Origin of the sequence: Microbacterium sp. NPDC064584 (assembly GCF_040687315.1) — a bacterium.
Taxonomy (GTDB): Bacteria; Actinomycetota; Actinomycetes; order Actinomycetales; family Microbacteriaceae; genus Microbacterium; species Microbacterium lacus.
Window position 1 is genome coordinate 53,507 of sequence record NZ_JBFBMZ010000007.1, and the last position, 112,868, is coordinate 166,374.

105 protein-coding genes, 4 tRNA genes and 1 pseudogene (2 of these 110 running past the window's edge) are annotated in these 112,868 nt (G+C 70.4%); 72 read left to right on the top strand and 38 right to left on the bottom strand.

Annotated elements, in window-relative coordinates; all coding sequences use genetic code 11:
* The 4 genes in view from AB0P18_RS11185 to ccsB are tightly spaced (at most 4 nt apart) and all read left to right on the top strand, a layout consistent with a single transcriptional unit that may run on beyond the window.
* Positions 1-96 carry the 3' portion of a TlpA disulfide reductase family protein gene (locus tag AB0P18_RS11185; protein WP_363360075.1) on the top strand. Its footprint begins 516 nt before the window's first position, so 96 of the gene's 612 nt are visible here — the last part of the coding sequence; the start codon falls outside the window, past its left edge; it ends in the stop codon at positions 94-96.
* Positions 93-875 (top strand): cytochrome c biogenesis protein CcdA, encoded by a 783-nt coding sequence (locus tag AB0P18_RS11190; RefSeq protein ID WP_363360076.1) that lies wholly within the window; start codon positions 93-95, stop codon positions 873-875. Before AB0P18_RS11185 ends, AB0P18_RS11190 begins: the two co-directional genes overlap by 4 nt.
* Positions 856-2,628, top strand: coding sequence for a cytochrome c biogenesis protein ResB (locus AB0P18_RS11195; RefSeq protein WP_363360077.1), 1,773 nt, complete (start codon positions 856-858; stop codon positions 2,626-2,628). Before AB0P18_RS11190 ends, AB0P18_RS11195 begins: the two co-directional genes overlap by 20 nt.
* Before the next feature lie 4 nt (positions 2,629-2,632).
* Complete coding sequence (ccsB, locus tag AB0P18_RS11200; protein ID WP_363360078.1) at positions 2,633-3,709, top strand: c-type cytochrome biogenesis protein CcsB; 1,077 nt, start codon at positions 2,633-2,635, stop codon at positions 3,707-3,709.
* A 67-nt stretch (positions 3,710-3,776) separates the two neighbouring features.
* Here the strand turns inward: ccsB and AB0P18_RS11205 are convergent, their stop codons facing one another.
* From AB0P18_RS11205 to AB0P18_RS11215, 3 genes are all read right to left on the bottom strand, one after another.
* Entirely contained in the window at positions 3,777-4,676 is a 900-nt protein-coding gene (locus AB0P18_RS11205; protein WP_363360079.1) for a DUF559 domain-containing protein, read from the bottom strand.
* 473 nt (positions 4,677-5,149) lie between these two features.
* Positions 5,150-7,138, bottom strand: a complete 1,989-nt coding sequence (locus AB0P18_RS11210; protein ID WP_363360080.1) for a YhgE/Pip family protein — start codon at positions 7,136-7,138, stop codon at positions 5,150-5,152.
* Entirely contained in the window at positions 7,135-10,026 is a 2,892-nt protein-coding gene (locus AB0P18_RS11215) for an MMPL family transporter (RefSeq protein WP_363360081.1), read from the bottom strand. Before AB0P18_RS11215 ends, AB0P18_RS11210 begins: the two co-directional genes overlap by 4 nt.
* Before the next feature lie 126 nt (positions 10,027-10,152).
* Here AB0P18_RS11215 and AB0P18_RS11220 point away from each other — a divergent pair, with 126 nt between their 5' ends.
* Positions 10,153-10,812: a helix-turn-helix domain-containing protein gene (locus AB0P18_RS11220; RefSeq protein WP_363360082.1), complete on the top strand. Its 660-nt coding sequence runs from the start codon at positions 10,153-10,155 to the stop codon at positions 10,810-10,812.
* Positions 10,813-11,011: 199 nt separating this feature from the next.
* On the opposite strand, the gene AB0P18_RS11225 is transcribed toward AB0P18_RS11220, so the two are convergent.
* Positions 11,012-12,028 (bottom strand): o-succinylbenzoate synthase, encoded by a 1,017-nt coding sequence (locus AB0P18_RS11225; RefSeq protein ID WP_363360084.1) that lies wholly within the window; start codon positions 12,026-12,028, stop codon positions 11,012-11,014.
* Positions 12,029-12,192: 164 nt separating this feature from the next.
* On the opposite strand from AB0P18_RS11225, the gene AB0P18_RS11230 reads away from it, so the two are divergent.
* The 4 genes from AB0P18_RS11230 to metH all read left to right on the top strand — a co-directional run bounded on the left by AB0P18_RS11230 (position 12,193) and on the right by metH (position 18,064).
* Entirely contained in the window at positions 12,193-12,525 is a 333-nt protein-coding gene (locus AB0P18_RS11230) for a helix-turn-helix transcriptional regulator (RefSeq protein ID WP_344055511.1), read from the top strand.
* Between the two features lies 1 nt (position 12,526).
* Positions 12,527-13,561 (top strand): permease prefix domain 1-containing protein, encoded by a 1,035-nt coding sequence (locus AB0P18_RS11235; RefSeq protein ID WP_363360085.1) that lies wholly within the window; start codon positions 12,527-12,529, stop codon positions 13,559-13,561.
* A 9-nt stretch (positions 13,562-13,570) separates the two neighbouring features.
* On the top strand, positions 13,571-14,371 hold the full coding sequence (locus AB0P18_RS11240; protein WP_344055509.1) for an LLM class F420-dependent oxidoreductase: 801 nt from the start codon (positions 13,571-13,573) through the stop codon (positions 14,369-14,371).
* A gap of 63 nt (positions 14,372-14,434) precedes the next feature.
* Positions 14,435-18,064 (top strand): methionine synthase, encoded by a 3,630-nt coding sequence (gene metH, locus AB0P18_RS11245; protein WP_363360086.1) that lies wholly within the window; start codon positions 14,435-14,437, stop codon positions 18,062-18,064.
* Between the two features lie 8 nt (positions 18,065-18,072).
* Here metH and AB0P18_RS11250 read toward each other — a convergent pair whose 3' ends face one another.
* The gene (locus AB0P18_RS11250; RefSeq protein ID WP_363360087.1) at positions 18,073-20,835 is read right to left on the bottom strand and encodes an ATP-binding cassette domain-containing protein; all 2,763 of its coding nucleotides are present in this window, start codon (positions 20,833-20,835) and stop codon (positions 18,073-18,075) included.
* A 2-nt stretch (positions 20,836-20,837) separates the two neighbouring features.
* The gene (locus tag AB0P18_RS11255; RefSeq protein WP_363360088.1) at positions 20,838-21,380 is read right to left on the bottom strand and encodes a hypothetical protein; all 543 of its coding nucleotides are present in this window, start codon (positions 21,378-21,380) and stop codon (positions 20,838-20,840) included.
* A 70-nt stretch (positions 21,381-21,450) separates the two neighbouring features.
* Here AB0P18_RS11255 and AB0P18_RS11260 point away from each other — a divergent pair, with 70 nt between their 5' ends.
* From AB0P18_RS11260 to AB0P18_RS11270, 3 genes are all read left to right on the top strand, one after another.
* A complete protein-coding gene (locus AB0P18_RS11260; RefSeq protein WP_363360089.1) occupies positions 21,451-22,350 on the top strand; it encodes a 1,4-dihydroxy-2-naphthoyl-CoA synthase in 900 nt (299 codons plus the stop codon).
* Between the two features lie 103 nt (positions 22,351-22,453).
* Positions 22,454-23,608 (top strand): AMP-binding protein, encoded by a 1,155-nt coding sequence (locus AB0P18_RS11265; RefSeq protein WP_363360090.1) that lies wholly within the window; start codon positions 22,454-22,456, stop codon positions 23,606-23,608.
* Positions 23,609-23,649: 41 nt separating this feature from the next.
* Entirely contained in the window at positions 23,650-24,630 is a 981-nt protein-coding gene (locus AB0P18_RS11270; protein ID WP_344055503.1) for a 1,4-dihydroxy-2-naphthoate polyprenyltransferase, read from the top strand.
* On the opposite strand, the gene AB0P18_RS11275 is transcribed toward AB0P18_RS11270, so the two are convergent.
* On the bottom strand, positions 24,586-24,918 hold the full coding sequence (locus AB0P18_RS11275; protein ID WP_344055502.1) for a DUF4229 domain-containing protein: 333 nt from the start codon (positions 24,916-24,918) through the stop codon (positions 24,586-24,588). The two genes, AB0P18_RS11270 and AB0P18_RS11275, sit on opposite strands and share 45 nt — an antisense overlap.
* A gap of 98 nt (positions 24,919-25,016) precedes the next feature.
* Between AB0P18_RS11275 and AB0P18_RS11280 the strand changes: the two genes are divergently transcribed.
* The 4 genes from AB0P18_RS11280 (at position 25,017) to AB0P18_RS11295 (ending at position 29,959) form a co-directional block, all read left to right on the top strand.
* Positions 25,017-25,484, top strand: coding sequence for a PLD nuclease N-terminal domain-containing protein (locus AB0P18_RS11280; RefSeq protein ID WP_363360091.1), 468 nt, complete (start codon positions 25,017-25,019; stop codon positions 25,482-25,484).
* 2 nt (positions 25,485-25,486) lie between these two features.
* A complete protein-coding gene (gene menD / locus AB0P18_RS11285; protein WP_363360092.1) occupies positions 25,487-27,280 on the top strand; it encodes a 2-succinyl-5-enolpyruvyl-6-hydroxy-3-cyclohexene-1-carboxylic-acid synthase in 1,794 nt (597 codons plus the stop codon).
* Positions 27,281-27,306: 26 nt separating this feature from the next.
* Complete coding sequence (locus AB0P18_RS11290) at positions 27,307-28,170, top strand: PPK2 family polyphosphate kinase (RefSeq protein ID WP_363360093.1); 864 nt, start codon at positions 27,307-27,309, stop codon at positions 28,168-28,170.
* Between the two features lie 118 nt (positions 28,171-28,288).
* Complete coding sequence (locus AB0P18_RS11295) at positions 28,289-29,959, top strand: DUF885 domain-containing protein (protein WP_363360094.1); 1,671 nt, start codon at positions 28,289-28,291, stop codon at positions 29,957-29,959.
* 2 nt (positions 29,960-29,961) lie between these two features.
* Here AB0P18_RS11295 and AB0P18_RS11300 read toward each other — a convergent pair whose 3' ends face one another.
* The 4 genes from AB0P18_RS11300 to AB0P18_RS11315 are packed head-to-tail and all read right to left on the bottom strand — an operon-like array spanning position 29,962 to position 33,786.
* Positions 29,962-30,963 (bottom strand): LLM class flavin-dependent oxidoreductase, encoded by a 1,002-nt coding sequence (locus AB0P18_RS11300; protein ID WP_363360095.1) that lies wholly within the window; start codon positions 30,961-30,963, stop codon positions 29,962-29,964.
* Complete coding sequence (locus AB0P18_RS11305) at positions 30,960-31,280, bottom strand: TIGR04076 family protein (protein ID WP_363360096.1); 321 nt, start codon at positions 31,278-31,280, stop codon at positions 30,960-30,962. Before AB0P18_RS11305 ends, AB0P18_RS11300 begins: the two co-directional genes overlap by 4 nt.
* Complete coding sequence (locus AB0P18_RS11310; RefSeq protein ID WP_363360097.1) at positions 31,277-32,521, bottom strand: amidohydrolase family protein; 1,245 nt, start codon at positions 32,519-32,521, stop codon at positions 31,277-31,279. Before AB0P18_RS11310 ends, AB0P18_RS11305 begins: the two co-directional genes overlap by 4 nt.
* Positions 32,518-33,786, bottom strand: a complete 1,269-nt coding sequence (locus AB0P18_RS11315; RefSeq protein ID WP_363360098.1) for an isochorismate synthase — start codon at positions 33,784-33,786, stop codon at positions 32,518-32,520. Before AB0P18_RS11315 ends, AB0P18_RS11310 begins: the two co-directional genes overlap by 4 nt.
* A gap of 97 nt (positions 33,787-33,883) precedes the next feature.
* On the opposite strand from AB0P18_RS11315, the gene AB0P18_RS11320 reads away from it, so the two are divergent.
* From AB0P18_RS11320 to AB0P18_RS11340, 5 genes are read left to right on the top strand one after another with little or no spacing between them, the layout of a single operon-like run.
* Positions 33,884-34,462, top strand: coding sequence for a hypothetical protein (locus tag AB0P18_RS11320; RefSeq protein ID WP_344055493.1), 579 nt, complete (start codon positions 33,884-33,886; stop codon positions 34,460-34,462).
* Positions 34,462-35,214: a demethylmenaquinone methyltransferase gene (locus AB0P18_RS11325; protein ID WP_344055878.1), complete on the top strand. Its 753-nt coding sequence runs from the start codon at positions 34,462-34,464 to the stop codon at positions 35,212-35,214. Before AB0P18_RS11320 ends, AB0P18_RS11325 begins: the two co-directional genes overlap by 1 nt.
* The gene (locus AB0P18_RS11330; RefSeq protein WP_344055492.1) at positions 35,211-36,266 is read left to right on the top strand and encodes a polyprenyl synthetase family protein; all 1,056 of its coding nucleotides are present in this window, start codon (positions 35,211-35,213) and stop codon (positions 36,264-36,266) included. The genes AB0P18_RS11325 and AB0P18_RS11330 overlap by 4 nt, the downstream gene beginning before the upstream one ends.
* Before the next feature lie 11 nt (positions 36,267-36,277).
* Entirely contained in the window at positions 36,278-37,651 is a 1,374-nt protein-coding gene (locus AB0P18_RS11335; protein ID WP_363360099.1) for an FAD-dependent oxidoreductase, read from the top strand.
* A gap of 59 nt (positions 37,652-37,710) precedes the next feature.
* Positions 37,711-38,742, top strand: coding sequence for an alpha/beta hydrolase (locus AB0P18_RS11340; protein ID WP_363360100.1), 1,032 nt, complete (start codon positions 37,711-37,713; stop codon positions 38,740-38,742).
* A 39-nt stretch (positions 38,743-38,781) separates the two neighbouring features.
* On the opposite strand, the pseudogene AB0P18_RS11345 reads toward AB0P18_RS11340, so the two are convergent.
* Positions 38,782-39,240, bottom strand: a pseudogene (locus AB0P18_RS11345) (alpha/beta hydrolase); the annotation flags it as partial.
* Here AB0P18_RS11345 and AB0P18_RS11350 point away from each other — a divergent pair.
* Positions 39,182-39,625 carry a VOC family protein gene (locus tag AB0P18_RS11350; RefSeq protein ID WP_363360187.1) on the top strand — a complete coding sequence of 148 codons (444 nt, stop codon included), beginning with the start codon at positions 39,182-39,184 and terminating at the stop codon, positions 39,623-39,625. The pseudogene AB0P18_RS11345 and the gene AB0P18_RS11350 overlap by 59 nt on opposite strands.
* A gap of 12 nt (positions 39,626-39,637) precedes the next feature.
* Here AB0P18_RS11350 and AB0P18_RS11355 read toward each other — a convergent pair whose 3' ends face one another.
* From AB0P18_RS11355 to AB0P18_RS11400, 10 genes are all read right to left on the bottom strand, one after another.
* A complete protein-coding gene (locus AB0P18_RS11355; RefSeq protein ID WP_363360102.1) occupies positions 39,638-39,889 on the bottom strand; it encodes a hypothetical protein in 252 nt (83 codons plus the stop codon).
* Positions 39,890-40,315: 426 nt separating this feature from the next.
* Positions 40,316-40,624: a hypothetical protein gene (locus AB0P18_RS11360; RefSeq protein WP_363360103.1), complete on the bottom strand. Its 309-nt coding sequence runs from the start codon at positions 40,622-40,624 to the stop codon at positions 40,316-40,318.
* A gap of 24 nt (positions 40,625-40,648) precedes the next feature.
* Positions 40,649-41,719: a hypothetical protein gene (locus AB0P18_RS11365; protein ID WP_363360104.1), complete on the bottom strand. Its 1,071-nt coding sequence runs from the start codon at positions 41,717-41,719 to the stop codon at positions 40,649-40,651.
* A gap of 162 nt (positions 41,720-41,881) precedes the next feature.
* Positions 41,882-43,303, bottom strand: a complete 1,422-nt coding sequence (locus AB0P18_RS11370; RefSeq protein ID WP_363360105.1) for a phage major capsid protein — start codon at positions 43,301-43,303, stop codon at positions 41,882-41,884.
* A 322-nt stretch (positions 43,304-43,625) separates the two neighbouring features.
* Positions 43,626-43,910, bottom strand: coding sequence for a hypothetical protein (locus AB0P18_RS11375; protein ID WP_363360106.1), 285 nt, complete (start codon positions 43,908-43,910; stop codon positions 43,626-43,628).
* 11 nt (positions 43,911-43,921) lie between these two features.
* On the bottom strand, positions 43,922-44,458 hold the full coding sequence (locus tag AB0P18_RS11380; RefSeq protein WP_363360107.1) for a hypothetical protein: 537 nt from the start codon (positions 44,456-44,458) through the stop codon (positions 43,922-43,924).
* A gap of 195 nt (positions 44,459-44,653) precedes the next feature.
* Positions 44,654-45,313 carry a hypothetical protein gene (locus AB0P18_RS11385; RefSeq protein WP_363360108.1) on the bottom strand — a complete coding sequence of 220 codons (660 nt, stop codon included), beginning with the start codon at positions 45,311-45,313 and terminating at the stop codon, positions 44,654-44,656.
* Between the two features lie 67 nt (positions 45,314-45,380).
* Positions 45,381-45,974, bottom strand: a complete 594-nt coding sequence (locus AB0P18_RS11390) for a hypothetical protein (RefSeq protein ID WP_363360109.1) — start codon at positions 45,972-45,974, stop codon at positions 45,381-45,383.
* 251 nt (positions 45,975-46,225) lie between these two features.
* A complete protein-coding gene (locus AB0P18_RS11395) occupies positions 46,226-46,558 on the bottom strand; it encodes a hypothetical protein (RefSeq protein ID WP_363360110.1) in 333 nt (110 codons plus the stop codon).
* 1 nt (position 46,559) lies between these two features.
* Entirely contained in the window at positions 46,560-46,754 is a 195-nt protein-coding gene (locus tag AB0P18_RS11400) for a helix-turn-helix domain-containing protein (RefSeq protein WP_363360111.1), read from the bottom strand.
* Positions 46,755-46,845: 91 nt separating this feature from the next.
* On the opposite strand from AB0P18_RS11400, the gene AB0P18_RS11405 reads away from it, so the two are divergent.
* Together AB0P18_RS11405 and AB0P18_RS11410 are read left to right on the top strand one after the other, a co-directional pair.
* Positions 46,846-47,463 carry a helix-turn-helix transcriptional regulator gene (locus AB0P18_RS11405; RefSeq protein ID WP_363360112.1) on the top strand — a complete coding sequence of 206 codons (618 nt, stop codon included), beginning with the start codon at positions 46,846-46,848 and terminating at the stop codon, positions 47,461-47,463.
* Positions 47,438-48,571 (top strand): site-specific integrase, encoded by a 1,134-nt coding sequence (locus AB0P18_RS11410; RefSeq protein ID WP_363360113.1) that lies wholly within the window; start codon positions 47,438-47,440, stop codon positions 48,569-48,571. Before AB0P18_RS11405 ends, AB0P18_RS11410 begins: the two co-directional genes overlap by 26 nt.
* On the opposite strand, the gene AB0P18_RS11415 is transcribed toward AB0P18_RS11410, so the two are convergent.
* Entirely contained in the window at positions 48,562-49,050 is a 489-nt protein-coding gene (locus tag AB0P18_RS11415; protein WP_344055876.1) for a YajQ family cyclic di-GMP-binding protein, read from the bottom strand. The genes AB0P18_RS11410 and AB0P18_RS11415 overlap by 10 nt on opposite strands.
* Before the next feature lie 579 nt (positions 49,051-49,629).
* Between AB0P18_RS11415 and AB0P18_RS11420 the strand changes: the two genes are divergently transcribed.
* The 10 genes from AB0P18_RS11420 to AB0P18_RS11465 all read left to right on the top strand — a co-directional run bounded on the left by AB0P18_RS11420 (position 49,630) and on the right by AB0P18_RS11465 (position 59,820).
* Complete coding sequence (locus AB0P18_RS11420; RefSeq protein ID WP_344055457.1) at positions 49,630-50,880, top strand: maltose ABC transporter substrate-binding protein; 1,251 nt, start codon at positions 49,630-49,632, stop codon at positions 50,878-50,880.
* 96 nt (positions 50,881-50,976) lie between these two features.
* Entirely contained in the window at positions 50,977-52,590 is a 1,614-nt protein-coding gene (locus AB0P18_RS11425; protein ID WP_363360114.1) for an ABC transporter permease subunit, read from the top strand.
* On the top strand, positions 52,590-53,603 hold the full coding sequence (locus tag AB0P18_RS11430; RefSeq protein ID WP_363360115.1) for a sugar ABC transporter permease: 1,014 nt from the start codon (positions 52,590-52,592) through the stop codon (positions 53,601-53,603). Before AB0P18_RS11425 ends, AB0P18_RS11430 begins: the two co-directional genes overlap by 1 nt.
* A gap of 131 nt (positions 53,604-53,734) precedes the next feature.
* On the top strand, positions 53,735-55,699 hold the full coding sequence (locus tag AB0P18_RS11435; RefSeq protein ID WP_363360116.1) for a glycoside hydrolase family 13 protein: 1,965 nt from the start codon (positions 53,735-53,737) through the stop codon (positions 55,697-55,699).
* A gap of 62 nt (positions 55,700-55,761) precedes the next feature.
* Positions 55,762-56,262: an FBP domain-containing protein gene (locus AB0P18_RS11440; RefSeq protein ID WP_344055453.1), complete on the top strand. Its 501-nt coding sequence runs from the start codon at positions 55,762-55,764 to the stop codon at positions 56,260-56,262.
* Positions 56,259-57,176: a PfkB family carbohydrate kinase gene (locus AB0P18_RS11445; RefSeq protein ID WP_363360117.1), complete on the top strand. Its 918-nt coding sequence runs from the start codon at positions 56,259-56,261 to the stop codon at positions 57,174-57,176. Before AB0P18_RS11440 ends, AB0P18_RS11445 begins: the two co-directional genes overlap by 4 nt.
* A gap of 96 nt (positions 57,177-57,272) precedes the next feature.
* A tRNA-Tyr gene (locus AB0P18_RS11450) sits at positions 57,273-57,354 on the top strand.
* Positions 57,355-57,630: 276 nt separating this feature from the next.
* Complete coding sequence (locus AB0P18_RS11455) at positions 57,631-58,128, top strand: hypothetical protein (protein ID WP_344055451.1); 498 nt, start codon at positions 57,631-57,633, stop codon at positions 58,126-58,128.
* 76 nt (positions 58,129-58,204) lie between these two features.
* A complete protein-coding gene (locus tag AB0P18_RS11460; RefSeq protein ID WP_363360119.1) occupies positions 58,205-58,762 on the top strand; it encodes a YbaK/EbsC family protein in 558 nt (185 codons plus the stop codon).
* A gap of 86 nt (positions 58,763-58,848) precedes the next feature.
* Entirely contained in the window at positions 58,849-59,820 is a 972-nt protein-coding gene (locus tag AB0P18_RS11465; RefSeq protein WP_363360120.1) for a hypothetical protein, read from the top strand.
* 9 nt (positions 59,821-59,829) lie between these two features.
* Here AB0P18_RS11465 and AB0P18_RS11470 read toward each other — a convergent pair whose 3' ends face one another.
* A complete protein-coding gene (locus tag AB0P18_RS11470; protein WP_363360121.1) occupies positions 59,830-61,407 on the bottom strand; it encodes an NAD(P)/FAD-dependent oxidoreductase in 1,578 nt (525 codons plus the stop codon).
* Positions 61,408-61,462: 55 nt separating this feature from the next.
* Here AB0P18_RS11470 and AB0P18_RS11475 point away from each other — a divergent pair, with 55 nt between their 5' ends.
* The 6 genes from AB0P18_RS11475 (at position 61,463) to AB0P18_RS11500 (ending at position 65,777) form a co-directional block, all read left to right on the top strand.
* Positions 61,463-62,263 carry an inositol monophosphatase family protein gene (locus AB0P18_RS11475; RefSeq protein WP_363360122.1) on the top strand — a complete coding sequence of 267 codons (801 nt, stop codon included), beginning with the start codon at positions 61,463-61,465 and terminating at the stop codon, positions 62,261-62,263.
* A gap of 335 nt (positions 62,264-62,598) precedes the next feature.
* Entirely contained in the window at positions 62,599-63,813 is a 1,215-nt protein-coding gene (locus tag AB0P18_RS11480) for a M23 family metallopeptidase (protein WP_363360123.1), read from the top strand.
* Positions 63,814-63,879: 66 nt separating this feature from the next.
* Positions 63,880-63,951, top strand: a tRNA-Thr gene (locus tag AB0P18_RS11485).
* A 34-nt stretch (positions 63,952-63,985) separates the two neighbouring features.
* Positions 63,986-64,059: transfer RNA gene (locus tag AB0P18_RS11490), tRNA-Met, on the top strand.
* 235 nt (positions 64,060-64,294) lie between these two features.
* Positions 64,295-65,209 carry an LLM class F420-dependent oxidoreductase gene (locus tag AB0P18_RS11495; protein ID WP_363360124.1) on the top strand — a complete coding sequence of 305 codons (915 nt, stop codon included), beginning with the start codon at positions 64,295-64,297 and terminating at the stop codon, positions 65,207-65,209.
* A 25-nt stretch (positions 65,210-65,234) separates the two neighbouring features.
* Positions 65,235-65,777 (top strand): cysteine hydrolase family protein, encoded by a 543-nt coding sequence (locus AB0P18_RS11500; RefSeq protein WP_363360125.1) that lies wholly within the window; start codon positions 65,235-65,237, stop codon positions 65,775-65,777.
* A gap of 52 nt (positions 65,778-65,829) precedes the next feature.
* Here the strand turns inward: AB0P18_RS11500 and AB0P18_RS11505 are convergent, their stop codons facing one another.
* Both AB0P18_RS11505 and cls read right to left on the bottom strand, forming a co-directional pair.
* Positions 65,830-66,204, bottom strand: a complete 375-nt coding sequence (locus tag AB0P18_RS11505; protein WP_344055438.1) for an SHOCT domain-containing protein — start codon at positions 66,202-66,204, stop codon at positions 65,830-65,832.
* A 126-nt stretch (positions 66,205-66,330) separates the two neighbouring features.
* The gene (gene cls, locus AB0P18_RS11510) at positions 66,331-67,797 is read right to left on the bottom strand and encodes a cardiolipin synthase (RefSeq protein WP_363360126.1); all 1,467 of its coding nucleotides are present in this window, start codon (positions 67,795-67,797) and stop codon (positions 66,331-66,333) included.
* A gap of 130 nt (positions 67,798-67,927) precedes the next feature.
* Here cls and AB0P18_RS11515 point away from each other — a divergent pair, with 130 nt between their 5' ends.
* On the top strand, positions 67,928-68,701 hold the full coding sequence (locus tag AB0P18_RS11515; RefSeq protein ID WP_363360127.1) for a DUF2510 domain-containing protein: 774 nt from the start codon (positions 67,928-67,930) through the stop codon (positions 68,699-68,701).
* Between the two features lie 2 nt (positions 68,702-68,703).
* On the opposite strand, the gene AB0P18_RS11520 is transcribed toward AB0P18_RS11515, so the two are convergent.
* The gene (locus AB0P18_RS11520; protein ID WP_363360129.1) at positions 68,704-70,077 is read right to left on the bottom strand and encodes a glutamyl-tRNA reductase; all 1,374 of its coding nucleotides are present in this window, start codon (positions 70,075-70,077) and stop codon (positions 68,704-68,706) included.
* On the opposite strand from AB0P18_RS11520, the gene hemE reads away from it, so the two are divergent.
* The 14 genes from hemE to AB0P18_RS11590 all read left to right on the top strand — a co-directional run bounded on the left by hemE (position 70,078) and on the right by AB0P18_RS11590 (position 83,198).
* A complete protein-coding gene (hemE, locus tag AB0P18_RS11525) occupies positions 70,078-71,166 on the top strand; it encodes a uroporphyrinogen decarboxylase (RefSeq protein WP_363360130.1) in 1,089 nt (362 codons plus the stop codon).
* Between the two features lie 36 nt (positions 71,167-71,202).
* Positions 71,203-72,522 (top strand): FAD-dependent oxidoreductase, encoded by a 1,320-nt coding sequence (locus AB0P18_RS11530; RefSeq protein WP_363360131.1) that lies wholly within the window; start codon positions 71,203-71,205, stop codon positions 72,520-72,522.
* Positions 72,519-73,190, top strand: coding sequence for a hydrogen peroxide-dependent heme synthase (hemQ, locus tag AB0P18_RS11535; protein ID WP_363360132.1), 672 nt, complete (start codon positions 72,519-72,521; stop codon positions 73,188-73,190). The genes AB0P18_RS11530 and hemQ overlap by 4 nt, the downstream gene beginning before the upstream one ends.
* The gene (locus AB0P18_RS11540) at positions 73,187-74,368 is read left to right on the top strand and encodes a ferrochelatase (RefSeq protein ID WP_344055431.1); all 1,182 of its coding nucleotides are present in this window, start codon (positions 73,187-73,189) and stop codon (positions 74,366-74,368) included. The genes hemQ and AB0P18_RS11540 overlap by 4 nt, the downstream gene beginning before the upstream one ends.
* The gene (hemC, locus tag AB0P18_RS11545; protein WP_363360133.1) at positions 74,365-75,312 is read left to right on the top strand and encodes a hydroxymethylbilane synthase; all 948 of its coding nucleotides are present in this window, start codon (positions 74,365-74,367) and stop codon (positions 75,310-75,312) included. The genes AB0P18_RS11540 and hemC overlap by 4 nt, the downstream gene beginning before the upstream one ends.
* Positions 75,313-75,334: 22 nt before the next feature.
* A complete protein-coding gene (hemB, locus tag AB0P18_RS11550; protein ID WP_344055429.1) occupies positions 75,335-76,330 on the top strand; it encodes a porphobilinogen synthase in 996 nt (331 codons plus the stop codon).
* Complete coding sequence (locus AB0P18_RS11555; protein ID WP_363360134.1) at positions 76,327-77,664, top strand: glutamate-1-semialdehyde 2,1-aminomutase; 1,338 nt, start codon at positions 76,327-76,329, stop codon at positions 77,662-77,664. Before hemB ends, AB0P18_RS11555 begins: the two co-directional genes overlap by 4 nt.
* Positions 77,665-77,669: 5 nt before the next feature.
* Positions 77,670-78,476, top strand: a complete 807-nt coding sequence (locus tag AB0P18_RS11560; protein WP_344055427.1) for a sulfite exporter TauE/SafE family protein — start codon at positions 77,670-77,672, stop codon at positions 78,474-78,476.
* A gap of 38 nt (positions 78,477-78,514) precedes the next feature.
* Positions 78,515-78,964: a MaoC family dehydratase N-terminal domain-containing protein gene (locus tag AB0P18_RS11565; protein ID WP_363360136.1), complete on the top strand. Its 450-nt coding sequence runs from the start codon at positions 78,515-78,517 to the stop codon at positions 78,962-78,964.
* Positions 78,961-79,365, top strand: a complete 405-nt coding sequence (locus AB0P18_RS11570) for a MaoC/PaaZ C-terminal domain-containing protein (protein ID WP_344055425.1) — start codon at positions 78,961-78,963, stop codon at positions 79,363-79,365. Before AB0P18_RS11565 ends, AB0P18_RS11570 begins: the two co-directional genes overlap by 4 nt.
* A gap of 3 nt (positions 79,366-79,368) precedes the next feature.
* Positions 79,369-80,505: a UDP-N-acetylmuramate dehydrogenase gene (locus AB0P18_RS11575; protein ID WP_363360137.1), complete on the top strand. Its 1,137-nt coding sequence runs from the start codon at positions 79,369-79,371 to the stop codon at positions 80,503-80,505.
* 61 nt (positions 80,506-80,566) lie between these two features.
* Positions 80,567-81,241, top strand: coding sequence for a response regulator transcription factor (locus tag AB0P18_RS11580; protein ID WP_344055423.1), 675 nt, complete (start codon positions 80,567-80,569; stop codon positions 81,239-81,241).
* The gene (locus AB0P18_RS11585; RefSeq protein WP_363360138.1) at positions 81,234-82,565 is read left to right on the top strand and encodes a HAMP domain-containing sensor histidine kinase; all 1,332 of its coding nucleotides are present in this window, start codon (positions 81,234-81,236) and stop codon (positions 82,563-82,565) included. The genes AB0P18_RS11580 and AB0P18_RS11585 overlap by 8 nt, the downstream gene beginning before the upstream one ends.
* A gap of 69 nt (positions 82,566-82,634) precedes the next feature.
* Entirely contained in the window at positions 82,635-83,198 is a 564-nt protein-coding gene (locus AB0P18_RS11590; protein WP_363360139.1) for a PepSY domain-containing protein, read from the top strand.
* A gap of 383 nt (positions 83,199-83,581) precedes the next feature.
* Here AB0P18_RS11590 and AB0P18_RS11595 read toward each other — a convergent pair whose 3' ends face one another.
* The 4 genes from AB0P18_RS11595 to AB0P18_RS11610 form a co-directional block, all read right to left on the bottom strand.
* Positions 83,582-84,781, bottom strand: coding sequence for a pyridoxal phosphate-dependent aminotransferase (locus AB0P18_RS11595; RefSeq protein WP_363360140.1), 1,200 nt, complete (start codon positions 84,779-84,781; stop codon positions 83,582-83,584).
* Positions 84,782-84,897: 116 nt separating this feature from the next.
* Positions 84,898-85,233 (bottom strand): YciI family protein, encoded by a 336-nt coding sequence (locus AB0P18_RS11600; RefSeq protein WP_344055419.1) that lies wholly within the window; start codon positions 85,231-85,233, stop codon positions 84,898-84,900.
* Between the two features lie 93 nt (positions 85,234-85,326).
* Positions 85,327-86,763 (bottom strand): NAD(P)/FAD-dependent oxidoreductase, encoded by a 1,437-nt coding sequence (locus AB0P18_RS11605; protein WP_363360141.1) that lies wholly within the window; start codon positions 86,761-86,763, stop codon positions 85,327-85,329.
* Positions 86,764-86,852: 89 nt separating this feature from the next.
* The gene (locus tag AB0P18_RS11610) at positions 86,853-88,469 is read right to left on the bottom strand and encodes a LuxR C-terminal-related transcriptional regulator (RefSeq protein ID WP_363360142.1); all 1,617 of its coding nucleotides are present in this window, start codon (positions 88,467-88,469) and stop codon (positions 86,853-86,855) included.
* A 119-nt stretch (positions 88,470-88,588) separates the two neighbouring features.
* Between AB0P18_RS11610 and AB0P18_RS11615 the strand changes: the two genes are divergently transcribed.
* Positions 88,589-89,017 carry a hypothetical protein gene (locus tag AB0P18_RS11615; RefSeq protein WP_363360144.1) on the top strand — a complete coding sequence of 143 codons (429 nt, stop codon included), beginning with the start codon at positions 88,589-88,591 and terminating at the stop codon, positions 89,015-89,017.
* Positions 89,018-89,137: 120 nt separating this feature from the next.
* On the opposite strand, the gene AB0P18_RS11620 is transcribed toward AB0P18_RS11615, so the two are convergent.
* Together AB0P18_RS11620 and aceB are read right to left on the bottom strand one after the other, a co-directional pair.
* Positions 89,138-90,733, bottom strand: a complete 1,596-nt coding sequence (locus AB0P18_RS11620) for an isocitrate lyase (RefSeq protein ID WP_363360145.1) — start codon at positions 90,731-90,733, stop codon at positions 89,138-89,140.
* 32 nt (positions 90,734-90,765) lie between these two features.
* A complete protein-coding gene (gene aceB, locus AB0P18_RS11625; protein WP_363360146.1) occupies positions 90,766-92,412 on the bottom strand; it encodes a malate synthase A in 1,647 nt (548 codons plus the stop codon).
* A 137-nt stretch (positions 92,413-92,549) separates the two neighbouring features.
* On the opposite strand from aceB, the gene AB0P18_RS11630 reads away from it, so the two are divergent.
* Positions 92,550-94,028: a helix-turn-helix domain-containing protein gene (locus AB0P18_RS11630; protein ID WP_363360147.1), complete on the top strand. Its 1,479-nt coding sequence runs from the start codon at positions 92,550-92,552 to the stop codon at positions 94,026-94,028.
* A 28-nt stretch (positions 94,029-94,056) separates the two neighbouring features.
* Here the strand turns inward: AB0P18_RS11630 and AB0P18_RS11635 are convergent, their stop codons facing one another.
* Both AB0P18_RS11635 and AB0P18_RS11640 read right to left on the bottom strand, forming a co-directional pair.
* Complete coding sequence (locus AB0P18_RS11635; RefSeq protein ID WP_363360189.1) at positions 94,057-95,430, bottom strand: FAD-binding oxidoreductase; 1,374 nt, start codon at positions 95,428-95,430, stop codon at positions 94,057-94,059.
* A gap of 35 nt (positions 95,431-95,465) precedes the next feature.
* Positions 95,466-97,064 carry a PucR family transcriptional regulator gene (locus tag AB0P18_RS11640; protein WP_363360190.1) on the bottom strand — a complete coding sequence of 533 codons (1,599 nt, stop codon included), beginning with the start codon at positions 97,062-97,064 and terminating at the stop codon, positions 95,466-95,468.
* Between the two features lie 63 nt (positions 97,065-97,127).
* Here AB0P18_RS11640 and gabT point away from each other — a divergent pair, with 63 nt between their 5' ends.
* The 14 genes from gabT to AB0P18_RS11710 all read left to right on the top strand — a co-directional run bounded on the left by gabT (position 97,128) and on the right by AB0P18_RS11710 (position 110,409).
* Positions 97,128-98,498: a 4-aminobutyrate--2-oxoglutarate transaminase gene (gene gabT / locus AB0P18_RS11645; protein WP_363360148.1), complete on the top strand. Its 1,371-nt coding sequence runs from the start codon at positions 97,128-97,130 to the stop codon at positions 98,496-98,498.
* A gap of 84 nt (positions 98,499-98,582) precedes the next feature.
* Positions 98,583-99,941 (top strand): NAD(P)/FAD-dependent oxidoreductase, encoded by a 1,359-nt coding sequence (locus tag AB0P18_RS11650; protein WP_344055411.1) that lies wholly within the window; start codon positions 98,583-98,585, stop codon positions 99,939-99,941.
* Positions 99,938-100,822, top strand: a complete 885-nt coding sequence (locus AB0P18_RS11655; RefSeq protein ID WP_363360150.1) for a universal stress protein — start codon at positions 99,938-99,940, stop codon at positions 100,820-100,822. The genes AB0P18_RS11650 and AB0P18_RS11655 overlap by 4 nt, the downstream gene beginning before the upstream one ends.
* Before the next feature lie 8 nt (positions 100,823-100,830).
* The gene (locus AB0P18_RS11660; RefSeq protein ID WP_344055872.1) at positions 100,831-102,387 is read left to right on the top strand and encodes an APC family permease; all 1,557 of its coding nucleotides are present in this window, start codon (positions 100,831-100,833) and stop codon (positions 102,385-102,387) included.
* A gap of 34 nt (positions 102,388-102,421) precedes the next feature.
* A complete protein-coding gene (locus AB0P18_RS11665) occupies positions 102,422-103,789 on the top strand; it encodes an NAD-dependent succinate-semialdehyde dehydrogenase (RefSeq protein WP_363360151.1) in 1,368 nt (455 codons plus the stop codon).
* A 186-nt stretch (positions 103,790-103,975) separates the two neighbouring features.
* Positions 103,976-104,048: transfer RNA gene (locus tag AB0P18_RS11670), tRNA-Trp, on the top strand.
* Between the two features lie 45 nt (positions 104,049-104,093).
* Positions 104,094-104,360: a preprotein translocase subunit SecE gene (secE, locus tag AB0P18_RS11675; RefSeq protein WP_344055408.1), complete on the top strand. Its 267-nt coding sequence runs from the start codon at positions 104,094-104,096 to the stop codon at positions 104,358-104,360.
* A gap of 52 nt (positions 104,361-104,412) precedes the next feature.
* Positions 104,413-105,546, top strand: coding sequence for a transcription termination/antitermination protein NusG (gene nusG / locus AB0P18_RS11680; RefSeq protein WP_344055407.1), 1,134 nt, complete (start codon positions 104,413-104,415; stop codon positions 105,544-105,546).
* Positions 105,547-105,800: 254 nt separating this feature from the next.
* Positions 105,801-106,631, top strand: coding sequence for a DUF559 domain-containing protein (locus AB0P18_RS11685; RefSeq protein ID WP_363360153.1), 831 nt, complete (start codon positions 105,801-105,803; stop codon positions 106,629-106,631).
* A 262-nt stretch (positions 106,632-106,893) separates the two neighbouring features.
* Positions 106,894-107,325 carry a 50S ribosomal protein L11 gene (rplK, locus tag AB0P18_RS11690; protein ID WP_344055404.1) on the top strand — a complete coding sequence of 144 codons (432 nt, stop codon included), beginning with the start codon at positions 106,894-106,896 and terminating at the stop codon, positions 107,323-107,325.
* Between the two features lie 14 nt (positions 107,326-107,339).
* Positions 107,340-108,029 carry a 50S ribosomal protein L1 gene (gene rplA / locus AB0P18_RS11695; protein WP_344055403.1) on the top strand — a complete coding sequence of 230 codons (690 nt, stop codon included), beginning with the start codon at positions 107,340-107,342 and terminating at the stop codon, positions 108,027-108,029.
* 77 nt (positions 108,030-108,106) lie between these two features.
* Positions 108,107-108,919: an amino acid ABC transporter substrate-binding protein gene (locus tag AB0P18_RS11700; RefSeq protein ID WP_363360154.1), complete on the top strand. Its 813-nt coding sequence runs from the start codon at positions 108,107-108,109 to the stop codon at positions 108,917-108,919.
* A gap of 61 nt (positions 108,920-108,980) precedes the next feature.
* A complete protein-coding gene (locus AB0P18_RS11705; RefSeq protein ID WP_344055401.1) occupies positions 108,981-109,652 on the top strand; it encodes an amino acid ABC transporter permease in 672 nt (223 codons plus the stop codon).
* Positions 109,639-110,409, top strand: a complete 771-nt coding sequence (locus AB0P18_RS11710) for an amino acid ABC transporter ATP-binding protein (protein ID WP_344055400.1) — start codon at positions 109,639-109,641, stop codon at positions 110,407-110,409. Before AB0P18_RS11705 ends, AB0P18_RS11710 begins: the two co-directional genes overlap by 14 nt.
* 17 nt (positions 110,410-110,426) lie before the next feature.
* On the opposite strand, the gene AB0P18_RS11715 is transcribed toward AB0P18_RS11710, so the two are convergent.
* Positions 110,427-110,696, bottom strand: coding sequence for an acylphosphatase (locus AB0P18_RS11715; RefSeq protein ID WP_363360155.1), 270 nt, complete (start codon positions 110,694-110,696; stop codon positions 110,427-110,429).
* A gap of 44 nt (positions 110,697-110,740) precedes the next feature.
* Positions 110,741-111,409, bottom strand: coding sequence for an L-lysine exporter (gene lysE / locus AB0P18_RS11720; protein WP_363360156.1), 669 nt, complete (start codon positions 111,407-111,409; stop codon positions 110,741-110,743).
* A 71-nt stretch (positions 111,410-111,480) separates the two neighbouring features.
* Here lysE and AB0P18_RS11725 point away from each other — a divergent pair, with 71 nt between their 5' ends.
* Entirely contained in the window at positions 111,481-112,371 is an 891-nt protein-coding gene (locus tag AB0P18_RS11725) for a LysR family transcriptional regulator ArgP (protein WP_363360191.1), read from the top strand.
* 5 nt (positions 112,372-112,376) lie between these two features.
* Here the strand turns inward: AB0P18_RS11725 and AB0P18_RS11730 are convergent, their stop codons facing one another.
* Positions 112,377-112,868, bottom strand: the final stretch of a protein-coding gene (locus AB0P18_RS11730; protein ID WP_363360157.1) for an NADP-dependent oxidoreductase. The gene runs 537 nt beyond the window's last position; only the last 492 of its 1,029 coding nucleotides appear in the window; the start codon falls outside the window, past its right edge; it ends in the stop codon at positions 112,377-112,379.

Consider the following 112,868-nt stretch of genomic DNA (forward strand, 5'->3'; position numbering starts at 1 on the left):
GATGCGCAGGGCCGGGTCGCCGCCCGCATCATCGGCCCGATCGACCCCTCGATCCTGAAGACCCTCGTGCAGGACAAGCTCGCGGAGACCTCGTGAACCCCGGTGCAGTGATCGCCGACGGTGCGCTGTGGCTCGCGCTGCCGATCGCACTGCTCGCCGGGCTCGTGTCCTTCCTCTCGCCCTGCGTCCTTCCGCTGGTCCCCGGCTACCTGGGCTTCCTCGGCGGCGCGGTCGCGCCCCGCACGCCCAAGGGGACGGATGCCGCTCCCGCCGCGACCGCGACGGTCATCGAGACGGGGCGCGGCCGTCTGCTGGGCGGCGTGCTGCTGTTCATCGCCGGTTTCACCGTCGTCTTCATGGCGATGAACATCCTCGGCGGCGCGGTCGGGCTGTTCTTCCTCGAGTACGCCGAGCCGATCACGCGTGTGATGGGCGTCGTGATCATCCTGCTCGGGCTCGTGTTCATCGGGCTGTTCGGCTTCGCCCAGCGCACGTTCAAGCCGCAGGTGCGCGGCAATCTCGGTCTCGTCGGGGCGCCGCTCCTCGGCCTCGCGCTCGGCATCGGCTGGGCTCCCTGCATCGGCCCGACCCTGGGCGCGATCCTCGCGATGTCGTGGAACTTCGGCGACCCGTTGCGGGCAGGGCTGCTCGGGCTCGCGTATTCGCTGGGTCTCGGCATCCCGTTCGTCCTCCTCGCCCTCGGCTTCGGCTGGGCGACGCGCTCCGTCGGCTTCCTCCGCCGCCACATCCGCACGGTGAACATCATCGGCGGCGTCCTCCTCGTGATCCTCGGTGTCCTGATGGTCACGGGTGTCTGGACCGCGCTCATGGCTCAGCTGCAGGGGGTGTTCCTGAATGTCCCGCTCCCGCTCTGACGCACCCGGCGGCGCGGCGCCCACCGAGGGGATGCTGCGCCCGGCCGATCACGCCGACTCCGGCGCGGCATCCGACGGCGACATCGCCCAGCCCGCGCTGGGGTTCGTCGGCTGGCTGCGGTGGGGATGGCGGCAGCTCACCAGCATGCGCACGGCGCTCGTGCTCCTCCTGCTCCTCGCGATCGCCGCGGTGCCCGGGTCGCTCGTGCCGCAACGCAGCGCCGACCCGAACGGCGTGACGCAGTACTTCACCGACAACCCCGACCTCGCGCCGATCCTGGACAACCTCCAGCTGTTCGACGTGTACACGTCGGCGTGGTTCTCGGCGATCTACATCCTGCTGTTCATCTCGCTCATCGGCTGCGTGGTCCCGCGCACGAAGCACCACTGGAAGGCGCTGCGTGCCCGCCCGCCGCGCACTCCGGCGCGGCTGGAGCGTCTGGCCGACCACCGTGAGTCGCTCGTCGAGCTTGCTCCCGGCGCCTCTGCCGAAGACGCGGCGGTGACCGCGATCGAGGCTGCTGCGCAGCAGCTGAAGCGCGGCGGCTACCGCGTCGAGCGGTACGACAGTCGCGGCACGCTGTCGGTCTCGGCGGAACGCGGCTACGTGCGCGAGACCGGGAACCTCGTCTTCCACACCGCGCTGATCGGCGTCCTCGTCGCGGTCGGCGTGGGCGGCGGCTACACGTACACCGGGCAGGGCGTGATCATCGAGGGCGGCACGTTCGTCAACACGCTGCTGGACTACACATCGTTCAACCCGGGGCGCTTCGTCGACGAGGGGACGCTCGAGCCGTACTCCCTGACCCTCGACGAGTTCGACGTGACCTACCAGCCGCTCGGCTCGCAGGGATCCGGCCAGGCCGGCGACTTCGTCGCGCACCTGACCACGCAGCTCGCCGGGCAGGAGCCGCAGGAGGGCGACGTCCGGGTCAACCATCCGCTGGAGATCGCCGGCGACCGCGTCTACCTGATGGGCAACGGCTACGCACCCACCATCACGATCCGCAACGCCGCGGGCGACGTCGTGTTCTCCGAGTCGGTGCCGTTCCTCGCCCAGGACACCAACATGACCTCTCTCGGTGTGGTCAAGGTTCCCGACGGCATGCCCGAGCAGCTCGGGCTCGTCGGCTTCTTCTACCCGACCCAGGCGCCGCTCGCGTCCGGGGCGTTCACATCGGCGTACCCCTCACTCACCCTGCCCGTGCTCACTCTCGACGTCTACGAGGGCGACCTCGGCATCGACGACGGCACGCCGCGTTCGGTGTACGCGCTGGACACCTCGGACATGACCCAGCTCACCGGCCGCAAGATCGACGTGCCCTCGCTCGAGCTCGAACCGGGGGACACCGTCGACCTGCCGAACGGGCTCGGCACGATCACGTTCGAGGACGTCTCACCCCCGGGTGCCCAGGGATCCGAAGAGTCCGTCAAGCGCTTCGTCTCGCTCTCGATCCACCGCGACGCCGCCGCGAGCTGGGTGCTGCTGTTCGCCTCCCTCGCCGTCGTGGGCCTGCTCGCCGCGCTGTTCGTCCCGCGGCGCCGGCTCTGGGTCAAGGCGACCGTCGACGGGCACACCCTGCGGCTCGAGTACGCCGGCCTCGCGCGCGGTGAGGATCCGACGATCGCGACGGCGCTGGACCAGTTCGTCCGCCGTCACGGGGATGCACTCGAGCCGCTTCTGAAGGACGCGCAGCCGGCTGATCCGGCCGGCTCGCGGCAGGGCTCGCCCGATGCGCCGCGCGTAGACTGAGACCATGCCCGAAACCCTCACGCTCGACGCGGTTTCCGTGCTCCTGGTCTGGACCGCGATCTCGATCTACGCACTGGCCTTCATCGCCTACACGGTCGATCTCGCTCGCCGCGGGGCGAGTGCAGTGGAGAAGCAGGATGCCGCCGCCCGCGAACTCGTGACGGTCGGCGCAGCCGCCGCATCGGCGGACGGCGCTCCGGTCTCGGCGGGTCGGTCAGCGAACGACCGTCTGCGCGCGGAGGAACGCGACGCCGAGATCTCCTTCTCCGCGCGTCCCGCGGACCGGCCGCGCCTGGTCTGGGCGCGGATCGGCACGTCGCTCACCGTGCTCGGGCTGCTGTTCCACATCGCCGGCGACGTCACGCGCGGCATCGCCGCCGGGCGCGTGCCCTGGTCGAACATGTACGAGTTCGCCCTCACGGGGACGATGCTCATCGTCGCGGTGTACCTCTTCTCGCTCATCAAGTACGACCTGCGCTTCCTCGGGGCATTCATCACCGGCATGGTCGTCCTCCTCCTCGGCGGTGCCGCGCTCGCGTTCTACGTCGAGATCTCCCCGCTGATGGATCCGCTCAAGAGCATCTGGCTCGTGATCCACGTTTTCGTGGCCTCGCTCGCCACGGCGATCTTCGCGCTCGCGTTCGGCCTGTCGGTGCTGCAGCTCATGCAGGCCCGGCGCGAGCGGAAGACGGCTGCGCTGGCGGATGCATCGGCTGAGACCGTCGCCGCCGCCAAGACCGGTCCCCGATTCCTCCGGACCCTCCCGAGCAGCGACGCCCTCGAGTCGATCGCGTACCGGTTCGCGATCATCGGCTTCATCTTCTGGACGTTCACCCTGATCGCAGGATCGATCTGGGCCAACGACGCATGGGGACGCTACTGGGGCTTCGACACGAAGGAAGTCTGGACCTTCGTGATCTGGGTGCTCTACGCCGGCTACATCCACGCGCGCGCGACGCGCGGATGGCGCGGCTCGCGCTCGGCGTGGCTGTCGATCATCGGCTTCAGCGCCGTGATGTTCAACTTCACGATCGTCAACATGTTCTTCAAGGGCCTGCACGCCTACAGCGGCCTGAGCTGAGCCGCCCCCGTTTGAGTGTCCAAGACACGCCGTCTTGGCGCGCGCGGACACGGCGCGTCTTGGACACTCAACCGGACGGCATCCAGCCGCGCGAGCTGAGGGCGCGACGAGTACGGGCCACGACCAGGCCGGGATCCGCGAGATGGTGCGAGAGCACGCGGATGAGGATCCAGCCGCTCGCTTCGATGTCCGCCCAGCGGTCGGCGTCCCGTTCGAACTGACGGTGATCGGCGTGCTGACGACCGTCGTACTCGACCGCGACGCGGTAACGCGGGTAAGCCAGGTCGAGGCGGGCGAGCAGCCGTCCGGATGCGTCGCGGAGGTTCCAGTTCAGTTCGGGCTCGGGCAGCCCGCCCCTCACGAGCAGTAGCCGGGTCTCCGTCTCCTTCGGTGACTCCGCGCCCGCCCGCGCCTGCTCGATCGCCTCGCGCAGGTCGACCGCGCCTCGTCGGCGCAGGCGGTCGACCGCCGTGCGCAGCATCTCGTGGTCGGCGAGGTGCTGGTGCAGGAGATGATCGGCCGCCACGGTGAGTCCATCGCGGTGCAGGACGGCGCCGAGCTGGGCCCACACCTCGGCGGGGTGCGGCACGGGAAGCGACCCGCGCAACGTCAGGTCATCCCACGTCAGGCTCAGGCGGTGTCCGACGACGCCCGGCGTGCGCGGCTCGCGCTCGGGCGCGATCGCCCCGACATGGATCAGCCCGTCGCTGCGGCGGGGGAGGGGGAAGCCCCAGAGTTCGGCCGCTGTGAGTCCGCAGAAGAACTGGGCAGCCGTCAATCGCGGCAAGTAGGCAAGACAGCGCTGCTCAGTCGACTCGATCGGCAGGGCTTCGGGTGCGCGGACACCGGCGTAGGGGCGAGTGAGGTCCTTCGCGCGGAGACGACGAGAGGGCACGCCCGCGATTCGCGCCTCGTCCGCGACGAACGGACGGCCCCGCAGCTCGTCGGGAAGGGGCCACCGCTGCATGCGTCCCATCTCACCCGGCATCGACGGGACCAGATGCTGTCGACGACCGAGCGGTGCACTTCTGGTCAGCCGGGATCGTTGGGGAGGAGTCGACGCGATGCGCGACCCCCGTCGCTCCGGGCCTTGACCCGGCCCCGCCAGAGGTCTAGCGTGACCCGCGGATGAAGCGTCGACTTGGGGGTCCACGCAGAGCAGGGCCGGTTCGGGGGAGCCGCAGCCGCGGGACGAGGATGTGCCGGCGCTTTGTACGGTGTCGATCCGAAGAAGGCGCGATGGTCGAGGCAGATGCAGGTGAGTGCTTGGGCAGCACCGCTCACGGCGTCCGCGCGCCCCGCCTGAACCCCGATCTTCGGCTCGCCCTCGAAGCGCCGCGCCGGCGTGGAATCCTCGCCGTTCGGCCACGAGAAGGTGCGCGCCGTCCACCGGACTGAGCCTGTTGCCGAGGGTGTTGGGGCGCCCTCGGCAACGCCGCATCAGGCGGGGGAGACCACCAGCAGATCGCGCGGGCGGGCGACACGGCGTCTGGCCACGGCGATCGTCGTCGAGATGAACGCGAGCCCCGCCCAGATCAGGAGCCCGGCGATCGCGGATCCGAATCCGCCGGCATCCGTCAGCGCCGCCAGCATGCCGGTGTAGGCGGGCGACGTCGGGAGCAGCGAGGCCGCTTGCGAGAGAACCCCCGGCACGGTGGAGACCACCCCGGTGGCGACGGTCAGCACGCCGACCAACGCGGCGAGCCAGCGACCGGCACCCCCGAACACGGCCACCAGCGCCTGGTTGACCGCGGCGAAGGCGACGCCCGCGATCACGCACAGCAGCGCGAACAGCGACCACTGCCCAAGGTCGTATGTGGCGGCGAGCTGCACGACGCCCGCCACGAGCAGACCCTGGATCGCGCCGATCGCCGCCGCCGGGGCGAAGCCGCGCAGCGCGAGCGCCGCGGACGGCGATCGCGACGTCAGCGCGCGCCGGGACGCGGCCTGCAGGGCGATGAACGTCCCGAGCCCTCCGAACCACAGGGCGAGACTCGCCAGCAGCGGCACGGCGGAGGCTCCGAACAGCGACGAGCCGAGGCCGTCCGTCGTCACCGGGTCGGACACGACGTTCGCGAGGCTCGTCGCCTCACTGTCGGTGTAGCTCGGAAGAGAGTCGGATGCCGTGGCCAGGCCGTTGGCGAGGCTCGACGTGCCGGTCGAGAGCTGGGCGACGCCGTCCGCGAGCGAGGTCGCGCCGTCGGCGGCCTGCGTCGCGCCGTCGGCGAGCTGGGCGGCACCGGACTGCAGTCCGCGCGCGCCGTCGGCCGACTGGGTCGTGCCGGTCGAGAGCTGGCCGAGGCCGGAGGCGAGGGCGGTCACGTTGGACCCGATCGTGCGGAACTGTGCGGCGATCCCCTTCGGTGCCTCGACGGCGAGCTGGTCGAGGCCGTCTGCGGTGGCGGAAGTGAGGAACACCGCGCCCGGATTGGCCTCGCTGCCGTCGCCGTTCAGGATGGCCGCCGCGGTTCCCGCCGACAAGGCGGCGTTTCCCAGCGCTGTGCAGAACTCGACCGACTGCGTGCACGACGCAGCGAGCGTCTGCAGCTGCGCAGAGGCCGCGCTCGCGTTGTCTGCGGCGAGGCCCGTGGCGGTCTCCGCACCGTCCGCCGCCTGCTGAAGCTGTGCAGGAACGATTCCCTGCGTGATGAGCTGATCGGCCCCGGCGTTCACACCGGCGGCGAGCTGGGTCGCGCCGGACTGCGCCCCGCCGATGCCGCTCGCGATCTGGTCGAGGCCTCCTGCCAGCGTCCCCGCGCCGGAGGCCAGCTGAGAAGCGCCGTCGCCGAGCTGCGTGATGCCGCCCGGCAGCTGGGCCGCGCCTTCCGCGGCGCTCGATGCGCCGTCGGCGAGTTGGCGCGCGCCGTCCGCAGCGGTGCCGAGCTGGTCGCCGAGCGTCGTGAACCCGAGGAAGACGTTCTCCAGGTACACCTCCGAGAGCTGGCGGCCGAGGATGGATGCCGCCGCCGAGGTCACCTGGGCGGTGATCGCGTCGTCCACGACCTTCGAGTCGGGCGGGGTCGTGACCTCGATCGTCGCCCGCTCGGGAGTGCCGCCGGGGGCGGTCGACGTCGCCGCCGCGGAGAAGTTCTCCGGGATCGTCACGACCGCCTGGTACGTGCCGTCCGCGAGGCCGGCGGCCGCATCATCCGGGTTGGAGAGGGTCCAGTTCAGGTTGCTGGCGATCTCGTCAGAGCCCTCGACGAGACCAGCCGTCAGCTGGCGGCCGAGCGGCACGAGCTGATCGTCGATCGTGACCGGCTCGTCCTCGTTCACGATCGCCGCGTTCATGTTGTCGAGGCGCTCGGCCGGGTTGTAGAGGGCCGCGACGAGGATGCCGCCGATCAGTACCGGCAGAAGCAGCACTCCGATGAGGGTGAGCCAGGTGACGGGGCGCCGCGATCGCGCGCGCTCGATGTGGAGGGTCATGCGTGCACCTCGGTTGCAGAAGCATCGGTGGGTGCGGCGTCACGCCGCGGGAACAGGAGGGACTCGGGATCATCCGTGTCCGCGGTCGATCCGGCAGGTTCGGGTTCCGACGGTGCGGCTTCGGGAACCGTCACGTCGACCTCCCCGATCTCGGTCCAGCCCGCGTCGACCAGGAGCGCCCGCGCGGCATCCGGTCTCGTCGTGGACACCAGGACCACCAGACCCGGCGCGTTCGCGGCCGCGTCCCGCAGGGCGACCGATGCGCCCTCGAGCGCGGAGCCCGGGGTGAGGGCGTCGAGACCCTCGACCACCACGATGCGCGGGCGCCCGGAGAGCGCGCGGCGCAGGTCGCGCAGCGGCTGCGTCGACCCGTCGAGCATCGCGACTCCGACGTGCGCGCGGACCCACGCTTCACGTCCGGGAAGCAGATGGCCCCCCACACGGGCGGCGCCCTCGAGCGGCGCGCGGCCGGCGAGCGCGAGCAGCAGTGCGCGGGCGCTGCGCGGGTCCTCGGAGGTCACGATGAGCGCACCTCCCTGCTCGACGCGCACGGCGGCGTCCTCGACGAGCGTCGTCGGGCCCGCGCTCACCCGCACACCCTCCGCGACGACCGCTGCGGTCGAGTTCGGCTCGGGCCAGTCGGTGAGCGCGAGCTCGCGCTCGACCGCTTCGCCCTCGATGTCGAAGTGGGGGAGGATCCGGTCGAGCCAGCGCGGCATCCACCACGCCTTGTCGCCGAGGAGCGCCATCACCGCCGGGACGAGCGTCATGCGGACCAGGAACGCGTCGATCGCGATGCCGACCGCGAGCCCCAGGGCGATCGGCTTGATCGCGGTGTCTCCTTCGGGGATGAACGCGGCGAACACCGAGAACATGATGACCGCGGCGGCCGTGACGACGCGCGCCGACGCCGTGAAGCCGGAGCGCACCGCGCCGACGGCGATCTCGCGGTCGTGCAGGCCGCCGAGCGCGCGCACCTTGTGCACGTAGTCCTCGCGCATCCGGGAGACGAGGAACACCTCGTAGTCCATCGCGAGTCCGAACAGCACGCCCATCAGGATGATCGGCATGAAGCTGATGATCGGCCCGGTCTTCGCCACGTGCAGCAGGTCCGCACCGACGCCCTGCTCGAAGACGAGTGCGATCACCCCGAACGCGGCGGCCACCGAGAGCAGATAGCCCACGGCCGCCTTGATCGGCACCCAGATCGACCGGAAGACGACCATGAGAAGGATGAGCGAGAGCCCGACGACGAAGATCGCGAACGGGACGAGCGCTTCGCCGAGTCGGTCGGAGATGTCGATCGCGACGGCGGTGAAGCCGGTGACCTTCAGGTCGACGCCGTACTGCTCGAGCCACTCGTCGTGGTGCGAGCGCAGTTCGCGCACGAGGTCGGCCGTTGCCGGGTCATCCGGCGCGGTCGTCGGGATGAGCTGCACGATTCCGGTGTCGGCGGTCTCGTTCGGGGTCGCGAGGGCCACCTCCTCGACGCCGGGGATGCTCTCGACCTCGTCGGCGAGGTCCTGCATGAGTCCGAGGGGATCGGTCGAGGTGACGATCGTGCCGGTGAGGATGAGCGGGCCGTTGAAGCCCGGGCCGAAGTACTCCGACGTCAGGTCGTACGCCTGGCGGGCTTCGCTGGAGGTCGGCTGCATGCCGGCGTTCGGCAGGGCCAAGGTGAGCGTGGTCGCCGGGAGCGCCAGTGCGCCGAGGCCCGCCACCACCGCGACCGTCGTGATGACGGGATGACGGGTGACGCCGGTGACCCACCGGTCGGCGAAGCCGCGGCGCACGCGCGCCGGAGTCCCCTCGGTCGCGTCGGGGGCGGCATCCGATCGGCGGGCGGCGCGCCGCGGCCGGCGCTTCCACCCGACGACACGGCCCTTCGAGAACCCGAGGAGGGCCGGGGTGAGCGAGACGGCCACGAGCACCGCGATCGCCACGGCGACGGAGGCGGCGATCCCCATCGTCGTCAGGAACGGGATGCCGGCGAAGGAGAGCCCGATGAGGGCGATGAGCACGGTCACGCCGGCGAAGACCACGGCCGAGCCTGCCGTGCCGGTCGCGCGAGCGACCGACTCCTCGGGATCCACGCCGTCGCGGACCTGATCCTGATGTCGCGCGACGATGAAAAGCGCATAGTCGATGCCGACCGCGAGCCCGAGCATGATCGCCAGCAGCGGGGTCGTGGAGGAGATCGACGCGAAGGCGGTCGAGACGAGAATGAGCGAGATCGCCAGTCCGACGCCGATGATCGCGCTGATCAGCGGGAACCAGGCGACGGCGATCGAGCGGAACGTGATGATCAGGACGAACAGCGCCACGAGCACGCCGACCGCCTCGATGAGCGAGACGGCGGGGACGGACTGCGAGAACAGATCGCCGCCGATTGCGACCTGGGCGCCCGCCGGGAGGGAGTCTTCGAGCTCGGCGCTGATGTCGCGCAGCTGGTCCTTCGTCTCGGCCGACACGTCGGTCGCCTGGCCGTCGAACTGCAGGCGCACGATCGCGGCGTCGTCGTCCTCGGACACGAGCCCCGTCACCATCTCGTCGAACGGATCGGTGACCGCCAGGACGCCGTCGAGGTCCTCCAGCTGCCCGATCGCATCCTCGATCGCGGTGGAGTACGGGGCCTGATCCACGCGTCCGCCGTCATCGGCGACGATCACGAGCTGCGCACTCGTGCCGCTGGCCTGAGGGAACGAGCGGCTGAGCTGTTCGAGGCCTGCCTGAGCTTCGGTCCCCGGGATCGAGAACGAGTTGTCGGTTCCCTTCATGAACACTGCGGCGCTGCCGCCGGCGATGCCCAAGAGGAGCAGCCACGCGATGAGCACGCGCCAGGAGTGACGGTACGACCAGCGCCCGAGCGCGTACAGAAGAGTGGACACAGCGCCTCCGGATGCCAGGATTCAGACAGATCGGATACAGCGTTGTATCGGATACATGAGTGTATCGTAGGGCGAGCCGCCCGGGCCAACCTGGGGACTGGATGTGAAGATGAGGCGAGGAGACGCATGACCGACACCGTCGACATGGACCCCGCCGGCACCGCCCCGGCGACGTCGCGCCGCCGCGAGGCGACGAGGCAGAAGCTTCTGGATGCCGCCGCCCAGGTCTTCGCCGAGGAGGGCCTGGATGCGGCATCCGTCGAGGCGATCTGCGAGCGCGCCGGCTTCACGCGCGGTGCGTTCTACTCGAACTTCGAGACCAAGGACGAGCTGTTCCTCGAACTCGCCGGGCGCGTCGCCCGGGCGCGCGTGCAGTCCGTCCGCGAGCGGGTGGCGATGCTCGAGCGCGACGGCGGGCTCACGGACGTGGCGACCGACGCGCTCACCGTCGTGCAGCAGGTGCTGGATGTCTCGGGCGATGACCGGCTCGCGATCCTGCTGATGAGCGAGATCCGCATCCACGCTCTGCGGGACCCGCGCCTGGGGGCGGCCTATCTCGCGCAGGACGCGGAGATGCGGGAGAGCGTCGCGCAGATCATCACCGACATCGCCGAAGCGAAGCTCATTCGTTTCCGGCTCCCCGCGGACGAGGTCGCCCGCCTGATGCTGACCGTCTGGGAGAGCGAATCGGTGCGTGCGACGATGGCCGGGCTCGACTATGCCGCGGTCTGCCGGCGCACGGGCGAAGAGCTCGCCCGCGTCGCCCCGCTCGTCATCGAGGTCTGACGCTCAGCGCCGCGCGAGCGGCCCACGCAGCCGAGGTCTGCCCGCCCGCCCCCGACCTTCTGCTTCACCGAGTTCCACCGGTCCCGGATACTGCTGGGTGCGACGGGTGGCGGGCGCCGCGTGCTGCGGCGTGCTCACCGGTCACGGACTGCAGTATCTCGGCACGTCGGCATCGGCGAATCAGACGCAGGAAGGGTGGTCACTGCACGGCATCGTCTGCGGCGCGCGCGAGCTCGGAATGACAGCGCGCGATTCGCGCGTGCCACCACTCGCGCCGCTCGTCCGGGGCCGCGTGGCGCTCGAGGAGGGCGAGGTCGGGTGTCACCCGCCCGACCGGCAGGGCGCCGTTCTGCGGCAGGAGTGCGGGATCGGTGACGTCCGCCGCCAGGAGTGCCGCCGTGCCGAGCCCGCAGTCGTAGTCGAGGTCGGGGAGGGCGGCGGCGAGCGCCGCGCCCATCGCCAGGCCGATCGAGGTGTCCAGCGCGCTGGAGACGACGGCCGGCAGGCCCGCCTCCGCCACGATCCGCAGTGCGCGCCGGATGCCGCCCAAGGGCTGGGCCTTGATGATCACGATGTCCGCGGCGCCGGCGCGGGCGACCGCCAGCGGGTCGCTCGCCTTGCGGATGCTCTCGTCCGCCGCGATCGGGATGCCGAGGTACTTCACGCGGCGGCGCAGTTCGGCGAGCTCGTCGATCGTGCCGCACGGCTGCTCGACGTACTCCAGATCGAACTCGGTGAGCGCGTGGATCGCGTGCTCGGCCTCGTCGAGGTTCCACGCGCCGTTCGCATCGATGCGGATGCGGCCCTCGGGGCCCATGAGGGTGCGGACCTCGCGCACGCGGGCGACATCGTCGGACAGGCGCTGGCCGGGCTCGGCAACCTTGATCTTCGCGGTCCGGCAGCCGTCGAAACGGCCGAGGATCTCGCCCACCGCGGCCGCGTCGACCGCCGGCACCGTGGCGTTCACCGCGATGGACGTCCGCTGCGCGGTGGGGGTCGGCATCCACCCGTAATCGATCGCGCCGGCGAGCCAGGTCGCCGCCTCGGCGTCGTCGTACTCGACGAACGGCGAGAACTCCGTCCACCCCTCGGGTCCCTCGAACAGCACGGCCTCGCGCTGAAGGATGCCGCGGAAGCGCGTCACGAGCGGGAGGGAGACCACTCGCGCCGTCTGGAGCAGGTCCGCAAGCGGAGGAAGGGCGGCGTCGGTGCTCACCCGACCATCATGCCCTGCGCCGGTCCCTTTGACCGTGAGACGACAACTGCACGTCGAGAGGGTGGGTGAACCCCATGGTCTCGACGTGCAGATGGCGTCTCACGGCTGCCGCGGGTGAAGTGTGTGGTTGACGATAGTGTGTGACGCACAGTACCGTGTGGGGCATGAGCGAAACCGAGGCACTCGAAACGCATCTGCAGGAGCTGCGGCGGGGGACCGTCGTGCTGGCCTGCCTGCGGCTGCTGCACGTGCCCGGATACGGGTACGGGCTCCTCGAGGAGCTGAGCACCCGTGGCTTCGAGACGGACGCCAACACGCTCTACCCCCTGTTGCGTCGCCTCGAGAAGCAGGGGCACCTCACCAGCGAGTGGAACACCGAGGACGCGCGACCGCGCAAGTTCTACCGCACGAGTGAGGCGGGAGCGCGCCTTGCCGCAGCCCTCGCCACCGACTTCCACGCGATCGCCGCGGCGATCGATGACCTTCCGGAGGACTGACATGAACGACACCGACCTGATCGACCGCTACGTCTACGCCGCGACCCGGAGCGTGCCCGAGCGTCAGCGCCGCGACGTCGCCGACGAGCTGCGAGCCTCGATCCGCGACCAGATCGACGATCGTGCCGCCTCCGGCGAGGATCTGCGCACGGCCGAGCGCGCCGTCCTCCTCGAACTCGGCGACCCCGACAAGCTGGCGGCCGGGTTCAGCGACCGCCCCGCGTACCTGATCGGACCGCGGTACTACTTCGAATGGTGGCGACTGCTCAAGCTCCTGCTCTGGATCGTCGTGCCGATCGCCGCCCTCGGTATCGCGCTCGGGCAGGTGCTGAGTGGCGCCGGCGTGGGCGACATCTTCGCCGGCGCGACTGTCGGCGCGCTCGCGGTGGCGCTGCACGTCTGCTTCTGGACGACCCTCGTCTTCGCGATCCTCGAGCGCAGCCCGGATGCCGCAGCACGGGCAGACCGTGGCGTACGTGGCACGCCGTGGCCGCAGTGGACGCTCGAGCAGCTGCCCGACCCCCGCCCGGCGGGCCTCGGCGTCGGTGACCTCGTGGCCTCGCTGGTCTTCCTCGGGATCGCCGCGATCGCGGCGGTCTGGGACCAGCTGGTGGGCTTCGTCCGCACGGACAGCGCGCCGCTGCCCGTTCTCAACCCCGACCTCTGGCCGTGGGGCATCGCGTTCCTGTTGGTGCTGATTGCGGCCGAGGCGATCTTCGCGGTCGTTCTGCACCGTGCGCGGCGCTGGACCTTCGCCCTCGCGGTCACGAACGCCGTGCTCGCGCTGGCCTTCGCGGCTCCCGCGCTGCTGCTGCTCCTGCAGGGCGAACTGCTCAACCCGGCGTTCTTCGACGAGGTCATCCCGGCGGATTCGTCGGCTGAAGTGTTCCGGGTGACCGCGGTCGTCACCGGCTGCGCGATCATCGGCATCGCCGGGTGGGACATCGTCGACGGTGGCCTCAAGGCCTGGCGGTCGCGCCGGATCACGGCATCCGATTCGCCGTCCGGGCGCCGCGGCCGCCGCGCCGGCTCCTAGGCTGGAGCAATGCCCCTTCTCGACACTCCGGTGCGCCTCGGCGTCCAGATCCAGCCCCAGCACGTCACCTATCCGCAGATCCGCGACGCGGTCCTGCGTCTGGAGGAGATGGGGGTGGACATCCTCTTCAACTGGGACCACTTCTACCCGCTGTACGGCGACCCCGACGGCCTGCACTTCGAGTCGTGGACGATGCTCGCCGCGTGGGCGGAGCAGACCGAGCGCGTCGAGTTCGGTGCGCTGGTCAACTGCAACAGCTACCGCAACCCCGACCTGCAGGCCGACATGGCCCGCACGATCGACCACATCAGCGCGAAGGACGGCGGTGAAGGCCGGTTCATCTTCGGGACCGGGTCCGGATGGTTCGAGAAGGACTACGCGGAATACGGCTACGAGTTCGGAACCGCGGGTTCGCGCCTGAACGACCTCGCCGAAGGACTCGAGCGCGTGCACGCCCGCTGGGACGTGCTGAACCCCGCGCCGACCCGCAAGATCCCGGTGCTGATCGGCGGCAAGGGGGAGCAGAAGACTCTGCGGCTCGTCGCCCGCTACGCGGACTACTGGCACAGCTTCGTCACTCCCGAAGAGCTGCCGCACAAGCTCTCGGTCATCCAGAAGTGGGCCGACCAGGAGGGCCGCGACACGTCCGACCTCGTGCTCTCGAACGAGCTGAAGGACCGCGACCAGGCTTTCGCCGACCGGCTGTTCGACGGTGGCGTGCGCCTGTTCACGGTCGGCTTCCCCGGGCCGGACTTCGACTACGACGCGATCCGTCGCTGGCTCGCATGGCGGGACGCGAAGAACGGCTGAGACGCGGTCGCCGTGTGACGCCGGCCCCGAGACGGCGTCATCGGCGCCGATAGAATCGCGCGGGTGACCGCCCGATCCGCTGCGCCCCGCTTCGATCTCGACATCGACGGGATTCCGCGGACGGAGCGCGCCGAACTGCTGCTGCAGACCCTCCGCGAGCGCGTCGTGATCGCCGACGGCGCGATGGGCACGCAGCTGCAGGAGCACGACCCGACGCTGGAGGACTACCGGCAGCTCGAGGGCTGCAACGAGATCCTGAACGTGAGCCGCCCCGACATGATCGGGGCGATCCACGACGCCTACCTCGCGGTCGGCGTCGATGCGGTCGAGACGAACACGTTCGGGGCGAACTGGTCGAACCTCGGCGACTACGGCATCGAGGACCGCATCACCGAGCTCGCCGAAGCCGGCGCCCGCATCGCCCGCGAGCGGGTCGAGGCGGCCGAGGGCCGTGACGGACGCGTCCGGTGGGTGCTCGGGTCGATGGGGCCGGGGACGAAGCTGCCCAGCCTCGGGCACACGACGTACGACCACCTGAAGCGCACTTTCGCCGAGCAGGCGGTCGGGCTCATCGACGGCGGGGCGGATGCGTTCCTCGTGGAGACCTCGCAGGATCTGCTGCAGACCAAAGCCGCGGTCAACGGCTGCAAGCAGGCGATCGTCGAGCGCGGCATCCGCCTGCCGATCTTCGTCGAGGTGACCGTCGAGACCACCGGCACGATGCTCATGGGCAGCGAGATCGGTGCGGCGCTGACCGCCCTCGAGCCGCTCGGGGTCGACGCGATCGGCCTGAACTGCGCGACCGGACCCGCCGAGATGAGCGAGCACCTCCGGCACCTGTCGAAGCACTCGAGCGTGCCCGTCGCGTGCATGCCCAACGCCGGGCTGCCCGTGCTCACCGCACACGGCGCGCACTACCCGCTTTCTCCCGACGAGCTCGCGACCGCGCACGAGCAGTTCGTGCGGGAGTTCGGACTGGGTCTGATCGGCGGATGCTGCGGCACGACCCCCGCGCACCTGAAGGCCGTGGTCGATCGGCTGCGACCGGTCGGTGCGCCGTCTCCGCGCACGCCCGCGGCCGAGCCGGGCGTCGCGTCGCTGTATCAGCACGTGCCGTTCGCGCAGGATGCCGCGTACCTCGCGATCGGCGAGCGGACGAATGCGAACGGATCCAAGGCGTTCCGCGAGGCCATGCTCGAGGGGCGGTGGGACGACTGCGTCGAGATCGCGCGCGGGCAGATCCGCGTCGGCGCGCACCTGCTGGACGTCTGCGTGGACTACGTCGGCCGCGACGGCGTGGCCGACATCCGCGAGGTCGTCTCGCGCTTCGCCTCGGCATCCACTCTTCCGCTCGTGATCGACTCGACCGAGCCCGCCGTGATCCGCGCGGGCCTCGAGCTGATCGGCGGCAGGCCGGTGGTGAACTCCGTGAACTACGAGGACGGAGACGGGCCCTCGTCGCGCTTCGGACGCATCATGCCGCTCGTGAAAGAGCACGGTACCGCGGTCATCGCGCTCACGATCGACGAGCATGGCCAGGCCCGCACCGCGGCCGACAAGGTGCGGATCGCCTCGCGCCTGGTCGACGCGCTCGTCGGCGAGTGGGGGATGCGGGTCGAGGACATCATCGTGGACTGCCTGACCTTCCCGATCGCGACCGGGCAGGAGGAGACGCGGCGCGATGCGATCGAGACGATCGAAGCGATCCGGCAGATCTCGGCGAAGTACCCCGGGATCCAGACGACGCTCGGTGTCTCGAACGTCTCGTTCGGGCTCAACCCCGCCGCGCGGAGCGTGCTGAACTCGGTGTTCCTGCACGAGGCCGCCGAGGCGGGGCTGACCTCGGGCATCATCGACGCCGCCAAGATCGTGCCGCTCGCCTCGGTCCCGGACGACCGGCGCAGGGTCGCGCTCGATCTCGTCTGGGACCGCCGGGAGTACGACGCGGACGGCACCCTCACCTATGACCCGCTCGCGGCGATGCTCGACCTGTTCGACGGCGTCGACAGCGCCGCGCTCAAGGACCAGCGTGCCGCCGAGCTCGCGGCGCTCCCGGTGAACGAGCGGCTCGAGCGGCGCATCATCGACGGCGAGGCCAAGGGTCTCGAGGAGGATCTCGACCTCGCGCGCGAGGGCGGGCTCAGCGCGCTGCAGATCATCAACGACCACCTCCTGGAGGGCATGAAGGTCGTCGGCGAGCGGTTCGGATCGGGCGAGATGCAGCTGCCGTTCGTGCTGCAGTCCGCCGAGGTCATGAAGACCGCGGTCGCGCTCCTGGAGCCGCACATGGAGAAATCCTCCGCGGCCGGAAAGGGGACGATCGTGCTCGCCACCGTGCGGGGCGACGTGCACGACATCGGCAAGAACCTCGTCGACATCATCCTCACGAACAACGGCTACGACGTGATCAACCTCGGCATCAAGCAGCCGATCGCCGACATCATCGCCGCGGCCGAGGAGCACGACGCCGACGTGATCGGCATGTCGGGGCTGCTCGTGAAGTCCACGGTCGTGATGAAGGAGAACCTGCAGGAGCTGCAGTCGCGCGGCCTGGCGAAACGGTGGCCGGTGATCCTGGGCGGTGCGGCGCTCACTCGGGCCTACGTCGAGGACGATCTCGCCTCGCTGTTCGACGGAGAGGTGCGCTACGCCCGCGACGCGTTCGAGGGGCTCGCGCTCATGGAGCCGCTCGTGAAGATCGCGCGTGGGGCATCGCCGTCGGAGGTCGGCCTGCCGGCCCTCAAGAAGCGGATCCACGCCGCCGGGGCGCGACTCACGCTCACCGAGCCGGAGGCCATGCCCGGTCGTTCGGACGTGGCCTCCGACAACGCCGTGCCGGCGCCGCCGTTCTGGGGAACCCGGATCGTCCGCGGCGTGGCGCTCGCCGACTACGCCGCGTTCCTCGACGAGCGGGCGACGTTCATGGGGCAGTGGGGACTCAAGCCCGGTCGCGGGGAGGACGGTCTCACGTACGAGCAGCTCGTCCAGAACGAGGGTCGGCCGAGGCTGCGGTACTGGCTCGACCGGATCCTCGCGGAGGGGATGCTGGACGCGTCGGTCGCGTACGGGTACTTCCCCGTCGTGGCGGAGGGCGAGGATCTGGTGGTGCTGCACCACGGCGACGACCCCGCCGGTGCGCTCGGCGTGCCGGGGCTGCTCGCGCCGGACGGCGGATCGGGCGGAGCGGTCGGCGCCGACCGTCTGCGATTCACGTTCCCCCGGCAGCGCCGCGACCGCCACTTGTGCCTGTCGGATTTCGTGCGCTCACGCGGATCCGGCCAGATCGACGTCCTGCCCGTGCAGCTCGTGACCGCGGGTGCCCACATCGACACCGTGACCGCCAGGCTCTTCTCGGAGGACCGCTACCGGGACTACTACGAGCTGAACGGACTCGTGATGCAGCTGACCGAAGCCCTCGCGGAGTTCTGGCACGCCCGCATCCGATCGGAGCTCGGCTTCGCGGGCGAGGACCCGACCGACACGGCGGGCCTGTTCAAGCTGCAGTACCGGGGTGCGCGCTTCTCGCTCGGGTATCCCGCGTGCCCCGACATGGAGGACCGGCGGAAGGTCGTCGAGCTGCTGCGGCCCGAGCGCATGGGGGTCGAGCTCAGCGAGGAGCTGCAGCTGCACCCCGAGCAGTCCACGGACGCGTTCGTGTTCCACCACCCCGAGGCGAAATACTTCTCGGTCTGAGATCGCGGTCAGCGCAGCGCGGGCGCGGGGATCGCGGTCGGCGCGGTGACGGGCTTCGCGCGGCGCAGAGCCGTGAGCACGGGACGGCCGATGATCAGGATGCCGAGCACGGTCGTCAGCGCGCGCAGGGTGTCCCACGTCAGCGTCGAGGTCACGAGCGTGTACACGAGGAAGCTCGCGAGGTTCTGCCCGACCGGTGCACCGGCCTCGTACGAGATACCTGCCCCTGCGCCGACCGCGAAGGGCCAGAACCACAGGTTCATGATGAGCCCGAACGCATACGACGCGGCGATGCCGTAGAGGCACAGCATCCCGATCTCGGCTCTGCCGCGCAGCCGCGGGAGGAGTCCGGCGCCCGCGCCGACCCAGGCGCACGCGAACATCTGGAACGGCGTCCAGGGTCCGATCCCGCCCCACATGAGGGAGGACAGGCCGATCGTGAGGATGCCGAGGAGCAGTCCGAAGCGCGGCCCGAAGGCCCGCCCGGCGAGGATCAGCAGGATGAACACCGCCTCGACGCCGCCGACGCCCGTGCCGGCGATCCGGATCGCGGCACCGATCGCGGCCAGGGTGCCCAGCAGCGCGAGGCTGTGCGCGGAGCGCACCGTGCCGTCCAGCAGCGCGAGCACCAGCAGCGCCGCCACCGGAACCAACGCGACCGCGATGACCGGCGCAGCCGCCTGCGCCTGCGCGGGAAGCGCGGCAGCCAGGAGGGGCCATGCGAAAGCGGCCAGGGCGACCAGGTTCACCGCGAGCAGGCCGATCACCGGCAGCCGCGACCGGTCGACCGGCGTCCCCCCGATGCCGAATTCAGGCCGGTTCCGCACCGGGCTGTCATCGCTCGCGGAACCCAGGGGCGCACCGACCGGAATGCCCTCAGCCTGGATCCGGCATCGAGGGGTGGGGGGTACCGGGTCGCCGAGGCGCCCGCCGGCGATCGGCAGGAGCCGGTGCGCGATCGCGTCGGCGAAGGCGCGGTCGTGCGTGGCGATCACGACCGCGGTGCCGCCCTCGGCGAGGTCGGCGAGGGTGCGGGCGAGAAGATCGCGGGCACGCGCATCCAGTCCGCGGGTCGGCTCGTCCACCATGAGCACCTGTGGAGCGCGGGCGAGCTGCAGAGCGACGGCGAGCACGCGGCGCTCGCCGTCGGAGAGATCGCGCGGATGCTGCTCCGCCCGCGGTCGGCTGCCGGCATCTGCGTCGAGGAACCGCGCGAACCGGCCCAGGGTCGTCCCGACCGGCAGGTGCGCCCGCCGGTCCGCGCGCCGGCATTCGTCGCGGACGGTGTCGCAGAGGAAGAGGTCATCCGAGGCGTCCGGCACGAGCGCGACGACGCCCTTGGCGTGGACCTCAGCGCGCCCCGGCAGGGCGAGGGCGGTCAGGAGGCTCGACTTCCCCGCTCCGTTCGGCCCGACCACCGCAACGATCTCGCCCGCTGCGACGTCGATCGCGGCGCCCTGCACCGCCACCCGATCCCCGTGCCGCACGGTCAGCTCCGCCGCCCGGAGGGCCACGTCTCCGCGTGGCGGGGAGGGCGTTCGCACCGGGTCGGTCACTGCGGATGCCGGTGAACCGTCGATCACGAGCCCTTCGTCCGTGATCGTGAGCCATCGATCGGCCACGCCACCCAGTTCTGTTCCGCGGTGCTCCGCCACCACGACGCACATGCCCGCCCGGTGCGCAAGGTCGGCGAGGAGACCCACGATCCGCGCCCGGGAGGCGACGTCGAGGTCGGCGAGTGGCTCGTCCACGAGCAGCAGGACGGGCTGCTCGACGATCGCGGCCGCGACCGCGACGAGCGTCGCCTCGCCGGCCGACAGCCCGGACAGCCGCCGATCCAGCAGCGCGGTGATCCCCACGCGATCGGCGACCTCTGCCACCCGCGCGCGGATGATCTCCGGCGCGACGCCGCGCAGGCTCAGCGAGAGACCGATCTCGTCGCAGACCCGTTCGGTCGTGAACGCCTCACGCGGATGCTGCAGCACGACGCCGACGAGTCGCGCCATGTCGCGCGGCGGCACGTTCGACCGGTCGTGTCCGGCGACGGTGACGAGGCCGGCCGCGGTTCCGCCGTCCAGGTGCTGGTGCACTCCGCTGAGCGCGCGGAGAAGGGTCGTCTTCCCTGATCCCGTCTGTCCCGTGAGCACGGTCAGCGTCCCCGGCGCGAGCCGGAGGTCCGACGCACGGACGATCGTGCGCCCGTGGTGCCCGATCTCGGCATCCCGCACCACGACGGGACGCGCGCAATCGCCCTCACGCGGTACGCCCGCCAGCCCCCGCAGCTCGAGCGCCGCGGCGACCGCGGTCGCGCGTTCGAGCGTGCGCTGCAGCAGCGGCGCGAGCATGCGCACCCGGGCCCGCTCGCCGCGCAGCCGCTGGGCGGAGCGCACCGCGCGCACCCCGTCGACCAGAGCGGGAAGCGTCGCCCATGCCACCGCGAGCGTCCGGGCGATGCCGCGGAGGGGGCCGCCGCGTGCACCCCGCCCGAACAGGCGCGAGATGTCCACGATCGCGTTCAGCAGGCCGAAGACGAGGATCACGAGCGCGATCGGGATCGCGCTCGCAGCGGCATCCCACAGGCCCTGCGTCGTGGCGGGCCCGAACATCACCACATGCCCGAACGGCGGAGGCAGACGCAGTTCGGGGAGCGGAAGCACGACCTGTCCCGCCCCGTCCGCCCCGTGGAACAGCACGCGGTACACGACCCGCACCACGACGAACCCGGCGGCGAGGACGGCCGCCGCTTTCAGCGGTGCGGGGCGGAGGGTCATGCTCAGGGGGAGGCGGGCTCGCCGTTCAGGGTGAACAGGAGCTCGAGCGTGTCGCCGGGCTCGAGCGCAAGGGTCGACAGGCCCTCCTGCGCGTAGTCCCACTCGCCGCCGGCGGGCTTGACCCACAGCGCCCAATAGGCGAACGCGGCCGGCATCGACGCGCATTCCTCGCGATAGTCCGACCCGTCTTCCGCGGTCAGCACGAGATCGGCGGCAGGGACGCCGTCCACGCGGCAGACGACCTGATCGCCGTACTCATCGGTCCCCTCGACCGGGATGCGAGCGAGGTCGAGCGCATCAGAGCCGACGATCGTCTCCTCGGTCGGCACGCACCAGGTCGCCGACGCCTCGTCCGCGTCGCCGAGCGCAGCAGCGTCGACGATCACCGTGACGCCTTCGGAGTCTTCGCACGTTCCCGCGAACGCCGGGATCACGATGTCGGCGGAAGCGGTCGGCGGTGCTGTCCCTCCGTCGGCGCATCCGGCGAGGGCCGCGACCAGCAGCGCGGCGGCGGTCACGGACAGCAGACGAGGCACGGAAGTCACCGGATCAGCGTAGGCGAGCGCGCCCCGGGCCGCCGCCGGATGACGTAACCCCCGCGCGTAGGCTGGGCGCGTGAGTGTTTCCGAGCTGTTCGACGAGAACGAATGGATGCCGGCCCCCGGGTCCGACGCGTACACCGACATCACCGCGCACGTCTCGCGCGACGGCCGGATCGCGAGAATCGCCTTCGACCGTCCCGAAGTGCGCAACGCCTTCCGTCCGCACACCGTCGACGAGCTCTTCCGGGCGCTCGACATCGCGCGCCAGGACGCCCGGATCGGGGTCGTCCTGCTCACCGGCAACGGCCCGAGTCCGAAGGACGGGGGCTGGGCGTTCTGCTCCGGCGGCGACCAGCGCATCCGCGGGCGTTCGGGCTATCAGTACACGGGCGACGATCGCGACCCGTCGCAGTCCGCGCTCGGACGCCTGCACATCCTCGAGGTGCAGCGGCTCATCCGCTTCATGCCGAAGGTCGTGATCGCGGTGATCCCGGGGTGGGCGGCGGGGGGAGGGCACTCACTGCACGTCGTGTGCGACCTGTCGATCGCGTCCGCCGAACACGGCCGCTTCAAGCAGACCGATGCGGATGTCGGCTCGTTCGACGCCGGATACGGCTCGGCGTACTTCGCCCGGCAGATCGGGCAGAAGCTCGCGCGGGAGGTGTTCTTCCTGGCCGAGGAGTACTCCGCCCAGCGCGCGTACGAGATGGGTGCCGTGAACCGGGTCGTGCCGCACGCCGAGCTCGAGCGTGAGGCGATCGCGATGGCGCGGACGATCCTGACGAAGTCGCCGACCGCGATTCGCATGCTTAAGTTCGCCTTCAACGCCGTGGACGACGGGATGGTCGGGCAGCAGGTCTTCGCCGGCGAGGCCACGCGGCTGGCGTACGGCACCGACGAGGCGGTCGAGGGCCGGGATTCGTTCCTCGAGAAGCGCGATCCGGACTGGTCGCCGTACCCCTGGCACTACTGATGCGCGGCGCCGTGTGCACAACTCCTCGGATTCGCGGAGCGGAGCCGCGATTCGTGCCTGCCGGGCGGCCTCGCCCCATGGATCTGCGGAGTTCTGCACGCCCATGAGGCTCGAACCGGTCACGGGACAGGACCCGCGCGAGATCCTGCGCGCCGTGCGCGGCGCGCTGCACGGCGCCGGTCCCGCCCTCGGCCTCGGGCTCTTCGGCGACGCGCCCGCCGAGGTGCCGGCCGGCACGGCGGTCGTGCTCACCACCTCCGGCTCGACCGGCGTCCCGAAGAGCGTGGTGCTCAGTCGGGACGCGCTCACGGCGAGCGCGCTGGCCACCGTCGACCGCATCGGCGACGGGACCTGGCTGCTCGCGCTGCCGGCGACGTACGTCGCGGGCCTTCAGGTGCTCGTCCGCTCGGTCGTCGCCGACCGCGAACCCGCCTGGCTCACCGGAGCCTTCACCGCGCAGGGCTTCGCTGCGGTCGCGGCGACCATGGTCTCGACGGTGCGGGGTGAGCGCGTACCCGCCTTCACGTCGCTCGTGCCCGCGCAGCTGTCGAAGCTGCTGGATGCCGCCGCCGACGACTCCGCCGTGCTCTCCGCGCTGCGCTCGTTCGAGGCGATCCTCGTGGGCGGGCAGGCGATCCCCGCGGCGATGCTCGAGCGGGCGACGGATGCCGGAGCCCGGGTGGTCCGCACGTACGGGTCCACGGAGACCAGCGGCGGGTGCGTATACGACGGCGTGCCGCTGCGCGGCGTGAACGTGCGCATCGAGGACGGCGAGGTCCGGATCGCGGGGCCCACGCTCGCGGACGGGTATCTCGGCGCTCCCGAGCGGACGGCCGAAGCCTTCGTCCGCGACGGCGACGGCACCCGGTGGTACCGCACCGGCGACGTCGGAGTGATCGAGCATGACGTGCTGCGCGTGCGTGGCCGCATCGACAACGTGATCGTCTCCGGCGGCATCAACGTGTCGCTGGACCGCGTCGAGAACGTGGTGCGCGGCATCCCGGGTCTGCAGTCCGCCGTGGTGGTCGGGGTGCCTGATCCGAAGTGGGGCGAGGCGTCCGTGGTCGTCGTGGCGCGCGGCGAGGCGCTCCGGCGCAGCGAGTCCACGCAGCTGGAGGCCGCCCGCAACGCTGTCGCCGCCGAGATCGGCGCGCACGCGCGGCCGGCCCGTCTCGTTCTGGTGGACGAGGTGCCCGCGCTCCCGAGCGGGAAGCCCGACCGGGAGGCGGTCAGGGCCGCGGTCGCCGCGTTCCACTGAGCGCAGGTCGCGCCGGTACCGAGGCCATAGGATGACTGCTCGTGGCAGGCACCCCCAGCAAGAAGCGCAAGCGTCCGGCTCCCCGCAAGAACACGCCCCGCGGCAATCCGCAGAAGGCCCACGTGTCCCGCGATCCACGGCACGTCGAGAAGGCGACCGTCGGTGACTGGATCGGCGCGGCCCGGCTGCGCACGCTGCCGCTCGCGGTCACGCCGGTTCTGATCGGCACGGGCGCGGCGATCCTGGTGGACGGGCTGTTCCACTGGGTGCTCGCGCTGCTGTGCCTCGTGGTCTCGGTGAGCCTGCAGATCGCGGTGAACTACGCGAACGACTACAGCGACGGCATCCGCGGCACGGACGATCATCGGGTGGGTCCCGCACGCCTGACGGCGTCGAAGAAGGCGTCTCCCCGCGCGGTGCTCGCCGCGGCCGGGATCTTCTTCGCGATCGCCGCCGCTGCGGGCCTCGCGCTCGTGATCCACAGCGCCCAGTGGTGGCTGCTGCTCGTCGGCGCGGTCTGCATCGCGGCGGCATGGTTCTACACCGGCGGCAAGCGCCCCTACGGCTACTACGGCCTCGGTGAACTGTTCGTGTTCGTCTTCTTCGGGCTCGTCGCCACGGTCGGGACGACGTTCGTGCAGGTGCTGTCCGTCCCGCAGGAGGCGTGGTTCGGCGGCGTCGGCGCGGGGCTCCTCGCGTGCGCGGTACTGCTGGCCAACAACCTGCGCGACATCGACCAGGATCGCGCGGCAGGCAAGCGCACGCTCACGGTGCTGATCGGCCGCCGCGGCACGCGTGTGCTGTTCACGGTCTTCGTACTCGTGCCGTTCGTGATCGCCGGGTATCTCGGGCTCTTCTACCCGATCGCGTGGCTCGCATTGCTCGGTCTGCTCGGAGCGCTTCCGGCGATCCTGATCGTCTGGACCTACCGGCTGCCGCGCGAGCTCGTCGTGGCCCTGAGCGTGACCTCGCTCACGTCACTCGCGTACGGTGCGTTCCTGCTCTGGGCGTTCGTCGGCTGAGTCGGTCGGCGGAGCCGGGTCGATGACCGCGTCCGCGGCGGCATCCTCGTCCTCTTCGTCGGTCGATGCCGACGTGTCTTTCGCGCGCCGTTCGGCGAGGCTCGTCGTGACCTCCGTCAAGGGTCGGCGCAAGAACAGCAGCGAAAGGCTCAACCCGATCAGCGCCGCGAAGATCGCAGCGAGCCAGTACAGGCTCTGGAACACCGGGAAAAGCATCAGGATGCCGAACGGCACCAGGAAGGCCAGGAGCCTCAACACCGTGTAGACGAGAGCGGAGCGGGCTTTCACCGTTCCATCGTAGGTCGGCGCAGACTCACGCCGAACGCATCTCGGTCCGGTCACAGCCTTCTGCCCGGACGGGGCCGCGTCGGCATAGCGCGCCTAGGATGGGAGATGTGACTCGGGTGCTGCTCATTCTGGCGCTGGTCCTGACCGCTTTCTGGGTCTACACCATCGTCGACTGCAGTGTGCAGCCCGCGAACCGGCACCGCGGCGTGAGCAAGCCGATCTGGATCCTCATCGTGGTCCTCGTCCCCGTCCTCGGCGGGTTGCTCTGGTTCGCCGTGGGCCGCGTCCGCAACTCCACGATCGCCGCGCGCCGCGCGCCCGACGACGATCCGGAGTTCCTCGAGAAGATCGGCACGCTGAGCGACCAGGACGAGCGCATCCGCCGCCTGGAGGAAGAGCTGGCGATGCTGGATGCCGAGGACGACGATCCGCGCTGGAACAGCCCCGGCGCGTCGACCGCCACGCCCGAGACTCCGCCGGCGACAGCCGAGACTCCGCCGAAGTCCGCCGAGCGCCCGACGGACGGCGACGACGACACCCGCGGCCAGCGCGGCGCCGTCGGCTGATCGTGCACGACCGCTCCGCGCCGGCGACCGACGCTGCGGCCGCTCTGCTGGGTGCGTTCGTCGAGCTCGGTATCCGCCACATCGTGGTGAGCCCCGGCTCGCGGTCGCAGGCGCTCGCGCTCGTCGCGGCCGAGCTCGAGAGGCTCGGCGCCGTGCGTCTGCACGTCCGCATCGACGAGCGGGTCGCGGGGTTCACCGCGCTCGGCATCGGCCGCGAGACGGGGATGCCGGCGGCGGTGATCTGCACGTCGGGGACGGCGGCGGCGAATCTGCTGCCCGCCGCGCTCGAGGCGCACCACTCCGGCGTCCCGCTGCTGCTGCTGACCGCGGACCGCCCGCCCGAGCTGCGCGGCGTCGGCGCGAACCAGACCACGCGCCAGCTCGGGATGTTCACGCCCAGTACACGGCTTGAAGCGGACCTGCCCGTTCCGGAGGCGGTGGATCCGGACGGCGACGGCGAGCAGAGCCTCATGCTGCGCCAGGTCGCCGCAGATGCCGTCACCGCGGCCCTCGACGAGGGGACGCGCGCGGCCGGCCCGGTGCACCTGAATCTGCCGTTCCGCGAGCCGCTCGGGGGAGTGATCCCGGGGTGGCTCGTGACACCCGTCGCCGAGCTGGACGCCGCCGTGACCGTCGACCCCGACGCCGCACCGGTGGACGAACCGGCGGACGAGGAGGCCTCCGGTGCCCTGTATCAGGGCGGCGGCGGCATCGGCGAGGCCGACCTGCCCGCCGAGCCCGACGAGCTGCCCTTCGTGCTGCCGCGCGGACCGCGCACGGTCGTCGTCGCCGGCGCCGACGCGGGACCGGATGCCGAGACCCTCGCCCACGCCGGCGGCTGGCCACTGATCGCCGAGATCGTGAGCGGTTCCCGGTTCGGACGGAACCTCGTGCACGGATATCGGCGGCTGCTGGCGGATCCGCAGCTCGGCGGGCGCATCGAGCGCGCCGTCGTGCTCGGGCACCCCACGCTCAGCCGCGAGGTGACCGCGCTCCTCTCCGATCCCGAGATCGAGGTCTTCGCGATGCGCGGACCCGGCGAGCCGCTGAACCTCAACGGCTCGACGACGGCACTCGATGCGATCGCGGTGCAGGTGGGGGAGGCGGACCGGGAGTGGCTCGGTGCGTGGGTGCAGGCGTCGCGCGCGGCATCCGTCGATCTGAGTCCGGCGGCGCCCGATGCCGACGGCCTGGCCTCCGGCGTCCCGGCCGAGCGGCTCGGTGCGATCCAGGCCGAGATGGCGGCGATCCGCGCGCCCTTGGACCGGCAGACCCTCGTGGATGCCGTGTGGCGGGCGACGTGGCCCCACGACCGGCTGTTCTTCGGGTCGTCGCGTCTCGTGCGCGTCGCCGACACTGTGCTCGGCGGCAAGAAGGTTCCGGTTCACAGCAATCGGGGGCTCGCGGGGATCGACGGCACGATCGCGACCGCGACCGGCATCGCGCTGGCGTCCCAGGACGGACCGGGCGTGACGCGCGTGCTGCTCGGAGACCTCGCGCTCCTGCACGACGTCGGCGCGCTGCTGCTGCCGCCGACCGAGGCCGAACCGCGGCTCCAGGTGATCGTCGGCAACGACGGCGGCGGCACGATCTTCGACTCGCTCGAGGTGCGCGATGTCGCGTCGGATGAGGCGATGGATCGCGTGCTGTACACGCCGCACACCGCGCGGCTGGAGCAGCTCGCTCTGGCGTACGGATGGGAGTACACCCGCGTGACGACCCGTGCCGCGTTGGATCAGGTGCTGACGGCGCCCGTCGGCGGGCGGCAGATCATCGAGGTTCCCCTGCCGCGCTGAACCTCGCTTTCGGCATGATGGGCTTCATGACCCAGAACAGCGAGAAGAACTGGACCGGCGAGGTCGCCGATCTGCTGCGCGTGCGCGAGGGATTCGTCCTGTCCGGCGTCGACCCCGACTCCACGCCGGGCTACGCAGACGAAAAGGATGCCGCGGCGCAGGATCTCGCCGCGGGCGCGGGCGACCTCGACGAACTGCAGGAGCGGCTGTATGCCCAGAGCCGCAGCGAGGTCTCCGACGCCTCGGTGCTGCTCGTGCTGCAGGCGATGGACTCCGCGGGAAAGGGCGGGATCATCCGGCACGTCGTCGGCTCGGTGGATCCGCAGGGTGTGCTGCTGACCGCGTTCAAGAAACCGACCGCCGAAGAGCTCGCCCACGATTTCCTGTGGCGCATCGAGAAGCGCGTCCCGCAGCCGGGCTTCATCGGCGTCTTCGACCGGTCGCACTACGAGGACGTGCTGATCGGCAAGGTGCGCGCCCTCGCCGCGCCCGAGGAGATCGAGCGGCGCTACGGCGCGATCAACGACTTCGAGAAGCGTCTCGCCGACAGCGGGACCCGGATCATCAAGGTCATGCTGCACATCTCGTACGAGGAGCAGGGTGAGCGGCTCATGGAGCGGCTGGACCGCCCCGACAAGCACTGGAAATACAATCCGGGCGACGTCGACGAGCGCGCACGGTGGCCGCACTACATGGATGCGTATCAGACCGTGTTCGAACGCACCTCGACCGCGCACGCGCCGTGGTTCGTCGTGCCGGCGAACCGCAAGTGGTACGCGCGTCTCGCGGTGCAGCACCTCCTGCTGGGCGCTCTGCGCGGCATCGACCCGCAGTGGCCCGTCGCGACGTTCGACGTCGCGGCCGAGAAGGCGCGGCTCGCGGCGACCTGAGCGCGCGCGGGTCTGCAGAACTCCACGGATCGGCCACCCCGGAGGCGTCGGGAACCGCGCACACGTCGATTCCTCACGCGATTCCGTGGAGTTCTGCAGTCGTGCCTATGGTGGGTCGGTGAGCCACCGCACCGACGCCGTCCGTGAGATCGCCGACCGCTACGTCGCGGAGCTCGCGACGCACGAACCCGACGCCGCGCAGGCGGCGGGCCTCCCGAATCCGCGGCCCCTCCCCGACATCGGGCCGGACTGGCTGCAGCGAAAGTACGCCCTGCAGGGCGAGGTCCTCGGCGAACTCGCGGCGCTGCCGACCGATGCCGGCGACCAGACTCTGCGCGCGGCGCTCACCGAGCGGCTCGAGCGCGAGCGTCTCCTCTTCGACACCGGATTCACCCCCCGCCTCGTCGCCGGGCTCGCGACCCCCGTGCACCTGATCCGCTACGCCGTCGAGGGGCTGACGGTGACGCCGGATGCCGCCGGCGAGAGCCTCGTGCAGCGTCTGGAGGCCGTGCCGGACGGGGTCGCGCAGTACATCGCGGCGTTGCGCTGGGCGCGCGACCACGCCACCCGCTTCACGGGGACCGGCGTCGCACCGGTGCGGCAGCTCGACACGCTCGCCGAGCAGATCGACCTGTGGATCGAGGCCGACTGGTTCGGCTCGGTCCCGATCGCCGAGGGCGTGGACTCCGACATCCGCGCGCGCGTGCGTGCCTCCGCCGACCGGGCGAACGGCGCGCTCGCCGATCTCGTCGACGTGCTTCGCGTCGAGCTGCGGCCAGCCGCCCCGACGACAGACGGCGTGGGCGCGCAGGTCTACGCCGATCTCGCCGCCGCGATGCTCGGCGCCCGCATCGACGTCGCCGACACGTACGCGTACGGCTGGCGCGAGCTCGAGCGCCTGGTCGCCGAAGCCCGCGCGCTCGCCCGCGACCTGGGCGGCACGGGTGACGACCCGGTGCGCAGCGTCGCCGCACAGCTCGATGAAGATCCCCGGTATCGGTTGGACGGCGTGGCGGCGATCCGGGACTGGCTGGAGCAGCGCGTGACCGAGACGACCGACGCCCTCGCCGGCGCGTTCGACCTGCCATCCGGCATCCGTCATGTCGAGTGCGTGGTGGCAGAGGCCTCGAGCGGCGTCGTGTACTACACGCCCGCACCGCCCGACGGCTCGGCGCCGAGCCGGATCGTGTGGACGATCCCGAGCGGTGTGCCGGTCGCGGCGACGTGGCAGGAGGTGACGAGCGTCCACCACGAGGGGCTGCCGGGCCATCACCTGCAGTTCGTCGTGACCGCGTCCGATCCGGACCTGCACCCCTGGCAACGACACTTGTGCCACATCCACGGCTATGCGGAGGGGTGGGCGCACTACGCCGAGCAGCTCTCCGACGAGCTCGGGCTCATCCGCGACCCGGCCGAGCGTCTCGGGCTGCTGCTCGGACAGATCTGGCGCTCGGTGCGGATCGTCGCCGACATCGGCCTGCACACCGACTTGCCGGTCCCGCCGAACACGCTCGTTCCCGACGCCGCGTGGACGCCCGAGTTGGCACAGCGGATGCTGGCCGATCTCGCCCTCGTGGAGCCCCACCTCGCGGGCTTCGAGGTCGACCGCTATCTCGGCTGGCCCGGCCAGGCGCTCGCGTTCAAGGTCGGCGCGCGGCTGTGGGACGAGGCCCGCGCCGCGCGCGCGACGGTGGACGGCGATGCGTTCGACCTGCGCGAGTTCCACCGCGCGGCTCTTGCCCTCGGACCCATGGGCCTCGAGCCGCTGCGAGCGCGACTGCTCGCCTGAGCTCAGTCGCGCAACTGCGGGAGCACCTCGCGGCCGAGCAGCGCGATGCCCTCGGCGGATTCCGCGCCGTGCGGCGTGCCGAACTCGATGCGGTCGACGCCGGCATCGATCAGCAGCCGGCACTGCGCGGCGATGTCGGCCGGAGTGCCCGCGAAGCAGAACAGGTCGAGCACGTCCCGCGGGATCAATCGGCCCGCTCCCGCGTCATCGCCGTCGGCGAGTCGGGCGCGGATCGCCGGCAGCAGATCCTCGGGCAGCTCCACGGTCGGATCGAGCGCGGCGATCACATCCAGGTACATCGCCACTTCGCGCCGGGCGAGCGCTCGCGCGGCATCCCCGTCGCGATCGACGACGGTCACCGCGCCGAGCACGACGCCGACGGCATCCGACGGCCGGCCGGCGCGCGCCAGGCCGCGTGCCAGCCGCGAGCGCACGACCGCGACCATGGCCGGGTTCGCGCTGCCGCCGATCTTGATCTCGTCGGCGACCTCGCCGGCGAGGGACATGCCGAGCGGGCCCCACGATCCGATCAGGATCGGCGCGCGCGACCGCGCCACCGGGTACCGCAGCCGCACACCCTGCTCGACGCGGAACACCTCGCCCTCGTACCCCGCGCCCTCGCCCGAGAGCAGCGCCTGGATCACGCCGACCGCGTCGCGCAGGTGCGCGATCGGCTTCGGATCGTCCAACCCGATCGCCGACAGCCACGACCCCCGCGCGAGTCCGAGGTAGGCGCGGCCGGCGGACGCGGCATCCACCGCGGCGAACTGACCCGCGATCTCGTACGGATGCAGCGTGTACGGGTTCCAGCACGCGCACCCCAGCCGCACCCGCGAGGTCGCCCCCGCCATCTCCAGGAGCGCCCCGATCGGCGGCTGGTAGAGCAGGTCGGAGAACACGCTCACGCCGTCGAAGCCGACGTCCTCGGCGAGCCGGGCGAGCTGCGCGTACGAGCCGGGCGCCTTGTCGGTCTGCAGGCCGAGCGAGACCTCGACGCGGCTCACGTGAGGTCGTCCGTGGCGATCGAGCGGATGCCGGTCCGCACGATCCGCATGATCAGACGCTCTTCTGGATCGGGGCAGGCGACCAGGTCGTCGCGCTCGAGCCAGTCGCCGGGGGGCAGCTTCCGCTGCTTCGCGGGAAGCAGGGGGAGGACGGCCTGCAGCGCGTACAGGCAGAAGTGCCCGCCGTCCGGGAGACACAGGCGGCTGCTCTCGACGAGGTCGATGTGGTCGCCGACCTTCAGGCCGCACACCGAACGCCCCTCGATGCGCTCGACGATCACGCTCAGGTCGTACAGCTCGGTCCGGTCGTCGGTCATCTCCGTGCCCCTGTCCGGCCGGCGTCGTCGCGGACGACGACCCCACCCTTCATCACGAGGTCGATCCCGCGCAGCGCCGCGATGTCGGCGGAGGGATCGGCGGGCATCGCGATCAGGTCGGCGAAGCGGCCCGGGGCGAGGACGCCGACCCGGTCGTCCGCGTCGAGCCATCGGGCGGGCGCGGCGGTGGCCGCGTGCACGACGCCGGATGCCGCCAGCCCGCCGGCCTGCATGTGCTCGAGTTCGCGCACCACGGCGCTCGTGCCCTCGAAATCCCAGAACGGCGGCATGTCGCTGCCGAGCAGGACGTCGACGCCGGCCTCGAGTGCGTACCGGTAGGACGCGAGGTGACGGGGTCCCGCGCCGAGCGAGCGCTCCTGCATCCACGGCGGCACGCCGAGGTCGTCGAAGAACGCGCCCGCGCGCGTCACGACGAGCGTCGGAACGAGGGCCACACCGCGCGCGGCCATCACCGCCGCGACCTCGGGCGTCAGCTCGTAGCCGTGCTCGACGCAGTCCAGGCCCAGCTCGATCGCCTCCGCGATGATCGCGGCGGGACCGGCGTGCGCGGTGACCTTGCGTCCCCACGCGTGTGCGGTGGAGATCGCCGCGGCCATCTCGTCCCGTGTGAGCTGGGGAGTGGTGATCTGCTCGTGCTCGCCGGCGATGCCGCCCGAGATCATGAGCTTGATGAGGTCGGCGCCGGTTTTGACCTGACTGCGCACGCCGCGCGCGAACGCGTCCGCGCCGTCGCACTCCACGGTGTCGTCGGCGTCGTGGCCGTGCCCGCCCGTGCAGCAGAGCGCCCGGCCGGCGGTGAAGATCCGCGGCCCCGGCACATGTCCCGCCTCGATCGCACGGCGGAGCGCGAAGTCCGCTCCCCCCTTCTCGGCCACGCACCGCACGGTGGTCACACCCGACAGCAGGGTCCGGCGAGCGCCGTCGGCCATGTGAAGGGCGAGTTCGTGCGGCTCAAGCGCGCTGACCTCGTCGCCGCCCGGCCCGGGAAGCGAGAGCGAGAAGTGCGTGTGCATGTTGATCAGACCCGGCATGACGTACGCGCCGCCGAGGTCGGTCGCGTCGGGACCGGCGTCCGCCTGCGGCACGATCTCGGCGATGCGGCCGTCGCGGACCACGATCGCGAGGCCCTCCTGCACGTCGGGCGTGATGCCGTCGATCAAGCGCAGGTTCGCGAGCACCGCATCACCGCGGGTCGGCAGGGACGGCACCGCACCGCTCATGCGAGGGCGTCCACGATCGGGCGGAACTTCACGCGGGTCTCGAGCATCTCGGACTCGGGGTCGCTCCCGGCGACGATGCCGGCGCCGGCGTGGGCGCGCAGTGGGATGCCGTCGCCCGACGACCCCTCGAGATCGAACTGCGCGCAGCGCAGCGCGATCGCCCACTCGCCGTCGCCGTTCGCGCCGACCCACCCCACCGGGCCGGCATAGCGACCCCGGTCGAACGGCTCGAGCCGGCGGATCACCGCGATGGCGGAATCCGTCGGCGTGCCCGCGACCGCGGCCGTCGGGTGCAGTGCCGCCACGAGATCCAGGGCTGACGCGCCTCCGCTCAGGTCGCCTTCCACGTCGGTGGCGAGGTGGAACACGTTCGGAAGCTTGAGGAGGAACGGCTGCTCGCTCGCCGCGAGCGCGCTCGTGTGCGGACGCAGCGCCGAAAGCACGCTCTGCACGGCGTACAGGTGTTCGTCCTGGTCCTTCGCGCTCGTGGCGAGAGCGAGCGAGGCCTCGGTGTCGGCATCCGCATCCGCGCCCCGGGCGGTCGTTCCGGCCAGGACGCGCGCGGTCACTGTTCCCCCCGAGACCGTGACGAGCGTCTCAGGGCTCGCGCCGATGAGTCCGTCGACCGCGAACGTCCAGCAGTCGGGATACCCGGTGGCGAGCGCACGCGCCAGACGCCGCAGGTCGGACCCCGCCGGGAGCGACCCTGCGAGGTCGCGGGCGAGGACGACCTTGCTGACTTCGCCGGACGCGATCGCGGCGAGTCCGCCGCGGACGGCATCCTGGTATCCGCTCGGGTCGAGCGCGCCGGGGCCGAGCGTCGCCGACCAGTGTGGACCGTACTCGGTGCGCGCGGGGGAGATGTCGCTGAGGTCGTCGCCGACGTGCGTGATGCGGGTCACCCAGGACCGCCCGCCGCGGCGACCCACCACGAGCCACGGCACGCTCAGGATGCTGCGGGCCGATGACTGCGGATCGAAGGCGAACGAGCCGAAGGCGATGAGTCCGGTGCCGGGGAGCCCTATCGGGTCATCGATTTCGGCATCCGCCGCGACAGCACGCCACCAGTCCGCGAAGCCGGCCTCGGCGGGGCCACCCGCGCCGATGAAGCTCGTCGTCTCGCCGAGTGCGGCCATGACGTCGCCGCGACGGTTCCAGTAGGTCGGGTGCGAGGGGGAGGTGTAGGAGAGCACGTCCTCGAGCGGGTCGATCTCCCGGGTCACCACCCGAAGCCGCGGTGCGGGCGGGAGGCGCGGGTCGGTCACCGCTCCAGCCTAGGGTCGGCGGGGCGGTCCGGGGTGTGCCCCCGCGTTCGGCCGCGGACCACCACGGCGTCCGGAGCCGGTCATAAGCTGAACCGTGATGAGCACTGAACCCGACCGTCCTGCCCCGGGCACACCCGTGCTCTTCCGGTGGCGCAAATGGGACGGCAGCGCGCACTGGGTGCACGAATGCGTCTACCTCGGCAGCGACCGCTGGGGCGACTGGGTCGGTCAGCGAGCGGGGTGGCGCAGCCACCGGCCGGAGCGCGACTACCAGGTGGACGGCGACAACGTCACGCTCATCCCGCCGAGCGGGCAGTACGCGCTCACGGTCAATGTCGCACCACCGGCGACGTACCGCATCTACATCGACCTCGGGTGGGACGTGCGGTGGGAGGAGCGCGACGGACAGCGCGGTCCCTACGGCATCGACATGGATCTCGACGTCGTCAGCGCCGTCGATGGGCGCGGCATCTGGATCGATGACCGTGACGAGTGGGACGAGCATCGCGTCGCCTACGGCTACCCGCTGCACATCGTCACCGAGCTCGAGGACGTCGCGATCGATCTGGAGCAACAGGTGCGGGCGGGCACCCCGCCGTTCGACGATGCGACCGCCGACGGATGGCTCCGGCGCCTGGCCGCTCTGGATCTGCCCGACCGTAGACTTGGGGAGTGATCCCCGAACCTCCGCACACCCGCGCCGACCTGCAGAAGGACCCTGCGCGCGTGAGCGGCATGTTCGACCAGGTCGCCAAGAACTACGACCGCACGAACACCGTGCTGAGCATGGGCAACGACCGCTTCTGGCGGGCTGCGACTCTGCGTGCGGTCGCTCCGAAGCCCGGCCAGCGGATCCTCGACCTCGCAGCGGGGACGGGTGCGAGCTCTGTCGCGCTCGCGCGCAGCGGCGCCGAGGTCGTCGCGGCCGACTTCTCGCCGGGCATGATCGCGGAGGGCCGACGTCGCTACGGTGCGGGGTCCGCGGGCGGCGGCATCCGCAATCTGTCGTTCGTCGAAGCCGACGCGACCGCCCTGCCGTTCGGTGATGACGAGTTCGACGCTGTGACGATCTCGTTCGGGCTGCGCAACGTGAACGAGCCGAAGAAGGCGCTCGCCGAGATGCTGCGGGTCACCAAGCCCGGCGGCAGGCTCGTGGTGTGCGAGTTCTCGCACCCCCCGTCGCGGTCGTTCGAGGGGCTGTACCGCTTCTACAACGACCGCGTGCTGCCCGTCGTCGCGAAAGCGGTCAGCTCGAACGCCGACGCGTACGACTATCTGAACGAGTCGATCCGCGACTGGCCCGACCAGCGCACCCTCGCGACCTGGATCCGCGAGGTCGGCTGGATCGGTGTGGCGCACCGCAACCTCTCGATGGGGATCGTCGCGTTGCACCGGGCCACCAAGGCCCCCGATAGGCTGGGCGGGTGACTCCCTCAGCGCAGGGCTCGCGCGTAGCGGGCAAGCTGGGCCTCACCGACCGCACATTCGCCGGTCCCCGCTCCCGCAAGCTCCGCAAGGCCGTCGATGCGGGCCTGATCGAGGTCGACCGCGTGCTCGCGGAAGAGCTGCGCATGACCGACCAGATCGCCGACGCGGCGAGTCGCTACCTCTACGAGGCGGGCGGCAAGCGCGTCCGGCCGATGCTCGCCCTCATCACCGCGCAGCTCGGCGACGGGGCGAACGAGAACGTCGTCCTCGGCGCGACGGCGCTGGAGATGACCCACCTCGGAACGCTGTATCACGACGACGTGATGGATGCCGCGGACAAGCGCCGCGGTGTTCCCAGTGCCCACGCCGTATGGGGCAACAGCGTCGCGATCCTGACCGGAGACCTGCTGTTCTCACGCGCGAGCCAGATCATGGCGCGCCAGGGCGACCGGGCGATCCGGCTGCAGGCCGACACGTTCGAGCGCCTCGTGCTGGGCCAGATGCACGAGACGGTGGGCCCGCAGGAAGGGGAGGACCGCGCCGCGTTCTACCTCAAGGTGCTCTCGGACAAGACCGGGTCGCTCATCGCCGCGGCTGCCCAGTCCGGCGTGATCTTCTCGAACGCCCCCGAGGAATTCGAGCAGCCGCTCGTGCTCTTCGGCGAGAAGGTGGGTGTCGCGTTCCAGCTGCTGGACGACGTGATCGACCTCTCCGCCGATCCCGACGAGACCGGCAAGGTGCCCGGCACGGATCTGCGGGCGGGCGTTCCGACGATGCCGTACCTCGTGCTCGGACAGCGGACGGATGCCGATTCCATCGCCCTCCGCGAGCGCATCGACGAGGGCGTCGAGCGCATTTCCGCGGGGGAGGACCCCGCGATCCTCGACGACGAACTGGCCGATCTCCGCCGGCACGACGCCACGCAGGCGACCCTCGACCTCGCCCACGCCTGGTCGAACGAGGCGATCGCGGCGCTCGCGCCCCTGCCGGACGGGGCCGTCCGCGAGGCGCTCACACGCTTCGCCCAGGCCGTCGCAGACCGCTCCTCCTGAAAGGACACCACATGACCAAGCTCAGGCTGGCCATCGTCGGTGCAGGACCGGCGGGCATCTATGCCGCCGACATCCTGCTGAAAGCTGAACGCAAGTTCGACGTGTCGATCGACCTGTTCGAGCAGCTCCCCGCTCCGTACGGCCTCGTCCGCTACGGCGTCGCCCCCGATCACCCCCGCATCAAGGGGATCATCACGGCGCTGCGCGAAGTTCTCGACCGCGGCGACATTCGCCTGTTCGGCAATGTGCGATTCGGCGAGGACATCACGCTGGAAGACCTCAAGCGCCACTACAACGCCGTGATCTTCGCGACCGGCGCGACAAAGGACTCCTCGCTGGACATCCCCGGCATCGAGGCGACGGGGTCCTACGGGGCCGCGGACTTCGTCAGCTGGTTCGACGGTCACCCCGACGTGCCCCGCGAGTGGCCTCTGGAGGCGGCATCCGTCGCGGTCATCGGCAACGGCAACGTCGCGCTGGATGTCTCCCGCATGCTCGCCAAGCACGCGGAGGACCTGCTGCCCACCGAGATCCCCGAGAACGTATACGAGGGCCTCAGGGCCTCGCCGGTCACCGATGTGCACGTGTTCGGGCGCCGCGGTCCGGCGCAGGTGAAGTTCACCCCGCTCGAGCTTCGTGAGCTCGGCGAACTGCGTGATGTCGACATGGTCGTCTACGACGAGGACTTCGACTACGACGACGCGTCGCGCGCCGCGATCGCGAGCAACAAGCAGGTCATGGTGATCGACCGTGTGCTGCAGTCGTGGCGCAAGCGCGATTCGGTCAACAACGCCGGAGGGACGGCATCCCGTCGCCTGCACCTGCACTTCTACGCGAAGCCGCTCGAGGTCGTCACGGATGCCGAGGGCCGCGTGTCCGCGTTCCGCTGGGAGCGCACGCGGCCGGACGGCGAGGGCGGGGTGATCGGCACCGGCGAGATCCGTGAGGTCCCGATCCAGGCCCTGTACCGGGCCGTCGGCTATTTCGGTTCGCCGCTGCCCGGCATCCCGTTCGACAAGCGCCACGGCGTCATCCCGAACCACGAAGGCCAGGCGTTGCGCAAGGACTCGAACGACCGCGTGCCGGGCGTCTACGCGACCGGCTGGATCAAGCGCGGGCCCGTGGGCCTGATCGGGCACACGAAGTCGGATGCGATGGAGACGGTGCGCCACCTCATCAACGACCAGGGATCCTGGTGGCAGCCGGCGGATCCGTCGGAGGAAGCGATCCCCGCACTTCTCGCCGAGCGCGGCGTGCGCTGGACCGACCTCGACGGCTGGCACCGGCTCGACGAGCACGAGGTCGCCCTCGGTGCGCCGCACGAGCGTGCGCGCATCAAGGTCGTACCGCGCGACGAGATGGTGCGGGTCTCGCGCGGAGAGTGACCCCGCGCGGCCGGGGACGGGACGGATGCCGTGCTGAGGGCCGCCGGTAGGCTGGCGCGATGGCGCATGACTGGGTCGCGGATGTTCTCGGCGATCCGTTCGAGCAGCTCACCCTCGACCTCGGCGAGGATTCGGAAGGACCGGTCGTCGCGACGCTCGTGCGATCACTCGCGCGCCACTCGGTCTTCGCGAACCTGCTCGGCGACCGGAGGCCGCTGCACGACGTCGACGTCCTGTACGTCCACGGCTGGTCGGACTACTTCTTCCAGCGCAGCCTTGCGCGCTACTGGAACGATCGGGGAGCCGACTTCTACGCCCTCGATCTCCGCAAGTACGGTCGCAGCATCCGCCCGGGGCAGACTCCGGGCTACATCGCCGACCTGACGACATACGACGAGGACATCGCCGCCGCGCTGATCGCGATGGGTCGCCTGGGCGACGGCGCGCCGACCGGGCGACGGCTCGTGCTAATCGGCCACTCGACCGGCGGGCTCACGCTCAGCATCTGGGCCTCGAATCATCCGGACGCCGCGGCCGCGCTCATCTTGAACAGCCCGTGGCTGGAGTTCCAGCTCGGGGTCGTGCGAGGGGCGGTAGCACCCGTCGTGGAGCTGCAGTCCCGGCTGCGACCGCTCGGCACCCTGCCGCAGGTCGACATGGGCTTCTACGCGCGTGCGCAGCGCGAGGCGGCGGGCCGTGAGCTCGATGTGAACCCGGAGTGGCGCCCCGAGCAGACGATGGCCGTGCACCACGGCTGGTTGGCGGCGATCCTGGCCGGCCACGCGAAGGTCGCCGCAGGACTGCACGTGAGTGCGCCGGTGTGCGTGCTCCTGTCTCAGAAGTCCGCCGTCCCCGCCCGCTGGTCGGACGAGCTCACCCGGACCGACAGTGTGCTCGTGGTCGACGACATCGCGCGCGCGGCGCTCAAGCTGGGCGACTCCGTGACGATCGAGCGGATCCCGGGCGCCCTGCACGACGTGTTCCTGTCCCGACCTGAGGCGCGCGACACCGCGTACGAGCGGATGGATCGCTGGGTGATGGGCAGCCTCGGCACGTCCCGGCTTCCACTCGCACCCGGAACATACGACTGAGCCGCCCCCCGAGCGGGCGGCGGCTCAGTGACGGGCGGGCTACTTCTGCACGAACGGAAGCAGAACCGCGTTGACCTCCGCGGCGTGCGTCCAGAGCATGCCGTGCGGGGCGCCGTCGATCTCGTGGTACTCGGCCTCGGGCAGGGCGGAATGGAACGGGCGTCCGGTTGCGTCGATCGGCAGGATGTTGTCGGCGGTTCCGTGCGCGATGAGCACGGGCTTGCCGCTCTCGCGCACCGCGGCGACGTCGGCGGAGAAGTCCTCGATCCACGCGGGCACGACGGCGTAGGCGGCGACAGGTGCACTGCCGGTCGCGGTGTTCCAGCTCGCCGTGACGGCCTCCTCGGAGATACGGGATCCGAGGTTCTCGTCCAGGTTGTAGAAGTCCTTGTAGAACCGGGTGAACCAGGCGAACCGGTCTGCCCTGGCCGCAGCCGCGATGCCGTCGAAGGTTTCCTGCGGGACGCCCTGGGCCAGCATCCCCGGCTCGAGCGATGCGGACGCGGGGGATGAGGTGATCTCCGGCGTCGATCCCGTCGCTAGGGTGCGGTCACCGGAACCTAGGGTGGGCGACCAGAGAGCACGGAGGAGACGGCATGGACGACGATGCGACCGATTCCGGTCTGATCGGCCGGACGCCATCGATCCGCTTCGGCGCGGCCCTGAACTGGCCTTCAACCCGATCCGCGGAGACGCCCCTTCGCGGGGGCGCACCCATTTCGATGTCTTCGTCCCGGCCGACCAGGCGCAGGCACGGGTCGAGGCGGCGCTGGCAGCAGGTGGGCGACTCGTCGATGACACGAACGCCCCGGCGTGGTGGTCGCTCGCGTCGCCGGACAATCACGGCGTCGACATCGCCGCCTGGACGGACACGTACGAATAGGGCGCGCTGTCGTCACACCGCGAGCGTGCCGACCGTCTCGCCGAACAGCTCGCCGGTCTTGTCGGGGTCCCAATTCGCCATCACGAACCCGACGACCTCGTCGCCGTCCATGATCACCCGCGGCCATGCCGTCGGAGTCACGTAGGCCTCGGCGATCGAGAAGACCACGGGTGCGACGTAGGCCTTCTCGCCCACCGCAGGAGGGATACGCACGGCCGCCGGGAGATTGTCCGCGTCGAGTTCGACGAGTCGCAGATCGCTCATGCCCGCACGATAGCGGCGGGCGCGGACAAGCGGGTCAGCGGTAGTTGGTGAATCGCACACCCGTGATTGCCGACCGTTGCACCCGGTGGGAATCCGCGTAATCACGCGGTTCTTGACGTGGTGCTCCGTTGGCCCTTCGTGGGGTCGATGGGCAATTCTGCGGACTCTGTGCGGACTGACGGGCGGTGTCGGACGAACGTCGGACGAATGTCACACCGCCGCCCGCCGGGGACGCCGCGCCGGCCGCGATCCCATGCGGGAGTAGGCCGCTAATCCGTGATCGACCCTCGTTTCCTGATAGCGAATGTCACACCAATGTCGGACTATGCACACACAAAAACGTCGGTCACGAACGTGTCCCGAGCGGATGCGCGGCTAGAGAAAAGCCGCGGTCTCGCTATCCGGGCGATCGATGGTCGTTGGCGATTAGCGCTCGTACTCGGCGGCGATCTGCGCGAGCACCCGGTTCATCTCTTCCTCGGTCATCTCGGCTCTCGGTGCGAGGGACTTGAGCAGGGTCCAGGCGACGAGGGTGGCGGCCTCGACCTGCTTCGCCATACGTGCGGCGAACACACCCACGTCCCCCTGCGAGAGGTCACCCTGCTCACGGATGATCGCCTGCAGCTGCATGTGCACGGCGTCGTCGTCGTGGGCGATCTTCGCGGTGAGGATGCCGATCGAGGCTCGCACCATCTCGGCGAAGTCAGCGGGCGGCAGATCACGGGGCTCAGTCATGAACGACAGTCTCGCGGATCAACGTCACTCGAGGCGCCTGCCGTTGAGGGAGTTGACCTCTGCCATGATGACGCCGGTCTTCGGGTTGGGCTTCCAGTTGTCCCACTCGCGTGAGTTCACCTTGATCTGCACCTCTTGCACGATCGGGGTTGCTGCCTGTGCGACGGCCTCGGCGCGCTTCGATGCGTACGCCTCCCACCGCTCCTGGTCGGCGTCGCGTACGCGCTGGGTCTGGGCTTCCTCGTCGCGCTTCATCTTGACGACGTCGCTCGCGGCTTCCTTGTTCTGCTGGTGCCATGTCAGCTGCTCGGCGAGAGCGTCGTTGATAAGGCCGATCTGCTTGGACTCTTCGTCGGCGATCGCGAGACGGTTGCCCTGCACGCCGACCTGGTCGACGAGCGTCTGCCTACGATCGCTGAGGGCGGTGTTGCCTGCCTCGATGGCGAGGTTAACGTCTTCCTCGGAGCCGGCGTACGCGCGGGCGAGGGTGATGACGTCGACGCCGATGGACGCGGCCTCGCGCTTGAGCTTGTCGCGGTCCTCGAACAGTAGGCGGGTCGCCTCGCCCTGGATCTGCGCCTCGTCGAGGTACGCGCGGCCTTCCTCGGCGGCGGCGAGGTATGCGCCCGTGAGTCGGCGCTTCAGCTCGTCCGCGGCTTCCTGCTGCTCGGTGATTGCCTGCATCGCGACGCCGAGACCGGCGGCGGCTGCGATGCCCGCGGCGACGCCGGCTGGGCCGAATCCGCCGAAGGCGTTCGCCGCGACCTCTTGGAAGGCGTCGCCGATCGACTCGGCCGAGTCGTCGAATGAGGCCGCGGATTCTCGTGCGACGCTGTTCGCTTCCTGCTTGAACTCGTCCGCGCCCTTGCTGGCCTTCCGGAATCCGTCGTCGAGATCGGTGCCGATCTTGCGTCCGGCCCGTGAGGCGTCTCGCTCGACGTCATCGAAGGTGTCGGCGAGGGTGCGCTCTGTGCGCTTCGCCTCGTCGTCGACGCCCTCGAGCTCGTCGGCGACGTCCGCGAGGGAATCACGGACGCGGCGCGCGCCCCGGGTGGCGTCGTCGTCGTCGCTCAGCCACTTGATCTTGATGCTCACGTCATGCTCCTAGGTGTGGAGGGCGGACCGCCCCGGCAGCTCGAAGAGCTGCGCACCCCCCTCTGCCGGGGCGGTCCTGTTCTCGCGCTGGTGGCCGCTCGCCGCGCGCTTGCGGCCACCATCCCCGCCACATGAAAACGGGGTTGACGCGAGGTCTGTGGGCTACTGGTTCTGCAGCAGCCGAAATGCGGTGTCGTCGATCGTGTTGGCACCGACGCGGGCCCAGGCGAACAGTCCGCGCTGGCCGGTCGGGCGGTTGTTCGTCGTGCCGAACAGGTGCGGGACGAGCTCGATGCTCATACCGGCTCGCTGTGCGATGACGTACTTCCGGAAGTCCCCGACGACGAGGATGTTCGCCGCTCCCGTCGAGCCGGTGAACGCGGGGGCGTAGCCGCTCGCCGCGACCGCGCGCTCGCGGATGCGGAAGTCGGCCCCGGTAAGATCGACCGTTCGGCCGGCGAAGTCGTCGCCGGCGAAGCTGCGGATCTCCTCCTTGACGTCCTCGCTCATGAGCCAGGTGGCGTTGACCTTGGCGCGGTCGGGGAGCGCGGTCCACACCTTGGAGATGTCGGCCTTCCCGAATGCTCCGTCCGTGGTGACGACGACCTCGACGTTCGTGTTCGCGTCGAGCTTGTGGAAGATCCCTCGGGGCTTCCCCGACCCGTCGCCGACCGCGAACGCCTCGGCGGTGAGCTCGGCATATCCCTCGGCGAGGAGCCCGTAGAGCTCATCCTCGAGACGGGGGTAGTCCGATCCGACCTCGATGGAGAACGGGACGAATCCGCGCGACATGTGCGTCTGGACCTCGGGCTGCGCGAGCGTCGGGCTGTCGTCCGACACCTCGGTCGCTTCCGCGTCCCACGACCACGTGACGCCGGCGGAGCTGACGCCCTTCCACTTGTCCGTGGTGATCGTCTCGACACGGGAGATCGCGAGGAATGGGTTCGCGGACTGCTGCCCGGTGAGGACGATCGTGGGGTCGATGAGGACCGGGACGCCGTAGCCTCCCGACGTCGACGCGCCGATCGCCATTGCGCGAGTCTCGAGCTCCTGCAGCGACCGGATCGCGTGCGCCTCGGGTGCGCTGAGCACGGCGTGCGGAGAGGTAACCAGCTGAGCGAACGCGGAGCGGTACTCCGGGGACGACGTGATGACCGTGCGACGCGCGAGATAGTCCGCGTCGATGTTCTCGTCGGCGGTGGATCGGAGTAGCGCGGTGACATGGTCGCCCTGGTGGCTGGCGAGCCGCTTGCCGCCGCGGTCGAGGGCGCGCAGGGCGGCGTCGCGGGCTTCGCCGACGCCGAGCCGTGCGACCTCCGACGATCCATAGTTCGGCGTGAACCCTCCGACCTGGAAGGAACCGAATCGGGCGCGGGACTCCGCGACACGGTCGGCGCGGGCGATGGCTTCCTCGCGGGCGGTGAGTTCGCGCTGTGTCTCGCTCCGTTCTGCGTCGATCTCGTCCCATCGCTTCTGCTGTTCGGGGTTGAGGTCGCTGGGGCCGGCGGCGTCGTTGATCGCGCGCTGTTCGGTGTTGAGGGCTTCGAGCTTGGCGCGGAACGCCAGGACTGCGGGGTCGTTCATGATGGTTCTCCTTGGATGGTTTCCAGGGAGCGGAGATACCGGGCGCGTAGCCTGCGCTCCGAACGTGTCGGGGTGCGGCCCGCGGTGCGTCGGTCGAGGTCGATCAGCGCCCGGTCGAGTTTGAGAGTCTGGCTCTCGCGTTCGATTCGGCGCGCGAACTCGGCCGCGGATTCCGCTCTTGATGGCGTGTTGAGTGAAGGCCCGGATGAGTGCGCGATGCGCGGCTCGACGTCGGGAACGCCTCCAGCGGATAACCTGCCGGTTGTCGGCGGGCGGATGGCCTGCTCCGCCGACGAGCCCAGTGTATGCCAGCGCTCCGACATCACATCTCATCCGCCGCGGGCGTGTCGCCGAGTAGGTCTAGGTCGGCGAGGTCACGGTCGTTCAGCGCGAGCGGGTGCTGGGCGAGCAGCGTGTCGGCGGTGATCGCGAGGACGTTGCAGAACTCGGCGAGCTGGCGCGTCTCCGGATCGTCGCGGGCTCCGTCGCGGTGGGCGCGGCCGATAACGCCGATCACTTCCAGCTCAAGCGGGCTGAATGTGCGCAGGATGTCGATGAGCAGGGGGCCGGCGGCGACTGGCTCGGCCGCGGTCGTGGGGTCGGTCATGGCTATGCCTTTCATGGGGTTCCTTCGGTGGCGGTGTAGATCTCGGGTTTGCCGCATGAGCAGTCGCGGACGAAGCATCCGGAGAGCGGTCGGTGCATGCCGACTTCGTGTCCGCAGGTCTTGCACTCGGCGATCAGGAGCGACTCGGGATGCGAGAATCGGAATCCTGCCCAGACGCCGGCCGGGGGGCGTGCCTTGTCCGCGTAGGCCATGCACTGAGCGCGGATCCGGCACACGTTCGCGCAGAGATCGGCGATCTCGGCGCTGGCCTCGATGTCGAGGTCGGCGACGAAGCGTGGGTCGCCCTCGCACGGCGGCGGCCACTTCTCGCGTGCTCTCTGGAGCGCGAGGTACTCGCCGGCGGCGAACGCGTGGCGCTCGGTCGCGTCCATGAGACGCGGGTCGCGCGCGGTCTTCGATTGCGGTGCGGACTTCGCGATCTCGCGGTCCAGCTCAGCCTGCGTCATCCATCGCGCCTCGGTGATCTGCCCCACGTCGTCGTATTTCGTCGGAACAGCGATCTTGTCCGGCGTGTAGGTGCCCGTCATCTGGATGACGGTTCCGACCTGGGGCCGCCGCGGGCTCACGTGTGGGCTGCCTGCTGGTCGACGCGCCACGCGTGCGACCCGACTGCTGCTTCGCCGGTGTCTCGGCGGCCGCACCCGCACCACCCGCTCGACCTGTCGTAGCGGTGATGGTGGCGTGGCCGCTCGGCGATCGTCTCGGCGCTCCCGCCGCCGAGTTCACTCCATGCTTGACTCATTGATCGTTGCCTCCCCTGGTCGGATGTCGCATTTCATGCAGGTGCCGTCTTCGAGCAGTCGGTGCTGTCCGGGCGCGCAGCGCCGGCCGGGCAGCGGCGTGATGATCGCGCCGGTCGATTCACTGCGCGCCGCGCTGCCGCGCGCGCGTGATTTAGACAGGGCAGGAGAGGCCCTGTAAGGGCCTGTCCTGTCCTGTCCTACGACCCCCGTTACGTAACCGGTTACGTCCCCGGTTACGTCACCGGTCCCTCTCGGCGCGCTGACGCCCTCGACATCTCCGGGCTGGTCAGTGGCCCCGGATGCCATTCGCGTTCGGTAGCGCTCCTGTTTCGCGCGATTCCGGGCGCGCTGGTGCTCGACCTCGGCGGCGGTCGACTGGCCGAGCTTGTCCGCCCATCCGATGAGCTGGTATCCGTCGGCGACGGGTTCCCAGAATCCCGCGGTCTGGATCTCGTCAAGGGTCGCCTGGTCGAGCGGTCCGGGGTAGAGGAAGCGCAGCTCGCGCCGGGCGATCGCGCCGTCGGTGCCTTGCTCGGCGGAGTGCATCAGTGCGTTGTGGAGCACGCGGTAGGCGGCATCCGTCAGTCCGTCGTGCGCGGCCGCTGTGAGCCATTCGCCGCGGAGACGTGCGTCCGTCATCCTGTCGCCTTTCGGATTGGGCCCGGGGCCCTGCGTGCCCTCAGGGCCCCGGGGGTCTGAGATCGCCTCAGTTAGTCGACCGCGTGGTGTGGAGATTCATCCCCCCGGCGGCAACGCGCAGGACGTGCCCGAGGTCGTCCATGTCGTCCACGTGGAGATCGATCTCGAACATGCCTTCGGGTGTGCTGACGATGAGCGCTGGCTTCTCGTCGTCGTGCACGGTGCCCGCGGGGATGATGGGAACGCTGCCGTCGGGTGCTTCGTCGTCATCGATCGTGATGCCGATGCAGTGATGCCAATGGGCGGAGATCTTGCCCATCTCGATCAGGAACGACCGGAACTCGATGTCGATGTTCGGCCAGTCGCCGGCGAGCACCTGCGTGTGGGCGCTCCAGGAGGGCGGGGTCACGGGGAGCGGGATCGACGGCACCACGAACCGCTGGAAGTAGATCGTCGCGAGATCCATCTGTGACTGCGGGCCCTCGTCGAGGATGCCCGCGAATCCGCTGCGATCAATCACATTGCCGTCGACGCTGAGGAGAGCTTCGATTCTCGGATCCTGGACGGACGTGATGGGCTCGATTTCAGAGTGCAGCTTCCGCAGGGTCGCTGCGTAGTTGGCGATCGACAGGCTGGGGTAGCGGTCGGTTACGATGGTCATGATTTCTTCTCCTTCAGGGGTGGGTTCGTTGCCCTCGGCGCTCTGATCAGCTCCGGGGGCGTTTTTCTTGCGTTCGTCGAGGATCGTGCGGAGGCATCCGCAGTCGTCCTCGGCGTCGTGGTGATAGCCGATACATCGGTCATCGGGGCATCCGCAGGTGTCGCCCTGCCATTGGCCGCTCGCGGACCAGCTGTCGATGTACTCGCGAGCGGGGATTCCGGCGTCGCGCAGCACTCGGCGCGCGGCCATGCTCAGAACAGGCACGATGCCTCCTGGGCTGTCGAAGCGAGGGCGAGCACGGTCGCTGGCCGCCCGTAGTTGCTGCGACCCTCGATGTTCGTCGTCGCGAGGATGCCGCGACGCTTCAGCTCGGAGGCGCGCGACCTGATCGACTGCGGCGACGCGGCGGGGAGTGTCGGCGTCGCCGCATAGGCCTCGGCCAGCGCGTCGAGTGTCATCGGACCGCGCTCTCGAAAGACGCGCATGATCGCGGACTGAACAGCGGTGATGCGGTGCTCCGTCTGCTCGATCGCGGCGTCGACCGATCGCCCGTCGAGCGCCATCGGGCGGGTGCGGGCTCTCATGTCAGCCTTCCACCGCTGTGGCGAAGAATTCTTCGAGCTGCTCCGCGGTGACGATTCGCCGTCCCGCGAGCTTCGACGACTTCAGCGCCCCGGAGTGAATGAGCCAGCGGACCGCTGCCTCGGAACGCCGCATCTCGGTTGCGACCTCCGAGATGAAGTAGAACCGAGGACGGGTCGCCGCTTCGGAAGTGGTCATCGTGCGTTCCCTTCTGTGCTTCCAGTAGACAAAGTGTGTCTGGCAGACACAACATAGCACCGCGAGGGACAACATCGCTACACTTCATCGTGTGCTGCCAAGTGATGGGATCGGAAAGCGCATCGGTCGGTATCGACGGATCGCGGGCCTGAGCGCGCGCGAGCTCGCAGAGCAGGCAGGGCGCGGGCTCACCCGCGGGATCATTGCGAACCTCGAGTCAGAGCGGAAGACGGACATCACGGTCGACCAACTGCTGGCGATCGCTGTGACACTCGGGGTGCCTCCGCTCGTGCTCGCGTTGCCGGTCGAAGCACCATTCCGAGTGGTGGAACTCGCGAACGGGACGCGTCCGCAGGCCGCGCCGGTCTGGGTGGCTGCCGAGTGGTTCCGAGACGAGAACCTCGCGAAGTTCGCGATGGAGACTCCCGCGGCCCCGGTGGCGCGCACGACCCTGAGGATGACGGCCGACTATGTGCAGCGCGTGCGGGATCTGGCGAACGGCGAGGGTGCGCCCGACGAGATCGCGCGGGCGGCAACTGAGCTTCGCGAAAGGGCAGATGAGCTAGTCGCGGTCGGCGTCGACGTAGCGATCGAGCGTGCGGACGGAAGCCTCATCCGAGCGTCGGACGCGGTGCCGATGGATGTGACTCGGCTCTGGTTCCGCATGAAGGTGGGAGAACACGATGGCGAGCATCCGGCAGAGGCCTGATGGACGCTGGCGCGCCCGCTACCGTGACGCGGACGGCCGCGAGCACGCGCGACACTTCACGCTGAAGCGCGACGCGCAGCTCTGGCTCGATGAGATCTCCGCATCCGTCCTGACGGGGCAGTATGTGGACCCCCGCGCCGGCCGCGCGGTCTGGTCGACGTGGGTCGTCGGGTGGATGGATGCGCAGGCGTGGGTGTTGGGGACGCGCGAGGCGGCCGAGACGGCCGTCGAATCGGTGCCGTGGGCGTCGAGGCCGATCGGGTCGGTGAAGCCATCGCAGGTGCAGGCGTGGGTGTCAGGCGAGCTGAAGCGCGGCCTCGCGGCATCCACCGTGCGCACCCGCTTGAACTACGTGCAGATGGCATTCCGCGCCGCGGTCCTCGACAAGGTGATTCCGGCGAGCCCTGCGGCGGCCGTCAAAGCTCCACGCGCGCGGCGCGCTGACGCCGCGATGAAGCTGCTCGACGTCGAACAGGTCGCGGCCGCACTCGATGCCGCCGGCGACTTCCGCGGGTTCGTCGCGGTGTGCGCGTTCGCAGGGCTCCGACTCGGCGAGGCGGCAGGCCTGCAGCTGCGAGACGTCAACTTCCTGCGGCGCACGCTGACCGTGGCCCGTCAGGTGCAGGGCTCGACGATCAAGGCGGCGGCGATCGTGCCACCGAAGTACGGATCGGAGCGGACGATCTACGTCCCCGACGCGCTGCTCGAGATCCTCGCCGCGCACGTCGACGCGCAGCGGATCTCGCGTCCGGATGAGCAGCTGTTCACGACAGCGCTCGATCGGCTGTGGAATCGGAACAACGCGGGGGAGGAGTGGCGACGAATCCGCGATGCGGCCGCTCTGCCGGAGGATGTGACGCTCCACGCGCTCCGCCACACGTACGCATCGAGCCTGATCGCGTCAGGGTGCGACGTCGTGACCGTGCAGCGCGCGCTCGGCCACTCTCAGCCCTCGATCACGCTCAACGTCTACGCGCACCTGTGGCCCTCGGCGGAGGACCGGACGCGCGCCGCGGCGGCCGAGTACATGGCCGCCGTGATGGATTCTGCGGACTCTGTGCGGACTGAAACCGGAAAAGCCCAGGTCAGCGGTCTCGCTCAGCGGTAGTTGGTGAACTGCAGGTCGACGTCGAGGTCGGCGGCCTTGAGGAGGCGCTGGACCTCCTGCAGGTCGTCGCGGCTCTTGGACTGCACGCGCAGCTCGTCGCCCTGGATCTGCGACTTGACGCCCTTCGGGCCCTCGTCGCGGATGATCTTGCCGATCTTCTTCGCGTTCTCCTGGGAGATCCCGTCCTTGAGCGTCGACGTGATGCGGTACTCCTTGCCACCGGCGACCGGATCGCCCGTCTCGAGGCTCTTGAGCGAGATGCCGCGCTTGATGAGCTTGGACTGGAAGACATCGAGCACGGCCTTTGCGCGCTCTTCGGTGTTCGCCTTGATCAGGATCGCCTCACCGCTCCACTCGATCGACGCGCCGGTGCCCTTGAAGTCGTACCGCTGCTCGACCTCCTTGCGGGCCTGCTGCAGGGCGTTGTCCGCCTCCTGGTGGTCGACTTTGCTCACGATGTCGAAGGAAGAATCAGCCATGCCGGGCAGTCTACTCGGCACGGATGCCGGGGCCTCGGAGTCCGGATCCTCAACTGCGCAGCGGGTCACCGAGTTCGCGATGAAGCCGCGATCCGTGAGCAGCCGCTCCGCCAGCAGCCTCTCTGTCGCGGCTTCGACCTGATCCAGCATGTGCTCCGCTGCAGAACCCGTGAGCGCGCCGCTCTTCACGTACTGCGCGTCGACGTCGTCGTGGGACACCGGTTCCGGCGAACCGGGTGCGTACGGACCGGTGCCGGTCTCGCGGCGAGCGGGCGGTTCGTCATCCCCCCAGCCTCTCATTCGCTGCACCGAGGGTTGACGGGGCACAGACTGTGCAAGCGCTTGCACCGGCGATGGCGGTTATGTACGTCTCGGGCCGCCGAGAGCGGCATCCGCTTGTCGTCAACCTCTCATCAGGTCACGAACCCGTATCGATCAGGAGAGTGAAGGGTTGCGGTTTTCCGGGTCCGTGGTAAAAATGTAAGCGCTTGCACATCGCGAGCGGAAGAACGGCCTTCACGGTGCACCCGCCCCGGCTCGGCCGGACATCCCCCTATTGCACGTAAGAGAGGCACACCGATGAAGGTGAACAGGAAGAGCGCGATCGGAGTAGGCGCGCTCATCGCCGGAAGCATGGTCCTGCTGGGCGGCTGCGCCGGCGGAAGCACGGATGGCGGCGACAGCGGCGGCGACAGCGCCGACTCGACGCCCATCACGGTCTGGGTCGACATCGAGCGCAAGCCCGCGCTGGAGGGTGTCGCCAAGAGCTTCACCGAGGAGACCGGTGTCGAGGTCAAGCTCGTGACGAAGGACTTCGCCACGGTCGACCAGGACTTCATCAGCCAGGTCCCCACCGGCAAGGGCCCGGATGTGATCGTCAGCCCCCACGACAAGCTCGGCTCCTACGTCGCCGCGGGTGTCGTCGCGCCGCTCGAGCTCGGTGACGTCGCGGACGGCTTCGCCGAGTCCTCCATCCAGGCAATGACGTACGACGGCAAGGTCTACGGCGTGCCGTACTCGATCGAGAACGTCGCGCTCGTGCGCAACACCGATCTGGTCGCCGAGCCCGCCACGACGTACGACGAGGTCATCGCCAACGGCACCGCCGCCGGCACGGAGTACAAGTTCCTCGTCGGACTCAGCCCCGAGCAGGGCGACCCGTACCACCTGTACCCGCTGCAGACGTCGTTCGGCTCCCAGGTGTTCGCCCAGAACGCCGACGGCAGCTACGACGCATCGCAGCTCGTGCTCGGTGACGAGGCCGGTATCGCGTTCGCCGACTGGCTCGCCACGCAGGGTGCCGCCGGATCGAACGTCATCAACGCCAACATCGACGGCGACCGTGCTCGCGAGTTCTTCCTTGCCGGCCAGTCCCCGTACTACCTGACGGGCCCGTGGAACATCCCCGCGATCTCCGAGGCCGGCATCAACTACGCCATCGACCCGCTCCCGAGCGCCGGTGGCCAGGAGGCCAAGCCCTTCATCGGCGTCAACGGCTTCTTCCTCTCGAGCAAGTCCACGAACGCTCTGGCGGCGACGAACTTCATCGTCAACTACCTCAGCACCGAGGACGCCCAGCTCGCGCTGTACGAGGTCGGCGGCCGTCCGCCGGCACTGACCGCGGCCTACGAGACCGCTGCCGCCGAGAACCCCGACGTCAAGGCGTTCGGTCAGATCGGCCAGACCGGTGCTCCGATGCCCGCCATCCCCGAAATGGGTGCCGTGTGGTCGGACTGGGGCAACGCCGAGCTGCAGATCATCAAGGGTGAGGGAGGCGAGCCGGCGACCATCTGGACGACCGCTGCCACCAACATCCAGGGCAAGATCTAAGGCCCGAAAAGCAATCCAGGTGGGTGGGGCTGTTCGCGGCCCCACCCACCTGTCTAATCTCTGAGGCACGACACTGCGATGAAGGAGCGTCCATCGATGGCGACCGCTGATCAGGAGACGGTGAAGCCTACCGGCACCGCCGGAGGCTCCTCGCTCAACCGCTGGGGCGATGACCCCCTCTTCACCCCTAAGAAGCGCCTGACCTCGGGCGGCCTCATCGCCCTCCTGTTCAAGGTGATCCTGCTCGGCATCATCGATGCGGTCGCGATCCTCGCGGTCTACATCCTGATCGGCAAGGGCGACTGGATCGCCGCCGGCGTGCTGGTGATCGTCGTCGCGCTCGTCAACTTCATCTACCTCCGCCCTGGCCTCCTGCCGGGCAAGTACCTGACACCGGGACTCTTCTTCCTCGCGATCTTCCAGATCTTCGTGATCATCTACACCGGCTACATCGCCTTCACCAATGCCGGTGACGCGCACAACAGCACCAAAGAGGATGCGATCGCCCAGATCATCCGCACCTCCCAGGATCGCGTGCCCGATTCGCCGTCGTACACCGTGCAGGTGTTCAAGCAGGGCGACCAGTTCGGGATGCTGGTCGCCGAGCCCGGCGGCGATCTCTCGTTCGGCACGAACGAGCAGCCCCTCGAGAGCGTGAACGCCGCGCCCGACGGCTGGGACGAGCTGAACCTGAACCAGATCATCCGCTTCCAGGACCAGGTCCTCGACCTCAACGTCCAGGTCACCGATGACGTGAACGACGGCACGCTGCGCACGTCCGATGGGCAGAACGCGTACGTGTTCGTCTCGAGCCTGGCCTATGACGAGGCCGCCGACACGTTCACGAACACCCAGACCGGCCAGGTCTACGTCGACGACGGCGAGGGCAACTTCCGCGCCGAGGACGGGGCGACCCTGACGCCCGGGTGGCGTGTCGTGATCGGGTGGGACAACTTCGCCAGCGTCTTCACGAACGAGCAGATCCGCGACCCCCTGCTGCGTGTGACGGTGTGGACCTTCGCGTTCGCCGCGCTGTCCACCCTCGTCTGCTTCGCGTTCGGCCTCTTCCTCGCGATCGTGCTCAACCACCCGACCCTGCGCGGCAAGCGGATCTACCGCATCCTCGTGATCCTGCCGTACGCGTTCCCGGCCTACCTCACGGGCCTCGTGTGGGCGGGCATGCTGAACCAGGAGTTCGGGTACATCAACGAAGTGCTGCTCGGTGGTGCATCGATCCCCTGGCTCGCCGACCCGTGGCTGGCACGCTTCAGCGTGATCTTCGTGAACATGTGGCTCGGCTACGGATACATGTTCCTCGTGTGCACCGGGGCGCTGCAGTCGCTTCCCGACGACATCGTCGAGGCGGGCAAGATGGACGGCGCGAGCGCCTGGCGCATCTTCCGCTCGATCAAGATGCCGCTGCTGTTCGTCGCGGTCGCGCCGCTGCTCATCGCGACGTTCGCGTACAACTTCAACAACTTCGGCGTGATCTACATGCTGACGCGAGGCAATCCACGCTTCACGGACACGACCCTCGACGTCGGAGCCACCGACATCATGATCACGATGGTCTACAAGGTCGCCTTCGGCGGTGGTGGCGGCCGTGACCTGGGTCTGGCCTCGGCGCTGTCGATCCTCATCTTCATCATCGTGACGGTCGTCGCGATCGTGAGCTTCCGGCAGACCAAGGCACTGGAGGACATCAACTGATGAGCGAGAACACCAACTCCGCCGGCACGCGTCGCGAGCGCGCCGCCATGCAGGACGCCGTCGTCGGAACCTTCTCCGGCCAGGGCGCGGTCGAGGGGGAGCTCGTGGGCTCCGCCCTGGCTCCCGCGCAGAACACCGTCGCTCCGCCGCAGAACAGGCGCAGCTTCAAACGCTGGTTCACCGACACGGGCTGGCGGCACATCGTGGCCTGGGTCGCGATCATCTTCGCGCTGTTCCCGCTGCTGTACATCGTCTCGGCATCGTTCAATCCGGTGGGGACCCTGACCGGCTCGAACCAGCTGTTCTCGTCGTTCTCGACGCGCAACTACGAGCGGCTGTTCAACGACCCGAGCATCCCGTACGCCACCTGGTACGTGAACTCGCTCATCATCGCGATCGTGACGAGCGTCGCCACCGTCTTCCTCTGCGCGCTCGGCGCGTATGCGTTCTCGCGCATGCGCTTCCGCGGACGCCGATTCGGCCTGGCGACCCTCCTCGTGCTGCAGATGTTCCCGCAGCTGCTGGCCATCACCGCGATCTTCCTGCTCATGATCCAGATCAGCGACGTGTTCCCGGCGATCGGCCTCGGCACGCACGCGGGGCTCATCATGATCTACCTGGGCGGCGCGCTCGGCGTGAACATCTTCCTGATGTACGGCTTCTTCAACACGATCCCGCCGGCGCTGGACGAGGCCGCCAAGATCGACGGCGCGGGACACGCGCGCGTGTTCTTCACGATCATGCTGCCGCTGGTCACACCGATCCTGATCGTGGTGGGTCTGCTGACCTTCATCGGCACGATCGGCGAGTTCGCGATCGCGAGCGTCATCCTCACCGACCCGAACCAGCAGACCGTGGCGATCGGGCTCTTCCAGCTCGTGTCGGGCTTCCAGTCGCAGAACTGGGGCATCTTCTCGGCCGGCGCGATCCTCGCGGCGTTCCCGGTGATGCTGATCTTCCTGTTCTCGCAGAAGTACATCGCCGGCGGCTTGGTCTCGGGGTCCGTGAAGTGACGGATGCCGCCGGGCGCGGCATCCGTTGAATATAACTGAAGAACAATTCAAGGGCTCTGCCATGGCGACCGGCCGTGCAACCACGTCGATTCCTCGGCGGCGTTGCCGCCCGTCTCCTCGAAAGGCACACCATGACCACCCTTGAACCACACCACGACGGCTCTGCGCTGTACGTCTCGAATTCTTCGCCGGAAATCGGGGACGAGGTCACCGTCCGTGTGCGTGTCCCCCTCGGCTACGGACCGCTCGAGCGCGTGCTCGTGCGGTCGAACCCCGATCACGAGCCGCTGTGGGTGGAGGCCTCGCTCGACGGCGAGTCGGACGGGTGGGAGTGGTGGTCGGCGCGCATCGTCGTGGCCAACCCGCGCCACGGCTATCGCTGGCACCTCGTGCACGACGGCGGCCGTGTCGAGATCCTCAGCCAGGGCGGGCTCAGCGGGATCGACACGCTGGACGCGGTCGACTTCGCGCTCGTGGCCGGCAATCCGCCGCCGAGCTGGACGAGCGACGTCGTGATGTACCAGATCTTCCCGGATCGCTTCGCGCGATCGGCTGCGGCTGATGACCGCCCCACCCCGGAATGGGCGATTCCCGCGCAGTGGGACGACGAGCTCATCCCGGTGCCCCCGGGACGTGGCCAGCAGTTCTTCGGGGGCGACCTCGACGGCATCGTGGAGCACCTCGACCACATCGCCGCGCTCGGGGTCACGATGATCTACCACACGCCGATCTTCCCGGCGGAGTCCAACCACCGGTATGACGCGGCGCGGTTCGACGAGGTCGACCCGCTGCTGGGCGGCGATGACGCCTACCTCCGCCTGATCGATGCGGCGCACGCGCGCGGCATCCGCATCATGGGCGATCTCACCTCGAACCACTCCGGTTCGGCGCACGAGTGGTTCCGCGCCGCCCACCGTCACCCCGAGGCGCCTGAGAGCGCGTTCTACTACTTCCTCGATGATCAGAACGAGGACTACGAATCATGGCTCGGCGCCCCGACGCTGCCGAAGTTCGACTGGAGCTCGGACGAGCTGCGCCGACGCTTCACCGAGGGGGCGGATTCCATCGTCGCGAAGTGGCTGTCGCCGCCGTACGGCATCGACGGGTGGCGCATCGACGTCGCCAACATGACCGGGCGGCTCCGCGACATCGACCTGAACGAGTCCGTGCGACGCGCGATCCGCCGCACGATGATCGAGATCGAGCCCGAGACGCTGCTGGTGGCCGAGTCCACGAACGATGCCGCGAGCGATCTTCAGGGGGACGCATGGCATGGGGCGATGACCTACCCCGCCTTCACGCGGGGACTGTGGGCCTGGCTGAGCGATCCGACCGGCATCCCGCACATCAACGCGTTCGGCGAGGAGACCGACGAGATGTGGTACTTCGGTATCCCGACCGGGATGCCGAGCTACGACGCGACCCAGTTCGTCGCGCAGATGCAGCGGTTCACGAGCCATTTGCCGTGGCGCGTGCGGCTCGGATCCATGCTGCCGCTGGACACCCACGACACCGCGCGCTTCGCGACCCGCGCGCTGCCGGGCACGATCCCGGTGGCCGTGGGACTTTCGATGACGCTCCCGGGCATCCCGGTCGTCTTCGCGGGCGACGAGTTCGGGCTCACGGGTGTCGATGGCGAGATGAGCCGGACGCCGATCCCGTGGGACCGGATCGAGGATCCGGACGTGAGCGCACGGATCGACCTGTACCGCGAGCTCATCGGGCTGCGCCGCTCCCACCGGGCTCTCGGCGACGGCGGGCTGCGCTGGCTGCACGTGGGACCGGAGGGCGTCGTGTTCGTCCGCGAGTCCCCGGAGGGGGCGGTGCTCGTGGTCGCCGCGCGCGATGACCTCGACATCGCACTGCCTGCGGCAGCGGTGCACGGTGCGGGCTCCGCCGTGTCGGCGTTCGGAGACGCGACGCTCGGGGTCGCCGAGGACGGCGGGATCGTGCTCTCCGCCGAAGGCCCGACCTTCGCGGTGTGGTCGCTGCCCGGCATCCAGCCGCCGCCGGCGACGGCATCCGCTTCCGCGACTCTGCCGCAGGCGGGAGGCATCGCCGACGCGGAGATCGCGGCACTCGACACCGACTCGTGAAGCCCGACCCGCCGGCGGAAGAGCGATCTTCGTAGACTGATCCGAGGCGGCGAGGAGGCTTCATGCGTCAGTTGACCGAAGGCGACATCCGTGGGGTGTTCGTGAATGCGGACGAGGATGAGTTGCGGGTGCTCGCGTTGCCGCACGACTTCGTCCTGACCGATTGGTTCCACCAGGACTTCCTCGCGTGGCGCGATCCGCGAACCAGGGGGCGGGGCTACCTCATCGGCGAGTTGGACGACCGGCCGGTGGGCATCGTGCTCCGCGCCGCCGACGGGAACTCGCGAGCGGCATCCGCTCTGTGCAACGTGTGCCACACGATGCAGCCCGCCGACCAGGTGACGTTGTTCTCGGCGCGGAAGGCGGGTGAGGCGGGACGCCGCGGCGATGCGGTGGGCACGTACATGTGCGCCGATCTGTCGTGCCACGAGAACGTCCGGCTCGCGGCGCCGCTCGCTCCCAATGAGGTGCGGGCGAGTGTGGATGCGCGCATCGACGGCACCCGCCGTCGGGCCGAGGCCTTCATCGAGCGGGTGCGCGATGCGGCGAGGGCTGACGCATGAACGCCCGGGTGGTCGTCGTGGGCGATGCGCTGATCGACGAGCTGCGCGATGAGAGCGGCATCCGCGAGTTCGTCGGCGGGGCGGCTCTCAACGTCGCCGTGGGGCTGACGCGCCTCGGAGTGCCGGCGACCCTTGTCGCGATGGTGGGCGACGACGAGGCCGGCGCGCACATCCGGAGCTACCTGCGCGACTACGGCGTCGAGCTCATCTCCTCGCCGTCGCCGCACGGATCCTCGCGAGCGGTCAGCACGCGCAGTCCGGGCGGCGAGCCGGTGTACGAGTTCAACGTCGCCGCGCAGGCGCGGGCGCTCGATTTCGGAGCTGACACGCGCGCGGCGCTCGCAGAGGCGGGCATCGTCGCGGTGAGCTGCTGGCCCTTCGATGACATCGAGCAGACGCGCCTCCTGGCAGAGGCTCTCGGCTCCGGGTCCGCGGCGCTCGCGATCGACCCGAATCCGCGGGCGGGGATGCTGAAGGACCGGTCCGCGTTCGTCCGCGGGTTCGAGAGCCTCGCGGCGGAAGCAGCCCTCGTGAAGGTGGGGGAGGATGACGCGCAGCTTCTCTACGACGAGCCCCTCGACGCTCTGCGCACCCGGCTCGTCGACCTCGGCGTGCGGGCCGTGCTGGCGACGCAGGGTTCGGCGGGGGCGACGGTCGAGGCGGGTGACGTCACCGTGACGCGTCCGATCTCCGACCTTCCGGGGCGCATCGTCGACACGATGGGCGCCGGCGACGCGGCCTTCGCGACCGCGGTGGCCGCCCTCGGGGACGGCGGGTCGCAGGGGGAGGACGCCTGGGGTGCCGTGCTCGAGCGGGCCATGGACGTCGCCGCCGCGACGTGCCGATTCGAGGGCGCGCTGCTGCGTCTTCCCGAGTCCCTGGCGGAGATCGACCTCGACCGGATCGGTACCTGACCGCGCTCGGCGGCGCGGATTTTTCCGCCGCGCTCCGGACGCGTAAGATGGGTGATCGCGCCTCCGCTCGACTGTACAAGCCGGTCGGGTGCGCCTGGCGAGTTACCCAAGCGGCCAAAGGGATCTGACTGTAAATCAGCCGGCGTAGCCTTCGGGGGTTCGAATCCCTCACTCGCCACGTTCGGAAATGCCCCGCTTCGGCGGGGCATTTCGCGTTTCTGGGCGGAACGCCGCCGGCCGGCCCTCGGTCCTCCGTGCGCGACTCCTCACTTTTGGGCAGGTGTTGGTCGTACCGGGTCCGGGAGCCCTGCCGGACCCGAGATCTTGAGGAGTCGTGCACGCCCGGGCAGGCTTACCACCGCCTTCCCGCGCTGACAACCCCATGCTCGGGGCCTGCGGGGGAGCCCGGAGCGAGCGTACGATGACGCGACCGCACCCCACGAAGGGACACATCATGAGCGACACCCAGGGCAACACCGAAGAGGCCACGCAGGCAGCGCGCGACGCCGCCGCGAAGGTGCGCGAGGCCGCCGCCGACGGCGCAGAGTCGCTCGGAGCGACGGCCGAGCAGATCGCCGAGGACGTCAACGAGCGGGCCTCGGCAGCCGCGGCCGACGCATCGCGAACCGTGGGCGATGTCACCGACAAGGTCACGGACAAGATCAGCGACGTCGTGGAAGGCGCGAAGGGAGCGGCATCCGATGTCGCCGCATCCGTGAGCAAGGCCGCCGACGCCGCGGCCGATGCCGCGAAGGCCGCGAGCGAGAAGCTCAAGGACGCCGCCGGCGACCTCGACGTCGACCAGCTCGTCGCGCAGACGCGGACGGTCGCGGGCGAGTGGACGGACAAGCTCAAGGAGGCCTACCGCGAGCGCCCCGCCGTCGTGATCGCCGCGGCCGCCGGCGCGGTCGTCCTCGTCGGCGCGATCATCCGCAACCTCGGCCGACGCTGAGGGGATGCCGACCGCCGGGTCCGCGCCGCCTCCCGGTGCCGCGGACCGGGCGGTCGGCGGCAATAGGATCCGTGGCATGCCCTGGCACGCGACCGGAACCCTGACCGCCCTGCCCGCGACGGCGCACCTCGACCTCGTCGCCGCACCGGTGGCGGCGGCGCTGGCCTCACTGGACGAGACCCTCGCGGCCCAGGTCGGCGTGACGCCGATCGATGCGACCCTCGCCGACACGGCCGAGTTCTGCGCACGCTACGGCGTCGCCCCCGAGGTCTCGGCGAACTGCGTGATCATCAGGGGGCGTCGAGGCGGCGAGGAGCGCTTCGCGGCCGCCGTGGTCCTCGCGACCACGCGCGCCGATGTCAACGGAGTGATCCGGCGTCGGCTCGACGCGCGCACCGCCTCCTTCGCCCCGATGGATGAGGCGGTGGCGCTGACCCACATGGAGTACGGCGGCATCACGCCCATCGGGTTGCCCGCAACGTGGCCGGTCTTGATCGATGCGGCGGTCGCCGCATCTCCCGAGGTGGTGATCGGCGGCGGCGTGCGCGCGAGCAAGATCTTCCTCCCGGGTGTGGTGCTGGCTGCGCTCCCGGGCGCCGAAGTGATCGAAGGTCTCGCCCGCCTCGTCGAGTGATCCGGCCTGGGGAGAACCCTCCGGCGCCGGGGGCGCGCATGCCAGGATGGCCGTGAGCGCAAGCTCCCGCCGACGAGAGGAACGCCATGACCGCGCCCGATCCGAACACCCGCGACGCCACATTCGACCCGTCGGCGTCCTCGCTCGTCCGGGCGGCCATCTGGGTCGCGATCGGCGCCCTCATCGCCGCCGCGATCGTCTGCGTCATCTGGGTGCTGATCGGATCGCAGAACGGCATCGTCGGCCGCGCGTTCCTGACGATCCTGCTCCTCGCGGGCTTCGCCGGTGTCGCGATCATGGATGCGCACCTCGCCGCCCGGCGGCCCGCGTGGTTCGCGCTGGCGAGCATGGCGACGTGGGTGGTGACGCTCCTGATCGGGGCGGTGCTCATCTGGATGCCGGAGCGCTACTCCTTCGGCGGCTTCGGACGCTTCATCCAGTTCCTGCTGATCGTGCTCGTCCTGCAGCTTGCCCTGCTGCACATCCGTCTCTACACGAAGGCCTTCCAGCGGCACGTCACGACGTTCACGCAGATCATCACGATCGTGACGATCTCCCTCGTCGTGATCCTCGCGATCATGCTCGTTCTGCCGCTCATGCTGGCCGAGTGGGTGGACTTCAGTGACCTGTACTGGCGCTTCGTCGTCGCGATCACGATCCTCGCCGCCGTCGGCACCGCGCTCGTGCCCCTCGTCAACGTGCTCTTCGCGCCGCGCAAGCCGAAGCCGGCCTACCTCATGGCCCCGCCCGCCGCGCCGGTTCTGCCCCCGTGGCCGACGTATGCCGACGGCGTGACGCCGCTGCCGATCATGCCCGACGGCTCACCGGACTGGAATGCCTACTACACCGGCTACCCGTCGCAGACGGCGCAGGCGATCGCCCCGGTCGCGCCGTTCGCCGCGCCTGCCGGTCAGCAGTGGGCGCCGCAGCCGGGTGTCGATCAGCAGTGGGCGGCGCAGCCGGATGCCGGTGCCCAGAATGCACCGCAGCAACAACCGACCGCGCCGCACGGTTACGAGGGCTTCCCGCCGCCTCCGCCGCTGCCGCCGCGGCCGTAGGCCCACGCCTCAGTCGAGGATTTCGAGGGCCGCCATCGCGGCGTTGTGCCCGCCGATGCCGCTCACGGCACCGCCGCGCCGCGCGCCCGATCCGCACATCAGGACGCCCCGGTGCGCGGTGGCCACCCCCCAGCGCTGCGCCGGCCCGTCCAGCGGCTCCTCATCGTCCGCCCACGGCCAGGACAGACCGCCGTGGAAGATGTCTCCGCCCGCCATCCCGAGCGCACGCTCGAGGTCGCCGGTGGTCTTGGCCTCGACGCACGGGACGCCGTCCGGCCCGACGTACACGCAGTCCGCGATCGGCTCGGCGAGCACCGAGTCGAGCGAGCGGGTCGCCGCCTCCAGCAGCGCCGCGCGCGCGGCATCCGGATCCTGTCCACTCAGCAGACGGTGCGGAACCTGCAGACCGAACAGAGTCAGGGTCTGGGCGCCTTCGGCCTGGAGGTCCGGACCGAGGATCGACGGGTCGGTGAGCGAGTGGCAGTAGATCTCGGCGGGGAGGGGATCGGGGATGCCGCCGCCGGTGGCGACCGCGAAGGCGTCGTCGAGCTGCGACAGGCTCTCGTTGATGTGGAACGTGCCGGCGAACGCGGCTTCGGGGGAGACCGTCCGATCCCGGAGCCGCGGGAGCCGACGAAGCAGCATGTTCACCTTGATCTGCGCGCCCTCCGGCTGCTCCCGTGCCACCACGCCGTCGGCACCTCCGGCGGCGAGCAGACGTGCCAGGACGGCGGGGCCGACCCCGCTGAGGACGAGCCGCCCGCGGATGACGGCCGCGGAATCGCCCGCGAGCTGCACCTCGCCGTCGGGACTCACGGCGACCACCTCGGCACTGGCGCGCAGGTCCGCTCCGGCGGCGCGCGCGGCGCGCTCCAGCTCGCCGCTCACGCGCCCCATCCCGCCGACGGGGACGTCCCAGTCACCGGTCCCGCCGCCGATCACGTGATAGAGGAAGCAGCGGTTCTGGCGCAGGCTCACGTCGTCGGCCGAAGAGAATGTGCCGATGAGTCCGTCCGTGAGGGCGATGCCGCGGACGAGGTCGCTCTGCAGCGACGAGCGCAGGAGTCCGCCGAGCGGTCGCTCGACGATCGCGTCCCACAGATCGCGGTCGGCGAAGCCGTCCCTGACCGCCGCGCGACGAGCGAGGGGCTCGGTCACCCCCGGGAACAGGTGCTGAGCGAGCGGCGTCAGGCGTCCCGTGAACGCGGTGTAACGGTCCGCCTCCGCCGTGTCGCCGGTCGTCCTGGCGAACGATTCCGCCGTTGCGGCGGCATCCGCGGTGTCGATGAGGATGCCGCGCTCCGGATCCGCCGGATCCGGCGTGTACGACGAGAAGCGGCGGCGACGCAGGTCGATGCGCAGGCCGAGGTCGTCGATCACCCGGCGAGGCAGCAGGCTCACGAGGTAGGAGTACCGCGAGAGCCGGGCCTGCACCCCCTCCCACGGCGTCTCGGACACCGCGGCGCCGCCGAAGTGCGGGAGGCGCTCGAGGAGGAGCACCGAACGCCCGGCGCGGGCGAGGTAGGCGGCGGCGACCAGAGCGTTGTGGCCTCCGCCGACGATCACGACATCGTGAGTGTGCGGCATGGTTCCACGCTAACCGGCGAGCGGCGCGATCGACCCACCCCGATAGCGTGGAGGTATGGCATCAGCGCACGAGCTCGAAGCACTCGCGATCGACATCGCGCGGGAGGCCGCGGAGCTCGCCCACCGGCGGCGGACCGAGGGTGTGGCGATCGCGGCGACGAAGTCCTCGATCGCCGACATCGTCACCGAAGCCGACCGCGAGGTGGAAGACCTCATCCGCGGAAGGCTCGCCGCCGAGCGGCCCGATGACGGCTTCCTGGGGGAGGAGTCCGGCGCCGAGAGCGGCGCGAGCGGCATCACGTGGGTGGTCGACCCGATCGACGGCACCGTGAACTACGCGTACGGCATCCCCGCGTACGCCGTGAGCATCGCCGCCGTCCGCGGCGAGCCGGTGCCCGATCGGTGGGAGGGCCTGGCCGGTGCCGTGTGCAATCCCGTCTCCGGCGAGCTGTTCCACGCGTCGGCCGGCGGTGGGGCGTGGCTCGGCGGCGAGCGTCTCGCGGTGAATGAGCCCGTGTCCGCGGCGGGCGCCCTGCTGGGGACCGGGTTCGGGTACGACCCCGCGACGCACGCCGGCGACATTGCGAGAGTGGCCCGCGTGATGCCGCTGGCGCGCGATCTGCGGCGCATCGGAGCGGCATCCCTCGATCTGTGTTTCGTCGCGGCAGGCAGGCTCGACGGGTACTTCGAGCGCGGACTCAACCCCTGGGATCACGCGGCCGGGGCTCTTCTGGTGACCGAGGCGGGCGGCCGCTTCGCCCGTGCGGAGCTCACGGACGATCCCGGGCGGCCGCTTTTCGTCGCTGCCGGGCCGACGCTGTTCGGCGGGTTGTTCGCCGCCGCGGTCGGTTCGTGAAAAGATCGAGAAGGAGCGATCCGGTCCGCCGGGGTGTGCCGCACATGGCATTCTCAGGTCGGTCCGGATAGTCTTTACCCGATCGTTACTTTCGTCACCCGAACCGGCGGAAGTGATCACCAGCCCGACATCCGACCGTTGCCCCCCTTTGCGACACGATCTGAGAGCCCCTCTGCGCATTGCCTCTTGATGCCCTCCAGGCTGACGCCGCCCCGACGCGCCGTTCCAGCCGGAAGCCCTCCGCCACGCCGTCCTCGGCGCCGGTGGAGACCGCAGGGCTCTCGCGTGCAGAGTTGCGTCGACGCGCGTCGCGGCCGGCCGGCGCTCCGGATGCCGTGACCGAGGCCCCCTCGGATGAATCCGTCATCGCAGCGGTGGAGACCGTCGTCGCCGTGGCGGTCGCCGCGGACGCGCTCGCCGCAGAGGCGCTCGGCACCGAGACCGCGAAGCCGGTCGCCGCGCCGCTGACGCGTCGCAGCCGCCGCGCGAATCGCCCGGCTGAGCCCGCCGCCGTCGAGGCGGAGGTCGAGGTCGCCGAGCCCGTGGCGGACGCGCAGCCCGTGACCACCGTCGAGGAGCTCATCTTCGACGAGGTGCCGGCCGAGCCTGTCGTGATCGCCGCCGAAGACGCCCAGGATGCGGCATCCGCCACCGAGACGCCGGACGAGGCCGCCGCCGCGACGCCGGACGCGGCCGCCGACGCGTTCGAAGCCGCTGCACGGCTGTTCTCGTTCACCGGTGAGACCGCGATCCAGCGCCCTGTGGAAGAGCCGGTCGCGGACGAGAAGCCGGATGTCACGCATGTCGCGCCCCGTCGACCGCGCGGCGCGTCGTTCAAGCGGGTCACCGCGGCCTCGTTCTCGCTCGGCGTGATGGGCATCGTCGGTCTCCTGACGGTCGGACTGACCACGCCTGCCGAGGCGGTCGCCGCGCCGGCGTCGAAGGCCGGCACCACGAACCTCACCGTCGCCGCGGGGGATGTCGCCCCCGAGGCCGGCGAGATCCAGGCGTACGTGACGCCGTCGGACATGCAGAGCGCGCCGATCAGCCGTTCCGAGACCTACACGACGCTCACGATGGCGCAGCTCGCCGCCGATTCGGGCATCTCGAACTTCTCGAACTTCTTCGTCAACGACCCGAACTCGCCGATCCAGTGGCCGTTCGCGGTCGGCGTGCCGATCAGCTACGGCTTCGGCATGCGCGACGGGACGATGCACGAGGGCGTGGACTTCACCCCGGGCGAAGGATCTCCGATCCAGGCCGTCGCCGACGGCGTCGTCCGCGAGTCCACCGATTCCGGCGGTGCGTTCGGCGTCCACATCGTGATCGATCACATCATCGACGGCCAGCTCGTCTCGAGCAGCTACTCGCACATGCTGTACGGATCGCGTCAAGTCGAGGTCGGCGACCACGTCACCGTCGGCCAGATCGTCGGGCACACCGGCAACACCGGTCGGTCGTTCGGCGCTCACACGCACTTCGAGATCCTGATGAACGGAACGACTCCGATCGACCCGATCCCGTGGCTGCGGGAGCACGCGGGCGGCTGACCTCCGATTCAGACGGATGCCGTCGCTCTGGTATTCTCTTCTAGTTGCCCAGGTGCGCCTGGGTACGCCCCGATAGCTCAGTGGCAGAGCACTTCCATGGTAAGGAAGGGGTCGTCAGTTCAATCCTGACTCGGGGCTCGCAGCATCCGGTGTTCATCCACCGGCATGACGCGGCGGGGTAGCTCAGTTGGTGAGAGCGCACGACTCATAATCGTGAGGTCGCGGGTTCAAGCCCCGCTCCCGCTACGAACGAAGAGGCCCCCTTGTGGGGCCTCTTCGTTCGTCGCAGGGTGGTTGCCTTGGCCCGTATCCGCGGGCGGGCCCCACCGCCCGAGGCTCACGCCGCCGCGCAGCGGCGACGTGAGGGGCGGAGGGACAAGCCCCGCTCCCGCTACAGAATGAACGCCCCCTCGTGGGGCGTTTCTTCGTCCGGGGGATGGTCGCGTCCGTCGGCGGGCGAGCCCTCTGACAGGCTGGGGCCATGGAGTTCTGCACCTTCACCGAGCCCCAGCAGGGGTACAGCTACGACGACCAGCTCGCTTTCGCGCGGGCGACCGAGCATGCCGGCTTCGACGGGTACTTCCGGTCGGATCACTTCATGCGCATGGGCTCGGGTGATCCGCTGCCGGGTCCGACCGACGCATGGACGACGCTCGCGGGCCTTGCGCGCGAGACGGAGCGGATCCGCCTCGGGACCCTCGTGTCGTCGGCCACCCATCGCCTCCCCGCCGTACTGGCGATCCAGGTCGCGCAGGTCGACGCGATGTCCGGCGGGCGCGTCGAGCTCGGGCTGGGCACCGGCTGGTTCGAGGCCGAGCACCGGGCGTACGGCATCCCGTTCCCCGAGAAGCGCTTCGGGATCCTCGAGGAGCAGCTCGCGGTCATCACGGGACTGTGGGCGACGCCGACGGGCTCCACGTTCGACTTCGCGGGGGAGCACTACACGCTGGAGGACTCGCCCGCGCTGCCCAAGCCCGTGCAGCGACCGGTGCCTGTGATCGTCGGTGGCAACGGTCCGCGTCGGACACCCGCGATCGCCGCCCGGTTCGCGACGGAGTTCAACATCGGCTTCCTGCCCGACGACGAGCTCGCGACGGCCTTCGCCCGCGTCCGTGAAGCGTGCGAGCGGGTGGATCGCGATCCTGCGACCCTGAAGCTCTCGGTCGCGCTGACGACGATCATCGGCGACGACGAGCGGGTCCTCGAGCGCCGCGCCGCAGCGACCGGCCGCTCGCTGGAGGAGTTCCGCGCCGGAGCCACGATCTGCGGCGATGCGGCGCACATCGGCGAGCGGGTCGCACGACTCGGCGCTCTGGGGGCCGATCGCATCTACTTCCAGCTTCTGGACATGCGCGACCTGGAGCAGGTGGCGGAGCTCGGCGCGGCGCTCGCCTGAGAGACAGGGGAGTAGGGTTCCCCACGTGCCCGACACCCTGATCCTCATCGACATCCAGCGCGACTACTTCCCCGGCGGGCGCTTCCCGCTCGTGGGGCCGGAGGCTGCGGCCGAGCGGGCCGCGGCGCTCCTCGGCGCGTTCCGGGACCGGGGTCTTCCTGTGATCCACGTGCGTCACGAGAGCCTCGAAGCGGATGCCGGATTCCTGGCCGCCGGAACCGAGGGCGCTCAGCTGCACCCGGCGGTGGCCCCGGCAGACGACGAGATCGTGGTCACGAAGCACCACCCGAACGCGTTCCTCGAGACCGACCTCGAGGGCCACCTCGCCGCGGGTTCCTCTCTCGTGGTCGCCGGGATGATGACGAGCATGTGCGTCGACGCGACCGTGCGGGCGGCATCCGATCTGGGGTATTCCGTGACCGTGGCGGGTGACGCGTGCGCGGCCCCTGATCTCGAACACGCGGGCACGCGCGTGGCCGGCCCGGACGTCCACGCGGCGTTCCTCGCCGCGCTCGGCAGCGCCTACGCGGAGGTACGTACGGTCGACGAGCTCATCAGAACCCCCTGAACGACGGCGTCCCCCGTGCGCGGCGAGGCGGCACGGGGGACGACGGGTCTGATCAGGCGAGTGCCTTGGCCTTCAGGGCGTCGAACTCGGCCTGCGTGATGGCGCCGGAATCCAGCAGCTTCTTGGCCGACTCGATCTCGGAGGTCGGCGAGGTGCCGGCCACTTCGCGGATGTACGCGTTGGCCTGCTCCTGAGCCTGCTTGGACTCGGCGATTCGCCGCTCGGTCATCCCGCGGCCCCGCGCGATCAGGTAGATGAACGCAGCCAGGAACGGCAGGAACACCAGGAAGATCAGCCACAGCGCCTTGCCCCAGCCGTTCAGACTCGGGTCGCGGAAGATGTCGATGACGACGGTGATGAAGATCCAGATGCACGCGATCAGCACGTAGACCCAGAAGATCCAGACGAAGAATTCCCAGATATTCACTTGATTGCCTTTTCTTGAGGGATGCGGCGAGGTGCCGACGATGCCCAAAGCTACCCAGGCTGCGGCGGCCGGACATCATGCGGGAAGGGTGATCCCGGATGCCGCCGTGCGCGAGCGTCGGAGACCTCAGTTCACCGCGGACGTGAGCCGCGCGAGCCCGTCGAAGAACGTCGCCTTCAGCGGCTCCTTCCGCCACTGCTCGAGGGTGAGTTCGCGCCCGGCATCCCGGTAGCCCTGCTCGACCTCCCGCATCGCCCGGACGAACGACGCGCCGCGCACGAGCAGTGAGGACTCCGCGTTCAGGCTGAAGGAGCGGATGTCCATGTTGCTGGATCCGATGAAGGCGACGTCATCGTCGATCGACATGTGCTTGGCGTGCAGGATGTACGGCGCCGGGTACATGAAGATGCGGACGCCCGCCTCGAGCAGGTCGCTGTAGTACGAGCGCTGCGCGTGGCCGACGAGCCACTGGTCGGCCTGCTCGGAGACGAACAACTGTACCTCCAGACCCCGCTGGCATGCGGTCGTGATCGCGTAGACCATCGCTTCGTCCGGCACGAAGTACGGGCTCGTGATGATGACCTTCTCGGTCGCGCCGTAGATGAGGGAGAGGAACATGCGGAGGTTGTTCTCGGTGTCATAGCCGGGTCCGCTCGGCACGACCTGGCACAGCAGCGCGTCCGGGGAGGTCGAGGCCGTGAGCTCGGTCGCGGGCACCCGGTCGGTCAATTCCTCGCCCGTCTCGATCAGCCAGTCCGAGAGGAACACGGCGTTGACCGCGGCGACGACAGGTCCGGTCAATCGCGTCATGAGCTCCTGCCACTGCAGACCGCGCTTGATGTTCCCCGGAAGGTCGTACGTGCGCGCGATCAGGTTCTGCGACCCCATGAAGGCCACCCGCCCGTCGACGACCACGATCTTGCGGTGGTTGCGCAGGTCGGGGCGCTGGTACTTGCCTTTGAACGGCTGGACGGGCAGCATCCACGACCACTTCACGCCGATCCGGTCGAGCTCGGCGAAGGTCTTCTTGCTGCCGGGGATCTTCGCCGACGGCAGATGGTCGGCGAGCAGGCGCACCGTCACGCCGCGGGCGACCGCGCGCTCCATCGCCGAGAAGAACCCGCGGGTGGTGTCGTCCCACGCGACGATGAAGAACTCCACGTGGACGAAGCGCGTCGCGCGATCGATCTCGGCGGCCATCGCGTCGATCGAGGCCTGGTAATCGCCGATGAGCGTCGCCTCATTGCCGTACGAGGCGGGGAGTCCGGTGAGCGCCTCGTTCTGCTGCACGACGCGCTGGAACCAGCGCGGCCACGCGGTGTCCATCGTCTCGAGCCCGGCAGTCCGCACGCTCGCCCGGATCTCCTCGTCGATGCGCGCCTGCTCCTGTCGGCGTCGCTTCGGGAGCTTGAAGCTGCCGATGAGCAGGTAGAGCAGGATGCCGACGTACGGGATCAGGAAGATCGCGAGCAGCCACGCCATCGCCGCGGTGGGTTTCCGGCGACGGGGGATGATGATGAGCGCGGCGATCTTGATCGACAGGTCGATCAGCGCGGCGATGATCCAGGCGAGATTGGTGGCCGAGGTATCCATTTGCGCGTCACGCTATCGCCCCCGTCGCGCGCCCCGCGTCATCCGATCAGGGCGAGAGCGCCGCGGCGCGCTCGGTTAGGCTCGACAGGCGACCGGCTCCCGATGGCCGACGCGCGAGAGGGATGAGCTGATGGCCGACAGGACGACGCCTCCGGGCTGGTACGACGACAGCCGCGGCGCCCTGCGCTGGTGGGACGGGACGCAGTGGACGGAGCACGTGCAGACTCCGGATGCCGAGACCGGCGAGACCGCGTCGGATGAGGGCATCGATGCCGCGGCATCCCTCCCCGCCGAACTCGCACCCGAGGGCGCGAGTCCCGCGGTGTCCGCGCCGCCCGGATACCCGGGCGGCTTCCCCGGGGGGACGGCTCCTTCCGGCGGATTCATCTCGGCGACCGAGCCGAAGAAGTCGAAGCTCTGGATCGTCTGGGTCGTGGTCGGGATCGTGCTCCTCGGCCTCGTCGTGGCGATCGCCGTCCTGATCCCGCTCATCATCGGCCTGGTCAACGGCGCGCAGGGCGTGTCGGACGCCGACCGCGCCAGCGCGGTGTCGACGGTGGAGCTGTACGACGAGGCGTGGCAGACCGGCGACTGCGACAAGTTCCAGGCCTCGACGACGGAGAACTTCCGGGAAGGCCTGCAGATCGTCGACTGCGCAAGCTTCACCGCCGCGTCGCAGGGCTTCGTCGACTCGGTCGACGACTACAAGCTCAACGTCACCTCGGTCCAGAGCGAAGACGCCGACCAGGTGACGGTGCTCACGTCCGAGACCTACACGAGCACGGTGGACGACCAGGGCAACCAGACCGACGAGGCGCTTCCCTACGAGGATCGCTACGCGTACATCCTCATCCCCGCGGGCGACGGCTGGGCGATCGACCAGGCGCTGGACGCCTCCGAGTGAGGTCAGCCCTGCTCGGCTGAGCCGGTGCGGAGCGCGTCCTCGTCGCGTCCGCCGGGACGGCGGAGCGGCGTGACCGCGCCGCCGGCTGCGGCCGGATCGATCCCGAACACCGCGTGCAGGCCGGCCTCGAAGTTGGACACGCGGCCGCCGGCGGCGAGATCCCGGGCCCGCTGGGTCGGCTCGTGCAGGAGGGCTCCCGCGAAGTGCCGGAGCGCTTCGGTGACCGCCGCCGCCTGCTCGGCCGGCATCGACTTGGCGGACAGGCGGCTCAGCTCGACCTCGAGCGCGTCGAACACGTGGGAGCGCAACGCCACGATCGCCGGTGCCGCGGTCTGCTCGGCGGCGAACACCGCGGCCGCGGAGGAGACGAGTTCGCGCGCGGTCGCATCGGGGGCGAGCATCGGCAGCCGCGCGTGCGTGGCGATCAGCTCGAGGTCCATGAGCTCCACGCCCGGCAGGCGCCCGACCGCGGGGTCGACGTTGCGCGGCAGGCCGAGGTCGATGATCGTCCGGCGGGCGTCGTCGGGCACATCGCCGACGGTCACGGTGTAGGTGGTCGTGCACGTGATCACGACATCCGCCGATCCGACGGCATCCCGCAGATCGTGCGCCGCGCGGACGTGATACTTCTCGGCGAACTGCTCGGCGCGCCCGGTGAGGGAGTAGACGGACAGATCCGAGACGCCGAGCGTCCGGAGCGCGGCGACGGTCGTCGCGGCATAGTTGCCGGTGCCGACCACGAGGGCGCGGGTACGGCGCCAGTCGGGTACGCGGGTGCCGGCGAGCTGGAGGGCGAACTGCACGAGGGAGCGTCCGGCCTTGCCGACGGCCGTCGCCGCACGGACGTCGCGGGAGACCTTCGCCGCGCGCTGGAAGGCCGTGTCCAGTTCGGGGGTCGTCGCCTTCGCGGTGCGGGCGGACTCGTAGGCGCGGCGCACCTGCCCGGCGATCTCCTCCTCGCCGACCGCGATCGACTCCAGGCCGGAGGTCACCGCGAACAGGTGGTGCAGTGCGGGAGCCCCGGCGAGCACTTCGGCCCGCTCGCGGAGGGCGTCGCGCGAGAGGTCCGCTGCGGTCGCGATCGCGCGCAGCGTCGCTTCGGCGGCGCTCGTGTCGGCGCCCTGCTCGACGTCGAGGTACGCCTCCACCCGGTTGCACGTGGAGACCAGGACCGCGCCGCGCGCCCGCCCGCCGTCCACGAGTGCGGTCGCCGATTCTGCGGTCACCGCCTCCGAGAGGCGGCCCAGAAGATCGAAATCCGCCGTCCGGTGGGACACGGAGACGCAGAGAAGCACTACTCCATGGTACGTAACCCCCGGGGCACCCGGCGCACCGCCCGCACCGGACGGACAGGTTGCGGTGGGACAATGGTCCATATGTCTTCCCCCGCGTCACATCCCCTCCGTGACGGTCGCACCACCACGTCCCCGCTCGTCCGGGCCCTGCGCGGCGACCGGCCCGAGACCACCCCGATCTGGTTCATGCGCCAGGCCGGCCGGAGTCTCCCCGAGTACCGCGAGCTCCGCGTCGGCACGGCGATGCTCGACGCCTGCCTGAACCCCGAGCTCGCGAGCGAGATCACGCTGCAACCGGTGGGCCGGCACGGCGTGGACGCCGCCGTGTTCTTCAGCGACATCGTGATCCCGCTGCGGCTCGCCGGCGTCCCGGTCGAGATCGTCCCGGGCCGCGGGCCCGTCCTGGAGGCGCCGATCCGGTCGGCATCCGACATCCTGAGACTGCGCCCGATCGACCCGGATGCGCTCGACCCGATCCGCGAAGGCGTCGCCCGCACGGTGGCCGAGCTCGGCAGCACACCGCTCATCGGCTTCGCCGGCGCCCCGTTCACCCTCGCTTCGTACCTCGTCGAGGGAGGTCCGTCCAAGGACCAGTTGAGGGCTCGAAGCCTCATGGTGTCCGACCCGCAGGCGTGGGCCCAGTTGTTGAACTGGTGCGCCGATGTGTCCGGTGCGTTCCTGCGTGCGCAGGTCGACGCCGGCGCGAGCGCCGTCCAGCTCTTCGACTCGTGGGTGGGTTCCCTGTCACGCCGCGACTACCAGCGCCGCGTCGCCCCGCACTCGAAACGGACGCTCTCGGCATTGCGCGGGCTCGACGTGCCGATCATCCACTTCGGTGTCGGAAGCGGCGAGGTGCTGGACCTCATGGCGGGGATCGGCGCAGACGCCGTGGGTGTGGACTGGCGCCTGCCGCTGGACGAAGCATCGCGCCGACTCGACGATCGCGTCGTGCTGCAGGGCAACATCGACCCGGCCTGGCTCGGGGCTCCGTGGGAGAAGCTCGAGGCGCACGTCCTCGACGTCCTCGAGCGCGGCAAAGCCGCCCCCGCACACGTGGTGAACCTCGGTCACGGCGTGCCGCCCGAGACCGATCCGGACGTACTCACGCGCATCGTCCGGCTCGTGCACGAGGTCGGCTCCGTCGCACCCGAGCCGACGTGGGCGGGCTGACCCACGCTCCCACCGGTCTCGCCGCTGTCTGACGGCGTGCCCGCACCCGCGGGCGCGCCGGTGCTCGTCGTGGGCGCAGGGATCGGCGGTCTCGTGATCACCCGTGACCTGGCCCGTGCCGGCATCCCCGTCACGCTGCTGGAGGCGTCGGATCGTGTCGGCGGGCAGCTCGCCCCGCTCCGCATCGACGGCGTCGAGGCGGATGCGGCCGCTGAGTCCTTCGCCACGCGGGACGGGACGGTCGCCGCGCTCGCCGCCGAGATCGGTCTCGGAGGCGACGTCGTCGCCCCGCGCGACACCCCGGCGTGGGTGATCGGCCCGGGCGGCGCGGCGCATCCGCTGCCCGCCGCGAGCGTGCTCGGCATCCCCGGCGACCCCTCTGCGCCCGACGTCGTCCGCGCGATCGGGCGACGCGCTTCCCTGCGTGCGGCGATCGACCGCTGGGTGCCGCTGCGCGCCCCCGAGGACTACCGCTCCATCGGTGACCTGGTGCGCCGGCGGATGGGCGAGCGGGTACTCGCCGAACTCGTGGCACCGGTCGTCCGCGGGGTGTACTCGACGAGTCCGGACGAGCTCGCCGTCGCACTCGCCTCACCGGGGCTCCCCGCCGCGTTGCGGAACGCCCGCTCGCTCGGGGAAGCCGTGCTGAGTCTGCGCGCCGCGAGCGCGGCGGGGTCGCAGGTCGCGGGGATGCGCGGCGGTGTGCACCGCATCGCGACGACCCTTGCCGCGGATGCCGTCGCCGCAGGCGCCCGCATCCGTCTCGGTTCCCGCGTCACGGCCGCCGGTCACGACGGTGTGACGCTCGTGGGCGGGGAGCGCCTCGCGGGGCGGGTCGTGATCGCCGCCTCGGACGCGCAGGGGGCGGCATCCCGAACCCGATCGATCACGGTCGCGATCGCCTCGCTCGACGCGCCCCAGCTGGATGCCGCGCCGCGCGGCACGGGTGCACTCGTCACGCGCGGCGCGCCCGGCATCACGGCGCGCGCGTTCACGCACTCCTCGGCGAAGTGGGAATGGGTCGCGGATCTGCTCCCGGCGGGCCGCCACCTCGTGCGCCTCTCGTACGATGAAGTGCCGGGTGATCCGGAGGCCACGGTGGCCGCAGACCTGCGGGCCGTCACGGGCGCGGAGATCGGCGGACTCCGCGACCTCCAGGTGCGCACCTGGACGCGGACGCTGGAGGCGGCGCCGCCGCCGAGCGGTGTGGAGGCCGCGGGAGAAGCGGCTTCGCTCACCGGATTGGCCGCGATCGTGGCGGACGCCCGTGCGAGCGCCGCCCGGATCGCCGAGACCGTCCGCGAGGACCCGCGCACGCGGGCAGACCAGCCGGACCGCACGGAAGGACGAGCATGACCACCGAGACGAACGAGACGATCGGGTACGGCCTCTGGGCGATCCTGGCCCGGCCCGCAGGCCCCGCGGTGGCTCCGCAGACGACCGAGCTCGCCGCGGCCATCGCGGGCCTGGAGGCGACCGGCGTCACGCTGCGCGGACTGTACGACGTGTCGGGCCTCCGCGCCGACGCCGACCTCATGATCTGGCTCACCGGCGCCGACGCGCAGGCACTGCAGGCGGGTCTGCGCTCCCTCCGTCGCACGGCCGCTCTGGCCTCGCTCGAGCCGCGGTGGAACGCCCTCGGAGTGCATCGCGAGGCGGAGTTCACACGCGATCACGCCCCGTCCTTCATGCGCGGTCTGCCGCCCAAGGGCTGGGTGAGTGTCTACCCGTTCGTCCGGAGCCTGGACTGGTACATCCTCCCCGAGGACGAGCGGCGCGGGATGCTGAGCGAGCACGGCCTGAAGGGCCGCGACTTCCCGCAGATCCAGCCGAACACCGTCGCCGCCTTCGCCCTCGGCGACTATGAGTGGATCCTCGCGCTCGAGGCCGACGACCCGATCGACCTCGTGGACATGATGCGACACCTGCGCGCGACCGAGGCCCGCCGTCACGTGCGCGAGGAAGTCCCCTTCTTCACCGGCCGCCTGATCACGCTCGACGAACTCCCCGAGGTGCTGTCATGACCGATACGACCCCCCTCGTCCGCTCCGCGAGCGACGCCGCCGCGACGGGCGCGCCGCACATCGAGGTCCCCGTCGCGTACGACGCGATCCTCCTCGCGGGCTTCGGCGGACCGGAAGGCCAGGACGATGTGATCCCGTTCCTGCGCAACGTCACGCGGGGGCGCGGCATCCCGGATGAGCGTCTCGAGGAAGTCGCCCACCACTACCGCCACTTCGGCGGCATCAGCCCGATCAACGCGCAGAACCGCGCGCTGAAGGCCGCGATCGAGGGCGAGCTCGCCGCCCGCGGCATCGATCTGCCCGTGTACTGGGGGAACCGCAACTGGGCGCCGTACCTCGAGGAGGCCGTCCAGGAGGCCGCCGGGGCGGGCGACACGACCCTCCTGGCGATCGCCACGAGCGCGTACAGCTCGTACTCCAGCTGTCGCCAGTACCGCGAGGATTTCGCCCGCGTTCTGGAGGCGACCGAGCTCGTCGGCACCGTCACGATCGACAAGGTCCGGCAGTTCTTCGACCACCCCGGCTTCGTGCACGCCTTCACGGAGGGCGTCCGGGATGCCGTCGCGGCGCTCATCGCCGACGGCGTCGCCGCAGACCGCATCCAGGTGCTGTTCTCGACCCACAGCATCCCGACCGCCGACGCCGAGCGCTCCGGCCCTCGCGACCGCGACTTCGGCCCCGGCGGCGCGTACGCGGCGCAGCACGAAGCGGTTGCGGCGTTCGTGATGGCGAACGTGCGCGACGAGGTGCCCGCCGCGGCGCAGACCGACTGGGAGCTCGTGTACCAGTCGCGCTCCGGCCCGCCGAGCCAGCCCTGGCTTGAGCCCGACGTGTGCGACGTGATCGGCGAACTGCCCGATCGCGGCAAGGACGCGGTCGTGATCGTGCCCCTCGGCTTCGTGAGCGACCACATGGAGGTGCTCTGGGACCTCGACACCGAGGCGATGGAGGCGGCCGAGGAGGCCGGCATCCGCGCGGTCCGCACCCCGACGCCGGGCGTGGACCCCGCGTTCGTGAGCGGCCTGGTCGACCTCGTCGTCGAGCGCCTGAAGGGCACCCCGGCCTCCGCGCGTCCGCACCAGACCGATCTCGGTCCGTGGTTCGACGTCTGCCGGCCGGCGTGCTGCGAGAACGTCCGCGCGGGGTTCAAGCCGGCGGTGTCGGGCCTGCTTCCGTGAACGCGCTGCTCAAGCCCGGCGCGCCGCTGCGCGTCGGCACGCGTGCGAGCGCCCTGGCGGTCGCGCAGAGCTCGGCCGTCGCCGCGCGGTTCGGTCCCTTCGAGCTCATCACCATCACGTCGGAGGGCGATCGCTCGTCCGCGCCGCTCGCGTCGATGGGCGGCACCGGTGTCTTCGTCTCAGCGCTGCGGGACGCGCTGCGCGACGGCCGCGTCGATGTGATCGTGCACTCGTTCAAAGACCTGCCGACCGCGCCGGCGGACGGCATCGACCTCATCGCCGTTCCCGAGCGGGCCGACGCGCGGGATGCGCTCGCGACCCGAGACGGCATCACCCTCGCCCGGCTGCCGCACGGCGCGCGCGTGGGCACCGGTTCGCCCCGCCGCCGGGCTCAGCTGCTCTCGGCTCGTCCCGACCTCGAGGTCGTCGGCATCCGCGGCAACGTCGACACGCGGCTCGGCCGGCTCTACGACGCCGATGACGACCGCCGCATCGACGGACTCGTGCTCGCTGCGGCGGGGCTGGAGCGCCTCGGCCGCCTCGGCGAGGCGTCCGAGCTCTTCGACCTCGCCGCCTGGCCGACCGCGCCGGCGCAGGGCGCCCTCGCGATCGAAGTCCGCTCGGATGCCGCTCCCGCGCTGCGCGAGCGGATCTCGGCGGTGGACGACGCGTCCACGCGCCGCGCGGCGATCGCCGAACGCGGGGTGCTGTCCCGGCTGGAGGCGGGCTGCTCGGCGCCGATCGCCGCCCACGCAGCCCTCCGCGGCGCGGACCTCGCGCTCACCGCGAGCGTGTTCGCTCCGGACGGCTCCGGCGAGCTGACGGTCGTGCAGACCGCGCCCGCCGACACGGATGCCGCGGCATCCGATCTCGCCGACCGCGTCGCCGCCGAACTGCTCGACCGTGGCGCCGCGCAGCTGGCACCCCTGGGCGCGGCGGGATGACCGCCGCGCGGAAAGGACGCCCATGACCACGCCCCTGCCCGACATCCGTCCCCGACGCACCCGCGCGACTCCCGCCTGGCGGCGCCTGGTCGCCCAGACGCGGTTGCACGCGCGCGAGCTCGTCCTGCCGATGTTCGTCCGCGAGGGCGTGAGCGAGCCCGTCCCGATCTCCTCGATGCCCGGAGTCGTCCAGCACACGACCGACTCGTTCAAACGAGCCCTGCATGATGCCGCGGATGCCGGCATCGGCGGCGTGATGCTGTTCGGAGTCCCCGCGCACAAGGACGCCACCGGCTCCGGAGCGGATGACCCGGACGGCATCCTGAACGTCGCCACGCGGATCGCCGCCGCCGAGGTCGGCGGTGACCTCGTGGTGCAGACCGATCTGTGCCTGGACGAGTTCACCGATCACGGCCACTGCGGCGTGCTCGACGGAGCCGGCCGTGTCGACAACGACGCGAGCCTGGAGCGGTACCGCGCGATGGCGCTCGCGCAGGCGTCCGCCGGCTCGGCGCTGCTCGGCTTGTCCGGGATGATGGACGGTCAGGTGCGCGCGGTCCGCGACGTCCTCGACGCCCACGGCCACCACGACACCGCGATCCTCGGCTACGCCGCGAAGTACGCCTCTGCGCTGTACGGGCCGTTCCGCGAGGCGGTGCAGTCCTCCCTCGAAGGCGACCGCCGCACGTACCAGCTCGACCCCGCGAATGCGCGGGAAGGGGAGCGCGAGGCCGCGATCGATGTCGCCGAGGGTGCGGATGTCGTCATGGTCAAGCCCGCCTCGCTGTACCTGGACGTGCTGTCCCGCGTGGCCGCGGCATCCCCGGTCCCGGTGTGGGCCTATCAGGTCAGCGGCGAGTACTCCATGATCGAAGCGGCCGCGGCGAACGGCTGGATCGACCGCGAGCGGGCGGTGCTCGAATCGCTCGTCTCCATCCGGCGAGCCGGCGCCGACGGCATCCTCACCTACTGGGCCGTCGAGGCGGCGCACCTTCTCCAGGACGGAGCCGGAGCATGACGAATCAGACAGAGTTCGCGCGCGCGCAGGCGGTGATCCCGGGCGGGGTGAACTCGCCCGTCCGTGCCTACCGGTCCGTCGGCGGCACTCCGCGGTTCCTCGTCTCAGCCCGCGGGCCGTACGTGACGGATGTCGAGGGTCGCGAATACGTCGACCTCGTGTGCTCGTGGGGTCCCGCCCTGCTCGGCCACGCGCACCCCGACGTCGTGGCGGCCGTGCAGCGCGCCGCCGCACACGGGCTGTCGTTCGGGGCGACCACGCCCGGAGAGGCGCAGCTCGCGGAGCTGCTGCGGGAGCGGACGACCGTGAGCTCGACCCGCATGTTCGAGCGGGTGCGCCTGGTCTCCACCGGGACCGAGGCGACGATGACGGCGGTCCGTCTCGCGCGCGGCGCCACCGGCCGAGACCTCGTCATCAAGTTCGCCGGCCACTACCACGGGCACTCGGACGGGCTGCTCGCCGAGTCGGGTTCGGGCGTGGCCACCCTCGGTCTGCCGGGGTCGGCCGGCGTCCCCGCCGACGTGGCCGCCCTCACGATCGTCCTGCCGTACAACGACCTCGGAGCGCTCGAGGCCACGTTTGCGGCGCACCCCGGTCGCATCGCCGCGGTGATCACGGAGGCCGCGGGTGCGAACGCGGGCGTGCTCGTGCCCGGACCCCGGTTCAACCGGCACCTGGCGGACCTGACGCGACGCGAGGGCGCACTGCTCATCCTGGACGAAGTGCTCACCGGCTTCCGCGTCGATCCGGCCGGATGGTGGGGCCTGGAGGCGCGGAGCGCGGACGAAGAGCCGTGGACACCGGACCTCGTGACGTTCGGCAAGATCGTCGGCGGCGGGCTGCCGCTCGCGGCGGTCGCCGGACGTGCCGAGATCATGGAACTCCTCGCACCGCTCGGCCCCGTCTACCAGGCCGGGACGCTGAGCGGCAATCCGCTCGCCGTCGCGGCCGGCCATGCCACGCTGCGCGCCGCCGACGACGGCGTGTACGCGCGTATCGACCACTCCGCGGCGGTGCTCTCCGGTGCCGTCGAGGATGCGTTCGCCGCCCAGGGGCTCCCGGTGACCGTGTCCCGTGCCGGCAACCTGTTCTCCCTCGCGTTCCGCGACGGAGAGGTCCGCGACTACGACGATGCGAAGGACCAGGAGGCCTGGCGCTACCGGGCGTTCTTCACCTCGATGCTCGAGTCCGGCATCAGCCTGCCGCCGAGCGTGTTCGAAGCGTGGTTCCTGTCGGCCTCGCACACCGACCGCGAGCTGGACCGCATCATCACCGCCCTCCCCGCCGCGGTGCGGGCCGCTGTCGAGGCTCCGCGCCCCGACGCGGCAGGATAGAGGGCATGCCCGAGATCGACGCGCCGCACACCTCCGAACCGAAGGGCGCGAAGTACATCCTCACGTGCCTGGGCATCGGACTCCTCGCGGGTCTCATGTCGGGGCTGTTCGGTGTCGGCGGCGGGACGGTGATCGTCCCGCTCCTCGTGCTGATCCTCGCCTACAACCAGCGGCTCGCGGCGGGCACGTCTCTCGCCGCGATCGTCCCGACCGCGACGGTCGGCGTGATCGCGTACGCGCTGAACGGGTCGGTCGCCTGGATCCCCGCACTGATCCTCGCCGCCGGCGCGGTCGTCGGCGCCCAGATCGGCACGTGGCTCCTGCCGCGGGTGTCCCTGTTCGCGCTGCGCTGGGCATTCATCGCGTTCCTGCTGGGCGTGATCGTCAGCCTGTTCCTGGTGATCCCCTCGCGGGATGCCGGGCTGCCGCTGACCGTGTGGTCGATCATCGGACTCGTCGTGCTGGGTCTGATCACCGGGACGATCGCGGGACTGATCGGCGTCGGCGGCGGGATCATCGTCGTCCCCGCCCTCATGCTGCTCTTCGGCACGAGCGACCTGATCGCGAAGGGCACGTCGCTGCTCATGATGATCCCGACCGCGATCTCGGGCACGATCGGCAACATCCGCCGCGCGAACGTCGATCTGAAGGCCGCCGCCCTCATCGGTGTCGCAGCGTGCACCACGACCGCGCTCGGAGCCTGGATCGCGACGCTCGTCGATCCGTTCTGGGGCAACGTCCTGTTCGCCGCGTTCCTCGTCTTCATCGCCACCCAGATGGCGGTGCGCACGATCCGGTCCCGGAAGGCCTGAGCCGCGGCGGTCGCGGGGCCGCTCGGTAGACTTGTCCGGTGCCAGTGAATCCCGAGCTCGTCGGGCGGGTCTTCCCGCCGACCGCCCCGTATCTCGTCGGTCGTGAGAAAGTGCGGGACTTCGCCCGTGCGGTCTTCGCCGACGACCCGCAGCACGTCGACCCGGCGGCCGCGGAGGCGCTCGGGTACGCCGACGTCGTCGCACCGCCGACGTTCGCGATGGTGATCCAGGACCAGACCCTCCAGCAGCTGCTCGCCGAGCCCGACTCCGGCATCGTGCTGCAGAACGTCCTGCACGCCGAGCAGCGCTTCCGCTACACCCGCCCGATCGTCGCGGGCGACGAACTGACCGGCACGCTGTCGGTGACCGGCATCCGCGCGATCGGCGGCAACGCCATGGTCACGAGCGAGGCGGAGATCACCGACGCCGCGGGTGCGCACGTCGTCACCGCCACGTCGGTGCTCCTGGTCGGGGAGGGCGAGAAGTGAGCGCCGCCGCCGTCGGAGACGTCGTCGCCGAGCGCAGCGTCCACCTCACGCGTGAGTCCCTCGTCCGCTACGCCGGCGCCTCAGGTGACTTCAACCCGATCCACTACCGAGACGACGTGGCGGCATCCGTCGGTCTTCCCGGCGTGCTCGCACACGGCATGCTCACGATGGGCCTCGCCGTCGAGACGCTCGTGCCGTGGCTCGGCGACTCCGGACGCATCCTCGAGTACGGCGTGCGCTTCACGCGTCCCGTCGTCGTGGACCCCGAGACCGGCGCCGAGCTGCGCATCGTCGCGAAGGTCGGCGCGGTGCAGGACGACGAGCTGCGCATCGACCTCACCGTCACCCACGCCGACACCACCGTCCTCGGCAAGGCGCAGGTGCGGGTGCGGTCCGTCTAGCCGATGCCCGAGATCGACCCGATACCGCTCTCGCAGCTGACGACGCTCCGCACCGGAGCCGCGCCGGCGCGCATGGTCGACGCGCTCACCGTGGACGAGCTCATCGGCGTGCTCCGCGAGGCCTGGGTCGACGGCGAGCCGCTGCTCGTCCTCGGCGGCGGCTCCAACCTGTTCGTCGGTGACGAGCCGTTCGAGGGGACCGTCGTGCGCGTCCTCACGAAGGGCATCGAGCGGTTGCCGTCACCCCGGTCCGGCTTCGTACGGCTGCGGGTGCAGGCCGGTCACGACTGGGACGACCTCGTCGCCCACGCCGTCGCCGAAGGGCTCGCCGGCATCGAGGCGATGGCCGGGATCCCCGGGACCGTCGGCGCGGCCCCCGTGCAGAACATCGGCGCCTACGGCCAGGAGATCGTCCAGACCCTCGCCGAGGTCGAGCTCATCGACGAGGCGACCGGCGATGTCGCGACGGTGCCCGCGTCCGAGCTCGGGCTGGGGTTCCGCACGTCGGTGTTCAAGCAGCACTACGGTTCGGTCGCCCAGCGCCCGGCCGTGATCCTGTCCGTCACGCTCGAGCTCGCCGACGTCGGGCACGGGGAGCGGCCGGTCGCGGGAGAACAGCTGCGCGCCGCCCTCGGACTCGCCCCCGAGGACACCGTGTCGCTCGCGTGGGTGCGGGAGCACGTCCTCGAGACCCGACGCCGCAAGGGCATGGTGCTCGACGCGTCCGACCCCGACACGTACAGCGCGGGGTCGTTCTTCCAGAACGCGATCGTGTCGGCATCCTTCGCCCGCACGCTGCCGCCGGAGTGCCCGCGCTGGCCGGTGACGCCCGACCTCGACCCGGTCCTGGTGATCCCGCTCGCCGCGTACGAGGGCTACGTGCCCCGCGCCGCGGCGCAGGAGTCGGACGTCAAGATCAGCGCGGCGTGGCTCATCGAGCACGCCGGGTTGCGCAAAGGCTTCAAGCTCCCGCGCTCGCGGGCCGCGCTGTCGAGCAAGCACGCGCTCGCGCTCACGAACCGGGGCGAGGGCACGGCGGAGGAGCTCGCGCAGCTTGCGCGATTCATCCAGGGCCGCGTGCAGGCCGAGTTCGGACTCATTCTGCAGCCGGAGCCGGTGCTCGTCGGCGTCGAGCTCTAGCCCCGCCGCGCTTCACGCGCGCTTCAGGTGCGCTTCAGCCCCGATGCGCCACGATGGGAGCATGCGACTCCTGGTGGTGGACGACGAGCCGCGCCTGGCGGAGGGCCTCAAGCGGGGACTGGAAGCCGAGGGTTTCGCCGTCGACGTCGCGCACACCGGCACCGACGGGCTGTGGCTCGCCCGCGAGCAGCAGTACGCGGCGATCCTGCTCGACATCATGCTGCCCGGCATGAACGGCTACGTGGTGTGCCGCACCCTGCGCGACGAGGAGAACTGGACGCCGGTCCTGATGCTGACCGCGAAGGACGGCGAGTGGGACCAGGTCGAGGGCCTGGACACCGGCGCGGACGACTACCTCACCAAGCCGTTCTCGTTCGCGGTGCTCGTCGCCCGCGTCCGCGCGCTCATCCGGCGCGGTGCCGGCGCCCGCCCGGCGATCCTCCGCGTCGGCGACCTGGAGCTGGACCCCGCCGCGCGGACCGTGCGGCGCAGCGAGACCCCGATCGAGCTGACGACGCGCGAGTTCTCGGTGCTCGAGTTCCTCGTGCGCCGCGCGGGTGAGGTCGTGCCGAAGGCCGACATCCTCGGCGGCGTCTGGGACTTCGCCTTCGAGGGCGACCCGAACATCGTCGAGGTGTACATCGGGCACTTGCGGAGCAAGATCGACCGGCCGTTCGGCCGCGAGAGCATCCGGACCGTGCGCGGGGCCGGCTACCGGATCGACGCGGATGGCTGAGCGGCCGCGGGGCGGGCCGGGCATCCGCGTCCGCATCACCGCGGTGGCGGCATCCGTCGTCCTCCTCGCGCTCGCGCTCGGCGCCGTCGGCTTCTGGTTCACCCTGCGCGGCGCGCTGTACGGTCAGCTCGACTCCGCCGCGCAGCAGGATGCCGCGGCGTTCGCGGAGCAGGTGGACGCCTCCGGCCCGGAATCGCTCCCCGACATCGACGACGACCGGTTCTGGCAGCTGATCGACCGGGACAGCGGCGCGGTGGTCGCCGCGAGCGACGCCGCCGAGGACGTCGGAGCGCTCGCCGACCGCGAGGGGTCCGCGCCATCGCTCATCCGGCTCGATCCGGGGGATCCGCCGTTCGTCGCGGCGGTCGAACGCGAGGGCGGCGACTGGATCGTCGTCGCGGGACGCAGCACGGAAGAGGTGGATGTCACCCTCACCACGGTCGGCGTGCTCCTGGCGGTCTCGGTCCCGGTCGTCACGGCGATCGTCGCGCTCACGACGTGGTTCGCGGTCGGTCGTTCGCTCGCCCCGGTCGAGCGGATGCGGCGCCAGGTCGAGACGCTCTCGGCGAGCGATCTGTCGGCACGGGTGGACGAACCGGCCACGAACGACGAGATCGGCCGCCTCGCCCACACGATGAACGGCATGTTGAGCCGGCTCGACGAATCGCAGGTCGCGCAGCGACGGTTCGTCTCGGATGCGTCGCACGAGCTCAAGTCGCCGCTGGCGTCGCTGCGTCAGTTCGCGGAGGTGGCCCGTGCGCACCCCGACCGCATCAGCGCGGCGGAGCTGAGCGACGCCGTGCTCGACGAGGGTGGGCGGCTCGAGCGGCTCGTCCAGGGGATGCTGGTCCTCACGCGGGCGGACGAGGGAGGACTCGCCCTCCACCCGGGGGACGTCGACCTCGACGACATCCTTCTGGCGGAGGCGGCCCGGCTGCGCGCGCTCGGGGGCGTGACGGTCGATGTCCGCGGCGTGCAGCCGGCGCGCGTGCGCGGGGACGCGGCGCTGCTCCGGCAGGTGGTCCGGAACCTCGCCGACAACGCGGCCCGGCACGCTCGATCCGATGTCGTGTTCACCGCAGAGCCTGCCGGCGGTGGCGCGGTGCTCACGGTGGAGGACGACGGTGCGGGCGTCGCCGCGTCCGAACGGAGTCGGATCTTCGAGCGCTTCGTGCGGCTCGACGACGCCCGCGCGCGCGACGCCGGCGGCAGCGGGCTGGGGCTCGCGATCGTACGCGAGATCGTGCGCGCCCACGGGGGAGACGTGCGCGTGGATGCCGGCCGCTCAGGCGGCGCGCTGTTCGTCGTGACCCTGCCCGGCTGACCGTTTTCCGCGCTTCAGGTTGGCTTCAGGGGCCGCGCGGGATCGTGGAGTCCTACCCAGGAGGACACCATGCGCAAACCCATCATCTGGATCGCCGGCACCGCCGGAGCGATCGCCCTCATCGGCGCCGGCACGGCCGTCGCGTTCGCGACCGGCACCGCCGAGCTCCCGTTCGACGCCGACGACGTCGCTGTGACGCAGACCGACGACCGGCTCGCGTCCGGCGCGCCGTCGGACATCGAGGGCGCGATCGCGGCGGCGCTGAAGGAAGCCGGACCCGGTGTCGTGATCGACGCCGACATCGACGACAACGCGGCCTACGCCTACGAGATCGACGTGCGTCAGAACAGCGGTGGCATCGTCGAGGTCAAGCTCGACGAGAACCTGAAGGTCGTCTCGGCGCAGCCCGATGACCGGGGTGCGGCATCCGGCTCGGACGACGGCGTCCCGGACGCCGCGGACGCGAAGAAGGCATCGGATGCCGCGCTCGCGCACGTCGGATCGGGAACGGTCACGAGCGTCGAGCTGAGCGATGACGCCGACCACGTCTACGAGGTCGAGATCGACCTCGGCGACGGCAAGGACGTCGACGTGGAGCTCGACGGCGCTTTTACGGTGGTGAAAGCGGACTGATCCGCCGGTTCTCGGTTCCCGACGACGGGCTCGTCCTGACGGACGAGCCCGTCGTACGTCGTGCGGTGATCAGGGTGCAGATTCGCCGCCGCAGCGGCGAATTCGATGAGCAAGCGGCGCAGTCCCATGACGGCTCCTTCGTGAGTGGGTTCACAAAGGCGACGCGCCGCAGGCGCCCCGGTCGACATCCCTGCCCGATCTCTCTCTCGCGAGGTGGTGGGTTTCCCCGCGAGATGGTGGGTTTCCCCGCGAGGTGGTGGGTTTCCCCGCGAGGTGGTGGGTTTCCCCGCGAGGTGGTGGGTTTCCCCGCGAGGTGGTGGGCACCATCTCGGGGGAGGAGGCACCATCTCGGGGGTCGGGGACTCCGGCTCCGCGCGCTCGGATCAGGCGAAGAGCTCCTGCAGGCGCCGCACGCCCTCGAGCAGCTGCTCGTCGCCGAGGGCGTACGAGAGCCGCAGGTATCCGGACGGACCGAACGCCTCGCCGGGGACCACCGCGACCTCGACCTCCTCGAGGATCAGATCGGCCAGCTCGAGCGAGGTGGTCGGCGTCTTGCCGCGCCACGTGCGCCCGAGCAGACCCTGCACGTCGGGGTACACGTAGAACGCGCCGAGCGGGTTCGGGACCGTGACACCCGAGATCTTCGCGAGCTCGCCCACGATGAGCTGACGGCGCCGGTCGAACGCGACGCGGAACTCCTCCGCCTCGGTCTGCGGTCCGGTCAGGGCGGCGAGGGCCGCGCGCTGGGCGATGTTGTTCACGTTGCTGGACAAGTGCGACTGCAGGTTCGCGGCGAGCTTGATCGCGTCTTTGGGTCCGACCATCCAGCCCACGCGCCAGCCGGTCATCGCGTAGGTCTTCGCGACGCCGTTCACCAGGATCGTCTGGGCAGCGGCATCCGGCACCGCCTCGACGATCGAGACGGCGCGCGCGCCTTCGTAGACGAGGTTCTGGTAGATCTCGTCCGAGATGATCCAGATGCCGTGCTCGACGGCCCACTCGCCGATCGCGGCGGTCTCCTCCGGCGTGTACACCGAGCCGGTCGGGTTGGAGGGGGAGACGAACACGAGCGCGGTCGTGCGAGGGGTGCGGGCGGCCTCGAGCTGGTCGACGGTGACCTTGTAGTCCTGGTCGGCGCCGGCGAAGACCTCGACGGGGACGCCGTCGGCCAGAGCGATCGCCTCGGGGTAGGTCGTCCAGTACGGCGCGGGCAGCAGCACCTCGTCACCCGGGTTCACCACGGCCTGGAACGCCTGGTACACGGACTGCTTGCCGCCGTTCGTGACGATGACCTGGCTCGGGTCGACCTCCAGGCCCGAGTCGCGCAGCGTCTTCGCCGCGATCGCCTCGCGCAGCACCGGAAGGCCGACGGCGGGCGTGTAGCGGAAGTTCGCCGGGTCGCGCAGGGCCTCGGCAGCGGCATCCACGATGAACTGCGGCGTCGCGAAATCGGGCTCGCCGGCGGCGTAGCTGATCACGGGCCGGCCGGCGGCTTGCAGGGCCTTGGCCTTCGCGTCGACCTTGAGGGTCGCCGACTCGGCGATGGCGGAGAGCTTGCGGGAGAGTGGGGCGCGTTCTGTCACGCTTCGAGCGTAGTCCGCGCCCTCACCTCCCGTGAGACGACATCTGCGCGTCGAAACGGTGGGCAAGCCCCACGGTCTCGACGCGCAGATGTCGTCTCAGCGATAGAGGGCGCTGGTCACAGATCCAGCGGCCAGGCGGGGCGGAGCTCGATGATCCCGCCGGTGGCCATCGGATGCCGCGACGCGAGCTCGATCGCCTCCTCCAGGCTGTCGCACTCGAGCACGTCGAAACCCGCGATCCACTCGTGGGTCTCTGCGAACGGACCGTCGGTGACGTGGATGGAGCCGTTGCGGCGGCGGATGGTCTTCGCGTCCGCGGGCGGGCGCAAGCGGTCTCCCTCGACGGCCTTGCCCGCGCCGTACGTCTCATCGACCCACTGCTCGATCGAGACAGGTCCTTCTTCCGTGCTCTCCAGGCTGGGGTCGACGACGACGAGCATCAGGAACTTCATGGGGTGGTCCTTTCGTGAGGGTCACTCTCGGAGCGACGTTACGTGAGGACGACGTGCGCGGCATCCGTCGATCGACAACCGCGTCGAAAAGAATCAGGTCGCCGGAACGGCCTTCAGCAGGTCGCGCGCGGCCAGCCCGATGATCGCGCTGTAGGTCGGATAGGCGAACTTGACGCGCGCGAGGGTCGCGACGTCGATTCCGGCGGCCATCGCGGTCGTGACCGACTGGATGACCTCGACCGCGTTCTCGCCGACGGCGTGCGCGCCCAGGATGAGTTCGCGACGGTTGTCGGCGATGAGCTTGAGGAATCCGATGCCGCGGTCGTCGATCACGGCGCGCTCGAGGTCGGCGTAGCGCGCGACAGCGACGACGCAGTGCGGATCCCTCTCGCGCGCCTGCTCCTCCGTCAGTCCCACGCCGGCGTAGTCCGGATCGGTGAAGCCGCCGGCGGGGAGCAGGTGATGCGGGGTCCGGCGATTGGCGCCGAGCACCGCGGTCTCGGCGGCCGCCTCGCCCTCGAACTGCGCGGCCTGCACGAGCATGTCCTTGCCGTTCGCATCACCCACCGCGAAGATGTGCGACGCGGACGAATGGAAGTAGTCGTCGACCGGGATCGCCGAGCGCTGCACGTCGACTCCCGCGTTCTCCAGACCCAGGTCTTCGACGTCGGCGGGCCACCCCGTCGCCATCACGACCGCGTCGAAGACCTCGACATTCTCGCGGTCCGCGTCCGTCCAGGTCAGGGCGATGCGCTCGCCGTCGACCTTTTCGAGCTTCTGCACGCCGGTGATCCCGGTGTGCACCGCCATGCCCTGTGCGCGGAATGCGTCCGTGACGACCGCCGAGATCTCGGCATCCGAGGCCATGAGCACGCGCGGCGCAAGATCGAGGATCGTCACGTGCGAACCCAGCGAATCGAAGACCGTGGCCAGCTGCATCCCCGTGTTGCCCGCGCCGATGATCGCGACCCGGCCGGGGAGTCGCGGGAGGTCGAGCACGTGCTCGGGCACGGTCGCGAGCTCCGCGCCGGGGATCGGGAGACGGCGCGAGTGCCCGCCGACGCACACCAGGATGCTCGATGCGCTCACTCGGCGCCCGGAGTCCAGCACCAGGGTGTGCGAGCTCTCGAACCGCGCGCGTCCCTCCTGCCGCAACACGATGCCGGCGTCGGCGAACCGGGCCGGCTCGCGCTTGATCGCCCGCACGCCGTCCACGCGCTCCCGCACGCGCGCGACGGTGCCGGGCCAGTCGACGGTGGCGTCCCCGATCTGGATGCCGTACGCATCGGCCGCGCGGATCTCCCGCATGAGCCGGGCGGCCTTGGCCAGCACGCGGGTCGGGACGCATCCGGTGTTCACGCATGTGCCGCCGGTGCGTTCGGTCGCCTCGAGTACGACCACCCGCGCACCGAGCTCGGCGGCGCGGAGCGCCGCCGCAGTTCCCGCGGGACCGGCACCGATGACGGCGACGTCGTAGTGCTCCGCCGAGGCGCCGGGTGCGGCATCCGTCGGGGTGTCGTGCAGGCTCATGCGCATCCTCCCGCCCGGGGCGGTCGGTGCGCCCCCGGGCGTTCTCATGATCCCATCGCCCCGGCCGGCCGGGGCCGGTTCCGCGGAGGTCAGGCTGCCGTCGGCGGCGGCTCCTGTCGGACGAGTCGTGCCACCTCCGCACGCGAGCGGACACCCCACCGCGCGAACACCGCTGCCACGTGCTTCTCCACCGTCGGGACGCCGATGCCGAGCTTCGCGGCGATGTGCTTGTTCGTCGCCCCGGTCGCGATCAGCTCGGCGACCGCGCGCTGACGGCGCGTGAGCGGGGGAAGGGACTTCGCCGCGGGCGGCGAGGGGTCGGCTGCCCCGATCGCCGAACGGGTGGGCACGCCGAGGGTCCGCAGGATGCGCGAGACGTGCACCCGCACGGTGGCCTCCGACACGAACATCGCGCGTGCGATCTGCGCGTTGGACAGCCCCCGCGCCAGCAGTGTCGCGACCTCCTGCTCGCGCGGTGAGAGCCCCGCCCACCCCGGTGTCGCCGGCGGGAGCCTGCGGCCGATGCGCCGCAGCTCACGTCCCGCGGCACGGCGGGCGGAGCGGTGTCCGGAGTCGAGCGCGCTGGCGGCCAGGTCGGTCAGAGCGCGGGCGGCGTCGCCGCTGCGATGTGCCGCGATGCGCGAGCGGGCGAGGAGGATCTCGGCTTCGATCGCCTCGACGCCGCGCTGCTGTCGCCGCGCATCCCGGGCGCTGCGTTCGGACACCGCGATCGCCGTGTCGAAGCTGCCGTCCAGCAGCGCGCGGTGAGAGGCCATGCGGTCCAGCGACGCAGTGGCCATCGGATGCCGGGCGAGGACCTGCGCGCGCTCGTGCCAGCGCGCGGCGCCGCGCGCGTCGCCTCGGGACGCGGCCTCGGCCACGAGCATCTCGAACCCCCAGGCGCGGTCGATGATGCGCAGATGCGACAGGTCCTCGTCTCCACCGGCGAGCACGATGAGCCGGGACGCGCGCCCGTGCTCGCCGATCGCGATCGCCGCGAACGCGGCGAGGACGCGGCATCCCCTCGTCACCGCATCGACGATCGGGACGTCGCTGCGCTCCACCTCGGCGATCAGCGCGCGGGTCCGCGCACGTTCGTCCGCGCTGCCGGCCACCAGGGCGGCGCACCCGCGCGCGAACAGCGTGGGCACGGCGCCGTCGGCCGCGGCGATGCCCGCGTCGGCGTGCACGCGCGCCTGGCTCACGTCCCCACGGAACATGCTCGCGCGCGCCTCGAGTGCGCAGATGAAGACGGCGAACGGATGCCGGACCACGCCGAACAGCTCCCCATCGGTGGCGCGCATCCGGGCCAGGAGCGGGGTCGCGAGATCCAGCCGGGCGCCGGCGAGGGCGCCCTCCGCGAGGAGCGCCCATACCGGGCGGGCAAGCGCGGCGGTGAGCGGTGCCGGATCGGCGAGAGCCGCGGACAGCGGGTCGTTCAGCGTCGCCGTGATCTCCAGGTCGGTGCAGCACGCCTTCGCGATACTCGCCGCCGCGCGCGCGAGAGCCCGGGCGTCGGGATCGCGGGCGTCCGCCACGGCGCGCGCCGCGCATCGGGCGGCGGCGTCGAAGTCGCTCAGCCAGACGAGCTCGAGGCTGTGCAGGGCGAGGAGGAAGGAATCGGGCGCGCCGTCGATGGCCGGGCGGATCGCCCCACCGCGCATCAGCCGCGCGAGGGTGTGGTCGAGCTCGGTCGGCCGATCCATGTGCTCACAGTAGCGACGGGTCCTCGCCGCGAATACGCCGAAACCCCCATGGATCGGCGGGCGTCGCGTCCCTAGCGTCGGGAGCAGCGGCCGGGGTGCCGCGGTGAGGAGGCACGGGGATGACGCGATCAGGTGGACTGCGGTGGCGGATGCTGGTCCTGGCGACCGCGGGAGTGCTCGCCGTCACGCTGTCCGGGTGCAGCCCGACAGCGCCCACCGACGAGGGTGCCGGGACGAGCGTGGAGGAGCCGGACGCGACCGCGGAGGACACGGGGGACGAGGTGGAGGATGCCGGCGATGACGGCTCGGGGGAGTTCGTGGTCGTCGCCGGCACCGGCCGGTACGCCGTGGGCACCGACATCCCGTTCGGCGGCTATCAGCTCAGCGGCGAGCCGGCGTCGCAGCCGGACGGCTGCACGTGGTCGATTCAGGATGCCGACGGGGCGGTGGCGTTCGAGAATCAGGGCTCGTACGCCTTCCTGACGGACATCCCCGAGGGCTCGGTGTTCGTGACGGACGGCTGCCCCGACTGGGAGCAGTTCGAGTAGCTGGCCGGTTCGACCGCGAAACCGCAACCGAGCGCCGAGACCTCGGGGATTCCCCTGAGTCTCGGCGCTCGGTTGCCGTCTCGCGGAACAGCCGCCGCGGCGGGCGGTGCTGTCGGAGGATCAGCCGAACTGGTTCATCGTGTTGTGCGCGCCGCCGGCCTTGAGCGCGGCATCCCCGGCGAAGTACTCCTTGTGGTTGTCGCCGATGTCGCTCCCGGCCATGTTCTGGTGCTTGACCGTCGCGATGCCCTCTCGGATCTCGCGGCGCTGCACGCCCTGCACGTAGGCGAGCATGCCCTCGTCGCCGAAGTAGCCCTTCGCCAGGTCATCCGTCGACAGCGCAGCCGTGTGGTACGTCGGCAGGGTGATCAGGTGGTGGAAGATCCCGGCACGCGCCGACCCGTCCTTCTGGAACGAGCGGATCTTCTCATCGGCGAGACGCGCGAGCTCCGTGCCGTCGTAGTCGACGTTCATCAGGTCGGACCGGTCGTATGCCGACACATCGGCGCCTTCGGCCACGAGCAGGTCGTACACCTGCTGACGGAAGTTGAGCGTCCAGTTGAACGACGGGCTGTTGTTGTAGACGAGCTTCGCGTTCGGGATCTCCTTGCGGATCTCGTCCATCATCCCGGCGATCTGCTCCACGTGCGGCTTCTCGGTCTCGATCCACAGCAGGTCGGCGCCGTTGCGGAGCGCGGTGACGCAGTCCAGGACGCAGCGCTCCTCGCCCGTGCCCGGACGGAACTGGTACAGGTTACTCGGCAGCCGCTTGGGGCGCACGAGCCGGCCGTCGCGCGTGAGGACGACGTCGCCCGTGCCCAGATCGGATGCCGAGATCTCCTCGACATCGAGGAACGCGTTGTACTGGTCGCCCAGGTCGCCCGGGGCGTGGCTGACGGCGAGCTTCTGCGTGAGCCCCGCGCCGAGCGAGTCGGTGCGGGCGACGATCACGCCGTTGTCGACGCCGAGCTCGAGGAACGCGTAGCGGACCGCGTTGAGCTTCGCGATGAAGTCGTCGTGCGGGACCGTGACCTTGCCGTCCTGGTGGCCGCACTGCTTCTCGTCGGAGACCTGGTTCTCGATCTGGATGGCGCACGCGCCGGCCTCGATCATCTTCTTGGCGAGCAGGTACGTCGCTTCGGGGTTGCCGAAACCGGCGTCGATGTCGGCGATGATCGGCACGACGTGGGTCTCGTACGTGTCGATCTGCGACTGGATGAACTCCGCCGCGGTCTCGTCCCCCGCCGCGCGCGCCGCGTCGAGCTTCGTGAAGAGCAGGTCGAGCTCCCGGGCATCCGCCTGGCGGAGGAACGTGTAGAGCTCCGCGATGAGTGCGGGCACCGCGGTCTTCTCGTGCATCGACTGATCGGGCAACGGCCCGAACTCCGAGCGGAGGGCCGCGACCATCCACCCCGACAGGTAGAGGTAGCGCTTGTTCGTGGACTTCAGGTGCTTCTTGATCGAGATGAGCTTCTGCTGTCCGATGAAGCCGTGCCAGACGCCGAGCGACTGGGTGTAGACGGACGAGTCGGCGTCGTACTCCGCCATGTCGCGGCGCATGATGTCGGCGGTGTACTGGGCGATCTCGAGGCCCGTGCGGAAGCGGTTCTGCGCCCGCATCCGCGCGACGGCCTCGGGGTCGATCGCATCCCAGCTCGCGCCGTTCTGCTGCTTCAGAGCCTGCGTGGCGGTGATGTCGTCCTGGTAGTGGGTCATGTCGTGTCCTTCGTGTGTGGCGGAAAGAGGGGTCAGTCGGTTTCGACCAGGAACTTCGCGTACGCGGTCAGCGTGAGGAACGTCGGGAACTCCTCGCGCAGCGCCACCTCGCGGAACACCTCGGCGGCGTCCTCGAACCGGTCCTCGTCACGGCGGTCGGCCTCGGTGAGCACGCGCGTGATCAGGCCCTCGATGTAGTCGCGGGTGATCAGGGTGCCGTCCTCGGTCGTACGGTCCTGGTGGATCCACTGCCACACCTGCGATCGCGAGATCTCGGCGGTGGCGGCATCCTCCATCAGGTTGTCGATCGCCACGGCGCCGAGCCCGCGCAGCCATGCCTCGATGTAGCGGATCGCCACCGACACGTTCGCGTACACGCCCTCCGCGGTCACCGGCCGGCCGATGTGCACGTCCAGCAGGTCGGCTGCCCGCACGTGCACGTCGTCGCGCTGGCGGTCAATCTGGTTCGGTCGGTCGCCGAGCACGGCGTCGAACTCGGCCATCGCCGTCGGGATCAGGTCGGGGTGGGCCACCCACGTGCCGTCGAAGCCGTCGCCGGCCTCGCGCTTCTTGTCCGCGGCCACCTTCTCGAATGCCCGCGCCGTCACCTCGGGGTCGCGGCGGTTCGGAATGAACGCGCTCATCCCGCCGATCGCGAAAGCGCCGCGCTTGTGGCACGTCTTCACGAGCAGTTCCGTGTACGCCCGCATGAACGGCACGGTCATCGTGACCTCGCTGCGGTCCGGCAGCACGAAGCGCGCGCCGCGGCCGCGGTAGTTCTTGATGATCGAGAAGATGTAGTCCCAGCGTCCGGCGTTCAGACCCGCGCAGTGGTCGCGCAGCTCGAACAGGATCTCCTCCATCTCGAACGCGGCCGGCAGCGTCTCGATCAGCACGGTCGCGCGGATCGTGCCGTGCGGGATGCCGACATAGCGCTCGCTGAACGTGAACACGTCGTCCCAGAGCTTGGCCTCTTCGCTGGACTCCAGCTTCGCGATGTAGAAGTACGGGCCGCGGCCGTTCGCGATCAGCTGCTCGGCGTTGTGGAAGAAGTAGAGCCCGAAGTCCACGAGCGAGCCGGATGCCGCCATCTCGCGGCCGGCCCGGTCGGTGAACCGCAGGTGGGCCTCGCTCAGGTGCCAGCCCCGGGGGCGCATCACGATCGTGGGCGTCCGCTCGGCGGTGACCTCGTAGGTCTTTCCGGCGTCGTTCGTGAACGACAGCTCGCCGCGGATCGCGTCGCGCAGCGACAGCTGCCCCTCGATCACGTTCTTCCACGTGGGGCTCGTGGCGTCCTCCTGGTCCGCCAGCCACACCCGCGCGCCGGAGTTCAGCGCGTTGATCGTCATCTTCGGGTCGGTGGGCCCGGTGATCTCCACGCGGCGGTCCTCCAGCCCAGGTCCGGCTCCGGCGACCCGCCATTCGGCGTCCTCGCGGATGTGCGCGGTGTCGTCACGGAAGCGCGGGTCGTGGCCGTTGCCGATCTCGAAGCGGCGCCGCATCCGATCGGCGAGACGGTCGTGACGGCGTCCGCCGAAACGCTGGTGCAGTTCGGCGACGAAGGCCAGCGCCTCCGGGGTGAGGATCTCGTCGTACCGCGGGGCGAGACGTCCGACGACCTGAACGGCCGGCGCCGGCGCCGTGGTGGGGGCGGTCAGTGTGGCGGTTGCAGGTGTCATGTCGATGTCCTTCTGTGAACGGATGAGCGGCGGTGGTGCCGCCCGTGAGTCCACTGTGGGGTGAAGTTCGGGGTCCGAACCGACGAATGCCGGTGTGAAGTTTCGAGGAAATTCGCCATTCGTGACAGAATCGCGACATGCAGACCTCGGGAACAGCGGATGCCGCCACGGAAGTCCTCGACGATGAAGAGGTGGATTCGCTCACGATCGGCCGCCGCATCCGGCAGCTGCGCACCGCGCGCGGCATGACGCTCGACGAGCTCGCGTCCGCGGTGGACCGCGTGCCGAGCCAGCTGTCGATGATCGAGAACGGTCGTCGCGAGCCGAAGCTCACGCTGCTGCGCTCGATCGCGCGCGCGCTGGATTCGACGCTGGATGCGCTGCTGGAATCCGAGCCGCTCGACGAGCGCGCCTCGATGGAGATCGCCCTGGAGCGGGCGATGAAGGGACAGACGTTCCAGGCGCTGGGGATCGCGCCGTTCCGGATCGGCAAGACCGTGCCCGACGACGCGCTGAAGGCCATGCTCGCGCTCCAGGGTGAGATCGAACGGCTGCGCGACGAGCGCGCGGCGACCCCGGAGGAGGCGCGGCGGGCCAACGTGGCGCTGCGCCGGCTGATGCGCACGCAGAACAACCACTTCCCGGAGCTGGAGAAGCAGGCGCTGGGCATCCTCGACGCTGTCGGGCACCCCGGCGGTCCGTTGACGCAGCGGACGGCATCCGACATCGCCGCCCATCTCGGCTTCACGCTGCACTACGTGTCCGACCTGCCGCAGACCACGCGCAGCGTCGCCGACATCAAGAACGGCCGGCTCTACCTCTCCAGCCGGCTCGCCTCGAAGGGCGACCCGCGCACCGCGGTGCTGCAGGCGCTGTCCAGCCGGATCCTCGGACACACCGAGCCCACGAGCTACGCGGAGTTCCTGCGGCAGCGCGTGGAGACGAACTACCTCACGGGAGCTCTCCTGATCCCCGAGGATCACGCGGTGCCGTTCCTCCAGGAGGCGAAGGGCCGCAAGGCCGTGTCGATCGAAGACCTGCGCGACGCGTACTCGGTGTCCTACGAGACCGCCGCCCACCGTTTCACGAACCTCGCCACGGTGCACCTCGGCATCCCGGTGCACTTCCTGAAGGTGCACGAGTCCGGCACGATCACGAAGGCCTACGAGAACGACGACGTGAACTTCCCGACCGACCGGCTCGGGTCGATCGAGGGGCAGATGTGCTGCCGCAAGTGGACGTCACGCGTCGTGTTCGACGAGGACGATCACTTCAATCCGTATTACCAGTACACCGACACCGGCAACGGCACGTACTGGTGCACCGCGCGCGTCGAGCTCTCCAGCGAAGGCGCGCACTCGGTGTCGGTCGGGGTGCGCTTCGACGACACGAAGTGGTTCCTCGGGCGGGACACCCCGAACCGCGGCGTCTCGAAGCACTCGGTCGAAGTCTGCTGCCGTCGCGCTCCCGCCGACCTCGAGGCCGTATGGCGGGACAATTCGTGGCCCAACGTGCGGACGCCGCGGACGCTGCTCGCGACGCTGCCGACCGGGTCGTTCCCCGGGGTGGACACCACGGACGTCTACGAGTTCCTGGAGGCGCACGCGCCGCGCTGAGTCGCGCCGTCGCCCACCGGGAACGGGTTCAGCGCCCGGCGATCAGATCGGCCGCGTGAGCGAAGGCCGACGTGCGCGAGGACGAGCCGCGGGACTCCGCCCGGTCGGCGGCGCGGTAGGCCGTGTAGATGCCGTGCACGGCGAGCCATCGGACGGGCTCGATCTCCCACCGCCGCGCGCGGTGACCGACCCACGGCAGTCGCGCGAGCTCGGTGTCGAGACCCAGGACGAGGTCGGCCAGCGTGCGCCCGGCGAGGTTCGTCGCGGTCACGCCGGTGCCGACGTAGCCCCCGGCCCAGCCGATTCCGGATGCCGCGTCCAGTCCGACCGAGGCCGCCCAGTCCCGCGGCACCCCGAGCACGCCCGCCCACGCGTGCGCGACGGGGATCTCGGCGGCGGTCGGGAAGAACGCGCGCAGAAGGGCGGTGAGCGAGCGGACGGTTCGCTCCTGCGTGCGGCCGTCGGCGTCGACGCGCGACCCGTAGCGGTAGGGCACACCGCGCCCGCCGAACGCGATGCGGTCATCCGCGGTGCGCTGCGCGTACATGTACACGTGCGCGAAGTCGCCCAGCACGTCGCGCCCGCCCCACCCGATCCGATCCCACGCCGCCGTCGGCAGCGGGTCGGTGATGATCATCGACGAGTTCATCGGCAGGACCGTGCGATGCTGACCCCGCAGATCGGGCGTGAATCCCTCGGTCGCACGCAGCACGAACGGCGCCCGGACCGTGCCGCGCGTGGTGATCGCCCGCCCGGGCGCGATCTCGGTCACACGAGTGTTCTCGTGGATCACGACTCCGCGCCGCTCGACGGCTGCGGCGAGACCTGCGGCGAGCTTCGCGGGGTGCACGCGCGCCGCGTGCGGGTGCCACAGCCCGCCGAGCGCGCGGTCGACGGCGATCCGGGTCGCCGTCGCGGCGGCATCCCACTCCTCGACGTCGGTGTGCGGCCACGCATGCTCCGCGACGGCCGCGGCGCGCAGGCGTGCGAGCTGCGCGGGCGTGCGGGCGACGTTGAGCTCGCCCCCCTTGACGACGTCGGCGTCGATGCCCTCCCGGCCGGCGACGGCGATCACCTCGTCGACGGTCTCGTTCAGCGCCCGCTGCTGGGCGATCGCCGCGGCGCGGCCGTGGCTGCGCGCGAAGCGCTCGCGCCCGCCCGTGACCGAGTTCGTGAGCCACCCTCCGTTGCGGCCGGAAGCGCCGAATCCGGCGAAGCGCTGTTCCAGCACGACGATGCGCAGATCCGGCTGCAACGACGCGAGATAGTACGCCGTCCACAGACCGGTGTACCCGGCGCCGACGATCGCGACGTCGGCGTCGGTGTCGCCGGGGAGCGGCGGGCGTGGTGCGGGCGCGCCGCCGAGCTCTCGCCACCACCACGAGGTCTCGCCGTTGCGCACCGCCACCGGCTCAGGATAGCCAGCGCGGCGCGGAGTCAGCTCTCCAGGACCCTCAGCGCCGCCCACAGTTCGGCGCGGGCCGCGAACGACCCGAGGTCTCGCCCGAGCACCTGCTCCGCCAGAGCGAGCCGGGTCCGCACCGTGTGACGGTGCACGCCCAGCGAGCGCGCGGTGCTCTCGTGGGAGCAGTCGTCGTCGAACCACGCGCGCAGCGTCTGCATCAGGTGGGTGCCGTGTCGCTCGTCGTGCACGAGGAGCGGACCGAGTTCGGCGGCGGCGAGCGTTCGGGACTGCGCGGTGAGCGCCGACAGCACCCCGGACGCGGCGACGTCCGCGAACGCGGTCACCGGGCCGACCCCCCGATCGCGCGCCAGGGTGGCCTGTCCGATCGCTGCGGCGAAAGCGTCGTAGCCGACGGGGTCGGACACCCCTACGCGCAGCTCGAAGCGTTCTGCCACTTCGTCGATCACGGCGCGCTCGGCCGCGGGGACGACCATCACCAGGCCGTCGTCGCCGCGCCCGAAGAAGAGCGACCCGCGGCGCTCCTCGGCGCGCAGCTCCAGCAGCTCCGCGAGTCCGTCCGCCCGGGAGGAACGGGCCGCCGTCGCCCGACCGCCGGTTCCGGATGCCGCCGCCTCCGTCACGGCGACGATGACGGGCGCCGGGGGCAGGGGGCCCCACAGGTCGCGCGAGACCCGACGTGCCAGCGTGGGATCGTCGGTCACGAGCGAGTGCACGAGCCCGGCGCGCAGTGCGCCGCGCGCGCGGGCGAGACCCTGCTGCTGCTCGAGCGCGAGACCCGCCATCGCGATGACGGCGGTCACCACGCCGCGCCCCTCCTGATCGAGGTCGCCCGCGGCGATCGCGATGACACCGCGCAGGTGTCCGCCGCGGCCGAGTGTCTGCAACGAGAAGGCGGTGTCGCCGATGCGCAGCGCTGAACCCGCCCGAGCGCCACGACGCAGCACCGCGCCGACCTCGTCGTGCAGATCGCCCGCGGTTTCGGCGGCGAGGCCGCCGGCGGGGTGTTCACGAGTGAGCTCACCGGCCGCGTCGTACATCCCGACCCAGGTGCCGAGCTGTCGCGCGAGCTCCGCGACCGTCGCGCCGAGGCCGTCCGGGCGGAGCGCGGCGAGCGCGATCGCCCGCTGCGCGGCCAGAGCCCAGCTGCGCCGCGCGTAGGTCTGCGCCGCGATCGCCTCGGCGTTCGCGCGCGCGACCGCGATGAACGGCGTCCGATAAGGCACTTCGAACAGCGGCATGCCCTGCTCGCGGCACGCGGCGGCGAGCGGTGCCGGGATGCCCTCCCGCACGACTTCCGTCCCGAACCCGAGCCCGACGACGCCGCGCTCGCCGAGGCGCCGCACGTACGCCGCCCACGCCTCGGCATCGTCGCCGGCGTCCTGGAACTGCGTGCCGGTGGTCAGCAGCACGAGCCCTTCCGACAGGAACGGCGTCGGATCGGCCAGGTCGGAGCTGTGCACCCAGCGCACCGAGCGGTCCAGCGCCTCCGGCGCGACATCCGGCTCAGCCAGACGCAGCCTCAGGTCGGTGCGCGCGAGGAGGGCGCGAAGGGTCGGGGTGTCGGCGGCGATGTCCACGAGACCTCCTGAGATGTACTGCCCGTACAGCACGCTCAACAGAATGTACAACCTGTCAGGTGCAGCGCCGAGAAACGGCGGTCTACGCTCGCGACCATGAGCACGACTGCGACCGACACCCTGACCGCGCCCGTTCCGCTGGGCGGACCCACGCTCCCGCAGGAGCGCCGCATCGTCACGAGCATCCCGGGCCCGCGCTCGCAGGAGCTGCTGGCACGCAAGGCGGATGCCGTGGCCGCGGGGGTCGGGCACACCGTGCCGATCCAGGCTGTCGCCGCCGGCGGCGGCGTGGTCGTGGATGCCGACGGCAACTCGCTGATCGACCTCGGCGCCGGCATCGCGGTGACCACGCTCGGCAACGCGCACCCCAGGATCGTCGCTGCCGTTCAGGAGCAGGTGGCGCAGTTCACCCACACGTGCTTCATGGTCTCGCCGTATGAGTCGTACGTCGCCGTGGCGGAGGCGCTGAACCGCATCACGCCGGGCAGCCACGCCAAGAAGAGCGCCCTGTTCAACTCGGGCGCCGAAGCGGTGGAGAACGCGGTGAAGATCGCGCGGAAGTACACCAAGAAGCAGGCCGTCGTCGCCTTCGACCACGGCTACCACGGTCGCACGAACCTCACGATGGCACTGACGGCCAAGAGCATGCCCTACAAGAGCGGCTTCGGGCCGTTCGCATCCGAGGTCTACCGCGCGCCGATGTCCTACCCGTTCCGCGACGGGGGGCTCAGCGGGGCGGATGCGGCGCGCAAGGCGATCTCCGTGATCGAGAAGCAGGTCGGAGCGGACAACCTCGCGGCGGTCATCATCGAGCCGATCCAGGGCGAGGGCGGCTTCATCGTCCCCGCCGACGGCTTCCTGCAGGGGCTCCTCACGTGGTGCCACAGCAACAACGTCGTCTTCATCGCGGACGAGATCCAGACGGGCTTCGCCCGTACCGGTGCGATGTTCGCAAGCGACCTGTTCGGCATCGAGCCCGACCTGATCACGACCGCGAAGGGCATTGCCGGCGGCCTGCCGCTCGCGGCCGTGACCGGTCGCGCCGAGATCATGGACGCGTCCCACGCCGGCGGCCTGGGCGGCACGTACGGCGGCAACCCGCTCGCGTGCGCCGCGGCGCTCGCCGCGATCGACGTGTTCGAGAACGACGGCCTCACCGAGCGCGCCGAGCAGATCGGCGCGATCCTCACCGACCGTCTCCGCCGCATGCAGAGCGCTGATCCGCGCATCGGCGACATCCGCGGACGCGGCGCGATGATCGCCGCCGAGTTCGTCGTCCCGGCCACCGGCGACGCCGACGGCACGCTGACCTCGACGATCGCGAAGGCGTGCATCGCGGAAGGCGTCATCGTGCTCACGTGCGGCACGTACGGGAACGTCATCCGGTTCCTGCCGCCGCTGTCGATCTCCGACGAACTGCTCCACGAAGCGCTGGACGTCGTGGAAGCGGCTCTCGCCGCAGCCTGAATCACCCGCGGACCGTCCGGTGGGGGAGCCGGGCGTGGCGCGGTCACCGTGCACTTCCCCCGTGTTTCGAGCAAAGGAGCCGACGTGGTCGAGCTGAACCGTGACGTCGTGATCGTGGGGGCCGGTGCCGCCGGCCTGACCGCGGCGAACGAGCTGAAGAAGGCGGGCCTGTCGGTCGCGGTGCTCGAAGCACGCGACCGCGTGGGCGGACGCCTGCACACCGACGTGATCGAGGGCGCCATGCTCGAGATCGGCGGGCAGTGGGTCTCACCCGATCAGGACGCGCTGATCGACACGGTCGCCGAGCTCGGACTCGAGACCTTCAGCCGCTACCGCGACGGCGACAGCGTGTACGTCGGGCCGGACGGTGTCGCCAAACGCTTCACGGGCGAGATGTTCCCCGTCTCGCCCGAGACGGAGGCGGTGATCGCCGAGATCACCGAGCGCCTGGATGCGATGGTCGCCGAGATCGACCCCGACCGTCCCTGGGCGCACGAGAAGGCCGCCGAGTGGGACTCGATCTCGTGGGATGCGTGGCTGCGCGCGCAGACCGACGACGACGAGGCCGTCCGCAACCTGGCCTTCGCGACCGGCTCGGCGATGCTCACCAAGCCGACTCACTCGTTCTCGCTCCTGCAGTCGCTCCTGATGGCGGCATCCGCGGGTTCGTATTCGCACCTCGTCGACGCCGACTTCATCCTCGACAAGCGCGTCGTCGGCGGCCTGCAGCAGGTTCCGCTGCTGCTGGCCGAGCGTCTCGGCGACGATGTGTTCCTCGAGCAGCCGGTCCGCACGATCGACTACTCCGACGGCGGAGTGACCGCGATCGCCGACGGCATGACGGTGCGCGCGCGGTTCGCGATCCTCGCCCTCGCACCGAACCTGTACCCGCGCATCTCGTTCGTGCCGGCCCTTCCGCGCCTGCAGCACCAGATGCACCAGCACATCTCGATGGGCTTCGTGATCAAGGTGCATGCCGTCTACGACCGCCCGTTCTGGCGCGAACAGGGCCTGTCCGGCACCGCGTTCAGCCCGTACGAGCTCTCACACGAGGCGTACGACAACACCAACCACGGCGATGAGCGCGGCACGCTCGTCGGCTTCGTCTCCGATCAGCGCGCCGACGACGTGTTCCGTCTGTCGGCCGAGGAGCGCAAGGAGCGGATCCTCGAGTCGCTGTCGCACTACTACGGTCCCGAGGCGAAGAACCCGATCGTCTACTACGAGAGCGACTGGGGCAGCGAGGAGTGGACGCGCGGCGCATACGCCGCGAGCTTCGACCTCGGCGGCCTGCACCGCTACGGCGCCGACCTGCGCTCGAGCGTCGGGCCGATCCACTTCGCGTGCAGCGACCTCGCCGGTGCCGGCTACCAGCATGTCGACGGTGCGATCCGCATGGGCCGTCTCGCGGCGGAGCAGATCCTCCAGGAAGCACGCGCATGAGCGGGCGGATCGTCGTCGGATACACCGCCACGACCGCCGGGAAGGATGCCGTCGCCCTCGGTGCGCGCCTGGCCGCGGCATCCGGATCCGCACTCGATCTCGTCGTCGTCCTGCCGGGCGACGATCGCAGCGTCATCACCCCGCCGGACGCGAGCTACGACCGCTACCTGACCGGTCAGGCGGGTGCCTGGCTGGAGGACGCGCACCGGCTCGTTCCGGCGGGCATCGCCGTCACGCCGCACGTCCGCTTCGCCGACTCGTTCGCGGAGGGCCTCGTGGCGGCCGCCGACGAATTCGGTGCGTCGCACATCGTGGTCGGCGCGGCGAACGGCGGTCTGCGCGGGCGCCACCGGCTCGGCTCGGTGGCCACCGAGCTCCTGCACTCCTCCGATGTGCCCGTCGTGCTCGCTCCCGAGGGGTCGCGGCGCGTGGACCCGGCGACCGGAATCACTCGCATCACCGCGGCCGTGGGCACCCGCCCCGGCGCGGACGCGCTTCTCGAGGAGGCGACGTCGCTCGCGACCTCGACGGGCGCCGAACTGCGGCTGCTGTCGCTGGTCACGGTCGACCTGCCGGCGAGCATCGACACCGGCGTGATCAAGGTCGCCGGCGCCGCGCATGCCGATCAAGTGCTCAGCCGGGCGCGGGCCGCGCTCTCCGACGTGGACGCCGAGGTGGTCGTCGCCAAGGGCGACAGCATCGAGGACGCCGTGGCCCACTTGAGCTGGGAGCCCGGCGAGCTCGCGGTCGTCGGATCCAGTCGTCTCGCGCAGCCACGGCGGCTGTTCCTCGGCTCGACGGCGGCGAAGATGCTGCACGAGCTTCCTGTTCCGATGATCGTGGTGCCCCGCACGCGCGTCTCTGAAGGAGTGTCGCAATGAGCGAACACATGGGCGCTGCGGCGCCGCTCGCGTCCGCGGGCGAAAAGGGTGCCAAGACCGATCTGTCCAAGAAGGGCCTGAGCGCCGGCACCGTGGGCCTGATCGGCGCGGTGGTGATCGGCATCTCCTGCATCGCCCCCGCCTACACGCTGACGGCCGCCCTCGGCCCGGTGGTGTCCGAAGTGGGCTTCCAGGTGCCGGCGATCATCATCGTCGGCTTCATCCCGATGCTCCTCGTCGCGTTCGGCTACCGCGAGCTCAACCGCTCGATGCCCGACTCGGGCACGTCGTTCACGTGGGCCACCCGCGCGTTCGGCCCCTGGGTCGGCTGGATGGCGGGGTGGGGGCTCATCGCGGCGACGATCCTCGTGCTGTCCAACCTCGCCGGCATCGCGGTCGAATTCCTCTTCCTCCTGATCGACCAGATCGCCGGAAGCCCCGGCACGATCGCGGAGCTCGCCTTCAACCCGTTCATCAACGTCGCGGTGTGTCTGCTGTTCATGCTCGGGGCGACGTTCGTGTCCTACCGCGACATGCAGACCACGCAGAAGCTGCAGTACGTCTTGGTCACGTTCCAGGTGCTCGTGCTCGTGATCTTCTCGGTCGCCGCCTTCGCGCACGTCGCCCAGGGCAACGCGTTCGACGCGAGCCCGGTCGAGCTGTCGTGGTTCAACCCGTTCGCGGTCGGCGACTTCGCCGCGGTCGTCGCGGGCCTCTCGCTGTCGATCTTCATCTTCTGGGGGTGGGATGTCACCCTCACGATGAACGAGGAGACCAAGGACCCCGAGAAGACGCCGGGGCGCGCCGCGACCCTGACCGTGCTCACGATCTTCGCGCTGTACCTGCTGATCTCGGTCTCTCTCCTGGCGTTCGCCGGCACCGGGACGGAAGGACTCGGTCTCGGCAACGAGGACATCCAGTCGAACGTGTTCTTCTACCTGTCCGGGCCCATCCTCGGACCGTTCGCGTTCCTGGTCTCCCTCGCGGTGCTGACGAGCTCGGCATCATCGCTGCAGTCCACGTTCGTCTCGCCGGCGCGCACGCTCCTGGCGATGGGCCACTACGGCGCACTGCCCGGTCGCTTCGCCGAGGTGAGCCCGCGGTTCTTCACACCGGGCTTCGCGACGATCGTCTCGGCGGTCGTGGCGTCGGTGTTCTACGCCGTGATGCGCTTCATCAGCGAGGACGTGCTGTGGGACACCATCACGACGCTCGGCATGATGATCTGCTTCTACTACGGCATCACGGCTTTCGCGTGCGTCTGGTACTTCCGCAAGCAGTGGTTCGACACGACCCGGAACGTCTTCTTCACGTTCCTGTTCCCGCTCGTCGGCGGCGTCATCCTGCTGTTCCTGTTCGGCAAGACGCTCATCGACAGCATGAGCCCCGACTACGGCAGCGGATCCAACATCGGCGGCTTGGGGCTCGTCTTCATCCTCGGTGTCGTCGTGATCGGGCTCGGCATCGTGATCATGATCTGGCAGGCGATCAAGCGTCCGGCCTTCTTCCGCGGCGAGACGATTTCCCTCGACGCACCCGCGAGCCTGCGCCGCGCGCGCCGGTGACCGGCAGAGTAGATATCCCAGCGAACGGAGAAACATGAGTGACTACAAGGTCGTCAACCCCGCGACGGGGCAGACGCTCGCCGAATACCCGCTGACGACGGATGCCGAGCTCGAGCAGGCGCTCGCGTCGGCGTACGAGGCCGCCAAGGGGTGGGCGCACACCTCCGCGGTGTCCGAGCGCGCCGGGCTCCTGCGCCGCGTCGCGGAGCTCCACCGGGAGCGCCGGGAGGAACTGGCGGCGACGATCGTCCGCGAGATGGGCAAGCCCCTCGAGGCTGCTCTGGGCGAAGTGGACTTCGCCGCGGACATCACGGAGTTCTACGCCGACAACGCCGAGCGGATCATGAAGGACGAGCCCATCGACATCCTCGCGGAGGGCACCGCGGTGATCCGCCGCTCGCCGCTCGGCGTGCTGCTGGGCATCATGCCGTGGAACTTCCCGTACTACCAGGTCGCCCGCTTCGCCGCGCCGAACCTGCTCGTGGGCAACCCGATCCTGCTCAAGCACGCACCTCAGTGCCCGGAGTCCTCCGCCGCGATCGAGGACATGTACCGTACGGCCGGCTTCCCCGACGGGGCGTACACGAACCTGTACATCACGAACGACCAGGCGGCGACGGTGATCGCCGACCCCCGCGTGCAGGGCGTCTCGGTGACCGGTTCGGAGCGCGCCGGCTCGGCCGTGGCCGAGGTGGCAGGACGCAACCTCAAGAAGGTCGTGCTCGAGCTCGGAGGCTCGGACCCCTTCATCCTGCTGTCCACGGACGACCTCGACGCCGCGGTCCAGGCCGCCGCCGACGCGCGCCTGGACAACACGGGCCAGTCGTGCAACGCCGCCAAGCGGTTCATCGTTGCCGACGACCTCTACGAGCCGTTCGTGGAGAAGTTCACGGCGATCCTCACCGGCGCGAAGGTCGGAGACCCGTTCGCCGAGGACACCGTGCTCGGCCCGCTCTCCTCGGAGCTCGCGGCGCAGCGCCTGCAGGAGCAGGTCGACAAGGCCGTCGCGCAGGGCGCGACGCTCGTGGCCGGCGGCACGCGCGACGGGGCGTTCTTCCCCGGCACGGTGCTCACGGACGTGACCCCGGAGATGGACGCCTACCGCGAGGAGTTCTTCGGCCCCGTCGGTGTGGTCTACCGGGTCCGGGACGAGGACGAAGCGGTGCGGATCGCGAACGACACCCCGTTCGGCCTCGGATCGTACGTCTTCACGACGGACGCCGAGCAGGCCGAGCGCATCGCCGACAAGATCGACGCGGGCATGGTCTACGTCAACCTCGTCCTGGCGGACTCGCCCGAGCTCCCCTTCGGCGGCGTGAAGCGCTCCGGCACGGGCCGCGAGATGGGGCTGCTCGCTGCGGACGAGTTCGTGAACAAGAAGCTCGTGCGCATCGGCGCGTGACCCTCGGCATCCGTCCCGCGCCCGCCTTTCGCGGCGGGCGCGGGTTCGCCCGGGTGCAAGGCATGCCGTACACTGGAGCGTGCAGTTGAAGTCTGCATTCTTTCGCCGTGCCCGGTGCTCGGGCCAGCTCCCTCTCATCCAGGTTGTGGTGAAAGACTGTGGACATCCCGAGGCCGTGAGGTCTCTAGGGCGGTAGCTCAATTGGCAGAGCAGCGGTCTCCAAAACCGCAGGTTGCAGGTTCGATTCCTGTCCGCCCTGCGCGTCAGCCGAAGCTGACACACGGAAGGTAATCAGGTGGTCTCGATGGTCCAAGACGAGCCGAAGGGCGAAATCGTCCCCTCGGGCGCCGGTGCACCCCGGGAGAAGAAGCCCAACATCTTCGCCCGCATCGCACTGTTCATCCGTCAGGTGCTCGCCGAGCTCCGCAAGGTCGTCACGCCGACCCGCCAGGAGCTCATCAAGTACACCGGCGTGGTGCTCGGCTTCGTCATCATCATGATGGCTCTGGTCTACGGGCTCGACCTGCTCTTCGTCTGGGTCACGACCGTCGTCTTCGGCGTCCCGGCCTGACCATCTGATTCGCACGGGGTGCAGCCGCTGCTCCCGAAGGAAGAGAACGCAATTGTCTGAAAGATATGTCGACGACGCCGATTGGGCGACCGCTGCCGAGCAGTCCTCGGAGGACGACGAAGCCCAAGAGGGCAACATCCTCGCCGAGGAGGACCGCGCGAACACGCCGGCCGAGCACCTCGCCGTGCACATCGTGGACGAGGACGAGGACGGACTCGAGGACCTGGACGACATCGACATCGACGACCCGGAGGCGGACGCGATCGTGAACGACGCTCTGAACATCGACGAGGCCGCCGAGGTCGAGGCGGCCGCAGAGGTGCTGACCGACTCGCTGGCCGAGGAGGAGGCGGAGTACGCCGCCGAGCATGCCGACGACGTGACCCCGTACGACGGCCCGGACGTGAACGGCGATGAGGACGAGCCGGTCCTCGATGCCGAGTTCGTCGCAGACGTGGATGCCGCCGCCGGTGTCGTGGACGAGGTCGAAGCCTCCGTCGACGCGGCTGACGCGGCGATCGCCCCGGTCGATGAGGACGCCGCCGACGACGAGTCCGACGTCGACGAGGACCCCTACGAGACGTTCCGCACCGAGCTGCGCATGCTCCCCGGCAAGTGGTACGTCATCCACTCCTACGCCGGCTTCGAGCGCAAGGTGAAGGCCAACATCGAGCAGCGCAAGTCCACGCTCGAGGTCGAAGAGGACATCTACCAGATCGAGGTCCCGATGGAGGACGTCGTCGAGATCAAGAACGGTCAGCGCAAGATGGTCACGCGCGTCCGGATCCCCGGCTACGTGCTCGTGCGCATGGAGCTCAACGAGGACACCTGGTCGGTCGTCCGCCACACGCCCGGTGTCACCGGCTTCGTCGGCAACGCGCACAACCCGACGCCGCTGCGCTTCGAAGAGGCCTTCAACATGCTGAAGTCCCTCGTCGAGGTCAAGGAGGTCGCGCCCGCCAAGGGGGCCGCCGCCAAGGGCAGCCAGGCCGTCGCGCGCAGCATCCCCGCCGAGGTCGACTTCGAGGTCGGCGAGACCATCACGATCAAGGAGGGCTCGTTCGCGGGTCTTCCCGGCACGATCAGCGAGATCAAGCCCGAGAGCGGCAAGCTCACGGTCCTCGTCTCGCTCTTCGAGCGCGAGACCCCGGTCGAGCTGTCGTTCGACCAGGTCACCAAGCTCTGATCCACTCGGATCCCGAAAGCGCCTCGTCTTCGACGGGGCGCTTTCGCTTTGCGCCCGCGCTCGGCCGCGTCGATGTGCAGGATGACGGAGATGCGCGCGATGACGGATGCTGGGGGCGCAGAGGATCCGTCATTCTGCACATCTCCGCACTTCTGCGCGGCATCCACTCCTCCCCACCGCCCGGACCCCCGCGCGTCTTCCCCAATCACGCCGGCGCTCCGGTGGCAGTGCGCGCGACGCGGAAGTCTGCGGGGATGGGATTCGTGAGGGATGTCGTCGCCACGGGCGGCGGCGTGGTCAGGGTTGCGGCGCTGCGGGCGGCCGGCGTGCCGCGGCGGGCGATCGAGCACGCGGTCTCGACGCGGGAGCTGATCCGCCCGCGCAACGGCTGGGTCGCGCTGCCGGACGCCGATCCGCTGCTGGTCGCGGCGGCGCGCGCCGGAGTGGTCGTCTCCTGCGTCACACAGGCCGAGAGGCTCGGACTGTGGGTGCTCGGGGACGGTGCGGTCCATGTGGCGGCGCCGCCGAAGCGCCACATCGGGGAGGTCCGGGCGGGGACGCGGGTGCACTGGGGGCGCCCGCTCGTGCCGCGGCATCCCGATGCCGTCGCCGACCCGGTCGAGAACGTCCTTGCGGCGATCGCGGGCTGTCAGCCTCACGAGCGGGCGATGGCTGTGTGGGAATCCGCGCTCCGGCAGGGCCTCGTCGCCCGCGAGTCGCTCCGGCTCATGCCCCTCGCCCCCGCCGCGCGATCGCTGCTCGAGGAGTGCTCGCTGCACTCAGATTCGGGGCTCGAGACCTTCATTCCGGTGCGCCTGCGATTCCTGCGGCTGCCGATCCGTCAGCAGGTGTGGCTCGCGGGGCATCCGGTCGACTTCCTCGTCGGCGACCGCCTCGTCCTGCAGATCGACGGCGGACACCACGTCGGCGCACAGCGCCGCAGCGACATCGCGCACGATGCGCGCCTGACGCTGCTCGGCTATCACGTGATCCGCATCGACTATGTGCAGATCATGACGCGGTGGGCGGAGGTCCATGACGTGATCGTGCGCGCCGTCGCGCAGGGGCTGCATCGGGCCGCGTGAGCACCGTCTGGGCAGGGCGTGGTGCGCCGGATGACGGAGATGTGCAAGATGACGGACACATCGCCCGCGCGGCATCCGTCATTCTGCACATCTCCGCGATCTCGCACGTCGAGCGGGGCTGGAGGCGAGAGGGGATGCCGGGGGAGCGGATCAGGTAGACTTGAGCGGTTGCGCCCATCGCGCGACGAAAACCCCACCACGTCCAGGACTCGCCTGGTTCGTGGAAGCGCGCCCCACGGGGCGCACGAAGAACAGGAACACAATGGCACCCAAGAAGAAGGTGACCGGCCTGATCAAGCTCCAGATCAAGGCGGGTGCGGCCAACCCCGCGCCGCCGATCGGTCCGGCGCTCGGTCAGCACGGCGTCAACATCATGGAGTTCTGCAAGGCGTACAACGCGGCCACCGAGGCGCAGCGCGGCAACGTCATCCCCGTCGAGATCACCGTCTACGAGGACCGCAGCTTCACGTTCATCCTCAAGACGCCGCCGGCGGCTGAGCTCATCAAGAAGGCGGCCGGCGTCGCCAAGGGCTCGCAGACCCCGCACACGGCCAAGGTCGGCAAGCTCACCAAGGCCCAGGTCCGCGAGATCGCCGAGGTCAAGCAGCCCGACCTGAATGCGAATGACATCGAGGCCGCCTCGAAGATCATCGCCGGCACCGCCCGCTCCATGGGCATCACGGTCGAGGACTGAGGGGGATAACGATCATGGCTACCAAGTCCAAGGCATACCAGGCCGCCGCGGCGAAGATCGACGCGGACAAGTTCTACACGCCCACCGAGGCCGTCGAGCTCGCGAAGAAGACGGGGTCGGCGAAGTTCGACTCGACCGTCGAGGTCGCCCTCAAGCTCGCCGTCGACCCCCGCAAGGCCGACCAGATGGTGCGCGGCACCGTCATCCTGCCCCACGGCACCGGCAAGACCGCCCGCGTGATCGTCTTCGCGACGGGTCCGGCCGCTGAGGCCGCCCTCGCCGCCGGCGCCGACGAGGTCGGTGGCGCGGAGCTCATCGAGAAGGTCGCGGGCGGCTACACGTCGTTCGACGCGGCGGTCTCGACCCCCGAGCTCATGGGCCAGGTCGGTCGACTCGGAAAGGTGCTCGGCCCCCGTGGTCTCATGCCCAACCCGAAGACCGGTACCGTCACCCCGAACCCGGCCAAGGCCGTCGAGGAGATCAAGGGCGGAAAGATCGAGTTCCGCGTCGACAAGCACGCCAACGTGCACTTCGTCGTCGGCAAGGCCTCGTTCTCGGCCGACCAGCTCGACGAGAACCTCAAGGCTGCGCTCGAGGAGATCATCCGCCTCAAGCCCTCCAGCTCGAAGGGCCGCTACATCCAGAAGGGTGCGGTGTCGACCACGTTCGGTCCCGGCATCCCGCTGGACGTCAACGCACTCTGACGATCCGTCCGACGAAGGGCCTCACCAGTGGTGGGGCCCTTCGTCCATTTCCCCCGTATCCACACTCAGGAGCCCCCATGTCCCGCCGCCCCCTTCTGCTCGCCGCCACCGCTCTGGCCGCCGCCCTCACGCTCTCCGCGTGCTCCGGTTCGGCTTCCCCGCCCGGCTCCGCCTCCGCACCGTCCGCGGACGGCGACCTCGGCCTCATGTCGGCCGGCACCCTCACGGTCGCGACCGAGGGCACCTATCGACCCTTCAGCTACCACGATGAGTCCGGCGATCTGGTCGGGTTCGACGTGGAGATCGCCGAGGCCGTCGCCGACGAGCTGGGTCTGAAGGTGTCCTTCCAGGAGACCCAGTGGGACGCGATCTTCGCCGGCCTGGATGCCGGACGTTTCGACGTGATCGCCAACCAGGTCTCGATCAACCCCGAGCGCGAGGAGAAGTACCTCTTCAGCGAGCCGTACACCGTCTCCCCGGGCGTCATCGTCGTGAACGAGGACGACGACTCGATCACGAGCTTCGCCGACCTCGCGGGCAAGACGACCGCCCAGTCGCTCACGAGCAACTGGTACGAGCTCGCTCAGTCCAGCGGCGCGACCGTCGAGGCCGTCGAAGGCTGGGCGCAGGCCGTCGCCCTCCTGCAGCAGGGCCGCGTGGACGCCACGATCAACGACAACCTGACCTTCCTCGACTACGAGAAGAGCGAGGGCCCGACCGGGCTCAAGATCGCCGCCGAGACCGATGACCCCGGTCTCAGCGCCTTCGCGCTCACGAAGGACAAGGAAGCGCTCGCCGCCGCGATCGATGACGCGCTCGCCGCGCTGCGCGCCGACGGCACGCTGGCGAAGATCAGCGAGAAGTACTTCGGCGAGGACGTCACGCAGTAACCTCAGAGCCGCCGCCGGCCCGTCCCGGGCCGGCGGCGATCAACGCGATCGAGGAGGGCACATGGCAGATCCCGGCATCTGGCAGCTGCTGGTCGATTCGTTCTGGCCGCTGCTGCTCGCAGCGATCACCGGGACGATTCCGCTCGCGCTCGCCTCGTTCGCCCTCGGGCTGATCATCGCGATCGGGCTCGCCCTCATGCGTCTGTCGGGCAACGTGGTGCTGGCCGGCATCGCGCGGGCCTACATCTCGGTCATCCGCGGCACACCGCTCCTGGTGCAGCTGTTCGTCATCTTCTACGGGCTGCCTTCGGTCGGCGTCGTGATCGATCCGTGGCCGGCCGCGATCATCGCGTTCTCCCTCAACGTCGGCGGGTACGCCGCCGAGGTCGTCCGCGCGGCGATCCTCTCGGTGCCGCGCGGGCAGTGGGAGGCCGCGCACACCGTCGGACTGTCCCGCGGTCGCACGCTCACGAGGATCGTCCTCCCGCAGGCCGCTCGCGTCTCCGTTCCTCCGCTGTCCAACACCTTCATCTCCCTCGTGAAGGACACCTCGCTCGCTTCGACGATCCTCGTCACGGAGCTTTTCCGGCAGGCCCAGCAGATCGCGGCGTTCTCGTTCGAGTTCATGGCGATCTATCTCGAGGCCGCCCTCATCTACTGGATCATCTGCCTCGTCCTCTCGAGCGGGCAGAGCGCGATCGAAAAGAGGCTGGACCGCTATGTCGCCCACTGATCCCCTCCTTCGCGTCTCCGGCCTCACGAAGAGCTTCGGTGCGAACCGCGTGCTCGACGGCGTCGACTTCGACGTGCGTCGCGGTGAGGTGGTCGCTCTCATCGGGCCCAGCGGGTCCGGCAAGACGACCGTGCTCCGCTGTCTCAACGGCCTCGAGACGCCGGATGCCGGTCTCATCGCGTTCGACGGCGGCCCGGTGATCGACTTCGCCCGCCCGGTCTCCAAGGCCGACCGGATCGCCCTGCGCGATCGTTCTGCGATGGTCTTCCAGCACCACAATCTCTTCCCCCACCGCACGGTCCTGCAGAACGTGACGGAGGGGCCGATCTACGCGCACGGCGTCCCGAAGGCGGAGGCGATCGCCCGGGCGGAGGCGCTGCTCGAGCGCGTCGGGCTGGCCGACAAGCGGGACGCGCTGCCGTTCGCGCTGTCCGGCGGCCAGCAGCAGCGCGTCGGCATCGTCAGGGCGCTCGCCCTGCAGCCGTCGCTGCTCCTCTTCGACGAGCCGACGAGCGCGCTGGATCCCGAACTGGTCGGCGAAGTGCTCGTCGTGCTGAAGGAGCTCGCCGACGAAGGCTGGACCATGGTGATCGTCACACATGAACTCGCGTTCGCGCGCGAGGTGGCAGACGAGGTCCTGTTCTTCGACGACGGTGTCATCCTCGAGCGCGGGGCGCCGGGCGAGATCCTCACCGACCCGCAGCACGACCGCACACGGCGCTTCCTCGACCGGATCCTGCGGCCCTTCGAGGACTGATCCGCCCGGTCGCAGCCTCAGTCGCGGACGACGAAGCCGGGCTTCCCGGTGGGTTCGGCATCCGTCACCATCGCCGTGTCGACGCGCGCGCCCGGCGGCCCCTGCGCCATCCACGCCACGACCCGGTCGATCTGCTCGTGCGTGCCCTCGATCTCGGCCTCGACGCTGCCGTCCGGAAGGTTGCGCACCCACCCGGCGACCCCCGCGGCCGCGGCGACCGTCCGCATCGTGTACCGGTAGCCGACGCCCTGCACCCGGCCGTGCACCATCACGTGGACGCATCTCATGCCTCCATCGTGCCGTGGTCGCCGCGGGATCGGGTACCGCGGCGTCAGTGGGGCAGGACGAGGCTGACGCCGATCGCGACCATCACGACGGCGATGATCGCGTCGAGGATGCGCCAGGCGCGCGGCGTGCCGAGCCACCGGCCCAGGTAGCGCGCGCCGAACGCGAGGGCGAAGAACCAGATCACGCTCGCGGCCATGGCGCCGGCGGCGAACACCCACCGCTGGTCGCCGTGGGTGTTCGCGACAGTCCCGAGGAGGAACACGGTGTCCAGGTACACGTGCGGGTTCAGCCACGTCAGTGCCAGGCATGTCGCGACGACGGGGATCGCCCGGGTGGCCACGGCCGTCGCGCCGGCGGTCGCCGCGGTCGCGCCGGCGCTCGCCGCGGTCGTGCCGGGCGCCGGCGCTGAGGACCCGAGTGCCTCACCCGACGGGCGCCACGCGCGCCGCGCCGCCAGCAGGCCGTAGCCGATGAGGAACAGCGCACCCGCCCAGCGCACCACATCGATCAGCCACGGCACGGCCTGCAGCACGAGTCCGACGCCGGAGACGCCCAGAGCGATGAGCACCGCATCGGAGACCGCGCAGATCGACGCGACCAGCACGACATGCTCGCGACGGATCCCCTGCCGCAGCACGAACAGGTTCTGGGCGCCGATCGCGACGATGAGCGAGAAGCCGAGACCGACGCCGGCGAGCAGGGGAGTGAGCACTCTTCGACGCTAGGCGGTTCGCCGCATGCAGTACAGCTGAAGATTCTTCATCACCATTAGAATCTCTCATGATGCGCATCCCTCCCGACCTCGCTCTCACCCTCGCCGCCGTGATCGACGAGGGGACGCTGGATGCCGCCGCCCGACGACTGCGCGTGACCCCGTCCGCCGTCAGCCAGCGGATCAAGACGCTCGAGGAGCAGCTCGGCCGCGTGGTCCTCGTGCGTTCGAAACCTGCGCGGCTCACGGATGCCGGAGCCGCCGTCGTCCGGATGGCCCGCCAGATCGCCCTCCTCGAGCACGACGCCCTCGCGGGCCTCGGCGACGACGCCGCCGCACGGACGACCGTGCCGCTGGCCGTGAACGCCGACTCGCTGGCGACCTGGTTCCTCGATCCGCTCGCGCGACTCGCGGAGCGGCATCCGGTCGTCTTCGAGCTCCACCGCGACGACCAGGACTTCACCGCAGGCCTGCTGGAGTCCGGAACCGTGATGGGCGCGGTCACCTCACGCGAGCGCCCGGTCGCCGGCTGTCGCGTGAGTCCGCTCGGCGCCATGAGGTACGAAGCCGTCGCGACCCCCGCGTTCGCCGCGGAGTGGATGCCGGACGGTGCCGATCCGGCAGCGCTGGCGATCGCGCCCCTGGTGGATTTCGATCGGCGTGATGATCTGCAGACCCGCTGGCTGCGCACGCACGGGGTCGACCAGACTGTTCCGCCGCGGAACTTCGTCCCGGCGTCGAGCGATTTCGCGGCTGCCGTGCGGGCGGGACTCGGCTGGGGGATGCTGCCGCTATTCCAGTCCGCGCAGGCGCTCGGCGACGGCGCGCTGGTCCTGCTCGGCGGGCCGCCGCTGGATGTGCCGCTCTACTGGCAGCAGTGGAACCTCCGCTCCCCGCTGCTCGACGCGATCGCCGACGAGATCGTGACCGAGGGTCGGCGCGTGCTGCGCAGCGCGGCCTGATCTGATCAGTCGTCGCTGACGCGCAGGACGATCTTGCCTCGCGTGTGCCCCTGTTCGAGTTCGGTGTGCGCGGCCGCCGCGTCGGCAAGCTCGAACACGCGATCGATGTAGACCTGAATCGCGCCGGAGTCCAGCAGCCGCGCGATCGTGGCCAGCGCACCGCCGTCGGGGATGACCTTGAAGGATGTCGCCCGCACGCCTGCGGCGTCCGCGGCCTCGGAGTACTCCGGCCACGAGCCGGTCGGCACGAGCACATACAGGCCGCCCGGGCGCAGCACCGTGAGGGAGCGCTCGCCCGTGCGGTCGTGCACATTGCCGACGAGATCGATCACCACGTCCACGTCGGCGACGACGTCTTCGAAGCGGGTCGTCGTGTGGTCCAGGACCACCGAGGCGCCGAGTTCCCGCAGCCACGACGCGTTGCGGGCGGAGCCCGTGGCCGTGACGTGGGCGCCGAAGTACGCGGCGAACTGCACGGCGAAGTGGCCGACACCGCC

Bases quoted from the DNA above. Each gene is read 5' to 3' on its own strand.
- AB0P18_RS11195 (WP_363360077.1), top strand. From the start codon at position 856: ATGTCCCGCTCCCGCTCTGACGCACCCGGCGGCGCGGCGCCCACCGAG.
- ccsB (WP_363360078.1), top strand. From the start codon at position 2,633: ATGCCCGAAACCCTCACGCTCGACGCGGTTTCCGTGCTCCTGGTCTGG.
- AB0P18_RS11205 (WP_363360079.1), bottom strand. From the start codon at position 4,676: ATGCAGCGGTGGCCCCTTCCCGACGAGCTGCGGGGCCGTCCGTTCGTC.
- AB0P18_RS11210 (WP_363360080.1), bottom strand. From the start codon at position 7,138: ATGACCCTCCACATCGAGCGCGCGCGATCGCGGCGCCCCGTCACCTGG.
- AB0P18_RS11220 (WP_363360082.1), top strand. From the start codon at position 10,153: ATGACCGACACCGTCGACATGGACCCCGCCGGCACCGCCCCGGCGACG.
- AB0P18_RS11230 (WP_344055511.1), top strand. From the start codon at position 12,193: ATGAGCGAAACCGAGGCACTCGAAACGCATCTGCAGGAGCTGCGGCGG.
- AB0P18_RS11235 (WP_363360085.1), top strand. From the start codon at position 12,527: ATGAACGACACCGACCTGATCGACCGCTACGTCTACGCCGCGACCCGG.
- AB0P18_RS11240 (WP_344055509.1), top strand. From the start codon at position 13,571: ATGCCCCTTCTCGACACTCCGGTGCGCCTCGGCGTCCAGATCCAGCCC.
- AB0P18_RS11250 (WP_363360087.1), bottom strand. From the start codon at position 20,835: ATGACCCTCCGCCCCGCACCGCTGAAAGCGGCGGCCGTCCTCGCCGCC.
- AB0P18_RS11265 (WP_363360090.1), top strand. From the start codon at position 22,454: ATGAGGCTCGAACCGGTCACGGGACAGGACCCGCGCGAGATCCTGCGC.
- AB0P18_RS11280 (WP_363360091.1), top strand. From the start codon at position 25,017: ATGGGAGATGTGACTCGGGTGCTGCTCATTCTGGCGCTGGTCCTGACC.
- AB0P18_RS11290 (WP_363360093.1), top strand. From the start codon at position 27,307: ATGACCCAGAACAGCGAGAAGAACTGGACCGGCGAGGTCGCCGATCTG.
- AB0P18_RS11305 (WP_363360096.1), bottom strand. From the start codon at position 31,280: ATGACCGACGACCGGACCGAGCTGTACGACCTGAGCGTGATCGTCGAG.
- AB0P18_RS11310 (WP_363360097.1), bottom strand. From the start codon at position 32,521: ATGAGCGGTGCGGTGCCGTCCCTGCCGACCCGCGGTGATGCGGTGCTC.
- AB0P18_RS11320 (WP_344055493.1), top strand. From the start codon at position 33,884: ATGAGCACTGAACCCGACCGTCCTGCCCCGGGCACACCCGTGCTCTTC.
- AB0P18_RS11335 (WP_363360099.1), top strand. From the start codon at position 36,278: ATGACCAAGCTCAGGCTGGCCATCGTCGGTGCAGGACCGGCGGGCATC.
- AB0P18_RS11340 (WP_363360100.1), top strand. From the start codon at position 37,711: ATGGCGCATGACTGGGTCGCGGATGTTCTCGGCGATCCGTTCGAGCAG.
- AB0P18_RS11350 (WP_363360187.1), top strand. From the start codon at position 39,182: ATGCCGTCGAAGGTTTCCTGCGGGACGCCCTGGGCCAGCATCCCCGGC.
- AB0P18_RS11355 (WP_363360102.1), bottom strand. From the start codon at position 39,889: ATGAGCGATCTGCGACTCGTCGAACTCGACGCGGACAATCTCCCGGCG.
- AB0P18_RS11360 (WP_363360103.1), bottom strand. From the start codon at position 40,624: ATGACTGAGCCCCGTGATCTGCCGCCCGCTGACTTCGCCGAGATGGTG.
- AB0P18_RS11370 (WP_363360105.1), bottom strand. From the start codon at position 43,303: ATGAACGACCCCGCAGTCCTGGCGTTCCGCGCCAAGCTCGAAGCCCTC.
- AB0P18_RS11375 (WP_363360106.1), bottom strand. From the start codon at position 43,910: ATGACCGACCCCACGACCGCGGCCGAGCCAGTCGCCGCCGGCCCCCTG.
- AB0P18_RS11380 (WP_363360107.1), bottom strand. From the start codon at position 44,458: ATGACGGGCACCTACACGCCGGACAAGATCGCTGTTCCGACGAAATAC.
- AB0P18_RS11385 (WP_363360108.1), bottom strand. From the start codon at position 45,313: ATGACGGACGCACGTCTCCGCGGCGAATGGCTCACAGCGGCCGCGCAC.
- AB0P18_RS11390 (WP_363360109.1), bottom strand. From the start codon at position 45,974: ATGACCATCGTAACCGACCGCTACCCCAGCCTGTCGATCGCCAACTAC.
- AB0P18_RS11395 (WP_363360110.1), bottom strand. From the start codon at position 46,558: ATGAGAGCCCGCACCCGCCCGATGGCGCTCGACGGGCGATCGGTCGAC.
- AB0P18_RS11400 (WP_363360111.1), bottom strand. From the start codon at position 46,754: ATGACCACTTCCGAAGCGGCGACCCGTCCTCGGTTCTACTTCATCTCG.
- AB0P18_RS11410 (WP_363360113.1), top strand. From the start codon at position 47,438: ATGGCGAGCATCCGGCAGAGGCCTGATGGACGCTGGCGCGCCCGCTAC.
- AB0P18_RS11415 (WP_344055876.1), bottom strand. From the start codon at position 49,050: ATGGCTGATTCTTCCTTCGACATCGTGAGCAAAGTCGACCACCAGGAG.
- AB0P18_RS11420 (WP_344055457.1), top strand. From the start codon at position 49,630: ATGAAGGTGAACAGGAAGAGCGCGATCGGAGTAGGCGCGCTCATCGCC.
- AB0P18_RS11425 (WP_363360114.1), top strand. From the start codon at position 50,977: ATGGCGACCGCTGATCAGGAGACGGTGAAGCCTACCGGCACCGCCGGA.
- AB0P18_RS11430 (WP_363360115.1), top strand. From the start codon at position 52,590: ATGAGCGAGAACACCAACTCCGCCGGCACGCGTCGCGAGCGCGCCGCC.
- AB0P18_RS11435 (WP_363360116.1), top strand. From the start codon at position 53,735: ATGACCACCCTTGAACCACACCACGACGGCTCTGCGCTGTACGTCTCG.
- AB0P18_RS11440 (WP_344055453.1), top strand. From the start codon at position 55,762: ATGCGTCAGTTGACCGAAGGCGACATCCGTGGGGTGTTCGTGAATGCG.
- AB0P18_RS11445 (WP_363360117.1), top strand. From the start codon at position 56,259: ATGAACGCCCGGGTGGTCGTCGTGGGCGATGCGCTGATCGACGAGCTG.
- AB0P18_RS11455 (WP_344055451.1), top strand. From the start codon at position 57,631: ATGAGCGACACCCAGGGCAACACCGAAGAGGCCACGCAGGCAGCGCGC.
- AB0P18_RS11460 (WP_363360119.1), top strand. From the start codon at position 58,205: ATGCCCTGGCACGCGACCGGAACCCTGACCGCCCTGCCCGCGACGGCG.
- AB0P18_RS11465 (WP_363360120.1), top strand. From the start codon at position 58,849: ATGACCGCGCCCGATCCGAACACCCGCGACGCCACATTCGACCCGTCG.
- AB0P18_RS11470 (WP_363360121.1), bottom strand. From the start codon at position 61,407: ATGCCGCACACTCACGATGTCGTGATCGTCGGCGGAGGCCACAACGCT.
- AB0P18_RS11475 (WP_363360122.1), top strand. From the start codon at position 61,463: ATGGCATCAGCGCACGAGCTCGAAGCACTCGCGATCGACATCGCGCGG.
- AB0P18_RS11495 (WP_363360124.1), top strand. From the start codon at position 64,295: ATGGAGTTCTGCACCTTCACCGAGCCCCAGCAGGGGTACAGCTACGAC.
- cls (WP_363360126.1), bottom strand. From the start codon at position 67,797: ATGGATACCTCGGCCACCAATCTCGCCTGGATCATCGCCGCGCTGATC.
- AB0P18_RS11515 (WP_363360127.1), top strand. From the start codon at position 67,928: ATGGCCGACAGGACGACGCCTCCGGGCTGGTACGACGACAGCCGCGGC.
- AB0P18_RS11520 (WP_363360129.1), bottom strand. From the start codon at position 70,077: ATGGACCATTGTCCCACCGCAACCTGTCCGTCCGGTGCGGGCGGTGCG.
- hemE (WP_363360130.1), top strand. From the start codon at position 70,078: ATGTCTTCCCCCGCGTCACATCCCCTCCGTGACGGTCGCACCACCACG.
- hemQ (WP_363360132.1), top strand. From the start codon at position 72,519: ATGACCACCGAGACGAACGAGACGATCGGGTACGGCCTCTGGGCGATC.
- AB0P18_RS11540 (WP_344055431.1), top strand. From the start codon at position 73,187: ATGACCGATACGACCCCCCTCGTCCGCTCCGCGAGCGACGCCGCCGCG.
- hemB (WP_344055429.1), top strand. From the start codon at position 75,335: ATGACCACGCCCCTGCCCGACATCCGTCCCCGACGCACCCGCGCGACT.
- AB0P18_RS11555 (WP_363360134.1), top strand. From the start codon at position 76,327: ATGACGAATCAGACAGAGTTCGCGCGCGCGCAGGCGGTGATCCCGGGC.
- AB0P18_RS11560 (WP_344055427.1), top strand. From the start codon at position 77,670: ATGCCCGAGATCGACGCGCCGCACACCTCCGAACCGAAGGGCGCGAAG.
- AB0P18_RS11575 (WP_363360137.1), top strand. From the start codon at position 79,369: ATGCCCGAGATCGACCCGATACCGCTCTCGCAGCTGACGACGCTCCGC.
- AB0P18_RS11580 (WP_344055423.1), top strand. From the start codon at position 80,567: ATGCGACTCCTGGTGGTGGACGACGAGCCGCGCCTGGCGGAGGGCCTC.
- AB0P18_RS11585 (WP_363360138.1), top strand. From the start codon at position 81,234: ATGGCTGAGCGGCCGCGGGGCGGGCCGGGCATCCGCGTCCGCATCACC.
- AB0P18_RS11590 (WP_363360139.1), top strand. From the start codon at position 82,635: ATGCGCAAACCCATCATCTGGATCGCCGGCACCGCCGGAGCGATCGCC.
- AB0P18_RS11600 (WP_344055419.1), bottom strand. From the start codon at position 85,233: ATGAAGTTCCTGATGCTCGTCGTCGTCGACCCCAGCCTGGAGAGCACG.
- AB0P18_RS11605 (WP_363360141.1), bottom strand. From the start codon at position 86,763: ATGAGCCTGCACGACACCCCGACGGATGCCGCACCCGGCGCCTCGGCG.
- AB0P18_RS11610 (WP_363360142.1), bottom strand. From the start codon at position 88,469: ATGGATCGGCCGACCGAGCTCGACCACACCCTCGCGCGGCTGATGCGC.
- AB0P18_RS11615 (WP_363360144.1), top strand. From the start codon at position 88,589: ATGACGCGATCAGGTGGACTGCGGTGGCGGATGCTGGTCCTGGCGACC.
- AB0P18_RS11620 (WP_363360145.1), bottom strand. From the start codon at position 90,733: ATGACCCACTACCAGGACGACATCACCGCCACGCAGGCTCTGAAGCAG.
- aceB (WP_363360146.1), bottom strand. From the start codon at position 92,412: ATGACACCTGCAACCGCCACACTGACCGCCCCCACCACGGCGCCGGCG.
- AB0P18_RS11630 (WP_363360147.1), top strand. From the start codon at position 92,550: ATGCAGACCTCGGGAACAGCGGATGCCGCCACGGAAGTCCTCGACGAT.
- gabT (WP_363360148.1), top strand. From the start codon at position 97,128: ATGAGCACGACTGCGACCGACACCCTGACCGCGCCCGTTCCGCTGGGC.
- AB0P18_RS11655 (WP_363360150.1), top strand. From the start codon at position 99,938: ATGAGCGGGCGGATCGTCGTCGGATACACCGCCACGACCGCCGGGAAG.
- AB0P18_RS11660 (WP_344055872.1), top strand. From the start codon at position 100,831: ATGGGCGCTGCGGCGCCGCTCGCGTCCGCGGGCGAAAAGGGTGCCAAG.
- AB0P18_RS11665 (WP_363360151.1), top strand. From the start codon at position 102,422: ATGAGTGACTACAAGGTCGTCAACCCCGCGACGGGGCAGACGCTCGCC.
- secE (WP_344055408.1), top strand. From the start codon at position 104,094: ATGGTCCAAGACGAGCCGAAGGGCGAAATCGTCCCCTCGGGCGCCGGT.
- AB0P18_RS11685 (WP_363360153.1), top strand. From the start codon at position 105,801: ATGGGATTCGTGAGGGATGTCGTCGCCACGGGCGGCGGCGTGGTCAGG.
- rplK (WP_344055404.1), top strand. From the start codon at position 106,894: ATGGCACCCAAGAAGAAGGTGACCGGCCTGATCAAGCTCCAGATCAAG.
- rplA (WP_344055403.1), top strand. From the start codon at position 107,340: ATGGCTACCAAGTCCAAGGCATACCAGGCCGCCGCGGCGAAGATCGAC.
- AB0P18_RS11700 (WP_363360154.1), top strand. From the start codon at position 108,107: ATGTCCCGCCGCCCCCTTCTGCTCGCCGCCACCGCTCTGGCCGCCGCC.
- AB0P18_RS11705 (WP_344055401.1), top strand. From the start codon at position 108,981: ATGGCAGATCCCGGCATCTGGCAGCTGCTGGTCGATTCGTTCTGGCCG.
- AB0P18_RS11710 (WP_344055400.1), top strand. From the start codon at position 109,639: ATGTCGCCCACTGATCCCCTCCTTCGCGTCTCCGGCCTCACGAAGAGC.
- AB0P18_RS11715 (WP_363360155.1), bottom strand. From the start codon at position 110,696: ATGAGATGCGTCCACGTGATGGTGCACGGCCGGGTGCAGGGCGTCGGC.
- AB0P18_RS11725 (WP_363360191.1), top strand. From the start codon at position 111,481: ATGCGCATCCCTCCCGACCTCGCTCTCACCCTCGCCGCCGTGATCGAC.